Source organism: Streptomyces sp. NPDC052020 (assembly GCF_040680575.1).
Lineage (GTDB): Bacteria > Actinomycetota > Actinomycetes > Streptomycetales > Streptomycetaceae > Streptomyces.
This window is the reverse complement of record NZ_JBFAWY010000015.1, coordinates 1-113313: the sequence shown is the minus strand read 5'-3', so window position 1 is coordinate 113313 and position 113313 is coordinate 1. Positions and strand designations below refer to the sequence as shown.

101 protein-coding genes and 6 pseudogenes are annotated in these 113313 nt (G+C 75.1%); 55 read left to right on the top strand and 52 right to left on the bottom strand.

Features of this window, described 5'->3' with window-relative positions:
• Positions 1 to 215 precede the first annotated feature (215 nt).
• Complete coding sequence (locus AB0L74_RS18020; RefSeq protein ID WP_365652497.1) at positions 216 to 1136, bottom strand: MurR/RpiR family transcriptional regulator; 921 nt, start codon at positions 1134 to 1136, stop codon at positions 216 to 218.
• Between the two features lie 206 nt (positions 1137 to 1342).
• Between AB0L74_RS18020 and AB0L74_RS18015 the strand changes: the two genes are divergently transcribed.
• Together AB0L74_RS18015 and AB0L74_RS18010 are read left to right on the top strand one after the other, a co-directional pair.
• A complete protein-coding gene (locus AB0L74_RS18015; RefSeq protein ID WP_365652494.1) occupies positions 1343 to 1504 on the top strand; it encodes a hypothetical protein in 162 nt (53 codons plus the stop codon).
• Between the two features lie 53 nt (positions 1505 to 1557).
• Complete coding sequence (locus tag AB0L74_RS18010; RefSeq protein ID WP_365652491.1) at positions 1558 to 1959, top strand: DUF3662 domain-containing protein; 402 nt, start codon at positions 1558 to 1560, stop codon at positions 1957 to 1959.
• 152 nt (positions 1960 to 2111) lie between these two features.
• Here the strand turns inward: AB0L74_RS18010 and AB0L74_RS18005 are convergent, their stop codons facing one another.
• The gene (locus AB0L74_RS18005; RefSeq protein WP_365652488.1) at positions 2112 to 2777 is read right to left on the bottom strand and encodes a nucleoside/nucleotide kinase family protein; all 666 of its coding nucleotides are present in this window, start codon (positions 2775 to 2777) and stop codon (positions 2112 to 2114) included.
• 152 nt (positions 2778 to 2929) lie between these two features.
• On the opposite strand from AB0L74_RS18005, the gene AB0L74_RS18000 reads away from it, so the two are divergent.
• The 5 genes and pseudogenes from AB0L74_RS18000 to AB0L74_RS17980 all read left to right on the top strand — a co-directional run bounded on the left by AB0L74_RS18000 (position 2930) and on the right by AB0L74_RS17980 (position 8832).
• Positions 2930 to 3670: a beta-phosphoglucomutase family hydrolase gene (locus AB0L74_RS18000; RefSeq protein ID WP_365652485.1), complete on the top strand. Its 741-nt coding sequence runs from the start codon at positions 2930 to 2932 to the stop codon at positions 3668 to 3670.
• Positions 3667 to 6021 (top strand): glycosyl hydrolase family 65 protein, encoded by a 2355-nt coding sequence (locus tag AB0L74_RS17995; protein ID WP_365652482.1) that lies wholly within the window; start codon positions 3667 to 3669, stop codon positions 6019 to 6021. The genes AB0L74_RS18000 and AB0L74_RS17995 overlap by 4 nt, the downstream gene beginning before the upstream one ends.
• A 138-nt stretch (positions 6022 to 6159) precedes the next feature.
• The gene (locus AB0L74_RS17990; protein ID WP_365652479.1) at positions 6160 to 7659 is read left to right on the top strand and encodes a hypothetical protein; all 1500 of its coding nucleotides are present in this window, start codon (positions 6160 to 6162) and stop codon (positions 7657 to 7659) included.
• Positions 7660 to 7747: 88 nt separating this feature from the next.
• Positions 7748 to 8058 (top strand): annotated as a pseudogene (locus AB0L74_RS17985) (proteasome subunit beta); the annotation flags it as partial.
• A 243-nt stretch (positions 8059 to 8301) separates the two neighbouring features.
• Positions 8302 to 8832 carry a DUF5709 domain-containing protein gene (locus tag AB0L74_RS17980; protein WP_365652476.1) on the top strand — a complete coding sequence of 177 codons (531 nt, stop codon included), beginning with the start codon at positions 8302 to 8304 and terminating at the stop codon, positions 8830 to 8832.
• Positions 8833 to 8907: 75 nt separating this feature from the next.
• Here the strand turns inward: AB0L74_RS17980 and AB0L74_RS17975 are convergent, their stop codons facing one another.
• Positions 8908 to 9129, bottom strand: a complete 222-nt coding sequence (locus AB0L74_RS17975; protein WP_029384771.1) for a hypothetical protein — start codon at positions 9127 to 9129, stop codon at positions 8908 to 8910.
• A 376-nt stretch (positions 9130 to 9505) separates the two neighbouring features.
• Positions 9506 to 10396 carry a Gfo/Idh/MocA family oxidoreductase gene (locus AB0L74_RS17970; protein ID WP_365652471.1) on the bottom strand — a complete coding sequence of 297 codons (891 nt, stop codon included), beginning with the start codon at positions 10394 to 10396 and terminating at the stop codon, positions 9506 to 9508.
• Between the two features lie 286 nt (positions 10397 to 10682).
• Here AB0L74_RS17970 and AB0L74_RS17965 point away from each other — a divergent pair, with 286 nt between their 5' ends.
• From AB0L74_RS17965 to AB0L74_RS17955, 3 genes are all read left to right on the top strand, one after another.
• Positions 10683 to 11603: a dienelactone hydrolase family protein gene (locus tag AB0L74_RS17965; protein WP_365652468.1), complete on the top strand. Its 921-nt coding sequence runs from the start codon at positions 10683 to 10685 to the stop codon at positions 11601 to 11603.
• Positions 11604 to 11868: 265 nt separating this feature from the next.
• Positions 11869 to 14664 (top strand): LuxR C-terminal-related transcriptional regulator, encoded by a 2796-nt coding sequence (locus AB0L74_RS17960; protein WP_365652465.1) that lies wholly within the window; start codon positions 11869 to 11871, stop codon positions 14662 to 14664.
• 118 nt (positions 14665 to 14782) lie between these two features.
• Positions 14783 to 16054, top strand: coding sequence for a helix-turn-helix domain-containing protein (locus tag AB0L74_RS17955; RefSeq protein ID WP_365652462.1), 1272 nt, complete (start codon positions 14783 to 14785; stop codon positions 16052 to 16054).
• A gap of 156 nt (positions 16055 to 16210) precedes the next feature.
• Here the strand turns inward: AB0L74_RS17955 and AB0L74_RS17950 are convergent.
• Positions 16211 to 16567: pseudogene (locus AB0L74_RS17950) on the bottom strand (dienelactone hydrolase family protein); the annotation flags it as partial.
• 297 nt (positions 16568 to 16864) lie between these two features.
• Between AB0L74_RS17950 and AB0L74_RS17945 the strand changes: the two are divergent.
• The 6 genes from AB0L74_RS17945 (at position 16865) to AB0L74_RS17920 (ending at position 22752) form a co-directional block, all read left to right on the top strand.
• Positions 16865 to 17659 (top strand): ABC transporter ATP-binding protein, encoded by a 795-nt coding sequence (locus tag AB0L74_RS17945; RefSeq protein ID WP_365652459.1) that lies wholly within the window; start codon positions 16865 to 16867, stop codon positions 17657 to 17659.
• Positions 17656 to 18459: an ABC transporter ATP-binding protein gene (locus AB0L74_RS17940; RefSeq protein ID WP_365652456.1), complete on the top strand. Its 804-nt coding sequence runs from the start codon at positions 17656 to 17658 to the stop codon at positions 18457 to 18459. Before AB0L74_RS17945 ends, AB0L74_RS17940 begins: the two co-directional genes overlap by 4 nt.
• On the top strand, positions 18456 to 19352 hold the full coding sequence (locus tag AB0L74_RS17935) for a branched-chain amino acid ABC transporter permease (protein WP_365652452.1): 897 nt from the start codon (positions 18456 to 18458) through the stop codon (positions 19350 to 19352). Before AB0L74_RS17940 ends, AB0L74_RS17935 begins: the two co-directional genes overlap by 4 nt.
• Complete coding sequence (locus AB0L74_RS17930) at positions 19345 to 20490, top strand: branched-chain amino acid ABC transporter permease (protein WP_365652448.1); 1146 nt, start codon at positions 19345 to 19347, stop codon at positions 20488 to 20490. The genes AB0L74_RS17935 and AB0L74_RS17930 overlap by 8 nt, the downstream gene beginning before the upstream one ends.
• On the top strand, positions 20487 to 21767 hold the full coding sequence (locus AB0L74_RS17925; RefSeq protein WP_365652444.1) for an ABC transporter substrate-binding protein: 1281 nt from the start codon (positions 20487 to 20489) through the stop codon (positions 21765 to 21767). The genes AB0L74_RS17930 and AB0L74_RS17925 overlap by 4 nt, the downstream gene beginning before the upstream one ends.
• Positions 21768 to 21933: 166 nt before the next feature.
• Positions 21934 to 22752: an SAM-dependent methyltransferase gene (locus tag AB0L74_RS17920; protein WP_365652441.1), complete on the top strand. Its 819-nt coding sequence runs from the start codon at positions 21934 to 21936 to the stop codon at positions 22750 to 22752.
• 202 nt (positions 22753 to 22954) lie between these two features.
• Here the strand turns inward: AB0L74_RS17920 and AB0L74_RS17915 are convergent, their stop codons facing one another.
• Both AB0L74_RS17915 and AB0L74_RS17910 read right to left on the bottom strand, forming a co-directional pair.
• Positions 22955 to 23878 (bottom strand): helix-turn-helix transcriptional regulator, encoded by a 924-nt coding sequence (locus AB0L74_RS17915; RefSeq protein ID WP_365652719.1) that lies wholly within the window; start codon positions 23876 to 23878, stop codon positions 22955 to 22957.
• A 225-nt stretch (positions 23879 to 24103) separates the two neighbouring features.
• A complete protein-coding gene (locus AB0L74_RS17910; protein WP_365652438.1) occupies positions 24104 to 24331 on the bottom strand; it encodes a DUF397 domain-containing protein in 228 nt (75 codons plus the stop codon).
• Between the two features lie 515 nt (positions 24332 to 24846).
• Here AB0L74_RS17910 and AB0L74_RS17905 point away from each other — a divergent pair.
• The 3 genes from AB0L74_RS17905 (at position 24847) to AB0L74_RS17895 (ending at position 27746) form a co-directional block, all read left to right on the top strand.
• Complete coding sequence (locus tag AB0L74_RS17905; protein ID WP_365652435.1) at positions 24847 to 25392, top strand: hypothetical protein; 546 nt, start codon at positions 24847 to 24849, stop codon at positions 25390 to 25392.
• A gap of 128 nt (positions 25393 to 25520) precedes the next feature.
• Positions 25521 to 27290 carry an ABC transporter ATP-binding protein gene (locus tag AB0L74_RS17900; RefSeq protein WP_365652432.1) on the top strand — a complete coding sequence of 590 codons (1770 nt, stop codon included), beginning with the start codon at positions 25521 to 25523 and terminating at the stop codon, positions 27288 to 27290.
• Between the two features lie 192 nt (positions 27291 to 27482).
• Positions 27483 to 27746 carry a DUF5133 domain-containing protein gene (locus tag AB0L74_RS17895; protein WP_365652429.1) on the top strand — a complete coding sequence of 88 codons (264 nt, stop codon included), beginning with the start codon at positions 27483 to 27485 and terminating at the stop codon, positions 27744 to 27746.
• Between the two features lie 207 nt (positions 27747 to 27953).
• Here the strand turns inward: AB0L74_RS17895 and AB0L74_RS17890 are convergent, their stop codons facing one another.
• Positions 27954 to 28901 carry a helix-turn-helix domain-containing protein gene (locus tag AB0L74_RS17890; RefSeq protein ID WP_365652426.1) on the bottom strand — a complete coding sequence of 316 codons (948 nt, stop codon included), beginning with the start codon at positions 28899 to 28901 and terminating at the stop codon, positions 27954 to 27956.
• A gap of 238 nt (positions 28902 to 29139) precedes the next feature.
• On the opposite strand from AB0L74_RS17890, the gene AB0L74_RS17885 reads away from it, so the two are divergent.
• Positions 29140 to 29628 carry a hypothetical protein gene (locus AB0L74_RS17885; RefSeq protein WP_365652423.1) on the top strand — a complete coding sequence of 163 codons (489 nt, stop codon included), beginning with the start codon at positions 29140 to 29142 and terminating at the stop codon, positions 29626 to 29628.
• A gap of 291 nt (positions 29629 to 29919) precedes the next feature.
• On the top strand, positions 29920 to 30135 hold the full coding sequence (locus AB0L74_RS17880) for a hypothetical protein (protein ID WP_365652420.1): 216 nt from the start codon (positions 29920 to 29922) through the stop codon (positions 30133 to 30135).
• Between the two features lie 118 nt (positions 30136 to 30253).
• Here AB0L74_RS17880 and tgmB read toward each other — a convergent pair whose 3' ends face one another.
• The 3 genes from tgmB to AB0L74_RS17865 form a co-directional block, all read right to left on the bottom strand.
• Positions 30254 to 31249 (bottom strand): ATP-grasp ribosomal peptide maturase, encoded by a 996-nt coding sequence (gene tgmB / locus AB0L74_RS17875; RefSeq protein ID WP_365652417.1) that lies wholly within the window; start codon positions 31247 to 31249, stop codon positions 30254 to 30256.
• A gap of 17 nt (positions 31250 to 31266) precedes the next feature.
• Positions 31267 to 31458 (bottom strand): putative ATP-grasp-modified RiPP, encoded by a 192-nt coding sequence (gene tgmA / locus AB0L74_RS17870; RefSeq protein WP_365652414.1) that lies wholly within the window; start codon positions 31456 to 31458, stop codon positions 31267 to 31269.
• A gap of 146 nt (positions 31459 to 31604) precedes the next feature.
• A complete protein-coding gene (locus tag AB0L74_RS17865; RefSeq protein ID WP_365652410.1) occupies positions 31605 to 31916 on the bottom strand; it encodes a YkvA family protein in 312 nt (103 codons plus the stop codon).
• Between the two features lie 230 nt (positions 31917 to 32146).
• Between AB0L74_RS17865 and AB0L74_RS17860 the strand changes: the two genes are divergently transcribed.
• Positions 32147 to 33406, top strand: a complete 1260-nt coding sequence (locus AB0L74_RS17860) for a hypothetical protein (RefSeq protein ID WP_365652408.1) — start codon at positions 32147 to 32149, stop codon at positions 33404 to 33406.
• Positions 33407 to 33473: 67 nt separating this feature from the next.
• On the opposite strand, the gene AB0L74_RS17855 is transcribed toward AB0L74_RS17860, so the two are convergent.
• The 3 genes from AB0L74_RS17855 to AB0L74_RS17845 are packed head-to-tail and all read right to left on the bottom strand — an operon-like array spanning position 33474 to position 37189.
• Entirely contained in the window at positions 33474 to 35603 is a 2130-nt protein-coding gene (locus AB0L74_RS17855; protein ID WP_365652405.1) for a xanthine dehydrogenase family protein molybdopterin-binding subunit, read from the bottom strand.
• Between the two features lie 27 nt (positions 35604 to 35630).
• Positions 35631 to 36623 carry a xanthine dehydrogenase family protein subunit M gene (locus tag AB0L74_RS17850; protein ID WP_365652402.1) on the bottom strand — a complete coding sequence of 331 codons (993 nt, stop codon included), beginning with the start codon at positions 36621 to 36623 and terminating at the stop codon, positions 35631 to 35633.
• Entirely contained in the window at positions 36620 to 37189 is a 570-nt protein-coding gene (locus AB0L74_RS17845) for a 2Fe-2S iron-sulfur cluster-binding protein (protein WP_365652399.1), read from the bottom strand. The genes AB0L74_RS17850 and AB0L74_RS17845 overlap by 4 nt, the downstream gene beginning before the upstream one ends.
• A 165-nt stretch (positions 37190 to 37354) precedes the next feature.
• On the opposite strand from AB0L74_RS17845, the gene AB0L74_RS17840 reads away from it, so the two are divergent.
• Positions 37355 to 38041, top strand: a complete 687-nt coding sequence (locus tag AB0L74_RS17840) for a maleylpyruvate isomerase N-terminal domain-containing protein (RefSeq protein ID WP_365652396.1) — start codon at positions 37355 to 37357, stop codon at positions 38039 to 38041.
• Positions 38042 to 38387: 346 nt separating this feature from the next.
• Here the strand turns inward: AB0L74_RS17840 and AB0L74_RS17835 are convergent.
• Positions 38388 to 39473 (bottom strand): annotated as a pseudogene (locus AB0L74_RS17835) (hypothetical protein); the annotation flags it as partial.
• Between the two features lie 177 nt (positions 39474 to 39650).
• Between AB0L74_RS17835 and AB0L74_RS17830 the strand changes: the two are divergent.
• On the top strand, positions 39651 to 40445 hold the full coding sequence (locus tag AB0L74_RS17830; protein ID WP_365652393.1) for an SDR family oxidoreductase: 795 nt from the start codon (positions 39651 to 39653) through the stop codon (positions 40443 to 40445).
• 109 nt (positions 40446 to 40554) lie between these two features.
• Here the strand turns inward: AB0L74_RS17830 and AB0L74_RS17825 are convergent, their stop codons facing one another.
• The 4 genes and pseudogenes from AB0L74_RS17825 to AB0L74_RS17810 all read right to left on the bottom strand — a co-directional run bounded on the left by AB0L74_RS17825 (position 40555) and on the right by AB0L74_RS17810 (position 44328).
• A complete protein-coding gene (locus AB0L74_RS17825) occupies positions 40555 to 40905 on the bottom strand; it encodes a hypothetical protein (protein WP_365652389.1) in 351 nt (116 codons plus the stop codon).
• A gap of 38 nt (positions 40906 to 40943) precedes the next feature.
• Positions 40944 to 42044 (bottom strand): YihY/virulence factor BrkB family protein, encoded by a 1101-nt coding sequence (locus AB0L74_RS17820; RefSeq protein WP_365652386.1) that lies wholly within the window; start codon positions 42042 to 42044, stop codon positions 40944 to 40946.
• Positions 42045 to 42465: 421 nt separating this feature from the next.
• Positions 42466 to 42594: pseudogene (locus AB0L74_RS17815) on the bottom strand (hypothetical protein); the annotation flags it as partial.
• A 369-nt stretch (positions 42595 to 42963) separates the two neighbouring features.
• Positions 42964 to 44328 (bottom strand): FAD-dependent oxidoreductase, encoded by a 1365-nt coding sequence (locus AB0L74_RS17810; RefSeq protein WP_365652382.1) that lies wholly within the window; start codon positions 44326 to 44328, stop codon positions 42964 to 42966.
• Between the two features lie 289 nt (positions 44329 to 44617).
• Between AB0L74_RS17810 and AB0L74_RS17805 the strand changes: the two genes are divergently transcribed.
• Positions 44618 to 46066 carry an MFS transporter gene (locus tag AB0L74_RS17805; RefSeq protein ID WP_365652716.1) on the top strand — a complete coding sequence of 483 codons (1449 nt, stop codon included), beginning with the start codon at positions 44618 to 44620 and terminating at the stop codon, positions 46064 to 46066.
• Between the two features lie 66 nt (positions 46067 to 46132).
• On the opposite strand, the gene AB0L74_RS17800 is transcribed toward AB0L74_RS17805, so the two are convergent.
• Positions 46133 to 46279 (bottom strand): hypothetical protein, encoded by a 147-nt coding sequence (locus tag AB0L74_RS17800; RefSeq protein WP_365652379.1) that lies wholly within the window; start codon positions 46277 to 46279, stop codon positions 46133 to 46135.
• Between the two features lie 150 nt (positions 46280 to 46429).
• Between AB0L74_RS17800 and AB0L74_RS17795 the strand changes: the two genes are divergently transcribed.
• Complete coding sequence (locus tag AB0L74_RS17795; protein ID WP_365652376.1) at positions 46430 to 46603, top strand: CsbD family protein; 174 nt, start codon at positions 46430 to 46432, stop codon at positions 46601 to 46603.
• Between the two features lie 181 nt (positions 46604 to 46784).
• Here the strand turns inward: AB0L74_RS17795 and AB0L74_RS17790 are convergent, their stop codons facing one another.
• The 3 genes and pseudogenes from AB0L74_RS17790 to AB0L74_RS17780 form a co-directional block, all read right to left on the bottom strand.
• A complete protein-coding gene (locus AB0L74_RS17790; RefSeq protein WP_365652371.1) occupies positions 46785 to 49514 on the bottom strand; it encodes a SpoIIE family protein phosphatase in 2730 nt (909 codons plus the stop codon).
• 239 nt (positions 49515 to 49753) lie between these two features.
• Positions 49754 to 50056 (bottom strand): annotated as a pseudogene (locus AB0L74_RS17785) (SpoIIE family protein phosphatase); the annotation flags it as partial.
• 325 nt (positions 50057 to 50381) lie between these two features.
• Complete coding sequence (locus AB0L74_RS17780) at positions 50382 to 50747, bottom strand: hypothetical protein (protein WP_365652368.1); 366 nt, start codon at positions 50745 to 50747, stop codon at positions 50382 to 50384.
• Positions 50748 to 51033: 286 nt separating this feature from the next.
• On the opposite strand from AB0L74_RS17780, the gene AB0L74_RS17775 reads away from it, so the two are divergent.
• Positions 51034 to 51462 (top strand): ATP-binding protein, encoded by a 429-nt coding sequence (locus tag AB0L74_RS17775; RefSeq protein ID WP_365652365.1) that lies wholly within the window; start codon positions 51034 to 51036, stop codon positions 51460 to 51462.
• A gap of 43 nt (positions 51463 to 51505) precedes the next feature.
• On the opposite strand, the gene AB0L74_RS17770 is transcribed toward AB0L74_RS17775, so the two are convergent.
• On the bottom strand, positions 51506 to 51847 hold the full coding sequence (locus AB0L74_RS17770) for an STAS domain-containing protein (RefSeq protein ID WP_365652363.1): 342 nt from the start codon (positions 51845 to 51847) through the stop codon (positions 51506 to 51508).
• 170 nt (positions 51848 to 52017) lie between these two features.
• On the opposite strand from AB0L74_RS17770, the gene AB0L74_RS17765 reads away from it, so the two are divergent.
• On the top strand, positions 52018 to 52899 hold the full coding sequence (locus AB0L74_RS17765) for a restriction endonuclease (protein WP_365652358.1): 882 nt from the start codon (positions 52018 to 52020) through the stop codon (positions 52897 to 52899).
• 66 nt (positions 52900 to 52965) lie between these two features.
• Positions 52966 to 53244: a hypothetical protein gene (locus AB0L74_RS17760; protein ID WP_365652355.1), complete on the top strand. Its 279-nt coding sequence runs from the start codon at positions 52966 to 52968 to the stop codon at positions 53242 to 53244.
• 336 nt (positions 53245 to 53580) lie between these two features.
• Here AB0L74_RS17760 and AB0L74_RS17755 read toward each other — a convergent pair whose 3' ends face one another.
• Both AB0L74_RS17755 and AB0L74_RS17750 read right to left on the bottom strand, forming a co-directional pair.
• Positions 53581 to 55176: a glycerol-3-phosphate dehydrogenase/oxidase gene (locus tag AB0L74_RS17755; protein WP_365652352.1), complete on the bottom strand. Its 1596-nt coding sequence runs from the start codon at positions 55174 to 55176 to the stop codon at positions 53581 to 53583.
• Entirely contained in the window at positions 55173 to 55826 is a 654-nt protein-coding gene (locus tag AB0L74_RS17750; RefSeq protein WP_365652350.1) for a TetR/AcrR family transcriptional regulator, read from the bottom strand. Before AB0L74_RS17750 ends, AB0L74_RS17755 begins: the two co-directional genes overlap by 4 nt.
• A 104-nt stretch (positions 55827 to 55930) precedes the next feature.
• Here AB0L74_RS17750 and AB0L74_RS17745 point away from each other — a divergent pair, with 104 nt between their 5' ends.
• Together AB0L74_RS17745 and AB0L74_RS17740 are read left to right on the top strand one after the other, a co-directional pair.
• Positions 55931 to 57523, top strand: coding sequence for an FAD-binding oxidoreductase (locus tag AB0L74_RS17745; protein ID WP_365652713.1), 1593 nt, complete (start codon positions 55931 to 55933; stop codon positions 57521 to 57523).
• An 89-nt stretch (positions 57524 to 57612) separates the two neighbouring features.
• Positions 57613 to 58494, top strand: coding sequence for a YegS/Rv2252/BmrU family lipid kinase (locus AB0L74_RS17740; RefSeq protein WP_365652347.1), 882 nt, complete (start codon positions 57613 to 57615; stop codon positions 58492 to 58494).
• Positions 58495 to 58548: 54 nt separating this feature from the next.
• Here the strand turns inward: AB0L74_RS17740 and AB0L74_RS17735 are convergent, their stop codons facing one another.
• The 9 genes from AB0L74_RS17735 to AB0L74_RS17695 form a co-directional block, all read right to left on the bottom strand.
• Complete coding sequence (locus tag AB0L74_RS17735; RefSeq protein WP_365652344.1) at positions 58549 to 58743, bottom strand: hypothetical protein; 195 nt, start codon at positions 58741 to 58743, stop codon at positions 58549 to 58551.
• A 227-nt stretch (positions 58744 to 58970) separates the two neighbouring features.
• On the bottom strand, positions 58971 to 60878 hold the full coding sequence (locus tag AB0L74_RS17730; RefSeq protein ID WP_365652341.1) for a DUF2264 domain-containing protein: 1908 nt from the start codon (positions 60876 to 60878) through the stop codon (positions 58971 to 58973).
• Positions 60875 to 61906, bottom strand: coding sequence for a hydroxyacid dehydrogenase (locus AB0L74_RS17725; RefSeq protein WP_365652339.1), 1032 nt, complete (start codon positions 61904 to 61906; stop codon positions 60875 to 60877). The genes AB0L74_RS17730 and AB0L74_RS17725 overlap by 4 nt, the downstream gene beginning before the upstream one ends.
• A gap of 70 nt (positions 61907 to 61976) precedes the next feature.
• Positions 61977 to 62843 (bottom strand): carbohydrate ABC transporter permease, encoded by an 867-nt coding sequence (locus AB0L74_RS17720; RefSeq protein ID WP_365652336.1) that lies wholly within the window; start codon positions 62841 to 62843, stop codon positions 61977 to 61979.
• A complete protein-coding gene (locus tag AB0L74_RS17715) occupies positions 62840 to 63829 on the bottom strand; it encodes a sugar ABC transporter permease (protein ID WP_365652333.1) in 990 nt (329 codons plus the stop codon). The genes AB0L74_RS17720 and AB0L74_RS17715 overlap by 4 nt, the downstream gene beginning before the upstream one ends.
• A 26-nt stretch (positions 63830 to 63855) precedes the next feature.
• Positions 63856 to 65187: a sugar ABC transporter substrate-binding protein gene (locus AB0L74_RS17710; RefSeq protein WP_365652330.1), complete on the bottom strand. Its 1332-nt coding sequence runs from the start codon at positions 65185 to 65187 to the stop codon at positions 63856 to 63858.
• 120 nt (positions 65188 to 65307) lie between these two features.
• Positions 65308 to 66456 carry a substrate-binding domain-containing protein gene (locus AB0L74_RS17705; protein WP_365652328.1) on the bottom strand — a complete coding sequence of 383 codons (1149 nt, stop codon included), beginning with the start codon at positions 66454 to 66456 and terminating at the stop codon, positions 65308 to 65310.
• 163 nt (positions 66457 to 66619) lie between these two features.
• Entirely contained in the window at positions 66620 to 67273 is a 654-nt protein-coding gene (locus AB0L74_RS17700) for a methyltransferase domain-containing protein (RefSeq protein ID WP_365652325.1), read from the bottom strand.
• 364 nt (positions 67274 to 67637) lie between these two features.
• Entirely contained in the window at positions 67638 to 68231 is a 594-nt protein-coding gene (locus tag AB0L74_RS17695) for a TetR/AcrR family transcriptional regulator (protein WP_365652322.1), read from the bottom strand.
• A gap of 102 nt (positions 68232 to 68333) precedes the next feature.
• Between AB0L74_RS17695 and AB0L74_RS17690 the strand changes: the two genes are divergently transcribed.
• From AB0L74_RS17690 to AB0L74_RS17680, 3 genes are all read left to right on the top strand, one after another.
• Positions 68334 to 69347 (top strand): zinc-binding dehydrogenase, encoded by a 1014-nt coding sequence (locus tag AB0L74_RS17690; RefSeq protein ID WP_365652319.1) that lies wholly within the window; start codon positions 68334 to 68336, stop codon positions 69345 to 69347.
• A gap of 336 nt (positions 69348 to 69683) precedes the next feature.
• A complete protein-coding gene (locus AB0L74_RS17685) occupies positions 69684 to 70355 on the top strand; it encodes a lytic polysaccharide monooxygenase auxiliary activity family 9 protein (protein ID WP_365652316.1) in 672 nt (223 codons plus the stop codon).
• 274 nt (positions 70356 to 70629) lie between these two features.
• On the top strand, positions 70630 to 72465 hold the full coding sequence (locus AB0L74_RS17680) for a hypothetical protein (protein WP_365652313.1): 1836 nt from the start codon (positions 70630 to 70632) through the stop codon (positions 72463 to 72465).
• Between the two features lie 71 nt (positions 72466 to 72536).
• On the opposite strand, the gene AB0L74_RS17675 is transcribed toward AB0L74_RS17680, so the two are convergent.
• Positions 72537 to 73841 (bottom strand): phytase, encoded by a 1305-nt coding sequence (locus AB0L74_RS17675; protein ID WP_365652309.1) that lies wholly within the window; start codon positions 73839 to 73841, stop codon positions 72537 to 72539.
• A gap of 151 nt (positions 73842 to 73992) precedes the next feature.
• Complete coding sequence (locus tag AB0L74_RS17670) at positions 73993 to 74937, bottom strand: helix-turn-helix domain-containing protein (protein WP_365652306.1); 945 nt, start codon at positions 74935 to 74937, stop codon at positions 73993 to 73995.
• A gap of 131 nt (positions 74938 to 75068) precedes the next feature.
• Between AB0L74_RS17670 and AB0L74_RS17665 the strand changes: the two genes are divergently transcribed.
• From AB0L74_RS17665 to AB0L74_RS17655, 3 genes are all read left to right on the top strand, one after another.
• Complete coding sequence (locus AB0L74_RS17665; RefSeq protein ID WP_365652303.1) at positions 75069 to 75668, top strand: non-oxidative hydroxyarylic acid decarboxylases subunit B; 600 nt, start codon at positions 75069 to 75071, stop codon at positions 75666 to 75668.
• Positions 75669 to 75759: 91 nt separating this feature from the next.
• Positions 75760 to 77184 (top strand): non-oxidative hydroxyarylic acid decarboxylases subunit C, encoded by a 1425-nt coding sequence (locus tag AB0L74_RS17660; RefSeq protein ID WP_365652300.1) that lies wholly within the window; start codon positions 75760 to 75762, stop codon positions 77182 to 77184.
• Positions 77185 to 77257: 73 nt separating this feature from the next.
• Complete coding sequence (locus tag AB0L74_RS17655; RefSeq protein ID WP_365652297.1) at positions 77258 to 77530, top strand: non-oxidative hydroxyarylic acid decarboxylases subunit D; 273 nt, start codon at positions 77258 to 77260, stop codon at positions 77528 to 77530.
• Positions 77531 to 77624: 94 nt separating this feature from the next.
• On the opposite strand, the gene AB0L74_RS17650 is transcribed toward AB0L74_RS17655, so the two are convergent.
• The 7 genes from AB0L74_RS17650 to AB0L74_RS17620 form a co-directional block, all read right to left on the bottom strand.
• On the bottom strand, positions 77625 to 78080 hold the full coding sequence (locus tag AB0L74_RS17650) for an NAD(P)H-dependent oxidoreductase (RefSeq protein WP_365652293.1): 456 nt from the start codon (positions 78078 to 78080) through the stop codon (positions 77625 to 77627).
• Positions 78081 to 78152: 72 nt separating this feature from the next.
• Positions 78153 to 78623, bottom strand: coding sequence for a hypothetical protein (locus tag AB0L74_RS17645; protein WP_365652290.1), 471 nt, complete (start codon positions 78621 to 78623; stop codon positions 78153 to 78155).
• Between the two features lie 135 nt (positions 78624 to 78758).
• Complete coding sequence (locus AB0L74_RS17640; protein WP_365652287.1) at positions 78759 to 79622, bottom strand: DMT family transporter; 864 nt, start codon at positions 79620 to 79622, stop codon at positions 78759 to 78761.
• A 170-nt stretch (positions 79623 to 79792) separates the two neighbouring features.
• A complete protein-coding gene (locus tag AB0L74_RS17635) occupies positions 79793 to 81238 on the bottom strand; it encodes a glyceraldehyde-3-phosphate dehydrogenase (RefSeq protein WP_365652284.1) in 1446 nt (481 codons plus the stop codon).
• 337 nt (positions 81239 to 81575) lie between these two features.
• Positions 81576 to 82229, bottom strand: coding sequence for a hypothetical protein (locus AB0L74_RS17630; RefSeq protein ID WP_365652281.1), 654 nt, complete (start codon positions 82227 to 82229; stop codon positions 81576 to 81578).
• Positions 82226 to 83104 carry an ABC transporter ATP-binding protein gene (locus tag AB0L74_RS17625; RefSeq protein ID WP_365652710.1) on the bottom strand — a complete coding sequence of 293 codons (879 nt, stop codon included), beginning with the start codon at positions 83102 to 83104 and terminating at the stop codon, positions 82226 to 82228. Before AB0L74_RS17625 ends, AB0L74_RS17630 begins: the two co-directional genes overlap by 4 nt.
• A gap of 219 nt (positions 83105 to 83323) precedes the next feature.
• Entirely contained in the window at positions 83324 to 83581 is a 258-nt protein-coding gene (locus tag AB0L74_RS17620) for a LysR family transcriptional regulator (RefSeq protein WP_365652278.1), read from the bottom strand.
• Positions 83582 to 83801: 220 nt separating this feature from the next.
• Between AB0L74_RS17620 and AB0L74_RS17615 the strand changes: the two are divergent.
• Positions 83802 to 83963: pseudogene (locus tag AB0L74_RS17615) on the top strand (arsenical-resistance protein); the annotation flags it as partial.
• A gap of 256 nt (positions 83964 to 84219) precedes the next feature.
• Here AB0L74_RS17615 and AB0L74_RS17610 read toward each other — a convergent pair.
• Positions 84220 to 85419, bottom strand: a complete 1200-nt coding sequence (locus tag AB0L74_RS17610; protein ID WP_365652275.1) for a hypothetical protein — start codon at positions 85417 to 85419, stop codon at positions 84220 to 84222.
• An 87-nt stretch (positions 85420 to 85506) separates the two neighbouring features.
• Here AB0L74_RS17610 and AB0L74_RS17605 point away from each other — a divergent pair, with 87 nt between their 5' ends.
• From AB0L74_RS17605 to AB0L74_RS17555, 11 genes are all read left to right on the top strand, one after another.
• On the top strand, positions 85507 to 86484 hold the full coding sequence (locus tag AB0L74_RS17605) for an ABC transporter substrate-binding protein (RefSeq protein WP_365652272.1): 978 nt from the start codon (positions 85507 to 85509) through the stop codon (positions 86482 to 86484).
• 89 nt (positions 86485 to 86573) lie between these two features.
• Positions 86574 to 87710 carry an iron ABC transporter permease gene (locus tag AB0L74_RS17600; protein WP_365652269.1) on the top strand — a complete coding sequence of 379 codons (1137 nt, stop codon included), beginning with the start codon at positions 86574 to 86576 and terminating at the stop codon, positions 87708 to 87710.
• A complete protein-coding gene (locus tag AB0L74_RS17595; protein ID WP_365652266.1) occupies positions 87707 to 88714 on the top strand; it encodes an iron ABC transporter permease in 1008 nt (335 codons plus the stop codon). The genes AB0L74_RS17600 and AB0L74_RS17595 overlap by 4 nt, the downstream gene beginning before the upstream one ends.
• 20 nt (positions 88715 to 88734) lie before the next feature.
• On the top strand, positions 88735 to 89556 hold the full coding sequence (locus tag AB0L74_RS17590) for an ABC transporter ATP-binding protein (RefSeq protein ID WP_365652263.1): 822 nt from the start codon (positions 88735 to 88737) through the stop codon (positions 89554 to 89556).
• A gap of 57 nt (positions 89557 to 89613) precedes the next feature.
• Positions 89614 to 89727: a streptamidine family RiPP gene (gene amiA / locus AB0L74_RS17585; protein WP_241270818.1), complete on the top strand. Its 114-nt coding sequence runs from the start codon at positions 89614 to 89616 to the stop codon at positions 89725 to 89727.
• Between the two features lie 91 nt (positions 89728 to 89818).
• Positions 89819 to 90673 carry a hypothetical protein gene (locus AB0L74_RS17580; protein ID WP_365652259.1) on the top strand — a complete coding sequence of 285 codons (855 nt, stop codon included), beginning with the start codon at positions 89819 to 89821 and terminating at the stop codon, positions 90671 to 90673.
• Complete coding sequence (locus tag AB0L74_RS17575) at positions 90670 to 92151, top strand: CocE/NonD family hydrolase (RefSeq protein ID WP_365652256.1); 1482 nt, start codon at positions 90670 to 90672, stop codon at positions 92149 to 92151. Before AB0L74_RS17580 ends, AB0L74_RS17575 begins: the two co-directional genes overlap by 4 nt.
• Complete coding sequence (locus tag AB0L74_RS17570; RefSeq protein ID WP_365652253.1) at positions 92148 to 93527, top strand: YcaO-like family protein; 1380 nt, start codon at positions 92148 to 92150, stop codon at positions 93525 to 93527. The genes AB0L74_RS17575 and AB0L74_RS17570 overlap by 4 nt, the downstream gene beginning before the upstream one ends.
• Positions 93528 to 93538: 11 nt before the next feature.
• Positions 93539 to 94690 carry a SagB/ThcOx family dehydrogenase gene (locus AB0L74_RS17565; protein ID WP_365652250.1) on the top strand — a complete coding sequence of 384 codons (1152 nt, stop codon included), beginning with the start codon at positions 93539 to 93541 and terminating at the stop codon, positions 94688 to 94690.
• On the top strand, positions 94687 to 96453 hold the full coding sequence (locus tag AB0L74_RS17560; protein ID WP_365652247.1) for an ATP-binding cassette domain-containing protein: 1767 nt from the start codon (positions 94687 to 94689) through the stop codon (positions 96451 to 96453). Before AB0L74_RS17565 ends, AB0L74_RS17560 begins: the two co-directional genes overlap by 4 nt.
• Positions 96450 to 98246 carry an ABC transporter ATP-binding protein gene (locus AB0L74_RS17555; protein WP_365652244.1) on the top strand — a complete coding sequence of 599 codons (1797 nt, stop codon included), beginning with the start codon at positions 96450 to 96452 and terminating at the stop codon, positions 98244 to 98246. The genes AB0L74_RS17560 and AB0L74_RS17555 overlap by 4 nt, the downstream gene beginning before the upstream one ends.
• Before the next feature lie 137 nt (positions 98247 to 98383).
• Here AB0L74_RS17555 and AB0L74_RS17550 read toward each other — a convergent pair whose 3' ends face one another.
• Positions 98384 to 98833, bottom strand: a complete 450-nt coding sequence (locus tag AB0L74_RS17550; RefSeq protein ID WP_365652241.1) for a spore-associated protein — start codon at positions 98831 to 98833, stop codon at positions 98384 to 98386.
• Between the two features lie 767 nt (positions 98834 to 99600).
• Between AB0L74_RS17550 and AB0L74_RS17545 the strand changes: the two genes are divergently transcribed.
• The gene (locus AB0L74_RS17545) at positions 99601 to 101301 is read left to right on the top strand and encodes an ABC-F family ATP-binding cassette domain-containing protein (protein ID WP_365652238.1); all 1701 of its coding nucleotides are present in this window, start codon (positions 99601 to 99603) and stop codon (positions 101299 to 101301) included.
• 232 nt (positions 101302 to 101533) lie between these two features.
• Here AB0L74_RS17545 and AB0L74_RS17540 read toward each other — a convergent pair whose 3' ends face one another.
• The 6 genes from AB0L74_RS17540 to AB0L74_RS17515 form a co-directional block, all read right to left on the bottom strand.
• Entirely contained in the window at positions 101534 to 102628 is a 1095-nt protein-coding gene (locus AB0L74_RS17540) for a serine/threonine-protein kinase (RefSeq protein WP_365652235.1), read from the bottom strand.
• A 168-nt stretch (positions 102629 to 102796) separates the two neighbouring features.
• Entirely contained in the window at positions 102797 to 104542 is a 1746-nt protein-coding gene (locus AB0L74_RS17535) for an ABC-F family ATP-binding cassette domain-containing protein (protein ID WP_365652232.1), read from the bottom strand.
• Complete coding sequence (locus AB0L74_RS17530) at positions 104539 to 106221, bottom strand: MFS transporter (protein ID WP_365652229.1); 1683 nt, start codon at positions 106219 to 106221, stop codon at positions 104539 to 104541. The genes AB0L74_RS17535 and AB0L74_RS17530 overlap by 4 nt, the downstream gene beginning before the upstream one ends.
• Entirely contained in the window at positions 106218 to 107390 is a 1173-nt protein-coding gene (locus AB0L74_RS17525) for an MAB_1171c family putative transporter (RefSeq protein WP_365652227.1), read from the bottom strand. The genes AB0L74_RS17530 and AB0L74_RS17525 overlap by 4 nt, the downstream gene beginning before the upstream one ends.
• 50 nt (positions 107391 to 107440) lie before the next feature.
• Positions 107441 to 107962: a hypothetical protein gene (locus AB0L74_RS17520; protein ID WP_365652223.1), complete on the bottom strand. Its 522-nt coding sequence runs from the start codon at positions 107960 to 107962 to the stop codon at positions 107441 to 107443.
• A 109-nt stretch (positions 107963 to 108071) separates the two neighbouring features.
• Positions 108072 to 108536 (bottom strand): hypothetical protein, encoded by a 465-nt coding sequence (locus AB0L74_RS17515; RefSeq protein WP_365652220.1) that lies wholly within the window; start codon positions 108534 to 108536, stop codon positions 108072 to 108074.
• 265 nt (positions 108537 to 108801) lie between these two features.
• Here AB0L74_RS17515 and AB0L74_RS17510 point away from each other — a divergent pair, with 265 nt between their 5' ends.
• The 5 genes from AB0L74_RS17510 to AB0L74_RS17490 are packed head-to-tail and all read left to right on the top strand — an operon-like array spanning position 108802 to position 113168.
• Positions 108802 to 110310, top strand: coding sequence for an AMP-binding protein (locus tag AB0L74_RS17510; RefSeq protein ID WP_365652217.1), 1509 nt, complete (start codon positions 108802 to 108804; stop codon positions 110308 to 110310).
• A 48-nt stretch (positions 110311 to 110358) separates the two neighbouring features.
• Positions 110359 to 110670, top strand: a complete 312-nt coding sequence (locus AB0L74_RS17505) for an acyl carrier protein (RefSeq protein WP_365652214.1) — start codon at positions 110359 to 110361, stop codon at positions 110668 to 110670.
• 37 nt (positions 110671 to 110707) lie between these two features.
• Positions 110708 to 111343 (top strand): SIS domain-containing protein, encoded by a 636-nt coding sequence (locus AB0L74_RS17500; protein WP_365652211.1) that lies wholly within the window; start codon positions 110708 to 110710, stop codon positions 111341 to 111343.
• Between the two features lie 3 nt (positions 111344 to 111346).
• On the top strand, positions 111347 to 111964 hold the full coding sequence (locus tag AB0L74_RS17495; protein ID WP_365652208.1) for a class I SAM-dependent methyltransferase: 618 nt from the start codon (positions 111347 to 111349) through the stop codon (positions 111962 to 111964).
• A gap of 19 nt (positions 111965 to 111983) precedes the next feature.
• The gene (locus tag AB0L74_RS17490; RefSeq protein WP_365652204.1) at positions 111984 to 113168 is read left to right on the top strand and encodes a glycosyltransferase family 4 protein; all 1185 of its coding nucleotides are present in this window, start codon (positions 111984 to 111986) and stop codon (positions 113166 to 113168) included.
• Positions 113169 to 113313 lie beyond the last annotated feature (145 nt).

Below are 113313 nucleotides of genomic sequence, written 5' to 3'. Positions count from 1 at the left end.
GGCGTGCGCATGGGCGGGACCGTCGGCTTTCTCCGGGCGGAGCGGATCGGCGAGCGTGCGGGAACGCGCCTCAAGGAAGCCCCGGGGTGCGGTCCCTGAGCAGTATTTATATATGCCGATCGCTTGGCAAGGCGTATAAAAGCATTCATGTGAGCCGTCCGTCCGCGCTCACCGGCCGCCGGCCCGCGCGGACGGGCGGCCCCCGGCGGCGCCGGTCAGTCCCCGAGGAAGAACTGGTGCTGGTCGGCGACCTGCTCGTACTGCTCCAGCCGGGCCTGGGTCCGCTCCGGATCGGCGTCGGTCATGGCCTGGAGCAGCGCGGCGCACATCACGCCCGGCGCGGCATAGGAGTCGAAGACCAGCCGTGAGCCGGTGCCGGTGGCGAAGGTGACGTCGGCCGCGTCCGCCACCGGCCCGAGCGTCAGGTCGGTGATCAGGGCCACCTTGAGCCCGGCCTGGCGTGCGACCCGCACGGCGGTGAGGGTCTCCCGCGCGTGCCGGGGCATGGAGAACGCCAGCACCCAGGTGCCGCCCGCCTCCCGGGACTGCAGCAGGGCGTCGTAGGCGACGCTGCCGCCGGCGGTCACCAGGCGCACGTCGGGGTGGATGCGGCGGGCGGCGTAGGCGAAGTACTCGGCGAGCGAGACGGAGATGCGCAGCCCGAGCACGGTCAGCGGCGCCGAAGCCGACAGCGCGCGGCCGACGGCGATCACCCGGTCCGGGTCGGCCAGGTCCCGGCGCAGGTTCTCCAGGTTCTCCATCTCGGCGTCGACCGCCGCTTGCAGCTCGTTGCCCCGGTTCTCCTCGGCCGGGCCGCCGGCCCGGGTGGTGCCGAGCGCGATCGACTGGAGCCTCTCCCGCAGCGCGGGGTAGCCGCTGAAGCCGACCGCGGCGGCGAAGCGGGTCACGGAGGGCTGGCTCACGCCGGCCCGTTCGGCGAGATCCGTGATCGAGAGGAACGCGGCCTCGGTGAGGTGGTCGATCAGGTACTGGGCGATGCGCCGCTGGCCGGGAGAGAGCCGGGGCCGGTCGAACAAGGTCCTGAGCTGGGAGGTCGCGGAGGGCTCCGCTTCCGGGGCGGTCTTTCCCGAGGTGATCGCTGATGCCTGTGCGCGAGCCTGCTGCGGCGATGGCACCGGTGCGCCTCCTTTTTCTGCCTCGGACGTTCAACATAGCTCACCGGCCCTGCTCGCCGGCCTGTCCGCGACGGCGTCCGGAACCGGGCCCGCGGCGCGGAAGACCGGGCCGGACGTCCCTCCGGATCCGGTGCGGATGGATATCCGCGCCCGGTCCGGGAACCCGCCGCCTCGGAAGATCCCCACACGACGGAGGAGGAGCCGCCATGACCGTTCCGGAAGAGAACCGGCCGAAGACCGACACCACCGACGACGTGCTCGACGACCGCGAGGAGCACGCGTCCCGGCCGCAGGGCGCCACCGGCCGCACGATGCGCGAGGCGCTGGAGGAGGCGCAGGTACGGCCCGACGACTACGACGAGGAGTGACACCGCCGCCCGGCGGAGAATCCGACCCCGACACGACGGAGCAGGTGAACCGCATGGGCGCACTCAGCGCTCTCGAACAGGCCCTGGAGAACCGATGGGAGGCGCTGTGGGCGCGGGTCCTCGACAAGGAACCCGTCGAACTCCTCGACGCCCTGCGCACCGAGTGCGACGGCCACGCCGTGGTCTGCGCGGCGGGCCGGGTGATGGTCCCCAACGCCTACGACGTCGAACTCGCCGACGCCGTCCACGAGGAGCTGACCCGGCACGGCGCCCCCGTCGGGCAGGCCCTCACCGACAGCCTCGCACGCCACGCCGAGCGGCACGGCTACGAGTGGGCCGGGCCCCTCGCCGTCCACGTCACGCGCTCCGCCGACGTGCCCAACGGCCGCTACCGCGTCGCCAGCCGCGTGATGCCCCACGTGAGCGCCGAGGGCTTTCAGGACGCGGGGCGGTAAGGGGCGCGGCACGCGGCACCGGTCCGGCGCCGTCCGCCGGGTCCGCGCGACCCGGGCGGCGAGGCGCCGGGCGGCCGGGGCACACCGGCCCGTTGGCGCTCCCTCTGCGACGGCCGCCGCGCGCGGCGATGGTGACACCGGGCGGACGGCGCTCACCCGTCCGGGCGGGTGAGCGCCGTCGCCGGCACCACGAGATCGGCCCGGTGCCGGGTGGCGGCGACCAGATCGGCGTTGCGCTGGTCCGTTCCGAGGACCCACGCCACGGCGTCCGCGCGGGTCTTGCCGAACTCCTCGTGCCGGGCGACGAGCCGCCGGATCCGCTCCTCCTCGGCCGTCTCGCAGAACCACACCTCGTCCAGCTGCGGGCGCACCCGCGCCCAGGCGCCGGTCTCCAGCAGCAGGTAGTTGCCCTCCGTCACCACCAGCCGCGCCGTCGGCGGCACCGGGACGGCCCCGGCGAGCGGCTGCTCCAGCACGCGTTCGAAACCGGGGGCGTACACGACCTCGCCGTCCGTACCGCCGGGCTCCTCGCGCAGCCGCCGCAGCAGCGCCGCGTACCCGGCCGCGTCGAACGTGTCCGGCGCCCCCTTGCGGTCCCGGCGCCCGAGCCGGTCCAGTTCGGCGTCGGCGAGGTGGAAGCCGTCCATGGGGACGTGCGCCACCCACGGCTCGCCGTCCCCGTTCAGCTCCCGCACCAGGCGCTCGGCCAGCGTCGTCTTGCCCGCGCCGGGGCTCCCGGCGATGCCGAGCAGGGCGCGTCGCCCGCTCCCCGCCAGTCCACGGGCCCGGGCGAGAAGGTCGTCGAAAGTCAGCGGCACACCGCAGAGTGTGTCACCCGATGAGCCGGGGCCACGGCGGGCCCCCCGGGGAGCGGCCCGCCCCCTCCCGCGAGCCCGGCGCGCCCCGCCGTACGGCGTCTGTGGCGCGAGCCACCCGATGGGACCAGGCCGGGCGGGGAACCGTCACCTGTATGACGACGCAGCTCGGTCTCCCCGAAGACATCCAGGCCTGCCTCTTCGACCTCGACGGGGTCGTGACCAAGACGGCGGTGGTGCACGCCGCCGCCTGGAAGGAGACGTTCGACGCGTTCCTGCGCGAGCGGGACGGCGAGGACTTCCGGCCCTTCACCGACGCCGACTACGACGAGTACGTCGACGGCCGCCCGCGCGCCGACGGCGTGCGCGCCTTCCTCGCCTCCCGCGGCATCGACCTGCCGGAGGGAAGCCCCGACGACCCGCCGGACGCGCGGACCGTCCACGGCGTCGGCAACCGCAAGAACGCCCTGCTGCTGGAGAGGATCCGCACCCAGGGCGTCGAGGCCTACGACGGCACCCTGCGCTACATCGACGCCGTGCGCGCCCGGGGCCTGCGCACCGCGATCGTCTCCTCCAGCGCCAACACCCGGGACGTGCTGCGCTCCATCGACGCCGAGCGGCTGTTCGACGTGCGGATCGACGGCGTGGTGGCCGCCGAGCGGAAGCTGCCCGGCAAGCCGCACCCCGACACCTTCCTCGCCGCGGCCCGCGACCTCGGCGTCGAGCCGTCCCGGGCCGCCGTGTTCGAGGACGCCCTGGCGGGCATGGACGCCGGTCGCGCGGGCCGCTTCGGCTACGTCGTCGGCGTCGACCGGGTCGGCCAGGGCGACGCCCTGTACGCGCACGGCGCCGACCGGGTGGTCAAGGACCTCGCCGAGCTGGGAGGCCAGGCGTGATCACCAACCGGACGTACGCGGTCGAGCCGTGGGCCGTGCGCGAGACCGAGCTCAACCTCGACCTGCTCGCCCAGAGCGAGTCGGTCTTCGCCCTGTCCAACGGACACGTCGGCTGGCGCGGCAACCTCGACGAGGGCGAACCGCACGGCCTGCCCGGCAGCTACCTCAACGGCGTGTACGAACTGCACCCGCTGCCGTACGCCGAGGCCGGCTACGGCTATCCCGAGTCCGGCCAGACGGTCATCAACGTCACCAACGGCAAGGTGCTGCGCCTCCTCGTCGACGACGAGCCCTTCGACCTGCGCTACGGACGGCTCGTCAAGCACGAGCGCACCCTGGACCTGCGCCGTGGCGTACTCGAACGGTTCTGCGAGTGGACCTCCCCGGCCGGGTCCACGGTCCGGGTGCGCTCCACCCGGCTGGTCTCGCTCACCCAGCGGGCGATCGCCGCCGTGTCCTACGAGGTGGAGCCCCTCGACAGCAAGACCCGGGTGGTGATCCAGTCGGAACTGGTCGCCAACGAGAGCCTGCCCGGCCCGAACGGCGACCCGCGCACCGCCAAGGCCCTGAAGTCCCCGCTGGAGCCGGAGGAGGACATGGCGGCCGGTCCCCGGCTGCGCCTGGTGCACCGCACCCGCACCAGCGGCCTCAGGGTCGCCGTCGCCGCCGACCACGTCGTCGACGGACCCGAACCGACCAGCACCAGCAGCGAGAGCAACACCGACGTGGCCCGGCTGACCATCACCTCCGTCCTGGAGCCCGGACAGCGGCTGCGGGTGCGGAAGACCGTCGCGCACGGCTGGTCGGGCACCCGCTCCCGGCCCGCGATGAGCGACCAGGTCGAGGCCGCCCTCGCCGCGGCGGCCCACAGCGGCTGGGACGGCCTGGTGGCGGAACAGCGGTCCTACCTCGACGACTTCTGGGGCCGCGCGGACGTCGAGGTCGACGGCGACGAGGAGATCCAGCAGGCCGTCCGCTTCGGCCTCTTCCACGTGCTCCAGGCCGGCGCGCGCGCCGAGCAGCGGGCGATCCCCGCCAAGGGACTGACCGGCTCCGGCTACGACGGGCACGCCTTCTGGGACACCGAGATGTTCGTGCTGCCCGTGCTCACCTACACCGCCCCCAAGGCCGTCGCCGAGGCACTGCGCTGGCGCCGGGACACCCTGCCGGCCGCCCGGGACCGCGCGGCCCAGCTCGGCCTGCACGGGGCCGCCTTCCCCTGGCGCACGATCGACGGCTCCGAGGGATCCGCGTACTGGCCGGCCGGCACCGCCGCCTTCCACGTGAACGCCGACATCGCGCACGCCGCGGTGCGGTACGCGGCGGCCACCGGCGACGCCGACTTCGAACGCGACACCGGCCTGGAACTGCTGGTGGAGACGGCCCGCCTGTGGCGCTCCCTGGGCCACCACGACCACCACGGCACCTTCCACATCGACGGCGTCACCGGCCCCGACGAGTACAGCGCCATCGCCGACGACAACGTGTACACCAACCTGATGGCGCGGGCGAACCTGCTGGCCGCCGCCGAGATGTGCGAACGCCACCCCGACGTGGCGGCCCGGTTCGGCGTCGACGACGAGGAGAGCGCCGCCTGGCGGGACGCCGCCGAAGCCGTGCACATCCCCTACAACCACGAACTCGGCGTCCACGAGCAGCACGCCGGCTTCACCCGCTACCAGCGCTGGGACTTCGCCCGCACCCGGGCCGACCAGTACCCGCTGATGCTGCACTTCCCCTACTTCGACCTCTACCGCAAGCAGGTGATCAAGCAGGCGGACCTCGTCCTGGCCATGTACACCTGCGGCCGCTTCTTCGACGAGTACAGCGACGAGGAGCAGATCGCCCGCAACTTCGCCTACTACGAGCCGCTGACCGTACGGGACTCCTCCCTGTCGGCGTGCTGCCAGGCCGTCGTCGCCGCCCAGACCGGCCATCTGCGCCTGGCCTACGACTACACCGCCGAGGCCGCCCTGATGGACCTGGCCGACCTGGAGCACAACACCCGCGACGGACTGCACATCGCCTCGCTGGCCGGCACCTGGATGGCGCTGGTCGCCGGGTTCGGCGGCACCCGCCGCGAGGAGGAACACCTCTCCTTCGCGCCGCGCCTGCCGGAGAAGTTCAGCCGCCTGGCCTTCCGGCTCCAGTTCCGGGGCCGGTGCCTGCGCGTGGAGATCGTCGCCGACAAGGCCACCTACACCCTGCTGTCCGGCCCGCCCCTGAGGATCCGTCACCACGGAAGGTCCCTGACGGTGAACGGCGACGGCCCCGTCACCCGCGCCATCCCCGCGCCGAAGCCGCGCCCGGTGCCCGAGCAGCCCCCGCACCGCCGGCCGAACGCGCGCTGACCCAGGCCCGCCCGTCCGGGCCGCCGGAGGGGGGCCGCCGGGTATGGGCGCGGCGTCAGGCCACTGGCCGTATCCCGGCCTGCACCCCCGCCCGACGCGGGTTAGCGTGTCGACGTTCCCACACGGTGAGGGGTCGACATGGCCGACGGCGCGAACGCGATCGCGGTGGGCATACGGCGACGGGGCCCGGCGCCCGGGTCCGGCGCACCGCTGCGCGCGGGGGGCGACGGCCTGCTCGCCGCGGTGGCCGCCGCCTTCACCCTCGCCCAGCTCCTCCTCGTCCGTCCCGCGATGGGCCTCGGCTGGGACGAGACCGTCTACGTCAGCCAGGTCACCTCCCACACCCCGGCCGCCTTCTTCAGCGCGCCCCGCTCCCGGGGCGTCTCGCTGCTCGTGGCGCCGGTCGCCTCCTGGTCGTCGTCCACCCCGCTGCTGCGCGTCTACCTCGCCCTGCTCTCCGGTCTCGCCCTCTACCTGGCCCTGCGCGCCTGGCAGGGCCTGTTCCCGGCCCGCGTCCTGGCCACGGCCGGCGCGTTCTTCGCCACCTTGTGGGTGACGCTCTTCTACGGGCCGCAGGCCATGCCCAACTACTGGGTCGCCATCGGCGCCCTGGTGTGCGCCGGCTGCTTCCTGCGCATGCGGGAAGCAGCCGGGGGCCGGGCCGCGCCGTGGGGCGTGGCCACCGGCGCCGCCCTCATGGCGTGGATGCGGCCCACCGACGCCGTCTGGGCGGCGGTGCCCCTGCTCGTCGTCGCGCTCGCCCGCCGCCGCGGGCGGCTCCTGCTCGCCCTGGTGGGCGGACTCGCGGCCGGGGGAGTGCCGTGGGTGATCGAGGCGTACACCGGATACGGCGGGCTCGCCCAGCGGCTCGCCGACGCCTCGCGCATCCAGGGCGGCCTCGGGTGGCACATCGCCGTCGACGACCAGCTCCGCAGCCTCGGCGGACGCGCGCTGTGCCGTCCCTGCACCGGGTCGATGCCGCACCCCGTGATCACCCTGTGGTGGTACGTGCTGCCGGTGCTGGCCGCCATCGGGCTGGCCGTCGCGGTCCGCGCCCGGCGCACCGCCCGCACGCTGATCCCGCTCGCCTGCGCCGCGACGGCCGCCCTGCCCTACCTGTTCACCATCGAGTACGCCGCGCCCCGCTTCCTTCAGCCCGCCTACGCCCTGCTGGCGATCCCCGTCGCCGACGCCCTGTGGCATCTGGTCCGGACCCCGGCCGGGCGGTGGCGCCCCTGGCCCGCGGCCCTGGTCGCCGTCGCGCTGGCCGGGCACCTGGCCGTGCAGCTGACCGTCCTGGCCCACACCGTGGACCGCAACAGCGACAGCCGCCGCGACTGGGCCCGCACCGCCGCCACGCTGCACCGGCTCGGGGTCCGGCCGCCCTGCCTGCTCACCGGCCACGAAGCCATCCCCCTCGCCTACTACGCCGGTTGCTTCTCGGGCAACATCCACGGCAACAACGCCAATCTGACCGAGGCGGACATCCGGGCCGCCGCCCGGCGGATGCCGGTCGCCGCCCTCATCGGCCCCGGCGGCACCCCGCCGCGCTACGCCCGGACCTGGGCGCCGCACCGCGTCAGCGACCTCCAGGTCCGCGTCGCACCCCCGGCGGGCGGCACGGCCGGCCCCCGGTGACATCCCGGTCGCCGGGCGGGCAACCTCATCGCGCAGCGCGACCTGGAGAAGGTGCACCCCGCCGACGCCACACCGCGCTGGCCTTCGCCCGCACGAGAAGCGGCACTTGCACGCCGAGGGCTCCGGCTCACCTACGCCCGGGGCGCGCCGAAGAAGCTCTGCCGCCCGGGCCTGTCCCGGCGCGAGACCGCCCTGGCCGCGCTGCACGCCCTGTACGGCGCGGCGGACGACGGCTCCGCCACCGGCGGCCCGGACCCGACCCGGCGGATCTTCCCGATCCTGGCGGTGATCACCGAAGAGGGCTGCGACCGGCTGACCGAGGCGGAGACGGAGGAACTGAGCCGCGAGATGGCCGAGCAGCGCCACCGCCGGCCGGACGGGCCCGCCGCGACCCCGTGAGGGCCCCGCGCCGCGACCGGGCACGCACGGGTGCCCGTGGCCGGTCCCCGGGCGGCCCGGCCGCCCCGCGCCCCTGCCCGGGCCGCGTGCCCGCCCACGCGCCCGGGCGGGCGGTCACCTCCTGTGGCACGTCAGCGAGGTTAGAGATCGCGTAACGGGAAACGCGAAGGCTGACACCGACGACCGAGATGATCGGGACGATCGGTACGGACCGAGGCGACGCAGCGTGAAAGGGAGGCAGCGATGGGCACCGACCCCATGGCGGACGACGCCTACCAGCCCACCGGAAGCAACGAGGAGCAGGAGGACGCCGCGCCGCTCGACCTACAGGACGCCGTCGACGAGCGCACCTACGACGACATGCTCGACGAGGGCTACTCCCCGCCGGAGAAGCCGCTGGGCGTCACCAAGCACGGGACCACGGCCGCCGAGCAGCACGACGGGGAGAGCCTCGACGAGCGGCTGGCGCAGGAGGTGCCCGACGTGGCCGAGCCGCCCGGGGACGGCGTGGGCGACCAGCCGGGCGGGGAGGGCGAGCCGCTCGACCCCGAGGCGGGCACGGACCGCTCCGGCCGCCTGGTGGCCCCGGACGAGGGCGTGCGCACCGACACCACCAAGGAGACGGTCGGCGACGAGGTAGGGGTCGACGGCGGAGCCGCCGGTGCGGAGGAGGCCGCCGTGCACGTCGTGGAGGACGACACGGTGCTGCCGGACTCGCCGGACTACCCGGGCTACCTCCAGGAGCGGGAGCGCCGCCCCGGCCAGGCCGGCTGACCGGCGCACCCGCGGTGACGGGCCGGGCCCCGGCGAAGCGCCGGGGCCCGGCCCGTCACCGTGTGCGGGCGGGTGTCAGGGCAGCAGCTTGTCGACGGCGGCAGGGCCCTCCGCGGCCAGCTTGCGCTTGGCCCATTCCAGGTTGTGCGGGGTGATGTCCCTGCCGGCCGCGAGGACCAGGTCCTCCGGCGACACCTCGGTGCCGTTGCGGGTGTGGAGCAGGTTGTCCGGGGTGACGCGGTCGTCGTACGTGCGGGCCCCGGACGGCCGGGACGCGTCGGGCTGTGTCGTCGACATGATCTGAAGCTCCTCGGTCCGGAATCGCCGCGCCGGTCCCGGTGCTGGCACCGGTCCCGACGCCTGCTGTCCCCCGATGTCGTGTTTCTCCTGGTATCACCATTCACCCGGACGGAGCACCGCGCATCCGGAAGGGGACGGGGCGCGGCGCCCCTCCGTAGAAGGGAGGGGTACCTTCCGGGATCCGGCGGAAACCTCGGCGGTCCGGCGCCGCACGGCACGGTGCGTGGCACGGCGGTACCGCCCCGCGGTGCGCCGGAGACGGGCGGACCGCCGCCGGGCCGTCCGGCACGGGACCACGGACGGCGCGCGGGCACGGCGGCGGTCGCCGCCGGCCGCGTGCCCGGAGCCCGCCCGGAGCGCCGGACGGGCGTCCTCACGCGGGGGCTCCGCCGTCCAGCAGAGCCTCGGCCGCGGCGAGTGTCTCGGTGACCTGGAGGCCGAACGCGGCGTCGCACGGGTGGGGACGGCCGGTCCGGGCGGCGGTCAACAGAGCGTCCGCGGCCCTGGTCAGGGCCGTCTCGGCGCCCTCGGCGCTCTCCGGGAGGCAGGCCACCCCCGAGCCGCCCCGCAGCTCGACCGCGGCGCCCGCTGCCGCGGGCGGGGCCGTCAGGCTCAGCGTGAGCGTGCTCGACGCGCCACCGGCGTGATCGAGGACGACATGGACGGTGTCCCCCGGGCCACGCGCGGCCGCCGCCACGCGCCGGACATCGCCGAGGACCGGCAGCAGCACGGACAGGGCGTGCGGGCCGACGTCCCACAGGGCGCCCTTCTCCCGCCGCCACGGCGAGCCGGCGAACGGGCTGTCACCGGTGAACACCGCGCCCAGCCACTGGGCCCGCGCGGTGAACCAGTCCGCCCGCCGGGCCTGCTCGCCGATCCACGCCGCGGTCTCGGCCGTGAAGCGGACGGTGAAGAAGACGACGGAGGCGACACCGGCCCGCTCGGCCGCCTCCACCACGGCCCGCCCCCGCGCCGCCGTCGTCGCCAGCGGCTTGTCCAGCAGCAGATGGCGGCCGGCCCGCGCCGCGCGCACCGCGAGTTCCGCCTGCACGGCCGGAGGCAGCGCGACGGCGACCGCGTCCACCGCGTCGAACAGGGCGTCGATGTCGTCGTAGGCGCGGGCGCCGTACAGATCCGCGAGCTCCCGGGCGGCACCTGGGCGGCGCCCCCACACGGCCGTGAACTCCAGCTCCTCGTGGCGGCTCAGAGCGGGCGCGTGGGCCGCCCGCGCCCACGGCCCCGTGCCGAGCAGTCCGATGCGCATGTCCCGCCTCTCCACCTCGCCGGCCAGATCGGGGACGAGCCTGCCACGCCGACCGGGCCCGGGCGCAAGCCCCCTCCCGGCCGTCCCCGCGCCCGGCACCCGCCGCCGGCGGCCGGGAGACCGGTGATTTTGCCGATTCCCGCGGCCCGGACGCGCCCCGAAAGTGGCACCGCAAGCTCCCCGGCGACACCCGCCCGGTACGCCGCGGGGCGCGACCCCACGCGCCCCCGAGCCCCAAGCGGCCACCGGCCGGGCCCACTCGCCACGACAGAGAGGACGACTCGTCGTGCACCGACACCCCCACACCAGCGCCGGTTCCCGCGCGTTCCACGGGCCGCGCCGGCGGCTCGCCGGCGCCGCGGCCGCGATCGCAGCCGTCATCGGGCTCTCCACCCTCACCAGCCCGGGCGCCCACGCCGCCGACAACCCCTACGAGCGGGGGCCGGCGCCCACCGAGGCCAGCATCGAGGCGCTGCGCGGGCCGTACTCGGTGGCGGAGACGGATGTCTCCTCCCTCGTCGTCACCGGCTTCGGCGGCGGCACCATCTACTACCCGACCAGCACCAGCGACGGGACCTTCGGCGCCGTCGTCATCTCGCCCGGTTTCACCGCCCTCCAGTCCTCCATCGCCTGGCTCGGGCCGCGCCTGGCCTCGCAGGGCTTCGTCGTGTTCACCATCGACACCAACACCACCATGGACCAGCCCGACTCGCGCGGGCGCCAGCTGCTCGCGGCGCTGGACTACCTGACCGAGCGCAGCTCCGTCAGAAGCCGCATCGACAGCAGCCGGCTCGGCGTCATGGGCCACTCGATGGGCGGCGGCGGCAGCCTGGAAGCGGCCAAGTCCCGGCCGTCCCTCCAGGCCGCGATCCCCCTCACTCCCTGGAACCTCGACAAGACCTGGCCCGAGGTCCGGACCCCCACCATGATCATCGGGGCTGACGGCGACTCGATCGCCCCCGTCTCGTCCCACTCCGAGCCGTTCTACTCCAGCCTGCCCTCCAGCACGGACCGCGCCTACCTGGAGCTGAACAACGCCACCCACTTCGCGCCCAACACGTCGAACACGACGATCGCGAAGTACAGCATCTCGTGGCTGAAGCGGTTCATCGACAACGACACCCGCTACGACCAGTTCCTGTGCCCGCTGCCCCGGCCCAGCCTGGCCATCGAGGAGTACCGGGGCAACTGCCCGCACGTCTCCTGACGTTCCCCGGCCCCGCCGTCACCGGAAACCCGGAAAAGCCGGGGCGTCCGGTGACGGCACCGAGAACCGGCGGCGGTCGCGCGTACGGCGCGGCCGCCGCCGGCGTTGTGCCCCCGCACCGCCCGGGACCGGCGGTCCTGGACCGCGGCACAAGCCGCTCATCGCCCGCGCCGGGCGGACGCGCAGGTGGTGACGCCGATGACCCGGCGGGATGACACGGACCGACACCTTCCGCCTTCGGTTACCCGCACGTAACCTCGCGGGAATGACGGGAGACACGACCACACGGACGCCTCCGCGGATCCCCGGCGACAGCGCGCAGCGGCGCGCGGTCGGCGCCCTGCTGGACCGGCTGCGGACACACGGCACCGCGCTCCTGCTGACCGGGGAGCCGGGTCTCGGCCGCACCAGCCTGCTCCGGTGGGCCGCCGGCTCCTTCACCGCCGGGACCGTCCTGCATCTGACGGCCGGACCGGGCCGGCCCGCCGCCGCGCCGCCCGGCTCGGCGTACGCGCGGATCACCGACGGCACCGGCGCCGGCACCCTGCTCGACATGCTGCGGTCCGCCGCCGGGGACCGGCCCCTGCTGGTGTGCGCCGACGACGCCCACCGATGGAGCGCCCCGGCCCGCGCCGCCCTGGGCGGCGCCGCCGAACGCCTGGACACCGCGGGCCGGGTGGGCCTGCTCGTCACGGCCGCCGGATACCGCGCCGTCGACCCGGAGTTCGCGCGTCTGCCCCGGATACGCCTCGACCCTCTCGGCCCGTCCCAGGCCGCCGCCCTTCTCGACGAGGTCACCGACGGCGCCGCCGATCCGGCCGTCCGCGACGAACTGCTCGCCGAGGCCGAGGGAAACCCGGCCCTGCTGCTGGCCCTGCTGAACCGTCTGTCCTCCGCCGAACTGCACGGCCTCAGCCCGCTGCCGCGCCCGCCCGCCGACGCCGCGACGCTGGCCAGGGTGGCGGGCGAGGCCCTGACCCGGACGGACCCCGACACCCGGGACCTGCTGCTGACGGTGGCGGCCGCCGTACGGGCGTCGGACGGCGCGGACGCCGACGCCGGGCTGGTGCTCAGGGCGCTGGGACGGCTGCGGCCCACCGCGCCCGCACCGGCCCTGAAGCCGCCGCCCGAGCCGCTCGCCCTGACGGACGGCCGGCTCGGCTTCCACAGCGAGCTCGTCCGCCGGGCCGTCTACGCCGGGGCCGAGCCCGGCCGGCGCCGCGCCGCGCACCGCGCCCTCGCCCGGGAACTGGAGGCCGGCGGGCGGCGGCTCCCCGCGCTGCTGCACGGGGCCTGGTCACTGGCCGGGCCCGCGCCCGGACCGGCGGCCCGGCTGTCGGACGGCGCGGCCGATCCGGCGGCCGTCGCCTCCCACCGGCTGCGCTCACTGGCCTACACCCGCGCCGCCGAACTCACCGCCGACCTCCCGCGGCGCGCGGAGCGGTACACGGCCGCCGCCGAGCAGGCGCTCCTCGAAGGGCGTCCGGACCGGGCCCGTCCGCTGCTCGCCGAGGCCCGCGCCGCGGCGGTCCCGGCCGCGGTCCGGGGACGCGCGGAACTGGTCCGCGGTCTGACGGAACTGCGGGACGGGCCGGTCGGCGACGCCCACCAGTCCCTTCTGCTGGCCGCGGCCCTGCTCGCCGCCGACGCCCCCGGACAGGCGGCGACCGCCGCCCTGGCCGCCGCCGACGCGGCCTGGGCGGCGGGGGACCTGACGGCCTGCCTGGCGGCGCTCGGACACGAGCAGGGCCGCCAGGCGGGGAGTGCCGGGGACCGGCCGGCCGCCGCGCCCGGTGCCCCGCCCTCCGAGGCACGCCCCGGCGACACCCAGCCCCCCGACCCGGTGCACCACCACCGGCTCGGACTGCGGGCGGTGCTCGAAGGGAACCTCGACCGGGCGACCGGCCCGCTCCGGCTCCTCGTGGGACGGGCCCACGCCGACCACCGGCCCGACGTGCTCCTGCGGTCGGCGGCGGCGGCCCTGCTGCTGGGCGACGTGGAGGCCGCGCGCCGGGCCGGGGCGCGGGCCCTGGCCGCCGCCCGCAACCTCGGGGCCGCCGCGCTCGTCCCGCAGGCCCTGGAGTACCTGGCCTACGCCGAACTGCGCGCGGGCTGCCACGCCCAGGCCCGCGCCCACGCGGAGGAGGGGCTGCGCACCGCGCGGCGGACCGGACAGCGCAACACGGCGGCACACCACCACGCCGTGCTCGCCCTGGCGGCGTCCATCGAGGAGGAACCGGACACCGTCGACCACCACGTGGCCGCCGCGCTGGCCATCGCCCGGCGGCACGGGCTGGCGCAGGCCGCGACGCTCGCGGAATGGGCGGCGGCCCGGGCCGACCTCGGGCGCGGCCGTCCCCTGGACGCCGCCGACCGGCTGGGCCTCCTCGTGCTGCCCGGCCCCCGGCGCGGGCACTTCGCGGTGTGGCGTCTGGCCGTGCCCTGCTTCGTCGAGGCGGCGGTCCTCGCCGGACGGCACCAGGACGCCCGTACGGTACTGGAGGACTTCGCCGAGTGGGCGGCTTTCGGCGCCGATCCGCAGGCCGACGCCCAACTGGCACGCTGCCGCGCCCTGCTGGCCCCGCCGGACCGGGCCGACGGCCTGTACCGGCGGGCGCTGGCCCTGCACGACGACACGGCCGGCGCGGCGGGCGGCGGCGACTTCGAGCAGGCCCGCACCGCCCTGCTGTACGGCAAGTGGCTGCGCCGGCGACGCAGACCGCGCGAGGCCCGCGACCGCCTCGGCACCGCCCTGGCGGGCTTCGACCGCTGCGGCGCCGGGGTGTGGGCGCACCAGACGCGCGGTGAACTGCGCGCGCTCGGGGCCGCCTCGCACGGCACGGACGCCGGGGCGCTGACCGGTCTGACGCCGCAGCAGATGCGCATCGCCCGGTACGTCGCCGAGGGCGCCACCAACCGCGAAGTGGCCCTCAGCCTCGCCGTCAGCACCCGCACCGTCGACTACCACCTGCGCAAGGTGTTCGCGGTGCTCGGGGTACGGTCCCGGGTGGAGCTGGCCCGCATGGTGGAGCAGGCGGAAAAGGCCGCTGCACAACCCTAGGGACCGACCGGACGGTATGCCATCCTTCGGGGCAGGACGAGTCACGGGGACCGGAGCCGCACGGGCGGGGGCGCCCACCGGTCCCGCCCGTGGAGGCCGACCCTGGGGGAGGACCACGATGCAGCACGCCGTACGGTCACTGGGAGCGATCCGCACCGGACCCACGCCCGTTCCGCGCCCGCGGACACGGCGCGTGCCGTCACTGATCGACGCCGACGCCCGGCGCGTCCTGCACCGGGCCGCCCGGGCCCTGCTCGACGACCTGCCGGGCCTGACCGACCGGCTGGTGGCCGTCCTGCAAGAACAGGAACCCGCCTACCGGGCCGCCGTGGCCGGTGACCCGACCGGGACCTGGCAGGAGGTGCACCGCTCGCTGCGGCACAGCGTGACGTCGCTGATCGATCCCCGCAGCGCCCGCGACGCGGCCCGCGGCTGCTCCTGGCGCATCGGCGCCACGCGCGCCGAGCAGGGCCTGCCGCTGGACGCCCTGCTGCACGCCTTCCGCCTCGGCGGTTCCCTGGTCTGGCAGGGACTGGTCGAGGAGACCTCCCGCGCGGCCCCCGAGGAGGTGCGCCTGCTGGTCCACGTCGCCGCCGACGTGTGGAACTTCGTCGACGAGCACTGCACCCTCGTCGCGGACGCCTACCGGCAGGTCGAGTGGCAGCTGAGCCGGCGGCGCGAGAACCGGGCGCGGCTGCTGGCCGCCGCCCTGCTCGACGGCACCAGCCGTATCGCCGACGTGCCCGAGGCCGCCCGGGCCCTGGACCTTCCGGAGCACGGCCGGTACGTCGTCGTCGCGGTCGCCGGCGGACATTCCGCGGGCTGCGCCGCGGCCCGCGCGGCGGCCGTACCGGAGGGGGCGCGCGTCCACTGGCACACGGGAGTGGAGGCGGACTACGGCATCGTCCTGTCCGGCGACGGCGAACCGCCGCGGCCGGAGCCCCGGCCGGGCGGGCCCGCCCCCGGCATCCGGATCGGCGTCGGCGGCGCCGTCGACGGGCTGGCCGCCGTGGGCGACGCCCGCCGGCTGGCCGACACGGCGCTGAGGATCTGCCCCGAGTCCGGCGGCACGGTGCGGCTGGCCGAGCACCTCCCCGCCGCCCTGGTCGTCTCCAGCCCCGAACTCGGCCGGGCGCTCGCCGAGCGGGTCCTGGGCCCCCTGCTGCGGCTGGAGTCCGCCGACCGGGAGGTGCTGCTGGACACCCTCACCACCTGGCTGGCCTGCGACGGCTCGGCACAACGGGCCGGCGAACGGCTCTACTGCCACCGCAACACCGTCCTGAACCGCCTGCGCCGCTGCGAGCAGCTCACGGGCCGTTCCCTGGCCGGCCCGTCCGACGTGGTGGAGATCAGCCTGGCCCTGACCGCCCACCGGCTGCTGCGCGCCTGAGCGCGGCGGCGGCCCCGCCGCGGGGCTCAGGCGCCGCTCTCCTCTGCCGGAGCGCCTCGCCGGAGTGCCCCTGAGCCGCGGTGACGCCCGCAGACCCGGGCCGGTGGCGGTCGGCCGGCCTGGTCGCGGCCCACCGTCGCGGTGCCGACCGGGCCGGGCGAGCAGGCCGACGACATCGCGCCAGGCTCGCCACGCGTGCCGGGGTGGCGGCCGACGCCGGGGAGCACGGTCTGGTCGGCCGGCGGGTGGTGGAAGGCGTGCGGGGCGCCGCCGTGGGCCACGAGGCGCCGGGTGACGCCGGCGGCCCGGATCCCGGCGGTGAACGCGTCCCGTTGCGCGGGCGGCGTGACCGGGTCTTCCGACCCTGCCCCCGGGCCGCACCGGGCGGCGAATCCGCGCCGCGTCGCCCGGTCGGCCGGTGGTCAGCGCGTGGCCCGTCCCGATCGCGCGCGGGTCGACGCCGTCGCGTCCGGGTTCCGAGCGGGTGACGGCTCGGGCCTCCGGTGTGCCGTGAGCGGGCCCGCGGCGCCCCGCGTCCAGCGCCGCCGCGCTCCCTCCCTCCCGCCCGGCTCTCGCCGTCCCCGCCCTCACCGCACGCCCTCGTCCCCGCCACATGTCCCCGTCCCGGCACCCCCCAGCGCCCCCGCTCCCGCCTGGGCATCCGCACAGACTCACCCACCCAGGACTGGGACGCCGCAGCGACCACGCCCGGAGCCCTGTACGGCCCGGCCCGCCCGTGCTGTCGTGAGCGCGTCCTTCCCCCACGCCCCGCAACCGCGCGCCCCCGGCACGCGGTCCCAAGGAGCTGCGATGCCCGAAGCACCACCGGACGAGGAGCCCTCCGTGCCCTCTTTGCACGTCGAGGAGCTCGACGTGACGTACGGCCGGGCCCTGTCCGCCCTCCGCTCCGTGTCGCTGACCGTCCCGCACGGCGGCGTGGTCGCGCTGCTCGGCGCCAACGGCGCCGGCAAGACGACCCTGCTGCGGGCCGTCTCCGGCACGCTGCGCCTGCACCGCGGCGCCGTCACGGCCGGCCGCGTCCGCTACGGCGGCACGGACCTCGACGGCCGTGACCCGGTCGCCGCCGTCCGCGCCGGCGTGGTGCAGGTGCCGGAGGGCCGGCGCGTGTTCGCCGGACTCAGCGTCGACGAGAACCTGCGGGCCGGCGGGCTCGGCCTGTCCCGCCGCGCCCCCGCCCAGGTGAGGGAGGCCCGCGACCGGGTCTTCGCCCTCTTCCCCCGGCTCGCCGAACGCGTCCGCCAGCCGGCCGGCCTGCTCTCCGGGGGCGAGCAGCAGATGCTGGCCATCGGCCGCGCCCTGATGGCCTCGCCCCGCCTGCTCCTGCTCGACGAGCCCTCGCTCGGCCTCGCCCCGCAGATGGTGCACCGCATCGCCGAGGTGGTCCGCCAGATCAACGCCCAGGGCACCGCGGTCCTGCTGGTCGAGCAGAACGCCGGCATGGCGCTGTCGCTCGCGGATCACGCTTACGTCCTGGAGGTCGGCGAGATCCGGCTGTCCGGCCCCGCCGGCGAACTCGCCCGCACCGACGCGGTGCGCCGCCTCTACCTGGGCGAGACCGCCGACGACGGTCAGGGGGCCGCGTGACCGCCCGTACCGCGGCACCCCCGCCGCTCCAGGTCCGGGGCGTCACCGTCCGGTTCGCCGGGCTCACCGCCCTCGACGAGGTGTCCTTCACCGTCGTGCCGGGCTCCGTGCACGCCCTCATCGGACCCAACGGCGCCGGCAAGTCCACCTGCTTCAACGTCCTGTCGGGCCTGTACCGGCCCACCGCGGGCACCGTCCGCCTCGGACAGAGCGACCTCACCCGGCTCGCCCCGCACAAGATCGCCGCCCTCGGTGTCGCCCGCACCTTCCAGAACATCGTCACCACGGAGGGAACCGTCGCCGACAACCTGATGCTGGGCCGGCACGCCCTGTCCCGCGCGGGCTACCTCGCCGCCGCCCTGCACCTGCCGAAGGCCGCGCGCGAGCAGCGCGAGCACCTCCGCCGCGTCCACGAGATCGCCGAACTCACCGGACTGGCCCCCCACATCGACACCCCGGTGGCCGTCCTGTCCTACGGCGACCGCAAACGCGTCGAGTTCGCCCGCGCCCTGTGCCTGGAACCCCACGTCCTCCTCCTCGACGAGCCCGTGGCCGGCATGAACGCCGCCGAACGCGCCCGCACCGCCGAGGTGATCCGCGACGTGCGGGAACGCCTCGGCCTGTCGGTCCTGCTCGTGGAGCACGACATGGGCCTGATCATGCGCCTGGCCGACGAGGTCACGGTCCTCGACTTCGGCCGGGCCATCGCCCACGGCACGCCCGAGGAGGTCCGGCGCGACCCCGAGGTACTGCGCGCCTACCTCGGCACCGGCGCGACGGGGGAGGAGGACGCCGCATGACCGGACTGCTCGACAACATCCTCGGCGGCCTCGCCCTCGGCTCCGTCTACGCCCTGGTCGCCCTCGGCTTCGTGGTCATCTTCAAGGCGTCCGGCGTCCTCAACTTCGCCCACGGCTCCCTGCTCCTGCTCGGCGGCTACCTCGTCGCCGTCCTGCACGAGCACCTCGGCTTCGCCGGAGCCCTCGCGGCGGCCGTCCTGGCGACCGCGGCCGTGGCGGGCGCCCTCGACCGGTTCCTGCTGCGGCGCGGCGAGCAGGACCCGCGCGCCGCCCACGTCCAGACCATCGTCACCATCGGCATCGACATTCTCCTGGTCACCGACCTCGCCCGCCGCATCGGCGGCGACCTGCTCACTCTCGGCGACCCGTGGGGGGACGAGGTGACCGACCTCGGGCCGGTCACCGTCGCCGACAGCCGGCTCGCCGCGATCGCCGTGTCCGCCCTCGTCATCGCCGGCGTCTTCGCCCTGTTCCGGTTCAGCCCCTGGGGCCTGGCCCTGCGCGCGGCGGCCGAGGACACGGAGGCCGCGGCCCTGATGGGCGTACGGCTGGTACGGGTCCGCACCCTCGCCTGGTGCCTGGCGGGCGCCCTGGCCGCGCTCGCCGCCGTGTTCCTCGCCGCGTTCCCGGCGCCCGGCCTGGAGCGCACCACCGGGCAGATCGCCCTCAAGGCGTTCCCCGCCGCCATCCTCGGCGGCCTGGCCTCCCCGCCCGGCGCGCTGGCGGGCAGCCTCCTCATCGGCCTCACCGAGGCACTCGTCGCCGGCTACCAGTCCGAACTGCACATCCTCGGCGAGGGTTTCGCCGACGTCGCCCCGTACGCCGTGATGGTGCTCGTCCTCCTGGTCCGCCCCGCCGGACTGTTCGCCGCGAGAGGAGCGGCCCGTGTCTGACCTCCTCAAGCGGGGCAGGCCCACCCTGCCCCTCCTCGCCCTGCCCGGTCTTCTCCTCCTCCTCGCGCCGCCCTTCTACCTCGACGCCTTCTGGCTGCGCATCGGCCTGATCTCCATGGCCGCTGCCATCGGAGCCGTCGGTCTCGCCCTGCTGGCGGGCACCGCGGGCCAGCTCTCCCTCGGCCACGCCTTCTTCCTGGCCGTCGGCGCCTACGGCTACGCCTGGCTGGCCGGCGACCCCGGACCCGGCCTGCCGCCCCTGCTCGCCCTGGTCCTCGCCGTGCTGCTCGCCGGTGCGGCGGGCGGCCTGTTCAGCCCCGTCGCCGGCCGGGTGCGCGGCATCTACCTGGGTGTGGCCACCCTCGCCCTGGTCTTCCTCGGCCACCACGTCCTGCTCACCGCGGACTCCGTGACCGGCGGTTTCAACGGCCGGGCGGTGCCGCCGCTGACGATCGGCGGCTTCGGCTTCAGTGACGACGGCCCCGAACTGACGGTGCTCGGCGTGCCGTTCGGCGCCGAGGAACGGCTGTGGTACCTCGGGCTCGCCCTGTTCGCCCTCACCTGGTTCACCGCCCGCGGCATCCTGCGCTCACGCCCCGGCCGCGCCCTGACCGCGATCCGCGACAGCGAGACCGCGGCCGCGGTGATGGGCGTCGACGTCGCCCGCCACCGCTCGGCGGCGTTCGTCGTGTCCTCGATGTACGCGGGCCTGGCCGGGGCCCTGCTCGCCCTCGCCTTCCGCCGCATCGTGCCGGACTACTTCTCCCTCGCCCTCTCCGTCGACTACCTCGCCATGATCGTCATCGGCGGCCTGGGTTCCGTCGCCGGCGCCACCGCGGGAGCCGTCTTCGTCACCGCGCTGCCGCTGCTGATGACCCGCTACGCCGACCATCTGCCGCTGGTCGCCGCACCGGGCTCGGCCGAGGGCTCCATCGGCCCCACCGAGGCCGCCCGCTACCTCTACGGCGCCGCCATCGTCGTCATCCTGCTGTACGCCCCCGACGGCCTGCGCGGGCTCACCCGGCGCGCCCGCGCCCGCCTGCGCCGTCCCGCGCCCCACCCTCCCGGCGCCGGGAGGCCGCCCCGTCCGCCCGCCCGAGCCGAACGAGCCGCACGACCCAAGGAGCACACCCCGTGAACACCACGCACCCAAGGCCCCGCACCACCCGCATCACCCTGGCCGCGGCACTGGCCGCCGTGCTGCTCGCGGGCACCGCATGCAGTTCCAAGGCGGACGGGGACGGCGGCGCGGACGCCTCCGACGGCGTCAAGACCGGCCCCGGAATCGGCGAGAAGTCCATCAGGCTGGGCGCCCTCACCGACCTGACCGGCCCCTACGCCACCCTCGGCAAGAGCGTCGTGCAGGCCCAGCAGATGTGGGCCGACGAGACCAACGCCGCCGGCGGCATCTGCGGACGCAAGGTGGAGATCGTCGTCAAGGACCACGGCTACGACGTGCAGAAGGCGGTCACCGCGTACGCCGACATCGCACCGGACGTGGTGGCCCTGCCCCAGGTCATCGGCTCCCCGGTGGTCGCCGCCCTGATCGACGACATCGAACGGGACGGCCTGCTGACCTTCCCGCAGGGCTGGTCCGCCTCCCTGCTCGGCCGGGACCCCGTCCAGGTCCTCGGCACCACCTACGACCTCGACATGATCGCCGCCGTCGACTTCCTCACCCGTACCGGGAAGGTGGCCGAGGGCGACTCCATCGGCCACGTCTACTTCGAGGGCGACTACGGCACCAACGCCCTGGAAGGGGCCGAGTGGGCCGCCGAGCGGGCCGGGATCAAGGTGATCGGCCAGAAGATCAAGGCCACGGACACCGACCTGAGCGCACAGGTCTCCGCCCTCCGCGAGGCCGGTGTGAAAGCCGTCCTGATCAGCGCCGGCCCCGCCCAGACCGCCTCCCTCGCCGGTGTGGCGGCGTCCCGGGGGCTGCGCGTGCCCATCGTCAGCAGCGCCCCGGGCTACGCCCCGCAGCTGATGAAGACCCCCGCGGCGGCGGCACTGGAGGCCATGGTGCACGTGGTGAGCGCCATACCGGCCGTCAGCTCCGACCTGCCCGGCGTGAAGCGGATGGTGTCCTCCTACGAGAAGAAGTACCCGGACTCCCCGGTCGACTCCGGCGTGCTGTCCGGCTACAACGCCGCGCAGCTCCTCGGCGCCGGCCTCAAGCAGGCCTGCGAGAAGGGCAGCCTCGCCCGTGAGGACGTGGTCAAGGCCCACCGCTCGCAGAAGAACGCCGACACCGGCCTCGGCACCCCGCAGGACTTCACCGACGTCGACGCGCCGGCGAGCCGTTCCACGTACGTGCTGAAGCCGGACCGCAAGGCGGACGGCGGCCTGGTGGGCGTGGAGGAGGCGCACCGGGTGCCCGGTGCCGACGAGTACCTGGCCGAACGCAGCTCCTGAACGCCAACTGCCCTGCCGGGCAAGGGGCTTGGCAGGGCATGCGGAAGGGGACCGCCGTCGCCGCACGGGATCCTCGCTTCGTCGGCCGTTCCGGTGAACGCGGGCGTGCCGCGATGTACTCTTCGTCATGCCAGTGCAGTTGGCGCGGTAGAGAGCTGGGGGAACGATGCAGACCGAGAAGCGGCTGTCCACGGAGATCGACGCCAATGTGCCGACGGCCGCACGCATGTACGACCACTATCTGGGCGGCAAGGACAACTACGCGGCGGACCGGGCCGCGTGCGAGCAACTCGACAAGGTCGTCCCCAGTACCCGCCGGCTGGCGGTGAACAATCGCCGCTTCCTGCAACGGGTCGTCAAGACGCTCACGGCGGAGTACGGCATCCGGCAGTTCCTCGACCACGGCTCCGGGCTGCCGACCCAGAACAACGTGCACCAGATCGCGCAGGGCATCGCCTCCGAGTCGCGCGTCGTCTACGTCGACAACGACCCGATGGTGCTGGTCCACGGCCGCGCGCTGCTGGAACAGAACGAGCGCACCGCCGTCATCCACGCCGACATGCGCGACACCGACGGCATCTTCTCCCACCCCGAGACCCAGCGCCTGATCGACTTCTCGCAGCCGGTGGCCGTGCTGTTCAACTCGGTCTTCCACTGCATCCCCGACAGCGAGAGCGACGGTCCCCCGGCCGTCGTCCGCCGCGTCACCGAGCGGCTCGCCCCCGGCAGTTTCCTGGTGATGTGCCAGCTGGTCAGCGAGGACGAGAAGGTGCGCGAGTTCGTCACCGGTTTCATGGACCAGGTGACGCAGGGCCACTGGGGACGCGTCCGCCAGGAGAAGGACGTCGCCGGGTGGTTCGAGGGGATGGAGATCCTTGAGCCGGGCCTGGTCGAGGTCTCCACCTGGCGCCCGGACAGCGAGGTGGCCCCCCGCCAGCTTACCCAGGAGTGGATCGAGTTCGGCGGCGTCGGCCGCCTCGGCTAGGGTCCGTCGCCATACGCTCCTGACGCCGCGAGGCCCGCCCTTCGGGCGGGCGACGGGAGTGTGGCGACAGACCCTGGGCCTTTCGGCCCGGCAGCGGGCAGGTGTCTGATCTCCGGGGAGCGCGACCGGCTCTCCGGGGCTTCGCCTCCCGGCCGGACGGACCGTCGCAGTCCCCACCGCGCTCGCAGGGCCGCCCGCCCGTTCACCGAGCGGCCGGGTAGCGCTGCTCCATCGTCGCGCGCAGCAGTTCCACGGAAGCGCGCGGGGTGAGCGCCTCGTCGGCGAGCCGGTCCAGCGCCAGCCGGTACTCCTCCGTCTCGTCCCGGTCCTCCAGGAAGTTCGCGCTTCTGATGTGCTCCAGGTACACCACGTCCGGCAGGTCCAGGCCGCCGAACCGCAGATAGGTCACCGGTATCGCGGGAGCGGAGGCGTTGGTGGCGGTCAACGGAACGATCTGCAACGTCACGTTCGGCCGCGCGGCCATGGCGATCAGGTGCGCCAGTTGCTCGCGCATGATCTCGCGGCTGCCCAGTACGCGGAGCAGGACGGACTCGTCGATGACCGCCCACAGCTGTGGCGCGTCCGCGCGCTCCAGCAACTGCGTCCGGCGGATGCGCAGCTCCACCCGGCGCTGCACCTCGCCCGCGGGCGCGTTCGGCAGGCCGCGCTCCACCACGGCGCGCGTGTAGTCCGCGGTCTGCAACAGGCCGGGGACGTACTGGATCTCGAAGGTCCGGATGGTGACCGCCGCTTCCTGCAGTCCCACCAGCCGCTCGAACCACTCGGGCATCAGCCGCTTGTCGTACCGCTGCCACCAGCCCGGCTCACCCGCCCGCTGGAGCAGCTTGAGCAGCACCGAAGCCTCGTAGGGGTCCGTGCCGTACAGCTCCAGCAGCGCGCGGACGTCCTTCTCCGTGGGAGGCTTGCGGCCCTTGCCCGACTCGATGCGTGAGAGCTTGGCCGGGCTGAACCCCAGTCGGCGGGCCGCCTGTTCCTGGGACAGTCCGGCGTCCTCCCGGAAACCCGCCAACTGGACGCCGACCAGCATCTTCAGCAAGATCGGGGCGGGCTCGGAGCGGTCCAGATACGGTTCGAGACGGGAGATGCGATGCGACGCGGCGGACATCATGACTCCCAGCAGACCGGCAGACTCGAGAAACACACTATCGCATTTTGCCGCCGGACGTCGCATCAGCCCTCCGGAACAGGCCAGTTGAGTCCGCGGCGGCGGTGCGGCCGCACGGAGGCGGCAGGGGGGCGGAGCGGTGGGTCCCGTGGCGGCGGCCGGCCCGCGTCCCGCCGGGCCGGCCGCCGCCACGGGCGTCCACGGTCCGCCACCGCCTCCGGTGGCTCACACCAGGTGGTCGAACTCGCCCTCCTTGGCGCCCGCCAGGAACGCCGCCACCTCCGCGGCCGTGTAGACGAGCGCGGGGCCGTCCGGGTCGCGGGAGTTGCGCATCGCTATGCCTCCCTCGACCAGGGCGACCTCGACGCAGTTGCCTTCGGCGTTGCTGTGCCGGCTCTTCATCCAGCAGGCGTCCAGCGAGCTGGCCCTCACTCCGTTCCGCACTGGTGGCACCGCACTCTCCTTGTTGTATCGGGGGGCGGACCGCACCGTGCCGCCACCATCTGTTCCCAGCCGACTTTCGCGCAATTTCTCGTGCAATTGCACGCTGGTGTTGTCAGCGTGAATAATAGCTACAGCGTCAACCCCTGTGCTGGCGCCCTGCTCTGACGTCGTATCAGGGAGATGCCGTGTCGTCGTCGTCCGTGCATCGAACGCTCCCGCCGCCGGGTGGTGGCGCGTCGCGGGTGAGCGCGGCGGACGGGACCGTCCGGTATCCGACCGCCACGCGACCGGCCGCCCCGGCTGTCGGCCGCGGGCGGCGGCTCCCTCACCCGGCGCCCCCCACCCCCGTGCCGGCCACCGGGTCCGCCCCGACGAGGCCCCGCCCGGCCCGGTACGGCGCCGAGACCCCCGGGCGAGACCGGGGCGGCCCGGCCCCGGTCTCCTCCGCGGGCCCGGCCGTCCGGCCCGCGCCGCCGGCGCCTTGCCAGTTGTCCGACCCGACCGTCGCGGAAAGGCCCCACACCATGCGCACCGCTCCGACCCAGCAGCCGAGCACCGAGCGCACACCACATCCCGCCCCGCCGACCGGGCCGGGGCGCCCCGCGCCCCTCGCGTCGCTGGGCCAGGTGCCCTGGGAGAGGCTCCAGGACTCCACCGGATCCGCGGCCGCCATCCCCGAGCTGCTCGAACGCGTCGCCTGGGGAGACCCCGACACCGCCCGGGCCGCGCTCGACGAGGTGCGCAAGCGGATCTGCCAGTACGGCTTCGTGGTGGAGCAGGCGACCGCCGCGACCGTTCCCTTCCTCTGGGAGCTCGCCCAGCTGCCCCAGGTGAGCTGCCGCGCGCAGATCGTCCGGCTGCTGGAGAACGTCGCCCGCGCCCGGCAGTGGGAGAACACCGCCGTCGCCTACCCCAAACTCCTCAACCGCCGCGAGAACCACGTGGTGTGGGAGCGCGCGGCACGCCAGGCCGTCCACGCCGGGCGCGGCGCCCTGCCGCGCCTGCTGTCCGAGCGGGACGCCGAGACCGCCCGGGCCGCCGCCGAACTGGCCCGGACGCTGGGGGAATGAGACGCCCGCGCCTTCCACGGGGGTGAAGGCGCGGGTCTCCCACGTGCCCGCCGGTGTGGCACGCTCCTCGTCGACCGGGGTAAGAAAGCGCTTGCCCCACAGTCGGCAACCCCAGGAGGACCACGCCGATGGCGTCGTCGTTGGAAAAACCGCTCGATCACCGCTACCGGGGCGAGCACCCGATACGCACCCTCGTCTACTTGTTCCGCGCCGACCGCCACCGCCTGGCCGGGGCCGTCGTCGTCTTCACGGTCAAGCACAGCCCCGTCTGGCTGCTGCCCCTGATCACCGCGTCCATCATCGACACCGTCGTCCAGCACCAGCCGATCGGCCGGCTGTGGACCAGCACCGGCGTGATCCTGTTCATCCTGGCCGTCAACTACCCCCTGCACGTGCTGTACGTCCGCCTGCTGTACGGCAGCGTCCGCCGCATGGGCACGGCCCTGCGCTCGGCGCTGTGCACCCGCATGCAGCAGCTCTCCATCGGCTACCACACCCGGGTCAGCGCCGGTGTGCTCCAGGCCAAGGTGGTGCGGGACGTGGAGACCGTGGAGCAAATGGTGCAGCAGACCGCGGAGACCGGGCTCGGCGCGGTCACCGTGCTCATCGGCGGCCTGGTCATCATCGCCGTGCGCACACCGGAGTTCCTGCCCGTCTTCCTCGTCGTCGTGCCGACCGCCTCGCTTCTCGTCGCCCGGCTGCGGGCCCGTCTGCGCAGCCACAACGAGAGCTTCCGCCACGAGGTGGAGACCCTCTCGTCCCGCGTCACGGAGATGACCCGGCTCATCCCCGTCACCCGCGCCCACGGACTGGAGGGCAAGGCCCTGCGCCGCATGGACGGCACCCTGCACCGGCTGCTCGCCTCCGGCCTGCGTCTGGACCTGGTCAACGGCCGCTTCGCCTCGCTGGCCTGGGTGGTCCTCAACGTCGTCGGCGTGCTGGTGCTCGCGGGCGCCGCGCTGATCTCCTACTACGGCGTCTGGGGCGTCACCCCCGGCGACGTCGTCATGCTCAGCGCGTTCCTGACCACTCTCACCAACTCCACGACGACGCTGGCCGGGCTGGCGCCCGTCATCACCAAGGGGCTGGAGTCCGTCCGCTCGGTCGGTGAGGTCCTCCAGGCGCCGGAACTGGAGGACAACGAGGGCAAGGCGGAACTCGCCGAGCTGCGGGGCGCGGTCACGTTCGAGAACGTCGGCTACGCCTACGACGACGACGGCCGCGCCGCCGTACGGGACTTCACGCTGGCCGTGGCGCCCGGAGAGACGATCGCGCTGGTGGGCGCCTCGGGCGCGGGCAAGTCGACCGTGCTCAACCTCGTGATCGGGTTCCTGCGTCCCACCTCCGGCCGGCTGCTGCTCGACGGCACCGACATGTCCACCCTCGATCTGCGCACCTACCGGCGGTTCGTGTCGGTCGTGCCGCAGGAGTCGATCCTCTTCGACGGCACCGTCCGCGAGAACGTCGCCTACGGTATGGACGACGCCGACGAGGAGGCGGTGCGGGCGGCCCTGCGCGACGCCAACGCCCTGGAGTTCGTGGAGCGGCTGCCGCAGGGCCTGGACACCCTGGTGGGGGAGCGCGGCGCCCGGCTGTCCGGCGGGCAGCGTCAGCGCCTGGCCATCGCCCGCGCCCTGATCCGCGACCCCCGGGTCCTCATCCTCGACGAGGCGACCTCGGCGCTGGACACCCGCTCCGAGGCGCTGGTCCAGCAGGCGCTCGCCCGGCTGCTGCGAGGGCGTACCACGTTCGTCGTGGCCCACCGGCTGTCCACCGTGCGGGGCGCCGACCGGATCGTGGTGATGGGGGAGGGCCGGATCCAGGAGATCGGCACCCACGGGGAACTCCTGCGCCGGGGCGGCGCGTACGCGGCGCTCCACAGCGGGCAGGTCGCCTGAGATTTCCGGTCGAGCGCCTCGGCCGGGGGGACGGAGATGTTCCGCTCCTTTTCGGCCAGTCTGCCGATTGTTCGGGCTGTCGACCGGTCGGAAAGCGAAAGATTTTCGTCAACTCCGAGCGCGAGCGGGCGAGGAGTGAATGTTTCGGCTGTGTCCGGGCATACGCAGCGAAAATCGAGAGAGGGGCGCTTCGTGCTCGTACCGGACCCGAAGGTCGTCAGGGAGCTGCTGACGCGGTACGCGTCGCTGCAAATCGCTCAGGCGGAGAGGGCGAGGCCGGCCGTGGCCCGCGAGCTGGAGGACGTCAGCTACACGCTGTGCGTGATGATGGGAACGACCCGCATCCACGACGCGGTGGCCAAGGCGGACGCCCTGCTGCTCGCGGGGCAGCGGACCCCGGTCGCCGCCGAGGCGGCGCAGCAGGACGGCGAGAGCGGGCTGCCGCTGGCCGTGTGACACCGGCCGGCTCCCGGACCCTGCCGCCGCCGTCCGTCCGCTCCCGCAGCGGTGACGGGATGCGGCGGCAGGGCCCAGTAGTGCTTCGCTGGGTTCTGGCCTATCTGTGGTGGCCTCGTCGGGCGGGTAGCGGTCGTCCGCAGGTGGTACAGGTGCCGGTCCGGCACCTCAGCAGGTCCTGGAGGAGATCGAGGACCTGGTAGAAGGTCAGAGCCGGGCGTGGAACGCCGCGCGGTAGGCGTGCGGAGTGGTGCCGGCCACCCGGCGGAACCGCTCACGGAACGCGGTGGGGGAGCCGAATCCGGCCTGCCGGGCGATCCGTTCGATCGAATGGTCGCTGTTCTCCAGCAGGTACTGGGCCCGCCGCACCCGCGCCCGCAGCAGCCATTGCAGCGGCGTGGTCCCCGTCTGCTCGCGGAACCGGCGGCTGAAGGTCCGCTCGCTCATCCCCGCCCGCTCGGCCATGTCCCCCAGGGTGATCTCGCCGGCCAGGTTCTCCTCGATCCACTCCAGGAGCGGTCCGAGGGCCGAACCCCGCGGCACCGGCGGGCGCTCGTGCACGATGAACTGGGCCTGGCCGCCCTCCCGTTCCAGCGGCACCACACACATCCGGGCGGCGTGCGCGGCGACGGCCGAGCCCAGGTCCCGGCGGATCATGTGCAGGCACATGTCGAGGCCGGCCGCCGCACCGGCCGAGGTCAGTATCTGCCCGTTGTCGACGTAGAGCACGTCCGGCCGCACCCGGACGCGCGGATAGCGGCGGGCCAGTTCCCCGGCGGCGAACCAGTGCGTGGTCGCCCGCAGCCCGTCCAGCAGGCCGGCCTCCGCCAGGACGAAGGCACCGACGCACACGGACGCGATCCGGGTGCCCGCCGCGGCGGCCCGGCGCAGTGCCGCCAGCACCCGGTCCGACGGCGGCCCGGCCTCCTCCGAACGGCCCGGCACGATGACGGTGTCGGCGTGCTCCAGCGCTTCCAGCCCCCGGTCGATCCGCAGCCCGAACCCCTCCGCGCGGACCTCGGGCGACTCCGCGCACAGCCGTACCCGGTAGGGGCGGCGGCCGTCGGGCAGGCGCGTCCAGTCGAAGGTCTGCAACGGGGCCGCCATGTCGAACGGCACCACGTCGTCGAGCACGAGGATCTCCACACGGTGCATGCCCGCCACGATAGGGGTGTTCCCGCCACCGCCGTGAGCTGGGATTCGGGCGGTTCCGCGCGGCCCGTCGCCGGAAGACGGCGTTGGCGAGAACCCGTTGGGATCTGTCATTTCAGCCACTGTGCGCGGCCCGGCCGGCTTCCTAACGTGAACCCGGCACCGCCGGCCGCTTCCGCGGCGGCCCGGCGCGGCCCTCATGCGAACCGCCGTCCGCCCCTGCCTTCCGGAGCCCCGACCGATGACGAAGTTCCTGCTCACCCTGCACGTCCTGGCCGCCATCATCGCCGTCGGGCCGGTCACCGTCGCCGCCAGCATGTTCCCCCCGGCGGCCCGCCGCGCCGCTCTCGCCGGCGGCCCGCGGGCCGCCGGCGAGGAGACCGGTGACGCGGCCGTGAGCACCGTAGGGCTGCTGCACCGCATCTGCCGGGTCTACGCCGGCCTCGGGGTGGCGGTGCCCCTCCTGGGCTTCGCCACCGCCCAGGCCATGGGCGTGCTGGGCGACGGATGGCTCATCGCGTCCATCGTCCTGACCGCCGTCGCCGCGGGCATCCTGGTCGCCTTCGTCCTGCCCCGCCAGGAGGAAGTCGTGGAGCAACTGACCGGAGGGCAGCCGGTGGAGCGCTCCCGCACCGTGCGGCTCGCCATGTTCACCGGCGTCTTCAACCTGCTGTGGGCCACCGTCACCGTCCTGATGATCGTCCGGCCCGGTTCCACCACCGGCGCCTGAGCCGTTGTCGCACGCTCGGGGAGAATGACCACACCAGGGTGTGCGGCAGCGCATGGGGCCTGTCGTCACGTTCCCGTCTGCCTCACGACGCCCTGCGCGTCCTCTCGCCGCACCGGGCCCTGACCCCCGTACGGTCCGCGGTACGAGGAGCAGGGTCCGGCACGGCGAGAGCACGCACCCGACGCCGTGCGGCCCGCCCTTCGGGCGGACGACGGGAGCGTGGCGACAGGCCCTAGACTCGGCAGTCGCACCCCCGCACGGGGGCGGACGACACGAAAGGCACGTTGACGGGTGTTCCAGGATTCCCCCATCTACGACCGACTCGTCGCCGAATGCGGCGACGTGCCCGCGCAGGTACGCCGGGAGGCCGAGCGCGTGACCAGGGAACTGGAGGTCGTCCTGCGTCCCCTGCACGTTCCCGGCCTCGGCCCCGGCCCCGAGCGTCCGCCGCACCCGGGCAACGGATGGCAGCGCACCGCTATGCTGCCGGGCCCCCGCCCGCAGTGACCGGCGCTCCGGTGCCGGGACCCGGCACCGAGGAGAGCCGAGGCACGCCGTCGCGCTGACCTGGTCCTGTCGTCGCCGGGGCGTTGTCCCCCGGGCACATACGGGCCTCACCGCCCGGTCACGGGGCCGTGACGGTGTGCGCGCCGCCGGCGGGCGCCGCCTTGCCGGGGCCGGGCCGCGCCAGCCACGCGGCGATGGTGCGGGCGATCGGCTGGCCCGTATCCACCTCGACGAACCCGAACTGGCCCGACTGGTTGCACTCCAGGAACCACCACGTCCCGTCGGCGTCCTCGGCGAAGTCGAAGGCGCCGTAGGCCAGCCCGGCCTCCCGGACATAGGCGTGGACGCCCGCCGCGACGCGCGGCGGCACACCGGCGGGCCGCCAGGGCTCGTCGGACACGGCGAACCGGACGTCGACCTCGCCCGGGTCGTCGGGGTCCGCCCCGCGCACCGCCGCCTTGCGGGCTGCCAGCAAGCGGTCGCCCACGGCGGTGAGGCGGATGTCGGCGCGCTTGGCGATCCGCCGCTGCAACAGCGTCGGGCCGTGGGCGACGGCGGCGAAGTCGGCCTCCGGTGACACCCGGCTGGCCGGGACGGCCCGGGGCGGATCCTGCGGATGCGCGCCCGAGACCGGCTTGACCACCAGATCCGGGTGGCGTTCCGCGAACTCACGCGCCGCCTGGGGGAAGGTGGTGATCAGCGTGGCCGGCACGGGCAGGCCGCACCGCTGCGCCAGCCGCAACTGCCAGGGCTTGTGGCGTGCCCGGCCGGCCGCGTCGGGATCGTTCATCCAGCGGGCGCCGCAGCCGCGGAGCATGCCGTAGAGCGCCTGGGACGACTCCTCGGTCAGCCACACGGAGGCCCCGGCCGCGCGAGCGGCCGGGGCCCCCGGTCTGCGCACCCAGACCGACCGCAGCCCGCCGATGCTCACCAGACGGTCCCCGGCGGACAGATGGCCGTGGAAGGAGCCGTGCGCGAACTCCCCGGACAGTGCGACGGAACCGGTCAGATCGGCCGGATCCAGGCGGACCACCGGCACCCCCGACGCGTTGAGGTGGACCACCACCATGTCGGCGGTGACGTCCTCTTCACAGGTGAGGATCAACACGGTCATCGTCGGCCGGCCCGGGATCAGTCGTCGAAATGCGTCTTCGAGCCGGCGGTGGACGTCGTGGTGCCCAGCTCCCTGAGCAGGGCGTGGTCACAGGCGGCCACCCGCCCGTCGAGCAGCAGATTCACCTGGAGACCGGTGTCGTAGACATACGGAGCCGCGGCGTCCGACTCCGGTGCGGGACGTGCGTACTGAAGCGCGAACGGTTGCATCGTCTCTCCCTGTCGGTGCTGCGCCGATCAAGCGACGGTTCGGCTGCGCGTCGCCCGGTCCGCCGACTTCCCTCGGCTTCCAGAGACTTATACGAATCGAACGGGTCAATGGTTGCTTCATGCCGCGCGGAGTTACCCGGGCGTGATCACGGCGCGGGGTCACGGCCCGGCCGCCGCGACAGGACGCGCTTCCGCTCGCCGAGGGGTCCGCGCACGGAGCGCAGTGCGAGGAGCAGGACGCCGACGTCGTCCAGGTACACCGGATCGGGCACCAGATCGGCCGGCAGCGCGAGATAGAGGACCGCGCCCCAGAAGACCCAGCGCGGGCCCGTCGGCAGCCCGGCCCGCGCCAGATCCCGCCGGGCCCGCAGCAGCCGCACCAGAAGGCCGACGGCCAGCGCCAGCACGAGCACCGCGAGCACGGCCGCCGCGACGATCACCGCCGTGGTGGTGTCCACCCCGCCCCTCCTTCCGGGAGTCCCGTGCCGGTGGGCCGGGACGCACACGTCTTCCTCCGGATTCCCCGTTCACGGGGCCGGTATGGCTCCGGGGCGCCACCCACCGCGGCCCTTCATCCCCGTGGCCCACAGAAGTGGCACGCCGTCACCCGGGCGCCTAGAAATGGTCAGCACGTCGCGTGTCGCGTCGGGGACCAAGGAGCGGCCGCACCCTTCCCACGGAGCAGACCATGACCACCGACTCGTCAGCACCGCGATCGAACGAGTACGACATATCCCCCTGGGACGCACCGTCCGCGGAGACGGCCACGTCCACCGGCGTCCATACGGTGGCCGGGGCGGACACGGAGCCCGCGGCCCGGGCACCCGCCGCCGGGGCGGCCACCCGGCGGCTGCCCGTCGTGGCGGCCCCGGTGCGGCGGGCGGTCCGGCCGGAGGAGCTCGCGCCCGGGCCGGGGGCCGCCGCACGGCCGCCCGCGGGCCCGGACGGCGACGGGCCGGCGCACGGCGACCCGGTCGGCGACCTGGTGCGGGCCGCCGTCGCGGACCGGCCCCTGGAGGAGGTCGTCGCCCTGATCACGATGCTGGAGCAGTCGCCCGACTACGCCCACGCGACGGCCGACGCGCTCCGCGCGGTCGGTGTGAACCGGTCCGTCGAGGACGTCACCCGTCTGGTCGCGCTGCTGACCCGGCCGCCGCGCCACCCCGACAGCGCCGACGAGGCGATCCGCGCCGCGGCCGCCTGCCGCCCGGTGGGGGACGTCTCCCGGCTGATGGAACTGCTCAACCGGCCATCGGTGGAGGCCCACTGCGGGCAGGAGGCGGTACGGGCCGCCGCCACCGCCCGGCCGGTCGAGGACCTGGTGGAGCTGATCGGCCGCCTCGCCGAGGAGCGGCGGGCGCGTACCGCACGGCCGGAGGCGGACCCTCCGCCGCTGGACGACGACGTCCCGCCGGACGGCGTCGACCACGGACCGGACACCGTCGAGCCGCCGGCGGGACCCGCCGCCGCGCTCACCGCCCCGGACCACACCCCGCGCGAACCCCGCCCGGCCCCGCGTCGCCAGCGGACCGGACGGGCCCGCGTGCCCCGGGCGTCCGGGGAAGCGGCCCCGTCCTGGCCGGGCCGGCTGGCCGCGGCCGTGCTCGCCGCGTGCGGAGCCGCCTTCTTCCCGCTGCACTCCGGCGGTGTCTCCGCCGGCGCCTACGGACTCGGCCTCGGCCTGTCGGCGCTCGGCCTGGCCGTCGCCCTGCTGCTGACCCTGCGGCCCGCCCTGCCGGTGCTGGCCGCGGCGGTCGTGGTACCGGCGGGCATGGCGGCCGCCAGACTGTACGCGCACTCGTTCCCGTCGGGACGGCTGGCACGGGCCATGGACCTCACCCTCGCCTCCGCCTGGATCGCCGTACCGGTCGCCGGGTGCGCGTCCCTGGCGGCGCTGACGGCCCTGTGCCTGCGCGTGGCGGCACAGCTTCAGGCGGCGGCCGACTGACCCGCCCGGCCGGAGCCCGCCGCGTTCCCGGGGAGCCGCACCGGGGCCCCCGCGGCGTGCGGGCGGCTCACCGGCCCACCGTCCCGGCCGGCCGCTCGTGGGCGAGCAGCCCGGCGAGCACCCGGTCGGGGCTGAGCGGCAGCTCGCGGAAGCGGACGCCGGTGGCGTGGTGCACGGCGTTGCCGATCGCGGCCGCCGTGCCGACGATGCCGATCTCGCCGATGCCCTTGCTCCCCATCGGGTTGAGACGGTCGTCGTCCTCGTCGATCCAGTGCGCCTCCACGGCCGGGACGTCGGCGTGCGCGGGCACGTGGTACGACGCCAGGTCGGACTCGGCGAAGTCACCGAAGGCCGCGTCCATCGTGCTGCCCTCCGTCAGCGCCATGCCCAGCCCCATCGTCATGCCGCCGACGAACTGGGAGCGGGCGGTGCGGGGGTTGAGGATCCGCCCGGCGGCGAAGACGCCCAGCAGGCGGCGCACCCGCACCTCACCGGTGACCGTGTCGACCATGACCTCCGCGAAGTGCGCCCCGAAGGCGTGCCGGGCGAAGGGGCTCGCGGCGTCGGCCGTGCCGGTGGTGTCGGCGCGCTCCTCGACCCCCGGGGCGGGCGGCGGACCCGCCAGGCCGGCCAGGCGGTCCGCCAGCCGGGCGCAGGCCGCGTGGACGGCCCAGCCCCAGGAGGCGGTACCGGAGGAGCCGCCCGCCAGCGGCGCGGACGGCAGGTCGCTGCTGCCCACCTCGATGCCGACCCGTTCCAGCGGCACGCCGAGGGCGTCGGCCGCGATCTGCGCGAGGACGGTCCGCGCCCCGGTGCCGATGTCGGTGGCGTTGATCCGCACCAGGAACGTCCCGTCGGGCAGGGCCCGCGCCGCCGCCGTGGACGGCGCCACCATGACCGGGTACGTGGCGGCGGCCACCCCGGAGCCGATCAGCAGGGGCCCGGCGGCACGGGACCGCGGGCGCGGGTCGCGCTGGTCCCAGCCGAAGCGGCGGGCGCCCTCGCGCAGGCACCGCACCAGGTGCCTGCTGCTGAAGGGCCGCCCGCTGTCGGGCTCGCGGTCCGGCTCGTTGCGGATCCGCAACTCCACCGGGTCCAGACCCAGCTCGCAGGCCAGCTCGTCCATCGCGGACTCCAGCGCGTACATGCCGGGCGCCTCGCCCGGGGCGCGCATCCACGACGGCGAGGGCACGTCCAGCGGTGCCACGCGGTGCAGCGTACGGCTGTGCGGCGCCGCGTACATCACGCGCGCGGGGACGGCGGCCTGCTCCACGAACTCCTTGATCCGGGACGTGTGGGTGGCCACCTCGTGGACGAGGGACGTCAGGCGGCCCTCCTCCGTCGCGCCCAGCCGGAGCCGGTGCAGGGTGGGGGCGCGGTGACCGACCACGGCGGGCAGCAGACGGCGCGGCAGGTTCACCGTGACCGGCCGTCCGGTGTGCCGGGCGGCCATCGCGGCCAGCACCACGTCGGGCCGGGGCGTGCCCTTGGAGCCGAAGCCGCCGCCGACGTGCTCGGCGACGACGGTGATCCCCTCCTCGGGCACGCCGAACATCGCGGCGAGCACCGAGCGCACCGGAGTGGTGCCCTGGCTGGAGGTGTGCACGACGAGCCGTTCGCCCTCCCAGCGGGCGGTGCTGGCGTGCGGCTCCATGGGGTGGTTGTGCAGCGGCGGCACCCGGTACGCGGTCTCGACCCGGACCGCGGCGGAGGCGAAGGCGCCGTCGGGGTCGCCGTGGGAGCGGACGGCCGGCTGACCGCCGTTGGCCTCCTCGGGGACGTACAGGCCCGGGTGCGACTGGGTGAGCGTGACGTCGGGATCCTCGGCGTCGTAGGTGACGCGGACCGCGGTGGCGCCCGCCCGGGCGGCCTCCGGGGTCTCGGCCACCACCAGGGCCACGAACCATCCCCGGTGCGGTACCCGCGGGTCCTGGAGCACCGCGAGGGTGGGATCCTCGGGCTCCGCCAGGCGTGGCGCGTTCTCGTGCGAGAGCACGGCGAGCACGCCGGGCAGGGCGAGGGCGGGCCCGGGATCGACGGCGGTCACCCGGCCCCGGGCGACCGCGGCCGGTACCGGCCAGGCGTGCGCCCGGCCGGGGGCGTCGTACTCGGCCGCGTAGCGGGCGGTGCCGGTGACCTTCTCCCGGCCTTCCCGGCGCTCGGCGCCGAGGCCCACGGCGGTCTGCGTGCCGTTCATGGGGGTTCCTCCTGGGGGGACGCCGGTTCAGGGGGTGGCGGGCGGCGCGAGCCGGCCCAGGACGTCCAGGGCGAGACGGCGGGCCAGCGGCACCTTGTAGGCGTTGTCCCGCAGCGGCTCGGCGGCGGCCAGTTCCAGATCGACGGCGTGCTCGAACGCCGCCGCGGTGGGCGCGGCACCCCGCAGCGCCTCCTCCGCCTTCCGGGCCCGCCACGGCCGGTGCGCCAGCGCCCCGAACGCGATCCCGGCCCGGTCCACCACCCCGTCCCGCATATGCAGCACGGCGGCGACGGACGCGAGCGCGAAGGCGTACGACGCCCGGTCGCGGGCCTTGCGGTACAGCGACGGCAGCCCGGCCGTCGCGGCCGGCAGCAGCACACCCGTGATCAGCTCGCCCGGGCGGATCTCGGTGTCCCGCTCCGGATCGTCGCCCGGCAGCCGGTGGAAGCCGTCCGCGGGCAGGCTGCGGGCGCCCTCGGGGCCGTACAGCTCGACCCGGGCGTCCAGCGCGGCCAGCGCCACCGCCATGTCCGAGGGATGGGTGGCGATGCAGTGCGCGGAATGGCCGAGCACGGCGTGGTCGCGGTGCACCCCCTCCCGCGCGCCGCAGCCGCTGCCCGGGGTGCGTTTGTTGCAGGGCTTGGTCAGGTCCTGGAAGTACGGGCAGCGGGTGCGCTGGAGCAGGTTGCCGCCGGTCGTGGCCGCGTTCCGCAGCTGCCCGGAGGCGCCCGCGAGCAGTGCCTGGGAGAGCGCCGGGTAGCGGTCGCGGACGGCCGGGTGGGCGGCGAGGTCGCTGTTGCGGACCATCGCCCCGATCCGCAGGCCGCCGTCCGGCAGCTCCTCCACCTCGGCCAGCGGGACGCGGGTGACGTCGACCAGGGCGGCGGGCCGCTCGACGCCGAGCTTCATCAGGTCGACGAGGTTGGTGCCGCCGCCGAGATAGCGGGCGCCGGGGTGGGCGGCGTACGCCTCGGTGGCCTCCTCCACGCTGCCGGCGCGTACGTAGGTGAAGGGCTTCACGGGATCACGTCCTCCACCGCCTCGGCGATGCGCGGATACGCGCCGCACCGGCACAGGTTGCCGCTCAGCCGCTCCCGGATCTCCTCCCGGCCCAGCGGGACGGGCTCACCCGAGGGCGTGGCCGGGTCCGTGACGTGCGAGGGGTGGCCGGCCGCGGCTTCGGCGAGGGCGCCGACGGCGGAGCAGATCTGGCCCGGGGTGCAGTAGCCGCACTGGAAGGCGTCGCGCTCCAGGAACGCCCGCTGGAGCGGGTGGAGCTCCTCACCGTCACCGGCGAGACCCTCCACGGTGGTGACCTCGCAGCCGTCCAGGGCGACGGCGAGCAGCAGGCAGCTGTTGACGCGCCGGCCGTCCACCAGGACCGTGCAGGCGCCGCACTGTCCGTGGTCGCAGCCCTTCTTGGCGCCGGTGAGGCCGAGATCCTCCCGCAGGAGGTCCAGCAGGACCCGGCGGTGGTCGACGGTGAGGGTGTGCGGTTTGCCGTTGACCCGCAGGGTGGTGTCCGAGCGATGACGGGGTGCGGCGGCGGCTCGGTGCCCGCTGCCGTCGTGGGGCTGGCTTCCCATGGTGTCGGTGACCTTCCGGGACGGGCGTGCTGCTGTGCAGTCCGCGTATCCAGGAGGAGCGGGACGACACGTGCGGCGTCCGGAGTGAGGCGGGGGCACCCGGGGCCGGACCGGCCCGATGGGCCCCTAGGCGTGCTGTCCGGGCAGCACACCTAGGCTGCCGCCATGAGCGCTGCGAACGAACACGTGACCGACCCGGCGCGGGTGGTGCGGGATGCCTACGAGGCCCTCGCCGCCGTCGTGCGCCCCCTCGGCGACGAGGAGTCCTGGCTGCCGACCGGCTGCACCGGCTGGGCGGTGCGCGATCTGCTGTTCCACCTGCTCGGCGACGCCCAGCGTGCCCTGGTCGCCCTGCACACCCCGGCCGCCGGGCCGCCCGACCGGGACGCCGTCACCTACTGGCGGGACTGGGCGCCCGACCCGGCCGGGGCGGCGAACGGCCGCCGCTGGAACCGGGTCGGCGCGAGCATGTTCCTCGACTTCCGGCAGCTGCGCGAGCTGTACCTGGAGACCGCGGCCGCCGCCGCGCGGGCCGCCGCCGGGACCCCGCCGGACACGCCCGTGGCCACCCAGGGCCATGTGCTGAGCGCGGGCGACCTGATGCTCACCCTCGCCGTCGAGGCCACCATCCACCACCTCGACCTGACCGCTCACCTGCCGGCCGCGCCCGGCCCCGCGCCGGCCGGCCTGGCCGCGACCCGCGCCGCCCTCGACGGCCTGCTGGGCCGTCCCGGGCCGGTGGACTGGAGCGACGAGCGCTACGCCCGCGCCGCCACCGGCCGGGTCCCGCTCACGCCGGACGAGCGGCGCGCGCTGGGGCCGGACGCCGGCCGGTTCCCGCTGTTCGCCTGAGGCTCCGCACCCGGCCCGCGTAGGCCACGGTCCGTCCCACGGCCTACGCGGGCCGGGTACCGCCCTCGTCCGCCCCGGGGGTGCGCGCCGGCCGGGTGCCGCCGTCCGTTCCGGCGGTCTCGGCGGGCCGGTCAGGGCCGTCGTCCGCGACCGGGGCCGGGGAAGGCATGGGCCGGTCGCCGCCGTCGTCCGGCTTCGGGGCCGTCGCGGACCGGATTCCGCCGTCGTCCGTCCCGGCGGGCAGCGTGAGCCGGCCGCCGTCCCCGTCCGTGCCCGGTGACGGCGCCGGACGGTCCTCGTCGTCCGCCCGGGACGCGGACGCGGACGCGCCGCCCGGCGGGAAGGGGCGCGGCGTCCTCGCCGATCCCTTGAGCCGCTCCAGGGTCCGGGTCAGCTGCCGCAGCGGGGACAGGGAGGGCGCCTCGGACGGCTGCCGGGGCGGCGGCGCCCCGGCGGACTCCCGGTAGGCGGCCAGCGCCTCGTGCGCGCGCTCGGCCGCCTCCCGGTACAGGTCGCGGGACTTCGTCATCGCCTCCAGCGCCTCGGCGTACATGGCCACCAGCCTGCGCTCGCGGGCGAGTTCCTCCTCCAGGGTCAGCAGGTGCCACTCCTCGCGCAGCCCGGTGAGGGCGACGTCACCGCCGTCCGGCAGCGGCCGGGGGAGGGCCGCGAACGCCGTCAGCGCCGCGACCAGCCCGGCGGGCTCGGAACCGTCCAGGAAGACGCTGCGCACGGAGAAGTCCGCGGCGTCGTAGTCGGGCGGGGCCGGCGTGCCGGGCAGCACCACGGCACCGCCCCGCGGCACCTGCACGCCGAAGTCCTCCAGCGCCCAGTTGACCACCCGGAACTGCTGCGGCGTGGCGCGGTGCTCGATCACGCGGTGCCGCAGGCCCGGCGGCAGCCATCGCGCCAGCGCCTCGCGCCCCCGGTGGTCGGGGGTCATCGCCTCATGGACGACGAAGTGGATGTTCCAGGGGCTGCGCGCGGCGTTGCGCAGCACCCGCCGTATGTCCTTGTCGTCGTCCGGCAGCGGATTGACCCCGCGAAAGCGCAGGCCGGTGGCGATGTCGCGGTCCCAGGTGACGTCCGGGTCGTCGGGCCAGAACACCGTGGCGGGCGACGGCCACGCGGGATCCCAGGGCTGCTCCGCCTCCGCGGCCAGGGTCCACTCCTGCCCCCCGGCCGAGGCGCGGGCCAGCGCGAGGCGGGCCCGGACGGTCACCTGCCCGGGGGCCCGCCAGCGGGCCTCGACGACGCGCTCGGGCGCGTCCTCGGCTTCCGGCAGCTCCAGGAAGTCGTCGATGTCCTGGCTGTCCTTCAGCCGCCGCAGCGTACGCAGGACGGAGTCTTCCGCGGCGGATCCCAGGTGGCGGCCGCGAGCCAGCCACACCGTGGGCGGAGTCGTGGGGCGGACGGAGGGAGAGGTCGGCATGAGTCCATCTGTGAGCGGGGGAAACGGGTAGAGCCAGTATCGTCGCCGCGGCTCATCGGAGATCAACCGGGGGCGCCGGCGACGGACCGACGGTACGCCCGCGGGCGTACGCCACGACAACGCCACGCCAGGCGCCGCGGCGAACGCCGCGCGAGCGTCACGACAAGGAGCGACCTGATGAAGCTGGATCTGGACGGACGGACCGCGCTGGTGACGGGGTCCTCCCAGGGCATCGGGGCGGCGATCGCCGCCGGGCTGGCCCGTGCCGGTGCCCGGGTGGGTGTCAACGGGCGCGACGCCGGCCGTCTCGAGCGCAGCGCCGAGAAGCTGCGGGCCGAGGTGCCGGGGGGCGATTTCGTGCCGGTCGCCGCCGATCTGGGCACCGAGGAGGGCGCGGAGCAGGCCCTGGCGGCCCTGCCCGAGGCGGACATCCTCGTGAACAACCTCGGCATCTTCGGGGCCGCCCCCGCGCTGGAGATCAGCGACGAGGAGTGGCGGCGCTACTTCGAGATCAACGTCCTGGCGGGCGTCAGGCTGACGCGCGCGTATCTGCCCCGGATGAGGGAGCGGGGCTGGGGGCGGGTGCTGTACATCGCGAGCGACTCGGCCGTCGTCATCCCGGCCGAGATGATCCACTACGGCGTGTCCAAGACGGCGCTGCTCGCGGTCGCCCGAGGCTTCGCCAAGGAGGCGGCCGGCAGCGGTGTCACGGTGAACTCCGTCATCGCCGGGCCCACCCACACCGAGGGCGTGGAGGACTTCGTGTACCAGCTGGTCGACCGCGACCTGCCCTGGGAGGAGGCGCAGCGCGTCTTCATGCGGGAGCACCGGCCGCAGTCGCTGCTCCAGCGGCTCATCGAGCCGGAGGAGATCGCCCATCTGGTGGTGTACCTCAGCTCGCCGCAGGCGTCCGCGACGACCGGCGCGGCCGTGCGCGTCGACGGCGGATACATCGACTCCATCCTGCCCTGACGCGCCGTACACACCCCTGCATCGAGTCGTACGCGCGCCGGAGCGAGGAGGAAGCGCCCGGAAGGGCGGGAAAAGGGGGAACGCCCGGGCGTCCCCCAGGCGTTCCCCTCTACTTCTCCTCGCCCTCGCCCTCGCGGGTGGGTTTCTTCTCGCCTTCCCGGGCGGGCCGGGTCTCACGGCCGCCGACGATGTCGGTCACGCCGGACTCGTCGGGCGCCTCCTTGCCCGGCCGGGGGGTGCTGCGGCCGCCGGGCTGGCCGCCGCCGGTGGTGCCGTAGCCGCCCGGCACCCCGGGGACGCTGTCCGCGTCGGCCTGTTCGCGGCTGATGTGCCGGGTGGCGCGCACGTTGGCGCGCCGCTCCGGGTAGCGGTAGCTGAAGGGGCGGGCGCGTGCGCGCTCCTCCTCCGTCTGCTCCGTGTACGCCTTGTCCCGCGGTTCTGGGGTCTTGCCGTCGCTCATGGCCTCCGCGTACCCACGGGCGGCGGGGCCATGTGAGCTCACGGGTCCCGCTCCGCGCGCCGCCGGTCCTGGTCGTCCCAGGCGCGGGTGTCGCGGGGCTCGACGTACGGCTCGCTTTCGACCGGATGGCCGGCGTCGACGACCCGCTGCCGGGCCAGCTCCGCGTCGAACTCCAGGCCGAAGAGGATGGCGAGGTTGGTCACCCACAGCCAGACCAGGAAGATGATGACGCCGGCGAGTGTCCCGTACGTCTTGTTGTACGAGCCGAAATTCGCCACGTAGAACGCGAAACCGGCGGACGCGATCAGCCAGATCACCAGGGCGAGGACACTGCCCGGGGTGATCCACTTGAAGCCGCGCACCCGGGCGTTCGGCGTGGCCCAGTACAGAATCGCGATCATGAGCACGACCAGCAGGACCAGAACCGGCCACTTGGCGATCGACCACACCGTCAGCGCGGTGTCGCCGACGCCCAGGGCGGTGCCCGCCTGCCGGGCCAGGCCGCCGGTGAACACGACGATGAGCGCGCTCGCGACGGCGAGCACCAGCAGCACCACGGTCAGGGCCACGCGCAGCGGCAGCACCTTCCAGGCGGGCCGGCCCTCGGGGACGTCGTAGACGGCGTTCGCGGAGCGGATGAAGGCGGCCACATAGCCGGAAGCGGACCAGACGGCGCCCACCAGGCCGACCACCGCCAGCACCGAGCCCAGGCCGGCCCGGCTCTGCAACTGCCGCACCGCGTTGGAGATGATGTCGCGGGCCGGGCCGGGTGCGAGCTGCTGGAGGTTGTCCATGACCTGCTGGGTGGCGGACTGCCCGGCGACGCCGAGCAGCGAGACCAGGACCAGCAGGGCGGGAAAGAGCGACAGCACCCCGTAGTAGGTCAGGGCGGCGGCGCGATCGGTGAGCTCGTCGTCCTTGAACTCGGACAGGACGCGTCGCAGCAGCGCCAGCCAGGAGCGCTTGGGCAGCTCCGCGGGGGAGTCGGCGGCCCGCTGCTGCGTGGCGGTCCCCGGCCCGTAGTCCTGGGGTTCGTCCCGTGCCCGCTCCGCATGCGGCTCCCGGCCGCCGGGGGCCGTGGGCGCGTCGTCCTGTCTGGGGCTGTGCTTCCCGTGGTGGGGCAGATGAAGTCGGGCCATGGGGGCCGAGTAGCCCGCCCCGCCGTGTCCACGCCGGTCAAACGCGGGGCTGTGGGCCGTGCGGCCGTTCCCCGGTGGTATCGGACCCCGGCCCCGGTCCCGGGCGGAGCCGCCCGGCCCGCCGCGGACATCCGGGACACGGTGCGGGGCGGCTTCCCCGACAGGAAACGTCGGGAGTATCGTCATTTCGTTCGTTTACGGACGCCCCGCGTCCACCGGTCCTGCTCCGGCCATTCGGCCATTCGGCCGTCCGGGCCGCCGACCGGGGGCCGCTCCGGCGGGCGGCGCCGGTTGCCGCCAGGCCGGCTGTCAGGCCGGCGGGGGTCCTGAACCGGCGCGCACCGGCTCGTACCGGCGCGTCCGGAGGGCGTGCGCGCGAGCCCGGCGGGGGAGACCCGCGTGCCCGCGCCCGCGCGGTGGCTCAGTCGACCGTGGAACAGCGGATGACGATGTGTCCGTCCCGTTCGGGCTCGCCCTCCGCGCGGGCCGGGCCCACGAACACCGTCCGGGCGAGCCAGTGGTGGGCGGGCGCGTCGGTGCGGAAGACCGCAGCGGTACGGAAGTGTCACGGTCGACCGGGGCCTCCCGCTGAGCGCCGGCTGATCGGCGGCCGTTTCGAGGAGGACCTCGTCCTCGACGCCGCCCAGGCCGTGGAGGCCCGGGCCGCGGTGCCGCCGGGTGGCGCTGAGGGAAGGGGGCGGAGGGCCGCGGTGCCGCCGGTGCGGCGCTGAGGGGCGGAGGTGCGGGCCGTACCTTGGGTCCGGCGGGGGCGCGGCCCACGGGGGCGCGCGGCCGGCATCCGCCACCACGCCCCCGTCTCGCCGGGCTGCTTGTCCTCCGGCGTGCCGACCGGCGGCGGTGGCACCGGCAGGCGCCTCGGCCACCGGGCGCCCCCGCCGCGGGTCACGCGCTCAGGAGCTCAGGCGCCGCTCTCCCTGAGCATGTCCTCGCGCTCGACGATCTTCACGCGCTCGCGGCCCTGCGGCTCGCCCAGCGCCTTCTCCGCCGCGTCGAGGCGGTACCAGCCCTCCCAGGTGGTGAAGCGGATGTTCCGCTCGGCGAGGAAGGCGTCCACGGCCTCGGGGCCGGGGGAGGCGGGCGTGTGGAGCCGCCCGCCTGCGAAGTCGGCCAGCAGGTTGGCCACCGTCTCGTTGGCGTCGCCCTTGGTGTGGCCGATCAGACCCACCGGGCCGCGCCGGATCCAGCCGGTGACGTACGTGGACCGCAGGTGCTCGCCCGACTCCTGGATGACGCGCCCGCCCTCGTCCGGGACCGTGCCGGACTCCAGGTCCCACGGCAGCTTGGGCAGCTTGTCCGACAGGTATCCGACCGCGCGGTACACCGCGGTGACGTCCCAGTCCGTGAACTTCCCCGTGCCCTTGACGTTGCCGGTGCCGTCCAGGGCGGTCCGCTCGGTACGCAGGCCGACGACCTTGCCGTCCTCGCCGAGGATCTCCGTGGGCGACTCGAAGAAGTGCAGGAACAGCTTGTGCGGACGGTCGCCGACATCGCGGATGGCCCAGTTCTCCAGCGTCTTGGCGACCATGTCGGCCTGCTTGTTGCCGCGCCGGGTCGCGATCGAGCCGTCGTCGTAGTCGATGTCCTCGGGGTCGACGATGACCTCGATGTTCGGGGAGTGGTCCAGCTCCCTCAGCTCCATCGGGCTGAACTTCGCCTGCGCCGGGCCCCGGCGGCCGAAGACGTGGATCTCCTTGGCCCGGTTGGCCTTCAGACCGTCGTAGACGTTCGGCGGGATCTCCGTCGGCAGCAGCTCGTCCGCCGTCTTGGCCAGGACGCGGGCGACGTCCAGGGCGACGTTGCCGACGCCGAGCACGGCCACCTTCTCGGCCTCGAGCGGCCAGGTGCGCGGTACGTCCGGGTGGCCGTCGTACCAGGAGACGAAGTCGGCGGCGCCGTAGGAGCCGTCGAGGTCGATGCCGGGGATCGGCAGGGCGCGGTCGGCCATCGCGCCGGTGGCGAAGATCACCGCGTCGTAGAACGCGCGCAGGTCGTCCAGGCTGATGTCGCCGGGGTAGTCGACGTTGCCGAAGAGACGGATCTGCGGCTTGTCCAGGACCTGGTGGAGGGCGGTGATGATGCCCTTGATGCGGGGGTGGTCGGGGGCGACCCCGTAACGGATCAGACCGAACGGGGCCGGCATCCGCTCGAAGATGTCGATGGACACGCCGGGCTCGGCGGCCACCTCGGACTTGAGCAGTGCGTCGGCGGCGTAGATCCCGGCCGGGCCGGATCCGACGATGGCTACCCGCAGAGGGCGGGGCATGATCAGGTTCCCTTCGAGCGATGACAGGCGTCTCGTCGGGAAGCCTAAGTTAAGGCAACCCTAAGTCGGTACGCGGGTCCCGTCTATGAGCTCATAAGGCTGACTTATGGGATGCCTCAGGGAGGGTTTGAGGTGCCTGTGAGGGGAGACGCAGGCGTGGGGACGGTCCGACAGCGCGGAGGAGCCCGACGTGAGCGGGGAGACGAAGAGGGGCGGACCACGGGGCCGCGGCGACGGCGGCGAGCGGGCCGATGAGGGCGAGCGGCCGGATCCCAACCGGTGGCGGGCCCTGTGGGTCACGCTGGTCGCCGGATTCATGACCCTGCTCGACGTCACCATCGTCGCGGTCGCCCTGCCCTCCCTGCAACGGGACCTGCACGCCTCGGCGGCGTCCGTGCAGTGGGTGGTCTCGGGCTACACCCTGGCGTTCGCCCTGACGCTGGTGACGGCCGGGCGCCTCGGCGACGCGTTCGGCCGGCGCCGCCTCTTCCTCGCCGCGCTCGCGGCCTTCGTGCTGTGCAGCGCCGCGGCGGGCGCGGCACCCACCGTCACGCTGCTGATCGTGGCGCGGCTGGCCCAGGGGGTCGCCGCCGGCAGCCTCGCCCCGCAGAACTCGGCCCTGATCCAGCAGATGTTCCACGGCGCGGAACGGGCACGCGCCTTCGGCCTGTTCGGAGCCACCGTCGGTGTCTCCAGCGCCGTGGGCCCGGTCGCCGGGGGCCTGATCCTGGCGCTGGCCGACGGACCGCAGGGCTGGCGGTGGATCTTCTACGTCAACGTGCCGGTCGGGGCGCTCGCGCTGCTGCTCGGCACCCGCCTGCTGCCCCGCGCCGGCCCCCGCCGCAGGGGGCGGCTGGACCCCGGGGGAGTCGTCCTGCTGGGCGCCGGGATCCTCGCTCTGATGCTGCCGCTGGTGCTGGCCGAGGCCGGCGGCCTGGGCCGCCTGTGGTGGCTCTTCCCGGCCGGTGCCCTGATCCTCGCGGCGTTCGTGGGATGGGAGCGCCGGCTCGCCGCACGGGGCGGGGCCCCGCTGCTGGAACCGCGACTGCTCACCGCCACGCGCGGCTACGCCGCGGGAGCCGGCCTCGCCACCCTGTACTTCGTGGGCTTCAGCGGTGTGTGGCTGGTGTTCGCCCTGTTCTTCCAGAACGGGCTCGGCTACTCACCCCTGGAGTCCGGGCTGGCGGTGACGCCCTTCGCCGTCGGCTCCGCCATCGCGGCGGCCGCCGCGGGCCGGCTGGTCGGGCGGCTGGGACGGCTGCTGACCGTCTGGGGGCTCGTCGCCGCCATGGCGGGGCTGGGCGCGACGGCGCTGGCGCTGTGGCTCGCCCCCGCGGACCGGGCCGTGTGGATCACGGCGCCGCTGCTGTTCGCCGGTGGCCTGGGCAGCGGCTGCGTCATCTCCCCGAACATCACCATGACGCTGCGCAACGTCCCGGTGCGCATGGCGGGCGCCGCCGGAGGCGCCCTGCAGACCGGCCAGCGGCTGGGCGCCGCCGTCGGCACCGCCGCGCTGCCCGGCCTGTTCCATCTCGCCCTGCACACCACTCACGACGACTACCACCGAGCCGTGGCCGTCGCCGTCGGCTCCGGTGCCGCCGCCATGCTGTGCGCCCTGGCCGTCGCGGTCGCCGACCGGCGGCGGGACCGCGCCGGCGACGGCCCGGACCACCTGCCGCGACCGTCGCCGGGCCACGACCGCGCGAACCGCGCGCATCAGGGGGACGCGCCCGGCTGACACGGCCGGGGGCCGGCCGGGCGCCGGCGAGCGGGGCGCCGGCGCCCGGTGCCGCCCGCGTATGCCTCAGCGGCGCTTGCCGAACTTCCTCAGCATCTGCTGCGCCTGGGCGCGGCGACGCGGGTCCGCGGCGGCGCGGCGCAGCTGCTCGGTCGTCCGGCGCCCCTGCGGGCTGCGCGTGAACCGCTTGATCCGCTCCAGCACTCCGGCCATGACATACCTCCGCATCGACGACGGTACTCTCCTGCCCGTCGACTACCCGGCATCCGGGATCTCAGCCACCGTCCAAAGGACGTTTGCGCTCGTGGCGGCGGGCAACCCGGCCGTCCCTGGTACCGAGACGATCCGCTGAGGTGAGCAGCTGTGAGCGGCAACCAGAAGGCCAAGGCGAAGATGGAGCAGGCCCGGGGGAAGGCCAAGGAGGCGGCCGGCCGCGCGGTGGGCGACGAAAGGCTCACGGCGAAGGGCCGCACCGAGCAGTCGAAGGGCGACGCGCGCCAGGCGAAGGAGAAGGCGAAGGACACGTTCCGGCACTGAGGATCATGAGGGAACGGTGGCGGCCGACGACGCCGGCACCGCAGGGCCGCGGACCCGGGCACCCGCCCGGTTCCGCGGCCTTCGCCGTGCCCGGCGCCCCGAGCCGGGCGGACCGGGTGCTTCCAGCGGGGACCGGGCGGCCTCCGGCCGTCCGCGCCAGGGCCCACGGGACCCGCGCCCGTCACGGAATCGGCTGCTCCGCCCAGATGACCTTGCCCCCCGGTGTGTACCGGGTGCCCCAGCGCTCGGCGAGCTGGGCGACCAGGAACAGCCCGCGTCCGCCCTCGTCCGTCATGGCCGCGTACCGCAGGTGGGGCGAGGTGTTGCTGCCGTCGGCCACCTCGCAGATCAGCGCGCGGTCGCGCAGCACACGGACGCGGATGGGCTCCCCGCCGTACCGGATCGCGTTGGTGACCAGCTCGCTCAGCAGCAGTTCCGTCGTGAACGACAGCTCGTCCAGGCCCCACTGCGCGAGCCGCCGGGTGACCCGGGCGCGCACCTCGCCGACGGCCGCCGGATCCGCCGGCACGTCCCACTCGGCGACCCGGTCCGGGCCGAGGGCCCGGGTGCGGGCCACGAGCAGGGCGATGTCGTCGCCGCCACGGGCCGGGAGCCGGGCGTCCAGGACGGCCCGGCAGGTCTCCTCCGGCGTCGGGCCGGAGCTCGCCAGGGCGCCGCGCAGCCGCTCCAGCCCCTCGTCGATGTCGTGCTCCCGGTCCTCCACGAGACCATCGGTGTACAGGACCAGCCGGCTGCCCTCCGCCAGCTCCAGCCGGGCGGTCTCGAAGGGGAGGCCGCCGAGCCCGAGCGGGGGACCGGCGGGCACGTCCGGGAAGGTGACCGTGCCGTCGGGCCGGACCAGCACCGGCGGCGGATGACCGGCCCGGGCGGTCACACAGGTGCGGGAGACCGGATCGTAGACCGCGTACAGGCAGGTCGCGCCGGTGACCGGGGCGCTGTCGTCGTCCGCCGCCTCGTCCTGGTCGATACGGCCGACCAGTTCGTCCAGCAGGGTGAGCAGTTCGTCCGGCGGCAGGTCCAGCGCGGAGAAGTTGTGCACCGCCGTCCGCAGGCGCCCCATGGTGGCCGCGGCGTGCAGCCCGTGCCCGACGACGTCGCCGACCACCAGCGCCACCCGGGCCCCGGACAGCGGCAGGACGTCGAACCAGTCGCCGCCCACGCCCGCCTGCGCCGGCAGGTACCGGTAGGCGATGTCCAGCGCGTTCTGGTCGGGCAGGCTGCGCGGCAGCAGACTGCGCTGGAGGGTCACCGCCATGCTGTGCTCGCGGGTGTAGCGGCGCGCGTTGTCGATCGAGACGGCGGCCCGGGCGACGAGCTCCTCGGCGAGCGCCAGCTCGTCCGCGTCGAACGGCTCCTGCCGCTCGGTGCGCCAGAAGCTGACCACGCCGAGGACGAGGGTGCCCGCCCGCAGCGGCACGGTGATCAGCGAGTGGACGCCGTACCGCACCACCTGCGCGGTGTGCTCCAGGTCCTGGGCGTGCCAGCCGGACGCCCGGGCGAGGTCCGGTTCGAGCACCGGCCGGCCGGTGCGCAGGCTGTGGCCCTGCGGGGAGGACGCCACGAAGCGGATCTGCCGCCCCACCGGATAGAGCGGAACGTCCTCGCGCACGCCGCTGAGGGCGGTACGGCGCAGCGGGGTGACCTCCTCCGGGCGGCCCCCCGCGAGGACGGCGTCGAACAGGTCCACGGTGGCGAAGTCCGCGAACCTCGGGACGGCCAGTTCCGCCAGTTCCTCGGCGGTACGGGTGACGTCCAGGCTGGTGCCCACGCCCACACTGGCGTCATACAGCAGGTCCAGGCGTTCTCGGGCGGACTCCGCCCGGCCGGACAGGGCGCGCAGCTCCGTGGTGTCGCGCAGGGTGGCGACGGTGCCGGGCGGCCCGCCCGCGCTGTCCGTGGACCGCTGGCTGACCGCCAGCAGCCGGTCCCCGACCAGGTGCACCTCGTCCGTGGCGATCCGCCCGGAGGCCAGCAGGTCCGCCGTGTCGGACGGCAGCCCCAGGTCGCGCACGTGCCGCCCCTCCGCGTCGGCGGGCAGGGAGAGCAGGCGGTGCGCCTCGTCGTTGGCGAGCAGCAGCGTGCCCTGCCCGCCGACGATCAGCACGCCCTCGCGGACGGCGTGCAGGACGGCGTCGTGGTGCTCGTACATCCGGGTCATCTCGTGCGGGCCGAGGCCGTGCGTCTGCCGCAGCAGCCGCCCGCTGACCAGCGCCGTGCCGGCCGTCGCCAGGACCAGCGCCACGCCCGCGGCGGTCAGCAGCAGCGGCAGCTGCCGGTCGGCGGTACCGCCCACGTGGTCCTTGGTGATACCGGCCGCCACCAGAGCCTCGACCGTGCCGTCCGGCGCCTTGACGGGCACCACGGCCTGCACCAGCGGCCCGATGGTCCCCTCGATCTCCTCGGTCACGGTCCGCCCGGCCAGCGCGGGGGCGATCGTGCCGACGAACCGCCTGCCGATGCGGTCCGGTTCGGGATGCGTGTAGCGGATGCCGTCGGTGTCCATGACGGTGATGAAGTCGACCCCCGCCGCCCTGCGGGCCGCCTCCGCGCGCGGTTGCAGCACCGCCGTGGGGTCGGGGCCGCGCAGCGCCTCCCGGACGCCGGGTCCGTCGGCGAACGCCGCGGCCACCGCGACCGACCGGTTGCGGGCCTCCACCGCACTGTCGTTGCGGACCTGGAGCACCAGCGCGACCACGGCGGCCACCACCAGCAGCAGCACGATGACGACATGCAGCACGAACACCTGTCCGGCGACGGTGCGCCCGGCCAGTGCCGCTCGCACTCCCGCGCCCCGTCCCCGCCGCGACCGCTCGGCGTCCGCCTGCCGCCGGGCGAGCGGACCGCCGGGACGACGGGTCCGGGTTCCCGATCGACCCATCAGCCGGACCATGTGCCCATGTCTACACTGCCGGGCTCCGGGAGGCGAGAGACGTTCCCCCGGGCGCGGGGAGCCGCCCGCGCCGGCCGGTACGGCACGGGCGCGGCCGTGGCGGCGTGACTCCCGTGACGGGCCCCCGCCCGGACGGCGCCGCGGGCCGGGGGACGACGGGTCCGTACGGGCGCCCGCGTGCCGGCGCGGCGGCCCCGCGCCGGGCAGGCCACGGCCGTCCGCCGCCCCGGGCCCCCGGGGCGGCGGACGGCGAGCAGCAGGGCGATGTCGTGGGGACGGTCCGCGGCGTGCCGGGCCCGCGCGGTGAGCCGGCCGGCCACGGCCGCCAGGGAGTGGTCCGGCGCGGGCGAGGCGGGATCGCCGTACCGTGCCAAGGCGGCCCGCGGGGCGCCGATGCCGGTGCCGGGCCGCTCCACGAGCCCGTCCGTGTACAGCGCCAGGAGGGCGCCGGGCTCCGTCTCCAGGCCGGTCACCGGATAGCCGGCCTGCGGGCCGGCCCCGAGGAGGGTCCCGCCGGGAGTGTCCAGGACCCGGGTGCGCCCCGCGCGCGGCGCACGCCAGGCCATCCCGCCCGCGAGGCCGCCGGCCGCGCCGATCGCCTCCGTGGAGGTGTCGATCAGCGGTGCCACCGGCCGCCCGGGCTCGTGGTGTGCGTCCTCGGTGCCTGGCGTCATCGGCCCACCTCGTCCGTGCCCCGTCACGCGGCGACACAGCAAGGATGCGCCACGCCATCCGGGGACGCACCCGGACACCGGGGGCGACCCGGTCCGGCCCCGGTCCTTCACCGGGCGGCCGGGAGGCGGGGTCACGCCGGGGCCGGGCTTCCGGGGCGGGTGCCCGGAAACCACCGGCCGGGGCATGTGGAGGTCAGATGCCGGGGACCGCGGGCCGGGGCGCCCCGGGCGCGAGGGCGGGGGCGTCGGTGTCGAGGTCACGGTGGCAGCCGCGCAGCTCGTAGCGTGCGCGGAGCACGGCGGCGGCCTCCTCGCGGGGAATCGAGGTCAGGCCGAAGTGCTGGTGGGCGCGGGCCAGTACGTCGTCCACGGTGACCCGGCCGCGCGGCGGCCGCTGATCCGCGCTCTCCGCGTGGGTGTCCCGGCGCGCCGCGAGAGCACGGCGCCGCGCCTGGATCGCGATGTCGGCCGCCACTCCCAGCTGCGCCCGGACGTGAAGCGCGCGGCGCGCGGCGGACTCCCGTGCGGCACGGCCCCTGCGTCGAACCAGGCGTTTCATCACGCCCCCCTTTTTTTCTCCGGCCGCCGACCCGGGCGGCCCACCTCGATGAGTGAAGTCGTGTCAGTTGCGCTTACCCGTCGAAACGATGTCCAGGCATCGGACGCCGCGATCCGGACACCCGGGAGCCGGCCCGGCGCCGACGCCCGGTCCATCATGTCCGAAACGCTGCGGGACCAGCGGAACTTCGCGCAAAACAAGGGGGAGTACGGGTTCGATGCGTATCGTGAGGGACCAGGGTCCTTGCTTCCCAGAAGGGGCCCAGGACCGGACGGTGAGGCTCCACATGACTCCGGCGCACAGGTCTGACGCCGTTGACCGCTCCGCGCTGTCCACAGTCGTGGACTTCGACGGCGGGACGGAGGCGATTCCCGCCGCCCGGGACGTCGTCCAGGACTTCGTCACCCGGCTCGGCGAGGCGGGGGTGCGGACGGGCGACACCCTCCTGGACGCGGCGCGGCTGGTGGCCAGCGAACTGGTGACGAACGCCCTGCGGCACGCGCCCGGCCCGTGCCGGCTGCGGATGACCGTGGTGGACGGCAGCGTCGAGATCGCGGTGTCGGACACCGGCGACGGGTTCCCGACGTTTCTGCCGCGCGACCCCCAACGGGTCGGCCGGCACGGCCTGGAGATCGTGACACGGCTGTGCGACCAGGTCATCACCAAGCCCGACGCCACGGGCAAGACCGTGTACGCGCGTCTGCCTCTGACCTGAGCCGCCGCCCCGCGAGCGGGACAGGGCGGCGGCTGACGGCGGGTCAGGCGGCCAGCGCCGCCTCCACCGACGGGTAGCTGGGGATGAGGGAGTCCACCCCGACGAGCTCCAGGACGCGTCGCACGGCCTGCTGCGGCGCGGCCAGACGGAGCCAGACGCCACCGGCCTCGGCGGCCTGGTGCGCGGTGATCAGCGCGTTGATGCCGCTGGAGTCCATGAACCCGACCCGCGCCAGGTCGACGACCGCGCCCCGCCCCGTCCGCAGACACGACAGCAGTACCTCGCGGAACCGGACGCTGCCGTCGAGATCGACTTCTCCCGCGACGGTCACGAGACAGACGCCGTCGTCCGTGGTGGTACGGGTGATCAGCAGCCGATCGGGCATCGCCGTTCCCTCGGTGTCCGCCACACTTCCTCACTTCCGAGTCCGTCTTCGACCGTGGTCGGTGACCATGATGGCAGGGCGCCGCGGTGGTGCGGAGGGGCGATCAAGACTTCGGTCTCGGGGCAGACGGCGGGAGTGATCTTCCAGCGACCCGAGGAGGCACCGTCACCGTGGCCGTCCCTGCCCGCCGTATACGATCCGGCCGACGCCGGCAGCCGTTCGACCTGCGCAGGACGGCCGTGTTCTTCGGTCTCCTCGCCATCCTCCTGATCATCGTGGGGTTCGCCGTCCGCACGGCGGCCGACCTCGTCGACCGGCGTCCCGCCTGGGCGCTGGTCCTGGGCCTGGCCGGCGGCGCCGGTGCGCTGTTCCTGTGGCACCGCCGCCACCGCCTCTCCGTCGCCCGCGCCGCGCGCCGGGCCGGAGCCGCGCTGGACGAGGCCGCGCGCACGGCGGTCGACGCCTGGGAGGGCCCCGCCCGCCCCGGGCCGCCGGGGGCGGAACAGGTCGTGGGTGAGACCGGGGGCGGGCGGCCCGTGGCCGCGGCGCCCGCCGGCCGGCCCGGTGCCGTCGAGTACACCGCGGCCGCCGGGCCCACGGCCGCCGTCGACGGGGGCGCCGCCGTGACCGGGCCGGCCTCGGACGCCGACTACGCCGCCCTCGATCCGGACGAGTTCGAGCACGCGGTGGCCGCGCTGTGCGTGCGCGACGGGTGCCGCGAGGCCGAGGTGGTCGGCGGAGCCGGTGACCTCGGCGCCGACGTCCTGGCCGTGGCCCCGGACGGACGGCGCGTCGTGATCCAGTGCAAGCGCTACGGGGACGGCACCACCGTCGGCTCCCAGGACCTCCAGCGTTTCGGCGGCACCTGCTTCGCCGTGCACGGGGCGGATGTCGCGGTCGTCGTCACCACCAGTGCCTTCACCGCGCCCGCGATCGACTACGCGCGGCAGTGCGGCATCGTGTGCGTGGACGGGGAGGCCCTGCGGGCCTGGCGCGCGGGCGCGGGGCCCCGGCCGTGGGAGGCGCCCGGCGCCGAAGGCCGCCCCCGCTGACCGCCGTGGCCGGCGCAGAGGCTCTCGGCGCGCGGAATCACGCTCCCCTGACTAGGGTCTTCTCGTGTGGCTAGCACATTCGAGGAGCTCGTGGCGAAGAGGCGCGCGGCCGACCAGGCACACCAGCGGGTCGAGGAACTGCGCCACTCCTACGGGCCGCCCACGCAGAACCTGTGGACCCGGCGGCAGTCCCACACCTACGAGACCGCCGTACGGGCCTGGCGCGACCTGGACCGTGACGCACAGGCCGCGGTGACCGGTTACGCCAAGGAGCGCGGCCAGGCGCGGGACACGGTGGAGGGACAGGTCCGGGAGGCCGCCCAGGGCGCGGAACCGGGCCAATAGCCGGGACTGGCCGGACACGGCCCGCGCCGGGCCTCGCCCGGTCGGCGCGTCCTGGTGCCACGACGCGCCTCGCGACGACGTCCGCGCCTTCACATCACGCGGACCCGGCACGAGGCACCCCGGCGGCGGAGGGGGGAACCGGCCGGTCTCGCGGCGCCCTGCCGGGCTCGCCCGCCGGTCGCGGGCGCGCGGGCCCGCTCCGGTGTCCGTTGCCGGCCCGTCCGGATCCCCGGGCCGCCACCCGGCCCCGCGTCCCCCGCTCTCCGCGTCCGCCGGGCCCGGCTGCCCTGCCCGCGCCCGCCCCGCCACGGTCCGTGGCCCGCCCCGGTGTCCGCGTCAGCCCCGCTGCCAGGCCGGTGGCTCGCCCAGCAGCGTGCGGACGGCGGCCAGGACGGCGTCCCGGTCGGCGGGGACCAGTCCGACACGGGTGCGCCGGTCCAGCAGGTCGGACTCGTCGAGGGCCCCTTCGTGACGGACCGCCCACAGCAGCTCGGCACCGGTGACGGGGTGGCCCGGCAGGAGCGGCTCGCCGAGCCTCGGGTCCCGCGCGGCGAGCGCGTGGACCTCCGGCGCCTCGGTGCCGTAGCGCCGGATCAGGCGGCGCGGCGCCCGCAGCCCGCCGAGGACGCCCGGCGGCGCGGCGCCGACGAGCGGGAGCCGCGCGGTGGGGGAGGGGCCCGCGCCGAGGCGGCGGGCCGTGACGGCGGCGTCCACGGCGTCCTCGGCCATGCGGCGGTACGTGGTGAGCTTGCCGCCGACCACGGTGATCACACCGTCCGGCGAGGTGAGGACGGCGTGCCGGCGGGAGATGTCCGCGGTGCGGGGCCCGCCGCCGGCCCGCCGCGCGGACGAGGTGTCCAGCAGGGGCCGCAGCCCCGCGAACGCCCCCACGACGTCCTCCCGGCGGACGGGGACGTCCAGCACGGAGTCCAGGACGTCCAGCAGGAAGCCGATGTCCGTCTCGGGCGCCTCGGGGACGTCCGGGACGTCCCCCTCCACGGGTTCGTCGGTGAGCCCCACGTAGACCCGTCCGTCGCCCTGGGGCAGGACGAGGACGAAGCGGCTGGTCTCCCCGGGGACCGGGATGTGCAGGCCCGCGGGCAGCGGGCCCAGACGGTCCGAGCGCAGGACGAGGTGGGTGCCGCGGGAGGGGCGGATCCGGATGCCGTCCACGAGCTCGCCGGCCCACACACCGGAGGCGTTGATCACCGCGCGGGCGCGGATCTCGCCCTCCTCCCCGGTGAGTTCGTCGCGGATACGGGCGCCGGATCCGGTCAGTTCCAGCGCCCGGACCCGGGTCAGGACCCGGGCGCCGTGCGCGGCGGCGGTCCGGGCGAGCGCGGTCACCAGACGGGCGTCGTCGGTGAGCCGGCCGTCCCACGACAGCAGGCCGCCGCGCGTCCCGGCGGGCCGCAGCGCCGGGGCCAGACAGCGGGTCTCCACGGCGGACAGCCGGCGGGGCGCGGGCAGGGTGGCGCGGGCCGTGCGGGCGGCCAGGCGCAGGGCGTCCCCGGCCCGGAACCCGGCCCAGGCCAGCGCTGCCCGGCCCCGGGAGACCAAGGGGGTGAGGGGCAGGACGAAGGGCTGGGCGCGCACCAGGTGCGGCGCGGTGCGTTCCATCAGCACGCCGCGTTCCACCGCGCTCTCGTGGGCGACGCCGAGCTGGGCGGAGGCGAGGTAGCGCAGCCCGCCGTGGACCAGCTTGGAGCTCCAGCGGGAAGTGCCGAAGGCCAGGTCGTGCGCGTCGACGGCGACGACGTCCAGGCCCCGGGCCGCGGCGTCCAGGGCGGCCCCGGCCCCCGTCGCGCCGAGGCCGACGACCAGGACGTCCACGACGGGGCCGCCGACGGCGGCGGCCAGTTCCCGCGCGCGCCGCGCGGCGGACAGGGAGGCCCGGGAGGAGCGGGGGGCCGGGGGAGCGGCGGGGCTCATGGCGTGAGGGTCCTTTCCAGGATGGTCCGCAGCTCCGCGAGGAAGGCCGCCCCGCTCAGCCCGGGGTCGTCCGCGTCGGTCATGGTCCGCAGGGACAGGGCGAAGGACTGCACGACCAGCAGCACGGACCGGGCCTGCCGCTCGGGGTGGCTCTCGCGCACCGAGCCGTCGGCGTGGCCCTCCCGCAGCGCGTCGGCCAGCAGCCCCAGCAGGGCCTCCTGGCTCGCCCCGCGCCGGTCCAGCACGTAGGGCAGCAGCAGTTCCGGGTCGACGTCGACGATCTTGTGGAAGAGCGGGTGGGCGCGGAAGGCCCCGACCCCGGCCACGAGGCCCTCTACGAGACGGGTCCGTGTGTCCGTGCCCGGGCGCGGCCGGGGCATCGCCCCGGTGGCCACGGCGATCCACTCCCGCGTCATCAGGTCGCCGACCAGGGACCGCACATCGGGCCAGCGCCGGTAGAGCGTCATCCGGGAGACCCCCGCGCGGCGGGCCACGTCGGTCATGGTCGTCCGGCGGACCCCGACGGCCAGGACGCAGTCGCGCACCGCGTCGAGCACCGCGTCGCCGTCCGAGGGGGCGGACCGCCCCGGCGGACCGGGACGCTCCGGCCGGCCGGGACCCTCCGAACCATTGTGACGAATAGGCGTCATGTGTCACAGTGTAACGCCCGTGGGGCCGCGCGGACGGCATCTCCCGATCACGACCGGTGAGGACGACAGGCATGGCAGGCACGACGGACAGGACGGGCACGGACATGCGGTGGGACGGCTGGGGCGACCCGGCCGGGGCGGCACCGCTGCCCGGCGTTGTGACCGGGCTGCTGCGCGACTGGCTCGGCGTCGAGCCGCGTGACACGCGGACCGCCCGCCTGGAGGAGATCGCGGTTTCCGGACCGGCTCTCGGCGAGGACGCCCGCCGGGCCCTGCTGTCCGCCGTCGGCGGCCGTGCCGAGTGGCTGCGGACGGACGCGGAGACCCGGATCCGGCACACCCGCGGCAAGTCCACGCCCGATCTGCTGCGGATGCGCTCCGGCGACGTCACCGACACCCCGGCGGCCGTGGTCCTGCCCGGCCGGCACGACGAGGTCCTCGCCGTGCTGCGGGCCTGCGCCGCGCACCGGGTGCCGGTCGTGCCGTTCGGCGGCGGCACCTCCGTCGTCGGCGGGCTCGCCCCCGCACGGCGCGGCCCCTTCGTCGCCCTGGACCTGCGCCGTATGACCGCCCTGCTCGCCCTCGACCCGGTCTCCCGCACGGCCACCTTCCAGCCCGGCCTGCGCGCTTCCGAGGCGGAGCGGCTCCTGGCCGGGCACGGCTTCACCCTCGGCCACTTCCCGCAGTCGTACGAGTGGGCCACCCTCGGCGGCTTCGCCGCCACCCGCTCCAGCGGCCAGGCGTCCGCGGGCTACGGCCGCTTCGACGACATGGTGCTGGGCCTCACCCTCGCCACCCCCGAAGGCACCCTCGACACCGGCCGCGCCCCGCGCTCGGCGGCCGGCCCCGACCTGCGCCAGCTCGTCCTCGGTTCGGAGGGCGCCTTCGGCGTCATCACGTCCGTGACGGTCCGCGTGCGCCCGGTGCCGCGCGTCCGCCGGTACGAGGGCTGGCGCTTCGCCTCCTTCGAGGAGGGAGCCGCCGCGCTGCGCCGGCTGGCCCAGGACGGGCCGCGTCCGACGGTCCTCAGACTGTCGGACGAGACCGAGACGCTGATCGGCCTCGCCGACCCCGCCGCCCTCGGCCCCGAGGGTGCCGGGCGGCCCGCCGGATGCCTGGCGATCGCCGGCTTCGAGGGCACCGAGGAGGACACCGCCGCGCGCCGGGAGGGCGCCGCCGCCGTCCTGCGCGAGAGCGGCGGGACCTACGCGGGCCAGGAGCCGGGGCGGCGCTGGGCCGACGGCCGCTACCGTGCCCCGTACCTGCGCGACTCCCTGCTCGACGCCGGGGCGTTCGCCGAGACCCTGGAGACGGCGGTGTACTGGTCCGGCGTCCCCCGGCTGTACGCCGCCGTCCGCGAGGCGCTCACCGCCGAGCTGACCGCCGCCGGCACCCCGCCGCTGGTCCTGTGCCACATCTCCCACGTCTACGAGAACGGCGCCTCGCTGTACTTCACCGTCGTCTCGGCCCAGGGCGGGGACCCCGTGGCGCACTGGTCGCGGGCCAAGCGGGCCGCGAGCGAGGCGATCCTCGCCGCGGGCGGCACCATCAGCCACCACCACGGCGTCGGCACCGACCACCGGGACTGGTACGTCCAGGAGGCCGGCTCCCTCGGCGTGGCGGCCCTGCGCGCCGTCAAACGGCGCCTGGACCCGGCCGGAGTCCTCAGCCCGGGCGTCCTGCTCCCCGCGGAGTGACCCGCCCCCGGCCCGTCCCCGGCCCGCTCCCGCCCTGCCCGCCCGTCGGACCCCCGCCGGTACCTTCCCGTCAGCCCGGAGGCACACCGATGCGACAGTTCACCGCCGTCGTCAATCCCACCGCCGGCGGCTCCGCCGGCGCCGCGGCACTGCTGAGGGTGGCGCGGCTGCTGCGGGAGGCGGGAGCGGGACTGGAGACCGAGTACAGCCGCAGCCTGGCCCACGCCGGTGAACTCGCCCGACGGGCCGGGGAGCGGGGGCGCGTGGTGCTCGCCGTCGGCGGCGACGGCATCGCCGGCCGGATCGGCGGCGCCCTCAGCGGAACCGGCACCCCGCTCGGCCTCGTCCCGGCCGGCCGCGGCAACGACTTCGCCCGCGCCCTCGGGCTGCCCGCCGACCCCGCCGCCCTCGCCGGGGTGCTCCTCGGCCACGAGCCGCGCCCCGTCGACACCATCGAGGTCGAGTCGGCCGTGCACGACCGCACCGTCGTGCTGGGCAGCGTGTACGCGGGCGTCGACGCGCTCGCCAACCGCCACGCCAACGGCGCGCGACTGCTGCGCGGCACCGCCTCCTACTACGCGGGCGCGTTGCGCGCGGTCACCACCTGGCGGGCGGCGCGCTACCGCGTCACCGTCGACGGCCGCGTCCACGAGCACCGCGGGTACACGGTGGTGGCCGCCAACTCCGGTTACTACGGGTCGGGCCGTCTCATCGCCCCGGACGCCCGCGTGGACGACGGCCTGCTGGAGGTCGTGATGATCACACAGGCGCCACGCCTGCTGTTCTTCGCCCTGATGAACGAACTGAGGTCCGGCAGCCACGTCCGGCGGCCCCAGGTCCGGGTGGTCCGGGGCAGCGAGGTCCGGGTGGAGGCCGACCGGGACGTCCCCTACGGTGCCGACGGCGAGGTCGAGGCCGTCCTGCCGGTCACCGCGCGGGTCCTGCCGGGAGCTCTGCGCGTCCTGTACTGAACGCCGGGGCCCCGCCCCGGCGAGGCAGGGCCCGGGCGTCCGCCTCCCGCCGCCTCATTCGCCGCCGCCCAGGCCGGGGCCGCCGTGCCTGCGGCCCGGACGGTTCGCCACGCTCACCAGTTCGCAGACCCACAAGGTCGCGGCGGCCACCGCCCGCACCCAGCGCGGGCCGCCCCGCGCCGCCCACACGACGCAGCCGCACGCGGCGACGACGAGTACGAGGACGCCGGACAGTACGAGAACGGCCATGGTGAGAATCCCCCCTGCGTGACGACGGTCCCCGCCATGCTCTCAGCCACGGAGCCCGGCCGTCCCCTCCGGGGCGCGCGGACAGCGGGCCCCCACGGCCGTGACGTTCGGGCGCCGCGAAGGCGGCTTCCCCGGCTGTGCACGCCGGTCACCGCTCACCGGCCTTCCCCGCCACCGGACCGGCCCGACGAGGACGCGGGTGCGCGCCCGGCCGCCCCGGGCCTCCTCTACGCTCCCTCCGCGTCCCTGCCGTGCGTCACCCGCACCGGGTCGAAGCGGATCCGGGTGCGCGCCCCGCCGTCCGCCCAGACGACCAGCACCTGCGTGCCGTCGGCCGCGACCTCGGTGACCGCGTCCGCCAGCGGCCCGGGGCCCGGCTCGGCGGCGAGGGCGGCCAGGCAGACGTGCACGGAGGTGCCGCCCGCCTCGCCGCACAGGCGCGGCACCTCGGCCCAGCGGGTGCGGGCGGTGCCCTGCGGCGCGCGGAGCGTCCCGGCCCCGGGATCCCAGCCGTGCAGGCCGTGCAGCGCCGAGACCAGCGGCTCGTCCGGGCCGGTCGCCCAGCCGGTGTGCGTCACACGGGACCCGGCGGGCGCCCCGCTCACCCGGTGCACCCGCAGCTCGTGGGGCCCGTACGCCACCGTCACGCTCTCCACCCGCAGCCCCGGCACCATCGGGGGACCGGCCGTGAAGACGGGCCGGTGCCAGGACGCCGCCCAGCCCCAGCCGTCGCCGTGCCCCGCCCCGAGGGGATGGATACGGCGCCGCACGCTCGAGCGCCCCCGCACCTCTACCGAGAGGTGGTTGTCCGCGACGTTGCCGGGCGCGGTCGGGCCGGTCCGCGTCGAGTACGCCTGGCGGCCGTAGTGCGGGTCGTCCCCGGCGGCCGACTCGCCCTCGTGCGGCCGGACGTGGTCGCTGCCGTGGTTGTGCAGCCGGACGATGCCGTCGCCGCGCGTCGCCTGCACCAGCAGCCCGGCCGCCGGCAGGGCCAACACCCGGTCGGCCTCCTCCACCGGCGCCGGCTCCTCGGTGGCCGTCCACAGCGGATGGTCACCGGGAGCCAGCAGCGCCACGAACGCCTTCGACGCCCAGTACGGCGACGCCGGACCGGAGTACGGCTGCGCGGTGGCCTCGTGCGGTCCGTGCCAGCCCAGGCTCAGCAGTCCGTCGGCGGTCAGCGCCCCGCGGTCCAGGAAGTGGCGCAGACTGCCGCTCGCCAGACGGCGCGAGACACCCGGCGTCAGCGGCGTGTGCCCGGTCAGCGCGCCGAGGCTCACGGCCGCCGAGGCGGCGAACCGGTACGTCAGCGACCGGCCGAAGTGCAGCGGCGCCCCGTCCGCGCCGAACATCAGCGCGTAACCCTCCAGGTGGGCGCGGAGCCGGGGCCCGTAGCGGGCGGCCCCCCCGGCGTCACCGGACAGGTGGGCGTCGAGCACCGGATACAGGTGCAGGGCCCAGCCGTTGTAGTGGTCGAAGGCGCGCCCGTCCCCGTCGGCGTACCAGCCCCCGCCCCGGTACCAGCCCTCCAGCAGCTCCCGCGCCCGCTCCCGGGCCGCCGCCGTCTCCGTGTCCCCGCGGCCCACCGACTCCAGGAACCCCGCGACCGTGTAGGGGAACAGGTACCAGTTGTTCGGGGCGGGCGTGTGCCGCAGCGCGCCCCGCAGCCACTCCTCCGCCCGGTCCCGCACCCCCTCGTCCAGGTGCTGCCACAGCCAGGGGGCGGTCAGCCGCAGCCCCAGCGCGACCGACGCCGACTCGACCATGGGCTGGCCCTGCACGTCATGGTCGAGGATCAGCGGCCAGGACTCGGTGTCCTCCCGCCCGGGGGAGCGCGTACCGGCGGCGAGGCCGCGCGCGTACCTCTCCAGCCAGCCGTGCGGATCGGCGCCGTCCGCGCCCGCCACCCGGAAGGCGGCGGCCAGGAAGGTCCGCGCGAAGCCCTCCAGCCCGTCGGAGCGCACCCCCGAGCGGGAGGGACGTCCGGGCAGGTCGAGCAGGGCGCCGCCGGGCGTGCTCCAGCGCCACGCCGCCGCCAGCAGCCCGTCGGCCACGGCCTCCCAGTGAGCCCGGGTGTAGCCGGTGTACGGGCTGGACGCCCGGTCCGCGGCGGGCAGGTCGAAGGAGATGCTCATGCCAGGAAGGCCAGCCTTTCGCGTCGTACGGGATGGAGGAAACCGGCGCCGGAGGCCCAGCGGGCGGTCTCGGCGAGCGCGTGGTCGGCCAGGCGGCGCCACTCGTTGCCCTCGGAGCCGGCGAGATGGGGGGTGATCAGCGCGTTCTCGCACTCCCACAAGGGGTGGTCCGCGGGCAGCACTTCGGGGTCGGTGACGTCGAGGACCGCCCGGATCCGGCCCGCCAGCAGGGCGTCGGTGAGCGCGTCCTGGTCGACGACCGCGCCGCGCGAGGTGTTGATGAGCACCGCGTCGGACGGCATCGAGTCGATCAGGGCGCGGCTGACCAGGCCGCGGGTGGCGGGCAGCAGCGGGGTGTGCACGCTGACGGTGTCGCAGCGGGCGAACAGCTCGTCGAGCCCCACCCGCCGGACGCCGAGTGCGGCCGTGTCCGCGTCGGTGAGGTACGGATCGTGCAGGAGGACCTCGACGTCGTGCGGGCGCAGCAGTTCCACGACCCGGCGGCCGATGAGGGACGCCGACAGGATGCCGACCGTGCGGCGGTGGTTGCCGACGGTGCGCGGAGTGCGCAGCCAGTTCCCGCGCCGGCGGGCCGCCCGGTAGTCGCGGGCCCGCTCCAGCACCCGCTTGCCGGTGAGCAGGATCATGCCGAGGGTGTACTCCGCCACCGGCACGGCGTTGGCCGCGGCGGCGGAGGACACCTCGATGCCGCGCTCCCAGCAGGCGTCGGTGACATGCCCGCGGACGCTGCCCGCGGTGTGCACGACGGCCCGCAGCCGCGGCGCCGCCCGCAGTACCCCGGCGTCCAGGGGCGGACAGCCCCAGCCGGTGATCAGCAGGTCGGCGTCGGCCAGCAGCGACCGGGCCCGCGGCGTGGTGAGGTCGTCCAGTGCGGGGAGCGGGGCCAGGTCGCACAGGGCGCGGAACGCGTCGAGCGTCTCGGGGTCGAGGACGGCCTCGGCGGCGTCCCGCGCCATCGCCACGGCGGCGCGGGGGCGGAAGCCGGGGCCCGGCGTGGACACGGTCATGTGGGGGATCGGACTCCTCGTTCGGTGGGGCGGGTGCGGCGCCGCCCGCCGGGGCGCCCGGCCGGCGCGGTCACTTGACGGCTCCGGCGGTCAGCCCGCTGCGCCAGAAGCGCTGGAGCAGGACGAAGGCGACGATGAGCGGCAGCACGGCGAGCAGCGAACCCATGATCACCACGGGGTAGTACTCCGGTGACACGGACGCGGCGCTGTTCCACGCGTACAGTCCGAGGCTGACCGGGTACAGGTCCTGGTCGGACAGCATCACCATGGGCAGGAAGAAGTTGTTCCAGATGGCGGTGAGCTGGAACAGGAAGACGGTCACCAGCCCGGGTCCCAGCATCCGCAGCGCCACCCGGGCGTACGCGGTCAGCTCGCCCGCGCCGTCCATCCGCGCCGCCTCCAGCACCTCGTCGGGGACGTAGCCCCGGCTGAAGATCCGGCCGAGATAGACGCCGAACGGGTTGAACAGGACCGGGACGAACACCGCCCAGAAGGTGTTCACCAGGCCGGCCTCGGAGGCCATCAGGTACAGCGGCAGCGCCAGCACCGTCTGCGGGACCATGACGGCGGCCAGCACCAGCCCGAACAGCTTCTCCTTGTGCCGGAAGCGGTACTTGTCGAAGGCGTAGCCGCAGGCCACGCTCACCAGGGCGCCGACGGCCGCGCCGAGCACCGCGTACAGCAGGCTGTTGACGTACCAGCGCCCGTACAGGCCGCCGTCCATGGCGAACAGGTCGCGCAGGTTCCGCGCGAAGGAGAAGCCGCCCGGGGAGAGCAGATCGCTGCTGAACAGCGCGTCGCGGTCCTTGGCGGCGGCGAGCACCAGCCACAGCACGGGCAGCAGCGTGTACGCGACGAAGACGGCGACGACGGCGTTGACCGTGGCACGGCCCAGCAGCCTCGGGCGCGGCCGGGCGCCGGTGCCGGTGGCGCTCATCGGGCCTCCTCGGTGGTGCCGGCGCGGCTGGTGAAGCGGGTGACGCCGTAGGACAGGGCGATGGTGCACACCAGCAGGACCACCGAAGAGGCCGCCGCCAGGCTGTAGTTGTTGCGGTTGAACGCCGCGTCGTAGATGTACATGCTCGGCGAGAACCGCGAGTTGATCACGGGGGAGGACTGGCTGAGCAGCATCGGCTCGGTGAATAGCTGCAACGCCCAGATCAGGGTGAACAGGGCGACCATGACGATCGAGGCCCGCACCATCGGCGTCTTGACCCGCAACGCGGTGCGCACCGGCCCGGCGCCGTCGACGACGGACGCCTCGATCACCTCGCGGGGCACGGCCCGGAGCGCGGCGTAGAAGACCACCATGTTGTAGCCGAGGTTGCTCCACAGGGCGATGTTCACGATGGACGGGATCACCGTGCGCACGCCGAGAAAGTCGATCGTGATGTCGGCCCGGGCGAACAGGTCGATGACCGGGCTGATCCCCGGTGTGTACAGGTACAGCCAGATCAGCGCGGCGATGATGCCGGGCACGGCGTGCGGCAGGAACAGCCCGAGCTGCGCGAAGGCCCGCAACCGCACCACGCCCGAGTCCAGCAGCAGGGCGAGGGCGAGCGCGCCGGCGACCATGAGCGGAAGGTAGATCAGGCAGTACAGGGCGACGGTGCCGAGCCCGCCGAGGAACGTCGGGTCGGTCAGGACGGCCGCGTAGCCGCGCAGTCCGACGAAGACGGTCCGCTCGGGCCCGAAACCGAGACCCGGCTGGTCGTCGCTGTAGAAGCTGAGGTAGACGGCCGTGCCGACGGGGATCAGGAAGACGGTCACGAGCAGGGCGAAGAACGGCGCCATCAGTACGCCGCACGCGGTCAGCCGGCGGAGTCCGGCCCTTTGGCGGGCGCGCGGCGCGGAGGCGGCCGGGGCGCCGGCGCCCGGTGCGGGGACCCGCACCGGCCGTGGTTGCGGGGTGGTCGCGGTCATCGGGGTGTCACCTGCCTTTCGACGGCTCAGGTGCCGCGCTGGGTGGTGGACAGGCCGAGGGCCCGCAGGTCGGGCATGGTGCCCTCCTGGGCCGTGCGCAGGGAGTCGGTGAGACTGCCCTGACCGGCGCCGACGCGGGCGAAGGAGTCCTGCATCACCTTCTGGGTCGCGGTCATCCGCGGTCCCCACAGCCAGCCCTCGCGGATCTTGGCGGCCTCCTGTTCGAACAGGCGGTAGATGTCCTGCCCGCCGTAGTACGACCGGTCGAACGCCTCGCGGCCCACGGCCACCAGGCCGGGAGCGGCCGGGTACTGGCTGCTGGTGCCGCTGGACAGCCGGGCGCGCAGCGCGTCGGGGTGGGAGACCTGCCACGCGATGAACTCCATCGCGGCCTCCGGGTGGCGGCTGTCCCTGGTGACCGCGAACGTGGACCCGCCGTGCGTGCCGACGGCCGGACGGCCGGTGTCCCACTGCGGCAGCGGCGCGATCCGCCACCGGCCCTTCTGCCCGGGCCGCGCGTTCATCTGCGCACCGGCGTCCCAGGCGCCGGACAGCCGGGTCACCACCAGCCCGTTGCCGATCTGCGCGTCGGACTGCCGGCTGTCGACGGCGTTCACGAAGACCACGTCGTCGTCGATGAGCCGCTGCCAGTACGCCGCCACGCGCCGGCTCGGCGCGTCGGCGAGGGAGACGTTCCACGCGCCCCGGGAGATGTCGAACCACTGGGCTCCCGCCTGCCAGGCGTACGCGGCGAACTGGGTCATGCCGTCGGTGGGGAAGAGCACCAGCCGCCGGCCGCGCGCCCTGCGGCGCACGGCGTACGCCAGCTCCGCGAACTCCTCCCACGTACGGGGAACGCTCAGGCCGTGGCGGTCGAACAGATCGGCGCGGTAGTGCAGCACCATCGGTTCGACGTCCAGCGGCACGCTGAACACCCGGCCCTCGAAGGTGGTCAGCCCCAGCGCCTGCGGCAGCAGCTTGCGGCGCAGGGAGTCATCGACGAGGCCGGTGATGTCGCGGGCGACACCGTCGATGGCGAACCCCGGCACCTGCGGATACTCGATCGTGGCGACGTCGGGGGCGTTGCCGGCCCGGGCCGCGTTGCTCAGCTTGGCGTAGCCGCCCTGCCCGCCGGAGGGGATCTGCTGGAAGTCGACCTGGATGCGGTCGTGCGTGCGATTGAAGGCGTCCACCACCTCCTGGCTGCCGCGCAGCGCGGACCAGAAGGTGATGCGGGTCTTTCTCCTGCCGCCGCGCGGCCGGTCGTCGTCCGCCCCGCTGCAGGCGCCCACGGCTCCTGTCAGCGGTACGGCGGCCATCGCGGCGAGCACGGACCGACGACTGCGTCGACCGGGCATGGCGCCTCCCGCGGCTCCTCGCGTGTCGGTGACACGGCTGTTTCGGGGACAGGGGAATACTCGATGCCGTGACGGAAACGGTCAATAGATCGATCAGAAGAAAATAAAACGCTCAAACGCTCACTCGTGGTCGCTGTCCACCGCCTTGTCTTCCGCGCCCCCGGCCCGTCCGGCCGGGGCCGCGCCGGCGGGCCGGGTGGAGCCGCGCACCGTCAGCCGCGGCAGCAACTCGACGCGGCGCACGGACCATCCGGCACCGGGCGCCTGTGCCAGACGCCGGAGGAGCACCCGGGCGGCGACCCTTCCGACCTCCGTCTTCGGCGGGGACACGGCCGTCAGCGGTGGCGTACCGAGCCCCGCCACCACGTCGTCGTACGCCACGACCGAGCAGTCCCGCGGCACCCGCACCCCCTCCCCGGCCAGCCGCTGCACGATCATCAGCGCGTCCACGTCCCCGTGCAGCACCAGGGCGGTCGCGCCCGCCTTCCGCAGCAGCACCGGCAACTCGGCCGTCTGGTCCGCCGAGTAGGCCCCCTCGGCGCCGGCCTCCGACGCGCTCAGGGCCCAGGCCCAGGACTCCACCAGCGGATGCGCCTCGGCGATCTCCGTGAAGGCGGCCCGCAGCGTGCGCGCGGTGGGGCTGTCGTCCCGGGTGGCGAAGACGATCCGGCGGTGGCCGAGCCCCACCAGATGCTCCACGGCCAGGTGCGCGCCGTACCAGTGGTCCGAGCACACCGAGTCCAGGGAGTGCAGGGCGCTGCCGCGCCGCGGCCGGCGCTCCATCAGCACCGTCGGAACCTCCAGCGCGGCCAGCCAGGCGTGGTCGGCCTCCTCGGCGGCGCGGCTGGTCCACCGGGGCGCCAGCAGCAGGCCCCGCGCGCCGTCCGCGAGCGCCCGCTCCACCAGCGGGCGCTCGGCGCCGGGGACCTGCGGGGCGATGTGCAGCGCGATGCGCAGACCGGCCTCCTCCAGCACCGTGCGGGCGCCGTACAGGGTCTCGGTCAGGTACGAGTGCCGCTCGGGCACCACCACCGCCACCCGGTCCCCGGCCGCGACCTCGCCGCCGGGCAGTTCCCGCGCGGGCAGGGTCGACCGGACGACGCCGTGCCCGCGGCGCAGTCTCCCCTCGCGGGTCAGCTCCTCGACGTCCCGGCGCACGGTCACCACCGAGACGTCCAGCTCGGCGGCGAGGTCGCGCACCCGTGCGCTGCCCCGCGCCTGCACCGCGGCCAGGATCCGCTGCCGCCTGAGCTCGACCGGCTCCCTCATCTGGCCTCCCCGCCCCGGAGATGTTCGTTTGAACGTTTCGCGTCATCCTAACGATCGCTCCGGCGCGAGGCGCAGGCCGACCGGGAGGGGCGGACGCGACCGGTCGGGCGGGAAGGGACCCCGCGGTGACGACCACGGGACACGGGGCGGGGGCCCCGGAGGGTCAACCGGCCGGCGCGGTCGGCCGGCGGCCGTGCACGAAGAGGTGGGGCTCCGGCACGGCGTCCGGGTGGTCGGGGGTGAACAGCACCTCCTCCCGCGCCAGCACCTCCAGTCCCGCCTCCCGGGCCAGGGCGGTGACGCCGTCGGCGGAGAAGCTGGTCACCCGGACCGGCTGCCCCATGAAGACCCCCTCGGCGTCCTCCATGTCCAGCGGCACGGTGGCCAGGGCCATGAGGCCGCCGGGGCGCAGCGCGCGCACCAGGCGGCGCACCACGGCGGTCTGCTCCGCCCGGCCCATCTGGAGCAGGGAGAAGTACACGCAGACCGCGTCGAACGAACCCTCCTCCAGGGCGACGTCACGGATGTCCGCCCGGCGGAACACGGCACCGGGCACCTGCCGTGCGGCGAGCCCCACCATCACGGAGGAGACGTCGACGCCCAGCACCTCGTGCCCCGCCGCCGCGAGTGTCTCGGCCGTGGGCCGGCCCGTCCCGCTGCCCACGTCCAGCACGCGGCTGCCCGGGGCGAGCCGTCCGAGCAGCCACCGCAGCGAGCGCCGGCGGGCCTCGGACCCGGCGAAGGCCTGTTCGTAGGCCGCGCCCAGCGCGTCGAACACGGCGGCGGCCGGAGGCGGGTGCTGGTCATCGGCGGTCACGGCGTTCCCTTCCCGGCGTCGGCGTGCGGGTGCCCGGCATCTTCCACCGGGGACGAACCGCCCGCAAGGCCGGCGCGCGTCTGGCGTGTCGCCCGGCCGGCGGGCTACGGGCGGCGTACGGCCCGGCGGCTCGGCGCCCGCCGCCCTCGCCGGTTCGGCCAGTGCGCGGTGGGCGGCCTCGGCGCGATCCGGCAGCATCACCCGGCCGGCCGCTCCCCACGCCGTGGCCTTTCGGCCGTGAGGCCGTGCACCGGGTGCGGGACGATGCCGGAAGACCAGGGCCTCCCGTCCGGCGAAGCGGGCTCGGCCACCCCGAGCAGCGGGGCGACCGGCGGCCCGGAACGAGCCGGTTCCCTCCTCGCGGTCAGCCCTGCGGGCGGGGCCGCGCCCCGTCGAGCGCCAGGTCGACCAGGCCCGCCACCAGCGCTTCGTCCAGCGGCGCCCCGCTGAGCAGGACCCGGACGAAGAGCGGGCCGCTGACGGCCTCGATCAGCAGGCCGGGGTCGGTGTCCGCGGCCAGTTCACCGCGCTCCACGCCGCGCCGGACCATCACCCCGGCCCGCTCCAGCCGCTCGCTCCAGTAGGGGCCGCGGCGGTCGTCGAGCGTGCCGTCCCACTCGACGCTCAGCCGCAGCAGCGCCAGGCCCTGCGCCGTGCCGAGCAGCCGGGCCAGCGTGGTGAAGAAACGCAGCAGGTCCTCTCGTACCCGCCCGGTGTCCGGGATGGGCAGCGCGGAGTCGAGCTCCGTGGTCAGCGCGTCGAGGATCAGGTTCTCGCGGGTCTTCCAGCGACGGTAGACCGACGTCTCGTGGACGCCTGCCGAGCGGGCCACGGCGGCGACGGTCGCGCCCGCCAGCCCCTGGGACGACAGCAGTTCCACCGTGGCGGCGAGCACCGCTCGCCGCATCCGCTCCCCACGGCGGCGCAGGGGCGGCGCGGGGTACTCGGCAGACGTCATACGCCCCAGCCTAAAGCAAGTCCACTTGCGTTGGGTGTACCGTTAACGCAAGTCGACCTGCGATACACCGCAGAGGCGCCACCGCACCCAGGAGGTCCCGTCATGGCGCAGATGCTCGCCGCCCGCCTGCACGTCCCGAGCCGCACGCTGCGCGTCGAGGAGGTGCCCCGCCCTCAGCCGGGACCGGGGGAGGTGCTGGTGAAGGTCGAGGCGGCCGGGGTGTGCCTGTCCGACGTGCACCTCATCGACGGCACGCTCACGCCGCTGTTCCTGCGGGGCGACACGGTGACCCTCGGTCACGAGGTCTCCGGCACCGTGGCCGAGACCGGTGAGGGCGTCACCGCCTGGACGGCCGGCCGACGGGTCGTCCTCCACGCCGGCGAGGTCCGCGACGGCGTGACCTACACACGAGGCGTCGACTACGACGGCGGCTGGGCCGAGTACGCCCTCTGCACGGCGGACGCCCTGACCCCGCTGCCCGACGCCATCCCCTTCGACCAGGGCGCGATCATCCCCGACGCCGTGTCCACGCCGTGGGGCGCGATCACCGAGACCGCGGCCGTCCGGCCCGCCGAGGCGGTCGGCGTGTGGGGCGTCGGCGGGCTCGGCGTACACGCCGTGCAACTGCTGCGCGCCATCGGCGCCTGCCCGGTCGTCGCCGTCGACCCCAGCCCCGTCGCCCGGGAACGAGCCCTGGCCGCGGGCGCCGATCTCGCCCTGGACTCCGCCGACCCGGGCCTGCGCGAGGCCGTCGGGGAGGTGACTGGAGGTCTCGGGCTCGCCGCCGCCTTCGACTTCGCGGGCGTGCCCGCCGTGCGCGAGCAGGCCGTGTCGGTTCTCGCCCCCAAGGGGCGGCTGGTCCTGGTCGGCCTGACCGACAAGCCGCTCACCGTCACCGACGGCACCCGCTTCAGCTACCTCCAGCAGCGGATCCTCGGCCACTACGGCTCCGACATGCCGGTGGCGCTGCCGCAACTGCTGCGGCTGATCCAGGGCCGACGGCTGGACTTCTCCGGGTCCATCAGCGGCGTGCTGCCCCTGGCCGAGGCGGCCGAGGCGGTCGCGCGGCTGGAGAAGAAGGAGGGCAACCCGATCCGGCTGGTCCTGCGTCCCTGAGGCGAGGATGCGCGGGCGTCCCCGGGCGGGCGCACCGGTGGCGGGCGGAGGGGCGGCCGGGCCGGGCCAGGCCGCCCCTCCGCCGCGCCGTCTGCCCGTCTGCCGCCCGCCCGGCGCGCCGCGCCGTCTGCCCGTCTGCCGCCCGCCTGGTCCGCCGAGCGCGGGGGGATGCCGCGCGAGCGGATCGAACACATCCCGCGCGTCGAACGTATCGAACGCGCCACCATCGGTGCGGAAGTGGCGCAATCGCGTGTTGCCGCAGTGTTTCCCGGCACGCAGCCTGTCAATTGGGAGCGCTCCCATTCGATTGTGTCCCCCCACCGGAAGAAGGAGTCCATGCTTTGTCATGATCGCGTCAGGGGTGTGCGACGCCCGCTGACGCTCGTTCTGAGCATGCTCACCGCGGCCCTGCTCTGCCTCATCCCGTGGAGCGGCACCGCCGCCGCCCACGGCTCGGTCGTCGACCCGGCCTCCCGGAACTACGGCTGCTGGCTGCGCTGGGGCAGTGACTTCCAGAACCCGGCCATGGCGCAGCAAGACCCGATGTGCTGGCAGGCGTGGCAGGACGACCCCAATGCCATGTGGAACTGGAACGGCCTGTACCGCAACGGCTCGGGCGGCAACTTCCAGGCCGCCGTCCCCAACGGCCAGCTGTGCAGCGGCGGCCGCACCGAGAGTGGCCGCTACAACTCCCTGGACGCCGTGGGGCCGTGGAAGACGACCGACATCAGCGGCAACTTCACCGTCAAGCTGCACGACCAGGCCAGCCACGGTGCCGACTACATCCTGGTCTACGTCACCAAGCAGGGCTTCAACCCCGCCACCCAGCCCCTGACCTGGAACGACCTCCAGCTCGTCGCCCGCACCGGCAAGTACGCCCCCAGCCAGAACTACGAGATCCCCGTGAGCACCTCCGGCCGCAGCGGCCGGCACGTGGTCTACACGATCTGGCAGGCGTCGCACATGGACCAGACGTACTTCCTGTGCAGTGACGTGAACTTCCGCTGACCCTCGCCTCGCCGATCCCGGTGAACCCCGTCCCCGCCGGCCCGTCCCCGCCCGGCGGGGACACCACGCGACGTTTCCCGGTGAAACACCGCCGGTCCCGCACTACGACCTCTGGAGCTGACCCGGGGACAAACCGGTTCGCGGGCCGGGGTCGCGCACCGGCGCGGCAGTACACCGGGTGTGCCGGAACACGCCCCCGTGGCGCGGCACGGGTCCACGGGGCGCCCGTGGGACGGTGGAAGCCGTCCCGGTGGCGGCACGTCAGGAGAGACCCATGGAGCCCACGCCCCGTACCGAGCCCTCGCCCCGCGCGGGTGCCACAGAGCAGGCGGACCCCGGAGACGGCGCGGCCACGGGCCTGCGCGCGGACTCCCCGGACGGCGCGCCGCCCGGCGACCGCGGCGGTCCGGCGGACGGCACGCGGTACTACGACCTCGGCATCCACGGCCGCCCGGTGACCACCTCGTCCGCGCGGGCGCAGTCCTGGTTCGACCGCGGACTGGTGTGGACCTACGCCTTCCACCACGAGGAGGCGGTCTCCTGCTTCGAGGCCGCCGCCGCGGCGGACCCCGGCTGCGCCATGGCCCACTGGGGCATCGCCTACGCCCTCGGCCCCAACTACAACAAGCCCTGGGAGGCGTTCGACGACCGGGAGCTGGCGCGGGCCGTCGACCGGACCCACGCGGCCGTCGAGCGGGCCCACGCCCTGGCGGCCGGCGCCACCCCCGTGGAGCGCGCCCTGATCGAGGCGCTGCGCGCCCGTTATCCCCGGGCACGGGCCGCCGCCGACTGCTCGGTCTGGAACACGTCCTACGCCGAGAGCATGAGCGCCGCCTACGGCCTGGCCCCCGACGACCCCGACGTCGCCGCCCTCTACGCCGACGCGCTGATGAACCTGACACCCTGGCGGCTGTGGGACCTGCCCACGGGCCGGCCGGCCGAGGGCGCCCGCACCCTGGAGGCGAAGGCGGTCCTCGACCGTGCCCTCGCCACGGAGGCGGGGCGGCGGCACCCGGGCGTCCTGCACCTGTACATCCACCTGATGGAGATGTCCGCCACCCCCGAGGCGGCCCTGTCCGTCGCCGACCGGCTGCGCGGCCTGGTCCCCGACGCCGGTCACCTCCACCACATGCCCTCGCACCTGGAGGTGCTCTGCGGCGACTACCGGCGCGTGGTGGCGGACAACGACGCGGCGATCGCCGCCGACGAGAAGTACCGGGCGCGGGCGGGCGCGATGAACTTCTACACCCTCTACCGGGCGCACAACCACCACTTCAAGATCTACGGCGCGATGTTCCTCGGCCGGTACCGCACCGCCCTGGAGGCCGCCGCCCGGCTCGAAGAGACCGTCCCCGAGGAACTGCTGCGCGTCCAGAGCCCGCCGATGGCCGACTGGCTGGAGGGCTTCCTCGCCATGCGGGCGCACGTGCTCGTCCGCTTCGGCCGCTGGGCGGACATCCTGCGTCTGCCGCTGCCCGCCGATCGCGAGCTGTACCGCGTGACGACCGCCATGCTGCGCTATGCCCGAGGTGTCGCGCTCTCGGCGACCGGGCGGATCGCCGAGGCGGAGGCCGAACGGGAGCTGTTCCGCACGGCCGTGGCCCGCGTTCCGGCGAGCCGCACCCTGTTCAACAACACCTGCGCCGACATCCTGGCGATCGCCGCGGCGATGCTCGACGGCGAACTGGAGTACCGCAAGGGCGACCACGGCACCGCCTTCGCCTGCCTGCGCCGGGCCGTCGAACTGGACGACGGCCTCCCCTACGACGAACCGTGGGGCTGGATGCAGCCCACCCGGCACGCCTACGGTGCCCTGCTGCTGGAACAGGGGCGCGTCGCCGAGGCCGAGGCCGTGTACCGGGCCGACCTCGGCCTGGACGACACCCTGCCGCGTGCCCGGCAGCACCCCGGCAACGTCTGGGCGCTCCACGGGCTCCACGAGTGCCTGCTGCGCCTGGGCCGGGAGGGGGAGGCGCGGATCGTCGGGCAGCAGCTGAGGTTCGCCGCCGCCCTGGCGGACGTACCCGTCACGGCCTCCTGCCTCTGCCGCCTGGACACCTCCGCCGCCGGCGCCGGCACGCCGGACGGCTGCTGCGGCCCGGACCGCTGACCGGCGCCGGGCCGCAGCAGCCCGGGTGCGGACCCGGACGGTGCCCGGGGCGCACCGGCCGCGGACCGCCGTCAGTCGTCGAGGGCGGTCGTGACGTCGGCGAGGTCGACGAACTTGAAGTTCGTCGCGGCCCGGTCACCGTCCCCCGGGGCGTCGTGGCCGTCCTGCACGACCAGCAGGCCGTGGGGGAAGCGGGAACCCAGGGGCGCGGCGAGCACCGCCGCGCCGTCGCACTCCTCGGAACCGTCCAGGGACGGCGAGGCGGCGGCGACGCGGAAGCCGCCCTCGTACTCGTTGTCCTCGCCGGTCTCGCGGTCGTAGGCGGCGAAGGTGTCGTCGCCCTGGCTGGAGGCCAGCAGCAGGCCGTCGCCGTCGGACTCCGGAAGCAGCGTCAGCCCCTCGACGTCGGCGGACAGGCGTGTTCCGCCGTAGCCGGGATCGGCGCCCGCGGCGCATTCCTCCGTGGCCTCGTCGTAGACGGCCGGAACACCGTATTCCCGCACCCTGTCGACGAGCCGGGGCGTGCCGGTGAGGTCGGCGCGCATCCGCCAGATCCCGACGTCCTCCTGGCCCGCGTAGAGCGTGCCGTTCGCCGGGTCGACGACCATGCCCTCGACCTGCGGCAGCTCTCCCGGTTCCGCGCACGGCGACCAGGACGTGCCGTCGGGCAGCCGGAAGGAGGCGGGCAGGTCCAGGGTGCGGACCGTGCGGTAGCCGACGCCCCCGGAGGCGGTGGGGGTCAGTTCGAGCAGCGCGACCGTGGTGCGCTCCCGGCGGCTGACCAGGGCGTAGGAGCGGCCGGTCGCCCGGTCCGTCCAGGTGGCCAGGCCGTACGCGGTGCGCTGCTCGTTGATCTCCTCCTGGCCGGTGGAGAACACGGGCGGCGCGGCCGCCGGGTCGGTGATGTCCGTGAGGGGCCGGCCGGGCCTGGCCGGGTCGATGCGGTAGACGCGCAGACGGTCGCTGCCCCGGTCGGTGGTGACCGCCACGTCGGCGCGGCCGGTGCTCAGCTTCAGACCGTGGACCAGGTCGACGTTGTTGAACCGGCCGGGCGCGTCGTCGGGCCCCGGCGGGGCGGGAGCGGGGACCGACTGCACCAGCCGCGCGTCGAGGTCGTAGACGCGCAGTCCGCCCTCCTTGGCGGTGGCGACGACGAGGCTGCGGTCGGGATCGGCGGCGTTGCGCCAGATGGCGGGGTCGTCGGCGTCGGCGTTGCCGCCCGCCTCGTCGTCGTACAGCGCGGGCGTCTCGACCCGCGGCCGGACCTCCGGCAGGGTCTCCTGGCCCCGGGCCGTGGCCGGTGTCGTGGAAAGGACGGCGGCGACGGCGGCGGTCAGGGCGCAGACGGCCCAGGGCCGTGGACGGTGTCCGGTCACGTCGGTGCTCCTAAGGTCGAAGACATGACAAACATCAATCGGTGATCTTGCGGGGGCCGCGGTACGACGCGGGGCCCGGCCGGTGACGAGACGGCCTCCCGGAGGCGAACAGCGGGTGCCCGCCCCGCCGCCGGGCGGCCGCCGGCGTGCGTCAGCCGCCGTCACCGGGGCCCGGCCGGGGGCCGCCCCCGCTCCCGTCCCCGGCCGCCGTACCGCGCGCGGCGGCGCGGAAGGCGAGCGGTGTGCGGCCGTCGTGCTTGCGGAAGAACGCGCCGAAGTCGCTGGGATCGTCGAAGCCGAGCCGGCGCGCGATGTCCGCGGCGGTGGCGTCGGTGTGCACCAGGAGCCGCTTGGCCTCCAGGACGATCCGGCCGTCCAGGTACGCCTTCGCCGTGGCCCCGGTGGCGGCCTTGACGGCGCGGGTGAGGGTGCGCGTGCTGTAGCCGAGGGCGGCGGCGTAGTCGGCGACCCGGCGGGTGCGGGTGAAGTCGCGCTCCACGGCCGCGCTGAAGCGCCGGAAGGGGCCGTCGGGCGGTGCCGCGTCGCCGGCGGCCGGCGGGCAGGCGTGGGCCAGCCGCAGCAGCAGCACCGACAGCAGCATCCGCAGCGTCCTGTTGTGCGCTTCGAGCGGCAGCGCGCCCAGGTCGTCGTACTCGGCGACGAGGTGGTCCAGCGCCAGGCCGACCAGCCGGCCGTGTGCCCCGGCCGGTGTCACCGGGCCCTCGGCGTGCGGCGGATCCTCGGTCACGAAACCCGGCCGCCAGATCACCATGACGCCGCGCGCCCGGGCGAGCGGTCCCCCGGGCTCGGCCGCGTACTGGTGGACTTGTCCCGGCCGCACCCGCAGCCAGCCGCCCGGGGGGATGACGTGGCGGGAGAAGTCGACGGTGTGGGGGAGCGGGGGCGAGTGCGGCGCGAGGTGGATCAGGTGGTGGAAGTCGGGCCGCTGCGGGCCGGACAGATCGATACGCCGGCGCCGCGCCCGGTCGCGCAGCTCCTCGAACCCGACCACGTCCATGCCGATCGGAGCGCTCAGCGAGGGCCGGTAGGCCACGTCGGTGATCGCGGCGGCCCCGGCCGCAGCGGGCCGTGCCACCCGGCCGCGCTCCCGATTCTGTCCGGAATTCCCCATGGTGTGTCCCGAGCTTACCGCCGCTCCACCCGCAGCTCTTCCTAGCGTGAGGAGTGCCGACGGTACCGGGATGACCGAAAAGGAGCAGGGACGACGTGCGACTGATCGTGGGGATGACGGGGGCCACCGGGGCCGTGTTCGCGGTACGGCTGCTGGAGCGGCTGGCCGGGCTGCCGGAGGTGGAGACCCATCTGGTGATGAGCCGCTGGGCGCGGGCCACCGCCGAACTGGAGACCGGCCGCAGCCTGCGGGAGATCGGCGCGCTGGCCGACGTGGTCCACCCCGCGGGGGACCAGGGCGCCACCATCTCCTCCGGCTCCTTCCGCACGGACGGGATGGTGGTCGTCCCCTGCTCCATGAAGACGCTGGCCGGCATCCGGGCCGGTTACGCCGACGGCCTGGTGGGCCGGGCCGCGGACGTCACCCTCAAGGAACGCCGGCCACTGGTGCTGGTGCCGCGCGAGACGCCGCTGAGCGAGATCCACCTGGAGAACATGCTCGCCCTGGCCCGCATGGGGGTCCGCGTCGTGCCGCCCATGCCCGCCTTCTACAACCACCCCCGCACCGTCGACGACATCGTGGACCACATCACCGTCCGGATCCTCGACCAGCTCGACCTGCCCGCGCCCGCGGCCGAGCGCTGGTCCGGACTGCGGGCGGCCCGTCTCGCCGACCCGGGCGGCCCCGACTCCTGAGGCCCGGTCGCCGCGCCCGCCCCGGGCCCTCCCCGTCAATCCCCCCACCCTCTTTTTCCCCTTCATCTGCGACGTATACGAGGAGACATCCGTGCCGTACGACGATCTGCGGTCCTTCCTGAACACCCTGGAGAAGGAGGGCCAGCTGCTGAGCATCACCGACGAGGTGCTTCCGGAACCGGACCTCGCGGCCGCCGCCAACGCCGCCGGGCGGATCGGCGAGGGCGCGCCCGCCCTCTGGTTCGACCGGGTCAAGGGCTTCACCGACGCGCGGATCGTGATGAACGTCCACGGATCCTGGCGCAACCACGCGCTCGCCCTCGGCATGCCCAAGGAGACCTCCACCCGCGAACAGGTCGAGGAGTTCGCCCGCCGCTGGGACGCCTTCCCCGTCCCGCCCGAGCGCCGCGAGGACGCCCCCTGGCGGGAGAACACCGTCGCGGGCGACGACATAGACCTGTTCGAGATCCTCCCCCTGTTCCGCCTCAACGACGGCGACGGCGGCTTCTACCTCGACAAGGCCGCCGTCGTCTCCCGGGACCCCGACGACCCCGACCACTTCGGCAAGCAGAACCTCGGCACGTACCGCATGGAGGTCATCGGCCGCAACCGCCTCGCCCTCCAGCCGGTCCCGGTGCACGACATCGCCCAGCACCTGCGCACGGCGGAGGAGCGCGGCCAGGACCTGCCGGTGGCGATCACCCTCGGCAACGACCCGGTCGTCCCGCTCGTCGCCGGGATGCCCCTGCGCTACGACCAGTCCGAGTACGAGATGGCCGGCGCCCTGCGCGGCGCGCCGATGCCGATCGCCACCGCCCCCCACACCGGCCTGGACGTCCCCTGGGGCGCGGAGGTGGTGATCGAGGGCGTCGTCGAGTCGCGGGTACGGCAGATCGAGGGCCCCTTCGGCGAGTTCACCGGCCACTACTCCGGCGGCCGGCGGATGCCCGTCATCCGCATCGAGCGGATCTCCTACCGCACCGACCCGGTCTTCGAGTCCCTCTACCTGGGCATGCCCTGGACCGAGTGCGACTACCTGGTCGGCCCCAACACCTGCGTGCCGCTGCTGAAGCAGCTGCGCGCCGAGTTCCCCGAGGTGCGGGCCGTCAACGCGATGTACACGCACGGGCTGCTGGTCATCATCTCCACCGCCAAGCGGTACGGCGGTTTCGCCAAGGCCGTCGGCATGCGCGCCATGACCACCCCGCACGGCCTCGGATACGTCACCCAGGTCATCGTCGTCGACGAGGACGTCGACCCCTTCGACCTGCCCCAGGTGATGTGGGCGCAGTCGGCGAAGGTGAACCCGAAGGAGGACGTCGTCATCATCCCGAACCTGTCGGTGGTGGAACTCGCGCCCGCCTCGCAGCCGGCCGGCGTCACCAGCAAGATGATCATCGATGCCACGACGCCCGTGGCCCCCGACGTCCGCGGCAACTTCGGCACCCCCGCCAAGGACCTCCCGGAGACCGCCGAGTGGACCGCGCGCCTGCGCTCCCTGCTCGCCCGGCGCTGACCCGCCCGTCCCGGCACCCGCTCCCGTGCCCGCCGCACGGGACCGTCACCCCGTCCCAGGAAGGAACCACCCGATGCACTCCAGCGACAGCGCCCGGCCCGAGGCCGCCGACGCCTCCCCCCTCTGCCCGCGCTGCGCGGACACCGGCGTCTGCACCGTCGCCCACTCCCCGGTGCCCGGCGTCTGGCAGGTGCGGCAGTGCGCCCGCTGCCTGTACATGTGGCGCACCACCGAACCGGCCCGGCGGACCCGCCGTGAGGACTACCCCGTGCAGTTCCGCCTCACCGAACACGACATCGCCACGGCCACCGAGGTACCGGCCGTACCTCCGCTGCGCGCCCGGTAGCCCGCGCGGCGCGCGCCCCGCCGGGGCCGCGGCTCCGGGGCCGGACGCCGGAACCGGCCGCACGTCCGCTTCCGGCCCGGCGTCCGCCCCCCGGTCAGCCCTCCATCAGCCCGGCGGCGAGCGTCGCCCCCAGGTCCCAGCACGCCTCCAGGTCGGCCTTGCCCGGCTCACCGGTCACGGTCACCGCCGGGGCGGCACGCCGCCAGCCCAGGCCCGTGGTGACCGACTCGATGCCGCGCACCGCGCCCGTGGTGTCGCTGCCGCCGTGCACGTAGAAGCCGAACGGCCGGCCGCGGGTGGCGTCCAGACAGGGGTAGTAGACCTGGTCGAAGAAGTGCTTGAGCGCGCCGGACATATAGCCCAGGTTGGCCGGCGTGCCCAGCAGGTAGGCGTCGGCCTCCAGCACGTCGACCGCGGTGGCCGCCAGCGCCGCCCGCCGCACCACCCGGACGCCCTCGATCTCCGGGGCGCCCGCCCCGGACACGACGGCTTCCAGCAGCGCCTGGCAGTTCGGGGACGGCGTGTGATGGACGATCAGCAAAGTGGCCACACCCGAAGCCTGCCCGGCGCGTCCCTTCGCCGCAACAACCGCCCCCCGCCCCCGGACCGGCCGGCCCGCCGGTCAGCCCCACAGGGAGTAGGTCACCGCGCGGGCGGAGCCTTCGGGCCGGTCACCGGTGTACGTCAGCGTCATCCGCGTGTACTGGCGCAGGTCCGGGCGCTTTTCCCAGGATTGGGCGTCGTCCAGGCGCACGACGACGGGGTACGAGCGGAACGTGCCGGCCGCGCAGTAGGGCCGGCAGTCGTTGACCACGTTGACGCCCTCGGCCACCGCGGCGGTCGCGTCCCAGCGCTTCCACTCCAGCGAGGTCAGGCGGCTGTTGCCGTCCCCGCAGGCGAGGAGGAAGTCGGCGGGGCGTACGCCGGGGCGCCCCTGGCAGTCGACGAGCACCGGATCCGGTGCCCGGTGGTGCGCCGCCCGCGGCGGGGTCGTCTGCGCGCCCGGCGACGCGGCCGTCGCCGTACCGAGGGTTGCTGCGAGCGAGGCGACGGCACACAGCGTGACCATCGCCCTCCTGCGTACTGCGCCCATGACTGCTTCCGCCCGTCCTCGTCGGGGCCCGTTTCCGAATCGACGGTACGGCCGCGCCCGGCAACGCACCACTCGGACGGAGCAACGCCACCCGCATGCGCGCCCCGGACCGCGAGGACGCGGTGCGCCGCCCGCTCACCGGCCGGTCCTCAGGTCGATCCCGCGCCGGGCCAGGGTGATCACACCCACGGTGACCAGGGCGACGCCGGTCACCTGCGGAATGAGCCACCACCCCGCCCGGACGTCCTCCTGGTACAGCAGCAGGCCGAGCAGCAGGCTCACCGCCGCGTCCCCCAGCGCCAGGGCCGGCTGGGAGGCGATGAGCGGACCGCCCTGAAGGGCGTGTTCCAGCAGCAGGACGGCACCGGCACCGGCCACGGCGAACCCGTAGGTCTGCCAGGCGGACAGGAAGCCGGTCACCCCGCCCGTGTCCAGGATTCGCATGGCGTCCTTGATCAGCCCGGCCGTCAGCGCGTAGCAGACGGCGGTGGCCGAGCCCAGGCAGCCGGCGCGGGCCTTGCCGGCGGGACGTCGCAGCCCGGCCCCGGCCAGCAGGACGACTGCCGCGCCACAGGCCGCCAGGACCGGCACCCACCGGCCGGCGGACACCTCGGCGACCCCGCCGGCCGGGGCGGCCGACACCAGCGCCAGACCCAGCCCGGCGACCACCGCGGCCACCGCCGCCCACAGCACCCCCGGCAGCCCGCGCCCCGTCATCGACGAGGCCAGCAGCAGCGCCAGGGGGAGTTCCAGTACGAACAGCGGCTGGACGAGGGAGAGCGGACCGGTGGCCAGGGCGGCCGCCTGCCCGACGCCGGCGACGACCACGGCCAGCATCCCGGCCAGCCAGACGGGCCGCCGCAGCAGATCGAGCACGAGGCCCGGGCGCAGCCCCCGGGCCTGCGGCACGCTCAGCGCGGCACGCCGCTGCAACACGGTGGCCAGCGCGTTGCTGAACGCGGCCACGCACGCGAGGAGGACCGGCAGTACGACACCCATCCACCGATCCTCGCGCCCCCCGCCTCCCTTCGCCCGCCGCCACGACGGCCGCACGCCCGTGCGGGCGGACGGGCGACGAGAGGCGGGGGGCGCGCGAACGGCCGGGGGCGGTGGCCGCTGCCACCGCCCCCGGCCGCCGGGTCACGGGCCCGGCCGGACCGCCCGGCGGATCAGACCGCCGGGGCCGGGTAGGTCGGGTACTCCACGCCCGACACGTGCTGCACCACGCGCACGACCTGGCAGGAGTAGCCGAACTCGTTGTCGTACCACAGGTAGAGGATGGCGTTGTCGCCCTCGACCTTGGTGGCGCCCGCGTCCACGATCGAGGCGTGGCGCGAGCCGATGAAGTCGCTGGAGACCGCGTCGGGGGCGCTGATGAAGTCGATCTGGCGCTTGAGCGGCGAGGTCAGCGACACCTCGCGCAGGTAGTCGAGCACCTCCTCGCGGGTGGTCTCGCGGGCCAGCTGGAGGTTGAGGATCGCGATCGAGACGTCCGGCACCGGGACGCGGATGGAGCTGCCGGTGATCTTCGCCTTCAGCTCCGGCAGCGCCTTGGCGACGGCGGAGGCGGCACCGGTCTCCGTGATGACCATGTTGAGCGGCGCGGAGCGCCCACGCCGCTCCGACTTGTGGTAATTGTCCAGCAGGTTCTGGTCGTTGGTGAACGAGTGAACGGTCTCCACATGGCCGCGCAGCACGCCGTACTCGTCCGCCATCGCCTTCAGCGGCGGCACGATGGCGTTGGTGGTGCACGAGGCGCAGGACAGGATCTGCTCGTCCGGCTTGATCGTGTCGTGGTTGACGCCGTGCACGATGTTGGGAACGTCGCCCTTGCCCGGCGCGGTCAGGACGACCTTGTCGATGCCGGGGCGCAGGTGCTTCGACAGACCCTCGCGGTCGCGCCACTTGCCGGTGTTGTCGATGAGGATGGCGTTCTTGATGCCGTACGCCGTGTAGTCCACCGCCGTGGGGTCGTCGGCGTAGATGACGCGGATCTCGTTGCCGTTGGCGACGATCTTGCTGTTCGCCTCGTCCACGGTGATCGTGCCCTGGAACTGGCCGTGGATGGAGTCACGGCGCAGCAGCGAGGCCCGCTTGACGATGTCCTGGCCGCCGCTGTCGCGGACGACGATGGCGCGCAGCCGCAGCCCGTTGCCGGAACCGGCCTTCTCGATGAGCAGGCGGGCGAGGAGACGGCCGATGCGGCCGAACCCGTAGAGGACGACGTCGCGCGGCTCACGGCGCTCGATCTTGTTGGCGCCCGTGGCACCGGCGACGGCCTCGGCGGTGAATTCCGCCACCGACAGACCGCGGTCGTCGGCCTTGTAGGTCTCGGCGAGCATGCCGATGTCGATCTGGGACGGACCGAGGTCCAGCGTGGTGAGCGCCTCGAGGAAGGGCAGGGTCTCGGTGACCGAGAGCTCCGCACCGGCGATCTGGCGGGCGAATCGGTGGGTCTTCAGGATGCTGACCACCGACTTGTTCACCAGGGAGCGGCTGTGCAGCAGGACCGTGACGTCCCGCTCGCGGTGCAGCTTCCCGATTATCGGGATCATCGACTCCGCGATCTCCTCGCGGCACTTCCAGTTGGTGAACGAGTCGTCGTTGACAGTCACAGGCATATCTTTCGAGCTAGGAGGCGCTCATATGCTAACCCCATGCTCCTTTGAGCAATCAAGTGGGTGGATGAGCGCCGACGGCGCCCGGATTCCCCGGCCGTGCCGGGCCCCACGCGGCCCAAGGCCGGGCGGAACGAGGGCGGTTGCACGGCGGTCCCGGGAACGGTGCGCGCCGAGGGAGGCGGGCGGGCCAGGGGGAGGGGACGGGGGCAGCCGGCGGTGGCGAGCAGGGCGGGAACAGGGCACACCCCGTGCGCCAATACTCCGGCCAGCAGCGGTGGTTGACGCCCTCCGCCGGGCCGGGGCCGCCCGGGAAACGCGGGTGCTGCCCGCGTCACTTCCTGACGGCGACCGCGTACGTGAGAGCCGCCCCGGCCGCCAGGATGCCCGCGGCGGCGGCGAGCAGCACCGCCGTCGAGCCCAGCAGGTCCGCCGAGCGCGACGTGCTCTGCAGGTCGACGAGGAGGGCGCCGACCGGGGAGCGCCCCCTCGCCAGCAGCACGGCCGCCAGCAGGACCAGGGCGAGGACGAGCGCGTAGCCCTGCCGCCGGAAGACGAGGGGCGAGCAGACCAGGCCGATGGCGATACCGGTGAAGGCGCACGTGAGCTGGGCCTCCAGCCCCAGCAGCAGGTCGGCCGGGGTGGGGGAGTGGCTGCCGAACACCAGCGGCAGGACCAGGCCGGCCGCGGCCGGGGGCAGGCAGGCCAGGACGGCCGTCGCCACCCACCCGGCCAGCGCGCGCGAAGGGCCGCCGGCGGTCACGATGATGACCGAGCGGTGCGCCCGGTCCTCCAGGCCCAGCAGGGCCATGGTCAGCCAGACCGAGCAGACCAGCATCGCCCCGGCCGCCGAGCCGTAGGTGGCGGTGAGCGGGCCGGAGTCGTTGCTGGTCAGGACGGCCAGCAGACCGGTGAACAGCAAGGCCGGCGCGAGATAGCGCTGCGAGAGCAGCAGGACCGCGAACAGGTAGCGGACCAGAGCGATCACCGTGCCGCCCCCCGGTCGTTCCCGTGGTCGCCCCGGCCGGGCGCGGGCCGGCCGACGCCCTCCACCGACCAGCCGTGCCGCAGCGCCGTCAGCAGGGCGGCGTCCGAGTGCTCCCGCGTCACCCGCAGGACCAGGTTCTCGCCCCGGCGGGCGGCGTGCGTCACGCCCGGCAGGGCTCGCCAGTCCGGTGCGGCCGGCCCGGCGCCGCCGGCGGGCGGGGACAGGACCACCTCCACCGTCTGGGCGCCGCCCGCCGGGCGAGCGCCGTCCTGCCGGGCGATCCGGCCGTCCCGGATGACGTAGGAGCGGTCCGCGTGCTGTCCGGCGACCGCCTCCCGGTGGTCGGTGAACACCACCGTGCCGCCCTGCCCGGCCACCTCGCCGAGGAACTCGGCGAGGACCGCGTGAGCCGGGACGTCCAGGCCGGACCAGGGCTCGTCGAGGACCAGCAGGTCCGGTACGACGAGCAGGGCCTGCGCGAGCGCCACCTTCTGCGCGTTGCCCTTGGACAGCGTGCGCAGCGGCGCCTCCTCGCCGCCCACCAGGGCCAGCCGGTCCAGCAGGTGGCGGGCGCGGGCGCGGGCCCGGGCGCCGGGCATGCCGCGGACGCGTCCCATATGGGTGAGGTAGGAGATCGCCGGCAGGCGGTCGTGGGCGGTGAAGCGGTCCGGCACGTACCCGACGCGCGGCGGACGGCCCGACACCCTCCCGGAGGTGGGCCGCGACAGTCCGGCGAGGAGCCTCAGCAGGGTCGACTTCCCCGAGCCGTTGCCGCCCGCCACGGCGACCACCGTACCGGGCGGGATTTCCAGGTCCACGTCGGTGAGGACCCAGCGGCCCCTGCCGTACCGCTTGCCGACCGCCTCACAGCGCAGCACGTCGGCTCCCGGGCGAGACGTGGGCCGTATCCGGCCGGGACCGGCGCGGTTCCCGCGCGCTCGGCGGGCCCGGCCGCTCCGGGCCGCCGGGCGCGAGGCGGAACGGGCCCGCCGCGACCGTGCCGGGTGCGCCGCCTGGCCGCGGGCCGCCGCACCGCACACGCGGGTGAGGCGGCACCTGGGGGCGCGCGAGATCGTCCGTCATGGCCGACGACCCTATCGGCCCGGCCGGGCTCGCCGGCCGGGGCCCGTGCGCCGTGCGCCGCGGGGGTCCGTCGGCGGCGCCCCGCGCCCGAAGGGCGTACACCGCCGTGCGGTCCGCAGCGCCTCCGCCCGGTCCAGCAGCGCGTGGGGCTCCGGCAGCAGGGACCCCGCCTGGGTGTTGGTCACCTGCCGGCTGGTGCGCTCGAAGAGCCGCACGCCCAGCTCGCGTTCCAGCCGCTGGATGCGCTGGGACAGCGGCGGCTGGGCCATGCACGACGGGCGGCGGCAGGGCCGACGTGCGACTCCCCGGCGACGGCCACGAAGCACTCCAGGTGCCGTATCAGGTCCACGGCCCGGGAGCATATCGACCGCTGCCCGGACCGCCGGTGACGCGTCGCCCGCGCATGAGCCCGACTCCTGTACGGCGTCCACGGTGAGGGCCCCGGGGACCTCGGCGGAGATGCCGACGCCGACCTCGCGCATCGCCGTCCTCGCCCGCACCGCGGCCGGCGACAACGTCGAGCCGGCCATCGCGGTCGCCATCGCCGCGTTCGGCCTCCCCTCCGGCCAGGCCCTGCCCGGTGCCGGCGGCCCGCTCACCGATGTTCCCGTCCCGGTGGGACTCGCTGTGCGCATCGCCGGCTTGGCGCGGGAGGTCCGCCGCCGCCCGGCCGGCGTCCTGACGCGGCGCACCTGCGCGGGGCGAAGGTTGCCTGCCGCGGCACCAACTCGCGGAAGGGCCCGGCCGGCCCGCCGCGGGCGTCGCCCGGTGCGCTGGGGGCGAAGGACGGGCGGCCCCGTGGGCGCGGTCGCCCGTCACCCAGGAGGGCGACGGCGGGGCGCCGTGTGCGGGTGCGGCCTGCGGCCTGCGGCAGGGCGGCCCGGGCGGTGCCGGGCCGGACGCGCCGTCACCGGCCCACAAGATCGCCTTCGGCGCCGTCGCCTTGGGTGCGCAGCACCATGTGGCCGCCGTGGTGCAGCGGCGTATCCCACCGCAGACGGTTCGCCTCCTGGCCCGTCTCCGCGTCGACGATGTGCACCTCCCCGTGGCCGCCGCGGGTGACGGCGACCCAGCCGGCGCCCGGTGAGGCGGCCACGGCCCGGCGTTGGACGCCCTCCCAGGGGGTGCCGCCGCGGCGCGGAGCGCCGTCCATGGCGGGCAGCGGGAAGCGGCGGACGGTGTCGTCGGCTCCCAGCAGGACCAGTTCGTCCCCGTCGGGGTGGACGCGGGTGAAGGCCGTGTGGCGCCGGGCGAGGGCCAGCCGGAAGACCAGGCCGGGACCGAGGTCCGTGAGGAGCGTGCGGCCCGTCTCCAGGTCGTGGCGCCACGCCTGGTTGGTCCAATCCGGCCACCGCAGCGGGTCCGGCGCACCACCGCGCAGCGTGCTCCACAGCGCCTGCCGGCGGGTGTCGAGCCGCAGGTACCAGCCCCGGGCGGGCGCCCCCCAGGGAAGCACCGCCTCGGCGACGAGGGCGTCGCCCTTCCTGCGGGCCCGGTGCACCCCCTCGCCCGTGGCCGCGAACACGTGTGCCGACCCGGGCGCCTGCGCGTCCCCGTGGCCGTCACCGGGCAGGGGCAGGAGCGCGTGCGGGGTGACCGGAGGGCAGCCGGGGGGCGCCGCGAGGAGGTCGGCGAAGCGGTGGACGGCCAGCGCGCCGGGTTCCCGGTGCCGCAGCACGACCAGCGGATCGCCGCCGCCCAGCACCGTCACGCCCGGCTCGCCCACGCGCGTGCGCACCCGGGCGGTTTCTCCCGTGGCCAGGTCGACGACCGTCAACAGGTCCGACCACGGTGCGGTGTTCTTGCCCAGGCCGGTCGTGACGGCCAGTCGGCGGCCGGCCGGATCGCAGGCGAGGTGTTCGGCCGGCACGGCGACGGGGACCGCCAGTTCCACGAGCTCGTCGGCGAAGGGGTCGAGCACCAGCAGTTCCCCCCTGCGGTCGTCCACACAGGCCACCCGCCCGCCCGGCAGCGCCAGGAACCCCGCGTGCTCGGACAGGTGACGGTCCGTCAGGCGGTGTTGGACGGTGCCGTCCGGCACGGTCACCACGTGCAGGAATCCGTCCACGTGGTCGGAGACGAGCAGCACGGGAGCGGCAGCGGGCATGGGGGTCCTCCAGGAAGTGATCTGGTGAAAACGATTATCATGTATCTTCGGTGCGTTCCGGGTCCGCCTGAAGAAACGAGGGCATGAATGCTGCGCTCCCCGTCGAGATTCGTCCGCGTCTGCGTCACGGCGGCGGCCGTGGGGTCCGTCCTGGCCGGCTGCGGCGCGTCGTCCGGCGACACCGCGAGTGACAAGGCCGGGCCCGCCGCGAAGACCGAGGTCACCGTCGAGCCCATCAAGGCGGCCAAGGAGCTGACCGACACCAACGGCGTCAAGGTCTCGCTCAAGAAGGAACCGGAGCGGATCGTCTGCCTGTTCGCGCTCTGCGACGACATCCTGACCGAGCTGGGCATCGTCCCGACGGCCACGAACAGCACGCTGCTCGCCCACCCGGAGTTCCTGGGAGAGGCGAAGGCGAAGGACGTCGACGTCATCCCCGGCGGTTTCATCGCCCCGGAGGTGGAGGCGATCCTCTCCCACAAGCCCGACCTCGTGATCGGCCTGGGGGACACCCACGGCAAGCTCGCCCCGGCCCTCAAGGGCGCCACCACGTTCTGGGCCATGCAGCCCGAGACCTGGCAGGACAGTGTGGGGTACCTGCGCGATGTCGCCGCGCTCACCGGCCGCACCGCCGAGGGGGAGAAGGCCGAGAAGGTCTTCCGGACCAAGCTCGCCGAGGCCGAGAAGGCCCCGAGCGACAAGACCGCCCTCGTCATCTACGGCAGCGACGAGAACTTCGGCGTCGCCACCCCGGAGGGCGACGTGACCGCCAGCTTGTTCCCCAAGGTCGCCCACTACCCCTGGAAGTCCCGGGGCGTGGAGGGCAGTTACAGTCTCGAGGAGATCCTCGCCCAAGGCGTCGACGTGCTGTTCGTCGAGACGATGACCTTCGGCGACGCGGACGGCAAGCTCTCGCAGAAGCTGGCGGACAACCCCCTGTGGGGCAAGATCCCGGCGGTCCGCGACGGTGAGGTGCACGAGGTGGACCCAGAGGTGTGGGCCAAGGGGCGCGGTACCCGTTCGCTGGGCATCGTCCTCGACGAGGCCACGGCCGCGCTGCGGTGAGGGCGACCTTCTCGCCGCCCGCGGGGGCGGAGGTCACGGCCGGCGCGCGGCGGCCCGCACGGCGTGCGCCGGGGTGGCAGCCACTCCTGGTGGTCGTCCTGCTGACCGTCTCGTCGGTCTGCGCGCTGAGCCTCGGCACCCCCTATGTCCCGCCGCACCGGCTCGTCGGTGAGCTGCTGGCCGGGGACACCACGCTCGCCGGGATCGTCGTCACCGAACTGCGCGTTCCCCGCCTGGTGCTGGCGCTCGTCGCCGGGGCCTGCCTGGGGGCGGCGGGCCTCGTGCTCCAGGAGGCGCTGCGCAATCCCCTGGCGGTGCCGGAGATGCTGGGCGTCTCCTCCGGGGCCGCGCTGGGGGTGGCCGCGCCCCTGGTGCTGACGCTGTCACTGCCCGCCGCCGTCCAGCCGTTGCTGGCCATCGGCGGGGCCGCGCTCGGCGGCGGGCTCACGCTGCTCGCCGCCGGGCTGGGCCGCAGCCCGTCCGCGGTGCTGCTGACCGGCGCCGCGGTCGCGGCCGCGTTGCAGGCCGCGCTGCTCGTCCTGATGGTCATGGCCGACCAGCTCGACCTCCAGCTGATCTACCGCTACCTGCTGGGTTCCCTCTCCGCCCGGACCTGGGACGACGTCGCGGGGCTGTGGCCGTGGCTGCTCGTCGCCGCCCCCGCCCTCGTGCTGTGCGCACCGGTGCTCTCGGTGATGCGCCTGGGCGACGAGGACGCCGAGGCGCTGGGCGTGCGGGCCCAGCGGGCACGGCTGGCCGCGCTGGCCATCGCCGTGGTGCTGATCGCCCCCGTGACGGCCGTGTGCGGACCCGTCGCGTGGGTCGGCTTCCTCGCCCCGCACCTGGCCCGGTGGTGCAACCCCGCGGCCGGGGCCGTGCGCTGGCTTTCCTGGTCCGTCGTGTGGGGTGCCGTCGTCGTCGCCGCCGCCGATGTGCCGGCCCGGCTGGCGCTGGCACCCGTGGAGACACCGGTCGGTGCCTGGACGGCCCTGCTGGGCGTGCCGGCCGGAGTCGCCCTGATGCGGTCGGGTGGCCGCGGCCGCGGCCGGGCCCGGCGCGCGACGGCGGATCCCGCCGCCGTGCGCCCGGCGCCGCAGGCCGTGCCCTCCGGCTCCGTGAACGCGGTGCCCCACCCGGGGGCGCCGCGCCACACCCCTCGAAACCGGCCCGGAGGCGGCGTCTGCCCCGTGCCCGGTGAGGCGACCGGATCGGAGGACGCGCGGTGAGCCGGCGATTCACGGTGCTCGCGGTACTGGCCGTCGGGTGCGCCGCGGTGGAACTGGTGGCGGGGCGCGGCATGTCGCCGGGCGTCGTCTGGGACGTCCTGGGCGGCGGCGGTGACGCGACGGAACGTCACATCCTGCTGCACCTGCGCCTGCCCAGGCTGCTCGTGGCCCTCGGCGCGGGCGCGTGCCTCGCCGTGGCGGGACTGGTCTTGCAGTCGGCGCTGCGCAACCCACTCGCCGGGCCCGAGGTCACGGGCGTGACGCCCGGGGCGGTCCTCGGGGCCGTCACCGCGACCGCCCTCGGACTCGCCGGGTGGGACTCGCCCCTGGCCGTGGTCCTCGCCGCGTGTGCGGGCGGATGCGCCGGAGCGGCGCTGCTGTGGCTGCTCGCCGGGCGCGGCCGCGGCGACGCCGCGCAGACCGCCGTGCACGGGGTGCTGGTGTCGGCGGTGCTCGGCGGACTCACCGCCATGGTGCTGCTGGTGGAGCCGGGCGAACTCGGCAGCGTCGTCCAGTGGCTGGTGGGCACCACGGAGGGCCGGGTGTGGCAGCACTGGCATCTGCTGTGGCCGTGGGCGCTGGTCTGGGGGATCGTGGCCTGGCTGCTGGCCGGGCCGCTGACCCTGCTGCGCTGCGGGGACGACATCGCCCTCGCCGCGGGTCTCTCCGCCCGGCGGGCCCGGACCCTGGCCCTGCTGTGCGCGGTGGCGCTGACGGCGGGTGCCGTGGCCGCCGTGGGGGCGCTGGGCTTCGTGGGGCTGCTCGTCCCGCATCTGGCCGTGGCCGTCTTCGGCGCGGACCTGCGAGCCGGCCTGCCCGGTGCCGCCCTGCTGGGCGCGGTCGTGGTGTGCGGGGCGGACGCCGCGGCGCAGCTGTCCTCCCGGCTGCTGGCGGTGGCGCTGGACTCCGAACGGCTCACGCTGCCGGTCGGGGCGCTCACCGCCTGCCTCGGCGCCGCCCTGCTTCTGGTCGTCGTGCGCCGCACGCCGAGCCGTACGTTCTGAAGTCGACTTAAGGACAGAGCATGACCGAGTCCGTGGGGATCCACGTGGAGGGGGTCCACTTCGGCTACCCCGCACGACCTGTGCTGCGGGGTGTCGACATGACCGTCCGGCCGGGCGAACTGACCGCCCTCATCGGCCTGAACGGCTGCGGCAAGTCGACCCTGCTGCGGCTGGCCGCCGGGCTGCTGCGACCGGACCGGGGGCGCGTGCTGCTCGGCGGGGACGACCTGGCCCGGCTCTCCCGGCGCGCCACGGCCCGGAGGGCGGCGCTGCTGCACCAGTCCGCGCCCGCCGTACCGGGCATGACCGTGCGTCATCTGGTGCGCCAGGGGCGGTACGCGGCGCGCGGCCCGCTGGGCATGCTGCGCGAGGGCGACGACCCCGTGGTGGACCGGGCGCTGCGTGACGTCGGTGTGGAGCGATGGGCCGACCGTGACGTCGACGCGCTGTCCGGGGGAGAGCGGCAGCGGGTGCGGCTCGCGATGGCGCTCGCCCAGGACACCCGCGTCCTGCTGCTCGACGAGCCGACCACCTACCTGGACCTGCACCACCAGCTCGACGTGCTGCGGACGGTGGTGCGCCTGCGCGAGGAGCGCGGGCTCACCGTGGTGATGGTGCTCCACGACCTGGCCCACGCCGCCCGGTTCGCCGAACGCATCGTCGCCCTGCGCGACGGGCGCGTGGTGGCCGACGGGACGCCGAAGGAGGTCGTCACGCCGGGGCTGCTGGCCGACGTGCTCAAGGTGGCCGGCCGGGTCGGCCGGGACCCGGAGGGCGGGTGGCCGGTGTGTTACCCAGATCACCCCCTCCCAGAACTAGAATATGAAAATCAGATTCATTAGGCTGTCGGTACGGCGCTCACCCGAACGCCGTAACTCCCAGACTCTGAAGGAGAGTTCATGGACAACGAGCAGGTCTTCGCGCCGATCGCCGACCCGGGACAGCTGGCCCACGACTCGGCCTCCCACTCCAACGCGCTCGTCGAGAACCCCTTTGAGGACACCGAGGAGTAAGCGGGGGCGCAGCACCCTCGACCGTGGGCCCGCCCGTTGCCTTCCGGGCGGGCCCACGCCCATCCCCAGCCCCGCCGTCAGGAGGATCACCGTGCCCCGCAGCCGGCTCGTACCCGGTGTCGAAGTCGTCGCCGTGCCCGGTCGCGGCCTCGCCGTCCGCACCGCCGAAGGGGAGTTCCTCTCCGTCCGGACCCAGGGCGCGGACGAGGACGCCCTGCTCTCCCTGCTCTCCGGTGCCGCCGCGGCCCCGGCGGACGAGGAACTGCGCCGCCTCCACCGGGCGTTCGCGGAAGCCGGTTACCTGACGGACGGGCCGCGGCACCCGGAGTGGCCCGCCGCCCGCCGCGCCGTCCGGCTGCTGGGCGACCCGGTCCTGACCGGACCGCTCGCCGCCCACCTGGCCGCCCTCGGCGCCGAGCCGCGCACGACCCCGGCGGCGGCCACTCCCGGGACGCCGCCCCGGACCCTCGACGACCTGCTCCGCGAAGACCCCGCCGCCGTCGTGTGGTGCCTCGACGGACCCGTGCCCGACGGACTGTGGGACGCCGCCGACCGGCTGCCCGAACGCGGCGTCGCCTGGCTGCGCTGCCACCGCGAGGGCTGGCAGGCGTATGTCGAGCCCCTCGCCGCCGCTCCCGGAGACGTCACCTCGGCCCACGTCCGGGCCCGCCGGCTGGCCGCCACCCCCGCGCACCGGGAGCTGGCCGCCTACTGGAGCGGACCTCGTACGTCCGGCGCACCGGTCCGGCTCACCCCTCCCGCCGCCGCGGTGCTCGCCGCCCTGCTCGCCGACGACCTCAGCCGGTGGGCCACGGGCGCACCCGGCACCGGCGGCCTCCCCGCCCGGCGCCGCCTGCGCTGCGTCGACCTGCGCACCCTCACCGTCACCGAGCGACCCGTCCTCCCGGTGCCCGATGTCGTCCCGACGCCGAAGAAGAACGGATGACGCACCTCAGCGCGGCTGTCGGAGGTCTTGCCACGGACACCCGCCTCCCCGACGGCGACGGCCCCTTCCCGGCCGTCCTGATCCGCACCCCCTACGACCGCGTACGGCACCGGGCCGAGGCGCGCGGCTGGGCCCGCCACGGGTTCGCCGCCGTCGTCCAGGACGTGCGGGGCCGGTTCGCGTCACCGGGGGAGTGGCACCCGTACGAGAACGAGGCCGCCGACGGAGCGGCGACGGCCCGCTGGATCCGGCGGCAGCCGTGGAGCGACGGGCGGCTGGTCGCCGCCGGCGCCTCCTACGCCGCCCACTGCGCCGTCGTCCTCGCCCTCACGGCCCCCGATGACGCCCGGCCCGACGCCGTCATCGCCGCCGTGCCCGCGCTGGGCGCCGCCGACACGGCGCGCGAACCCTCCGGCGTCGAAAGGCTGCTGACCCGCGCCGGATGGTGGGCCGCCCACGGCGACCGACGCGACGGCGACGCCGGCGCGCTGGACAAGGCGCTCGCCGCCGACCCCGGCCTGTTCACCCACCTGCCGCTCACCGGCCTTCCCGAGCGGCTGGGCCGGCACCTGCCCTCCTGGGCGGGCCTGTGGCGCCACCGCGACCGCGGCCGCCTCGTGGCGCGGGCGGCACACGCCGCCATGCCCCTGCTCGCGGTGGGCGGCCACCACGACCACTTCGCCGAGGACACCGTCGCGCTGTGGCGCGCCTGGGGCGGACCGTCGGCACGCCTGCTGCTGGGCCCCTGGGGACACGGCCTGGCCGCCGAGCCCGCCCCCGGCGCCGGACCCGCCCACCGGGTGAGGCTCGGCGAGCTGTACGCGCGCTGGGCACGCCGCGCCCTCGCCGGCGAGCTCGCCCCCGGGCGCCACGGCGCGCTGGCACTGGGCGGCGGGAACCTGTGGCTGCCCGCGGACGCCGGCGCCGAGCCGCGGACGCAGCGCGTGCGGCTGCTGCACGGCTCCGCCTTCACCGCCGACCCCCGCCGTCCCGTCCGCTCGGACGACCTCACCGTCCCCACCGGCGGACCGCCCGACCGGTGCCTGCTCGCCACCGCGCCCCTGCCGCGCCCGCTCGACGTGGTCGGACCCGTGCGGGTCCGGCTGCGGGCCACCGCCGACACCCCGTCCGCCGACTGGGCCGCCCGGCTCGTCGCCCTCACCCCGGAAGGGAAGGCCGAGCGACTCGCCATCGGCGTCGTCCGGCGCGAGGAAGTGCCGGGCCGGGAGGCCGAGTTCGCCGTCGGACTCGGCCGGCTCGCCCGGCGGCTGCCCGCGGGCACCCGGCTCCGCCTGGAGATCGCCGGACACCACTTCCCGGCCCACGCCCGCAACCCCCACACCGGGGACGACCCGATGACGGCCGTCCGGCTGCTCGCCTCCCGGCGCGAGGTCGACCCGGACAGCGTCGACCTGCGGCTGCACGTGCTCCCGTCCCGTCCCATCCCCACCGAGCCCGCCAAGGAGATCCTGCGATGACGGCGCTGCCGCTGGAAGCCCTCGTCGACCCCGTCTGCGGCATCGTCCGCAAGGTGAAGCCCGTCGACCACCCCGCGGGCGCGCCGCCCCGCTACACCGCGCTCACGGCCGAGATATCCGACGCCCGCAGACTCGGCCTGTGGCCCGCCGACCGGGTCTCCCTCGGCACCACCTTCGGCGACCCCGCCACGGCCCGCGTCGCCGCGATAGCGGAAGGGGTGGAGCGGTACTGCGGCAACCGCGTGCCGCCGCCCGGCCACCCCGAGGCCCCGCTGCGCGCCACGGCCGCCGAACTGGACGGCAAGGGGCTGCGGCTGTACGGCCCGGACGAGCTTCCGGCGTACGCCGCCTGGCAGTACACCCGCGAGAGGTTCCCCTACCGTCCCCTCACTGCCGACACCCCCGCCCTGTGGACGCGGGGAGTGGAGCGGCTGCCCGGCGGCGCGACCGCCGAGGTCTGGGCACCCGTCGCGCTCACCCACCTCAACTGGCGTCAGGGAGAGCTGCGTTCACTGCCGCGCACCCACCACCTCAACTACGCCGGGATCGCCACCGGGCAGGGCCTCGACGACGCCGTCGAGCGCGGCCTGCTGGAGATCGTCGAACGCGACGCGCTGGAACTGTGGTGGCACCTCGACGGCCCGGCCCGGGGCATCGACCCGGCCACCGTGCCCGGCCTCGCCGACGACCTCGCCGGATCCGCGCTCGACGTCCACCTCGTCGAGATGCCCTCGGAATTCGCCCCCTGCGTGGCCGCCCTCGTCCACGACCCGCGGCTCGGCCTGTACGCCGCCGGATTCGCCTGCAAGTACGACCCGGCCGAAGCCGCCCGCAAGGCCGTGCTGGAAGCCGTCCACACCTGGGTCTTCACCCAGGGCCTGACCGGCCCCGACGGCTGGGTGTTCCAGGCCGTCGAGGCCGGCCTGCTCGCCCGCGGCCTGTACCTGGACCACCGCGCCGACCGCCGCTACCTCGACGCCTGCGGCGAACAGTTCCGGCACGTGCGGGACCTGGGCGCGCACGTCCAGGTCTGGCTGGACCCGCGGATGGCGGCCGAGGCCCGGCGCTTCACCGAGCCCGCGCTCGGGACCGTGCCCCTCGACGCGGTCGAGCCCGGCAGCCGGGACCGGCTGGAACGCGCGCTCCACGAGCGCGGCCACCGCGTCATGACCTTCGACCTCACCACCGAGGACGTGGCCGAGACACCGCTGCGCGTCGCCCGGGTGCTCGTCTCCGGGCTGCTGCCCAACGCCCCCGCCGCCTTCGGCTACTTCGGCTGCCCCCGCCTCGCCGAGGCCGCCGTCCGACGGGGCTGGCGTACGACCGCGCCCAGCGCACCGGAGGACTTCACGCTGGCCCCTCCGCCCCACATGTGAGGACCGCCCCCGTGGAACACACCCGCGACGACCTCCCGGCCGACCTCGTCGCCGCCCTCGCCCGCGCCCGCTCCCCGGAACGGCCCGGCCCCGACACACCGGCCGGGCCCGCCGTCCGGGACTGGCCGGGGCCGCCGCGCCCGATCCCCGAAGCCGGCCCCGCGGACCTCGATCTCCGGGCCCTGCTGCGCCTCTCCCTGGCGGCCTCGGACGCCTCCGGACGCCTGCGGCCCACCCCCTCCGCCGGCGCGCTGCACCCGGTCGACACCGAACTGGTCGTGGGCCCCGGCTGCCCCCTGCCGCCCGGCCGCTACGGCTACGACCCGCTGCGCCACCGCGTCCACGGCCTCGCCCCCGCACCCGCCGCCACACCGCCGGGCGTGACCGCCGAGTTCTCCGTCACCGCGCGCCGCACGGCCTCCCACTACGGCCACCGCGCCTGGCCGCTGCTGCTCCTGGACACCGGGCACGCCGCCGCGGCGCTGTTCCTCGCCGCCCGCGCGCTGGGCGCGGGCGAGCCCGAGGTCCGGCTGGACGGACTCGCCGGAAGTCCGCTCGCCACCGTACGCGTCCCCCCGCCCGGCAGGCGGGGCCCGGTCCACCGGGCGGGCGGCGCGCACCGCGCGCGCCCGGCGGCGGACGCGCCCGCGCCCCACGAGCTGCTGGCCCGCCGCAGCACCCCGCCGCCGCTGCGGGGCACCCCGCCCCCACAGGCACTGCGGGCGGTCCTCACCACCGCCGCCCGGGCGAGCGGCGGCGACCTGCGCTGGTGCGCCGCCGTCGGCGCACCACGGCCCGGTCTGATCGAGCCGGCCGCCGACGGCACGGAGCTTCGGCGGTGCGCCGCGGGTGAGGCCCGCCCGACGCTCGCGGCCTGGGCCGCGGGCCAGGCGTGGCTCGCGGAGGCGGGCGCCGTCCTGCTCGCCCACGGCTGCCCCGCGGACGCCGACGCGCCGCACATCCGCCGCACCCATCTGCGGGCCGGCTTCGCCGTCCACCTGGCCCACCTCACCGCCCTGCGCCACCGGCTGGCCGCCCGCCCCGTCGGCTCCTGGCAGCAGGCGGACCTCGGCGCCGCGCTCGGCGCCGCCCCCGGCCGGGACTGGATCGTCCACGGACTGGCCCTCGGCACACTCCACGCCGACGAGGAGAACACCACGTGATCGTCCACCCCGAACTGCGCCGCGCCGCACGCCACGCACGGCGCCCCCTGCTCACGGCCGCCCTCCTGCAAGGGGCCGTCACCCTCACCCACCTGGCACAGGCCGCACTGCTGGCCGTCACCCTCGCCGACCTGGCCCGCGGGAACACCGGCCGGCTCGGGTGGCTGCTCGCCGCGGTGCTCGCCGTCGTCGCCGCCCGGGCCCAGCTCGCCATCCGGCAGCGGCGCACCGCCACCCGCGCCGGAGCACGGGTCAGGGTGGCCCTGCGCGACGAACTCCTCGCCCGTCTCGGACGGCTGGGCCCCGCCCACCTGACCTCCCCCGGCTCCCGGCCGGGGGCGCCCCCGGCGCGCGCGGGGGCCGTCCGCACCACCCTCGTCGACGGGGTGGAGGGCGTCGACGCGTACGTCTCCCGCTACCTGCCCCAGCTCCTGATCACCCTGACCGTGCCGCCGCTGGTGCTCGCCGGCCTGGCCGCGGTGGAACCGGCAGCCCTTCTCGCTCTCATCCCCGCCCTGCTGCTCGCCCTGGGCGGGCCGCGCGCCTGGGACCGCCTCCTGGCCAGGCGCGGCAAGGAGCACTGGGACACCTACGAAGGGCTGGGCGCCGACTACCTCGAAGCCCTCCAGGGCATGCCCGCCCTGCGGGCCGCCGGCGCGGTCGGCCGCACCCGCGAACGCCTGGAGAGGCGCTCGGCCCAGCTGCACCGGGCGACCGTCGCCAAACTGCGGGTCTCCCTGGTCGACACCGGCATCACCGACCTCGCCATCCAGGGCGGCACCGCAGCCGCCGCGCTCCTCGCCTGCCGGTCCGCCGTCACCGGGTCCACCACGGCGACCGGCACCTACCTGGTGCTGCTGCTGGCCTCCGAATGCTTCCGGCCGGTCCGCGACCTGGCCCGGGAGTGGCACGCCGGATACCTGGGGGCGTCGGCCGCGGACGGCATCGCGGCGCTGCGCACCGCGGAACCCGCCGTCCCGGACACCGGAACGGCACCGGCGCACTGGGCGGGCCCGCCCGAAGTCCGTTTCGAGAACGTCGCCTTCACCTACGACGGCGCCAAGACGCCCGCGCTCCACGGCGTCACCTTCACCGCCGCGGCGGGACGTACGACCGCGATCGTCGGCCCGTCCGGCGCGGGCAAGTCCACGCTCCTCGCCCTGCTGCTGCGCCACCACGACCCGCACGAGGGCCGGATCACCCTCGACGGGCGCTGCACGACCCGGTACGCGCTCGACGCGCTGCGGCAGGGCATCGCCGTGGTCTCGCAGGAGACGTACCTCTTCCACGCCTCCATCGCCGACAACCTGCGCCTGGCCCGGCCGGACGCGACGGACGACGACCTGAGGCGCGCGGCGCGCACCGCCGGCGTCCACGACGAGATCGCCGCCCTGCCCGACGGCTACGCCACCGTCCTCGGCGAACGCGGCGCCACCCTCTCCGGCGGGCAGCGGCAGCGGCTCGCCCTCGCCCGGGCCCTGCTGGCCGACGCCGGCGTGCTCGTCCTCGACGAGGCCACGAGCGCGGTCGACGAACGCCGCGAGGCGGACATCGTCCGCGAACTGGTGCGCGCCGCGAGCGGCCGGACCGTCCTGGTGGTCGCCCACCGGCTCGCGGCCGTCCGGCACGCCGACCACATCGTCGTCCTCGACGGGGGACGGGTGGACGCCGCCGGCGAGCACCCCGACCTGGTCCGGGCCGGGGGCGTCTACGCGCGACTCGTCGAGGCCGGCCACGCCCACCGAGGAGGAATCGCCGCATGAGCAGCACCGCCGACACCGCCACCGGCGCGGGCGTGCCCGCGCGGGGCGCCCTGCGCGCCCTGCTCCCCGCCCTCGCCGGGCACCGCGCCATGACGGCCCGCACCTGCGCCGCCGCACTCCTCGAACAGGGCTCCCTCGTCGCGCTGCTGACGCTCGCCGCGCACACCGTGGGAACGGCCGTCATCGAAGGGCGCGCCCCCTCGGCCGCCACCGTCACCGCGCTCGCCACCCTGGTCCTCGTGCGCGCCCTGATGACCTGGCGCGAGATGGACCTCTCGCACGACCTGGCCTACCGGGTCCTGGCCGCACTGCGCGTACGGGTCTTCGACGGGCTCGCCCGCAGCGCTCCCGCCCGGGTCGCGGGCCGGCGCAGCGGAGACCTGGCCGCCACCGCCATGGCGGACGTGGAGGCACTGGAGTTCTTCTACGCCCACACCACCGCCCAGCTAGTGGCGTCGGGGGCGGTCCTCAGCGGCGGCTGCGTGATCCTGGCCGCAGTGGAGCCCTGGCTGCTGGCGGCCGTGCTGCCGGTCGCGGCGCTGCTCGCGGCGGCCCCCTTCACCGACGCGCGGGCCCGCGCGGCGCGGGGCAGCCGCACCCGGTCGGCCGCCGCCCGGCTGTCGGCGGACACGGTGGAGACCATCGACGGGCTGCGCGAGCTGCTCGCCTTCGGCGCCCTGGCCGAACGCCGCCGCCGACTGGCCGAACGGGGGCGGCAGGTGGGGGAGGCCCAGCGTGCCGAGGCCACGTGGGAGGCGGTCGCCGCCGCGGTCCGCGACCTCCTCATCGTGGTCGCGGTCCTCGGCGTGGTGGCCGCGGCGGCCCAGTCCGTGACGGCCGGACGGCTGCACGGCGCGTGGGCCCCGGCCGCCATGGCGCTGGCGCTTTCGGTCCTGGGACCGGTCGCGGAGTCGGCCAGGGCGCTGAGCCAGGCCGTGGCCCTGCGCGCGGCCGCCGCCCGCGTCGGCGCGGCCGTCAAGGCCCCCGCCCTCGCCCCGCCGCCCGCCGCGCCCCGCCCCCTGCCCCCCGGTCCACTGGGTGTCCGGCTGCACGGGGTGCGGTTCGACTACGGCGGCGGGCCCGTGCTGGACGGCGTCGAGCTGACCGTCCGCGCGGGGCAGACCCTCGCCCTGGTCGGTGCCTCGGGTGCCGGCAAGTCGACCTGCGCCCACCTGCTGGCCCGGTTCTGGGACCCGGCCGAGGGAGCGGTCCAGCTGATACCCGCCGACGGCGACCCCGTAGACGTACGCGAGGTGAGCGACGCCGAACTCCGGCGTGCCGTCGCGCTGGTGGGCCAGGACACCCCCCTCTTCCACGGCACCCTCGCCGAGAACCTGCGGCTCGCCGCACCCGAGGCGGACGACGCCCTCCTCACCGAGACGGCCCGCCGGTGCGGCGTCGACCGGATCGCCCCCTTGGCCACCCTGGTCGGCGAGCGCGGCGCCACCCTCTCCGGCGGGCAGCGGGCCCGCGTCGCCCTCGCCCGTGCGCTGCTGGCCGGGCCCAGGGTCCTGGTGCTCGACGAGTCCACCGCCCACCTGGACAACGCCGGTGACGCCCAGCTCGCCACCGCACTGGAGCAAAAGGGCCGCACCACGATCGTCATCGCACACCGCCCGGCCACCATCCGCCGGGCCGACCGCATCGCCGTCCTCGAAGGCGGACGCATCGCGGAGGAGGGCACCTGGGAGGAGCTCACCGGACGCCCCGACAGCGCGCTCAACCGCAGCCTCGCCACCGCCCCGTCCGAGGGGCGCGAGCAGCCCCGGGCGGCTGACGAGCGGCCGCTGTAACCCTCCCCGCGACACGAGTGGCACACGCTCCGCGCACCACTCTCCCGCATCCGCGTACTGCGGAAGCGGGCCCCCTCCCCGAGGCCGCGGGGGAGGGGGCCGCGGCCCCGCGGGCCGCCGGCGCGGACGCCGGGGCCTCAACGGGTGAAGGTGACCCGCTCCTCCTTCAGCGCGGCGCAGTTGGAGCCGTACACCTGCACGTACACGTTGCCGATGTTGCCGCCCCAGTCGACGCAGTGCCCCTTGCCGTAGACGTAGGTGGGGCCCGCGTACGACGTGTACCGCCCGTAGTCCTCGTCCGTCTCCTCCGTGTCCGGGACGAACACCCACGCGGACATGTCGAGGGCGGTGCCCGGGCTGTTGCGGATGGTGGCGACGCAGTTCTCGCCGGTGGAGGAGTTGTACGTCAGGTACACGGTGCCCAGGGAGCCGACGGGCGCCGAGTTCACGGTCTTGTAGCCGCTGCCGCACGCCTCCTGCGGTGTGGCGTCGGCCGCCGCCGAGGCGGGCGCCGCCAAGGCCGTCGTGGCCCCCGCCGAGAGGGCCGCCAGCGCGGCGCCGGCCAGAACCGAACGGGTAAACCTCATCTTTCCCCCTTTTTCCGTCCTGGAGGTATTTCCTCCTGTCTGATGTGACCCACTGGACATCCGAAGGGTTGTGCCTCTTTGGGCGGGAGATTCCGCACCCGGGCATTCGTCCGGGAGATTTTGCTGCCCGCGGGTTGCGGGCCGCAGGCCGCGGGTGTCGCACGCCGGCGCCGCACTGCCCGCCCGGCGCCCGCCTCGCCCCGGCGGCGACCGCGGCTCGCCCGAGGTCCCCGCGACGGTGGCTGCGGCTGCCCCGGCCACAGGGGCCGGCGCTCCGGGGCCGGCCGGCCGGGAGGGTGAAGGATGCGGACGACGGGTCCGCTCCCGGTCTGGTCAGGGCAGCCGCGCAGTCAGGCTACGGCGGCCCGGCCGGGCCGGCATGCCGGCACGCTGAGCCGGTCACCCGCCACGACCAGGCCGGTGCCGTACCGCGGCGCGAACCGGCACCGCCCGCTGCCCGGCGGAGGCGGTTCCGCTCGCCCCGGCATTCGCACCGCGCCGGGCGAGCGCGGTCGCGCCGGCGGCTCATTCGCCGGTGAGGCGGCCCGGTCGGCCCGCGCCGCCGCCGCGCGCCCCGGCAACTCAGGCGAACGCGGGTGCGAACCTTGCTAGCCTGTCCCTCATGGCACGAGGTATCTGGTCGCAGAAGGTCCGAGCCGCCCGCTGACGGCGGCGCCCTTCCCTCACTGAATCCGCGCTCGCCGTCCCGGTTCCCGCCGGGCGGCCGCTTCACGCTGCCCGGCTCACTGCGAGCTGCGGAGCATCCGTTGAACCTCACCCCGAACCCCGAAGCCACCCTTTCCCCCGCCCCAGCGGGCGGGGGCGCACACCTCCGCGCCGAGGGCGTCATCGTCACCCGCGGGTCCCGGCGTGTCCTGAACGACGTCTCGGTCACCGTCTCCGCCCGGTCGCGGATCGCCGTCGTCGGCGAGAACGGCCGGGGCAAGACGACACTGCTGCACGTCCTCGCCGGACTGATCACACCCGACGAGGGCACCGTGCACCGGGCCGGCACGATCGGTCTGGCCCGCCAGGAACTGTCCGCGCGGAACGGCGCGACCGTGGGCACCCTGACGTCCGAGGCCCTGGCCGCGTCGCTCGCGGCCCTCGCCGCGCTGGACGAAGCCGCCCTCGCCCTGGCCGGCGGCGCCCCCGGTGCCGACGAGCGGTACGCCACCGCGCTCGACGCGGCCACCCGCCTCGACGCGTGGGACGCCGAACGCCGCGTCGACGTCGCCCTGGAGGCCCTCGGCGCCTGCACCGACCGCGACCGCCCCCTGGCGACGCTGTCGGTCGGGCAGCGCTACCGGGTCCGGCTGGCCTGCCTGCTCGGCGCGCGCTACGACGTGCTGCTGCTGGACGAGCCGACCAACCACCTGGACGCCGGCGGACTGGACTTCCTCACCCGCAGTCTGCGCGAGCACGGCGGCGGCCTCGCCGTCGTCAGCCATGACCGGGCGCTGCTGCGCGATGTCGCGGACCGGTTCCTCGACCTCGACCCGACGCGGGACGGGAAGCCACGCCTGTACGCCGGCGGCTACGACGCCTGGCAGGACGCCCGGCGCCGTGAGCGGGAGAGCTGGGAGCAGGACCACGAACAGCAGCGGGCCGAGCACCGGAGGTTGCGGGAGGCGGTGGCGAAGGCCCGCGACCGGCTCACCACCGGCTGGCGGCCGGAGAAGGGGACCGGCAAGCACCAGCGCCAGTCCCGCGCGCCGGGCGTCGTACAGGCCCTGAACCGGCAGCAGAACGCTCTGGAAGCACACCGGATCGATGTGCCGGAACCGCCGCCGGCGTTGCGGTGGCCGCCGCTGGGTGTCCGGCCGGGTGCGCCGCAGCTGCGGGCACACGGCGTCGCGGTCGACGGACGGCTGGCCGGCCCGGTCGACCTCACCCTCGACGGCGGCGACCGGCTGCTCGTCACCGGGCCCAACGGCGCCGGGAAGTCCACGCTGCTGGCGGTGCTGGCCGGTGCCCTGGAACCCACGGACGGCCACGTCCGGACGGCGAAGGGGGCCCGGATCGTCCGGGTCATCCAGGAGACCGCCGAGCAGGACCCCTCACTCACCGCCCGCGAGGTGCACACCCGTCACGTGGGACGGCTGGTCGCCCGAGGGGTGCTCCGCGACGCCGACGTCATCCCGCTCGGGGTGCTCGGGCTGCTGGACTCCGAGGCGATGCGCACGCCGGTCGGGCGCATGTCCCAGGGGCAGCGGCGGCGCCTCGACCTGGCGCTGGCACTGGCCGGACGGCCCGGACTGATCCTGCTCGACGAGCCGACCAACCACCTGTCCTCGGCGCTGGTCGACGAGCTGACCGAGGCGATCCGCGTCACGAGCGCCGCCGTCGTCGTCGCCACGCACGACCGGCGGCTGCTGCGGGACCTCGCGGACTGGCCGCGTCTGGAGGTGGGCGAGTCCCCGGCACCGGCCCTCCGGTCCCGCGCGACCGGCTCGTCGGGCGGGTGAAGGCACCGACCCGGTACCGGAGGGGCCGCGGGACCCGCCTGAGTGGTCCTCGGCGTACGACGCCGAGGACCGACGCGGCACCCGCGGCGGCGCCCCGGCGTCCGGTCGAGCGCCGGGCGGCCGCCCGTCAGGCCCGAGTGGCGTCGCGCCCGGAGAGCACCGGCCCGGCTCGGCGTCGAACGGACGTTCCCGGAACGCACGCGTACGGCCGAGCCGACGTCGCCTCCCGTTCTCACCGTCCTGCCGGTGCCGGTGCCGGTGCCGCGCCGGCCAGGGCCCGCCGGATCTCCGCCGCGGGGAACGGAGTGCGCTTGCACCGCGTGAGCAGTCGGTGATGGAAGTCGTCCAGGACGACGGCGTGCGGGGCGTGACGGTCGAGGATCGCGCGGAGGCCGGCCGGAACGCCGTCGGGTCGGTGGCCCTCGGCCCACTCCCGCAGGAAGGCTGCGGGATCCGTGCCACCCCGTACGCCGTCGGGCAGGTGATGGCGCAGCAGGTGGGCCGGTGCGTAGGAGAGGTCGTACACCAGGTGATCGGACAGGAAGGAGTCCTCCTCCGCCGAGAGTTCGAAGTCGCGGCTCAACGCGAGCCCGAAGTCCGTGAAATACACCCGTCGTCCATCGGTCAGCAGGTTGGCGAAGTGCGCGTCGAAGTGGACCAGTCCGCGCGTGCTCATGAACCGCGTACCCTCCAGCAGCGCGTCCTCGGCCCACAGGTGGACCGACTCGCCTCCGGGCTCCGGCCGGGCCGCGTCACGGTGGTCGCCGAGCCACGCGGCGAGCGTGTGGGGCACGTGCTCCAGGAAGAGGACCAGGCTGTGGGAGGACGTCCCTATGGCCTCCAGCCGGCGGCGTACCGCCGGGGAGCCGTCCCAATGGGCGACGGCGTCCTCGACGCCCCCGAAATCGTCGGCGAAGCCGGCCGGAGGGCTGTCCGGCAGAACCCTCCAGTGGTACAGCAGCGGGAAGCCCGCGTACGCGTTCCCCAGTGCCCAGCCCGTGGTCATGATGTGCGCGGCCAGCTCGCGCCAGGCACCGAACCCCGCCGACCCCACTCCGTACTGGTAGAAGAGCGGGAGTCCGAAGAGGTTGGCGGTCGACCGGACATGCTCCGGTCGCAGCTCGATGTCCGTCAGCGGCACCCGTTTGACGAAGACGCGTGTCCCCCCGACCTCCATCTCCGCCGACCTGCCGCCGATACCGGACCCGAGACCCGGCGCGGCGGCCACCGCGTCGCGCAGCCGGCGGTCGCTGTACAAGGACAGCCGTGACCCCACGGCCGCGTAAGCGCAGACCCGCTCGGCATGCCCCGACCCGGTCACATCCATCGGCGTCTCCCCCTGACTGCTGGCCCGGCTCGCGTCAGCATGCCAGGAACCGGCCGGGCTCCGGCACGCCGGCCCGGAGCCCGCCCGCGGATCGCGGTCCGCTACGTGCGGGGCGCGTACGCCGATCCGCCGCCGCTGCCGGCCGGCTCGGCGTCCGCGCCCGGGACGTCACGTCCTTTCGGCGGACACGTCGGCGCCCCGCGGGGCGGCGAGCGAGGCCAGCCCCGTACCGCCGTGCGGCGAGGCGGGTTCGCCCATCTCGATCACGCGTCCCGCCCTGCGGCGCAACCGCCGGTCGTGCGTGACGGTGAGCACCGGGCCGGGGAAGTCGTCGAGGGCTGCCTGTAGGTCCTCGACGAGCGGCAGGCTCAGGTGGTTGGTCGGCTCGTCCAGGAGCAGGACGTGCGGCTGGAGCCGCACCAGCCGGGCCAGGTCGAGCCGGCGGCGCTGCCCCACGCTCAGTGAACCCACCGGCACCCGCAGGTCCTGTTCCCGGAACAGCCCGAGGCGCAGGAGCTGTTCGGCGGCTTCGTCCTCGGACGCCTTCACGGACTCGGCGAAAGCGCGCAGCATCGGCCGGGTACCGGAGGGGAAGCGGCTCTCCTGCGGCAGGTACGCGATCCGCAGGCCCGGCCGGCGGCGCACCGTGCCGCGGGACGGGGACAGCTCCCCGGCGAGGACGCGGAGCAGCGTGGACTTGCCCGCGCCGTTCGGGCCCACCACGACGACGCGGTCGGTGCCCTGAAGGGCCACCGGAGGAAGCCGGACGCCGTCGAGGGCCTCGGTGGCCTCGGCCTCGATGAGCGGGCCGCCGCCTCCGCCGGCCGGGGCCGGCTCCTCGGACGCGCCGTCGGCGAGGCCGACCGCCCGGAACCGCAGCGGCGCCGGGGGCCTGGGAACGGGGCAGGCGCGCAGGCGCCGGATCTCCTCCCTGGCCGAACGCGCCTGCCGGGAGACGGCCGCCTGCGCGCCGACCGCCCGGGCGTCGTACTCCATCTTCCCGGTGTCGCGCGGGCCCCGGTAGGTGTGCGCCGCGACACCGGCGCGGGAGAGCCGCTGCCGGGCGGCGGCGAGGCGTTCCTCCCAGTCCCGGTACCGGGCCTCCCAGCGGCGCCGCGCCGCGGCCTGCTCGGCGGCGTACGGCCCGTATCCGCCTCCGTAGCGGACCGCGGTGCCTTCCGGGCCGTCCAGGTCGATCAGGCCGGTGACGGCGTTGTCCAGCAGATCGCGGTCGTGCGAGGCCATCAGGCACGGCCCGGGATAGGAGCGGAGCCAGCCGGCCAGCCAGTCCGCCGCCGCGTCGTCGAGATGGTTCGTCGGCTCGTCGAGCAGCAGCGCGGGCGGCCGCCGCAGGACGAGCAGCGCCAGGCTCAGCCGCGCCCGCTCGCCCCCGGACAGCTCGCGGACGAGCCGGCCGGGCGGCAGCCGGCGCAGACCGAGGGACTCGAACACCTCGGTGGCGCGGGCCTCGAAGCGCCACCCGTCGCGCGCGGCGAACTCCTCCTGAAGCTCGGCGTACTCGTCCAGCACCGGGGGCAGTTCGTCCGGGCCGGCGCCGTCCATGCGCCGCTCCAGCTCCCGCATCCGCCCGCTGATCCGGTCCAGGTCGGCGCGGGCCAGGGCGAGACACCTCGACAGGTCCCAGTCGGCCGGCAGTTCGGGTTCCTGGGACAGGTAGCCGGGGTCGCCGTCCAGCGCGACCCGGACCCGCCCGCGGTCCGGGGCCTCACTGCCGGACAGGACGCGCAGCAGGGTCGACTTGCCGACTCCGTTCTCCCCGATCAGGCCGAGGCGGTCGCCCGCCGAGACGGTCAGGGTGACCCCGTTCAGCACGACCCGGTCGCCGCGGACCTTGACGATGTCCTCGGCCGCCAGGTGCGCGGCGCCGTCGCTGACCACCATGTCGCGGATCATGTGCGTCCCTTCTTCCCGGCGCCGGGTGAGTGCTCGCGGTCGCCGGAGACGGCGGCGGGCTGCGGCGGGGAGTCCTGCTCGGAGTCCGGGCGGTGCGGGGCGTTTCCGTCGGCGTCCGGACCGGGTGCGGCGTCCGTGGCCGGGTCCTGCTGCGGGGCGGCGGCACCGGAGGCCGGCAGGCCGCGGAGCCGGACGGCGCTGAGGACGGCGGCACCGACCACGATCACGGTGGCCGCCACGCAGGTCAGGGCGAGTCCGTGGGTGAAAGCCGCGCGGGCGGCGTCCGCCAGGGCCGGGCCGAGAGGGCCGGGGAGATCCTCGGCGGCCCGCAGGGCTCCGGCGATCGTGTCGCCCGCGCTGTCCGACGTCCCGGGCGGGACGGCGTCCGGCATGGTCTCCGACAGCCGGCCCCGGTAGGCCGCCATGCCGACACTGCCGAGGACCGCCACACCGAGCGCCACGCCCAGTTCGCCGCTGGTCTCCGACAGGGCCGAGGCCGCGCCCGCCCGCTGGGGCGGAGCCGTGCTGATGACGATGTCGGTGCACAGGGCGATCATCGGGCTCAGACCGAGCGCGACGATCACGTACCCCACGATGAGCAGCGCGAGGTCGTCACTGCCCACCCGGGCCATCGTGCCGAAGCCCACGGCCGCCACCAGGAGGCTGACGCTGATGACGGCGTACGGGCGCAGCCGGCGGACGAGCAGCGGGGCCACCAGCGAACCGACGACGGTACCGAGTGCGGCGGGGACCATCCACAGCCCGGCGAGCATGGGGGACAGGCCCAGCACCTCTTGCAGGTAGAGGGCGATGAACAACTGGACGCCGCCCATCGCCAGCAGCCCCAGCAGATAGGTGCCGAGCGAGGCGTTGATGACGCGGTCGCCCAGCAGCCCGAGGTCCAGCAGCGGATCGGCCAGCTTCCGCTGGCGGCGTACGAACACCGCGCCCACCGCCAGCCCGAACGCGGCGGACACCGCGGGCAGCCAGCCCACACCGTGCTCGGCGACGTGCTTGACGGCGTACACCACCGACAGCACGGCGGCCAGGGACAGACCGGCGCTGGCCGCGTCCAGCCGCCCGGCACCCAAGTCGCGGTACTCGGGCAGCAGGACGGGCCCCACGGCGAGCAGCAGTGCCATCACCGGAACGGCCAGCAGGAACACCGAGCCCCACCAGAAGTGGCTCAGCAGCACACCGCCGAGCACGGGGCCGATGGTGGTGCCGACCGAGAAGCTGGTCATCACCACGGCGATGGCGAAGCCCCGCTGGCGCGCGTCCTCGAACATCACCCGGACCAGGGACAGGGTGGAAGGCATCAGCGTGGCCCCGGCCAGGCCGAGCAGGGCGCGCGCGCCGATCAGCATGGGGGCACTGGTCGAGTACGCGGCCAGGACGGAGGCGGCGGCGAACAGGGCCGCGCCGATCAGCAGCAGCCGGCGACGGCCCACGCGGTCGCCGAGCGCTCCCATCGGAACCAGCGCGCCGGCGATGAGGAAGCCGTAGATGTCGGTGATCCACAGCAGTTCCGTGGAGGTCGGCCCGAGATCGGCGCTCAGGTGCGGCACTGCCAGATACAGGACGGTCATGTCCATGGAAATGAGCAGCGTGGGCAGGGCCAGCGCGGCGAGTCCGGTCCACTCCCGCCGTCCGGCACGGGGCGGGGCGACTGTGCTCATGCGAGTCTTCCTTCGTGTATTCCGTGTGTGTCGTCTGTATCCGGTGTGCCGTGCGGGCCGCCCGTCCGGCCCGCGGCCGGGGACGGGGAGACCGGCACCGGAACGGCGGCGTACGCCTCGGCGACCCGGGCCAGGAACGCCGTCTCCTCGGCGAGGTCCGCACCGCCCGGGCCGGTCACGGGCAGCCCGTGACGCCGGGGAGGCTCCCCCGTCAGCTTCGCCTCCCGTGCCCCCTTGAGCACGTACGCCACCTCGGCGGCCGTGCTGTCCGTGCCATGGCTGCCCGTCTCCGACCACCGCTGCGCGGTGGCGCGCACATCCGCTGTGGCGTAGTCGTGCAGTACGAGCATCGCGTCGTGGATCTCCACGACCTGCCGGTAGAGCAGCAGTTGACGTTTCCTCTTCGGGGAGAAGACCTCCAGCAGCCGTGAACGGGGCTGGGACAGCGGCACGTTGGGGCACGCCTGCATCAGTTCCCGCCACAGCGGCCAGATCCGCCAGCCGCGCCGCGCCTCCGTCACCGCCTGACGGACCGCCGCCGCGGTGGGGACGGTGAGCGCCGCGGAGGTGAGCAGTCCGTGCAGGGCCAGGAAGTACGGCTTGAGCGAGAGCGGCCAGGACGGCCCGGTCGCGAGCTCGGAGAGGGCACCCAGCCAGAACAGGCTGGCGAACACCGCCCCGGAGGAGAACAGGAACAGCGCCGCTCGCAGCCGGCGGCTGTCGGTGCCGCCCAGGTGCCGCAGGCAGACCAGGGCGCACACCCAGTTGGCGGCCAGGTGGGTGACGACGACGAGCAGCCAGTACGCCGTGGAGGGCGTGGGCGGGCCGCCGTCCCCCACGCTGTGCGTGTCGTGCGGTGGACTGGCGAGGTCCAGGGCGACCACGGCCACCACCACCGACCCCGCCGCGGCACGCAGCCAGCGCCCCAGCGCCCGGCTGCCGGTGACGGAACCGGCGAATTCCAGCAGGATGACCGCCGAGATCACCCCGCACACATTGCGGACCAGGTCGACGCCGTGCCCCTCCCACCCCCACCGGTCGATGAGGCGCCCCGTCTGCCCGAGGTCCAGGGAGTTGGCCATCGCCGCGGCCAGGACGATCAGCCAGAGGGGCCGCTGACTGCGGGACACCACGGCATGAGGCGCGCGCAGCACGATGCAGGCCCACATGCACAAGGTCCCCAGGGCCTGTAATCGATCGCCGGTGAGCCCGGCCTGGCTCAGCACGGAGCATCCAGTCCCAGTGCGGTCTCCAGCCTCCCCACGGGCCCCTGGCTCCTGGCCCGCGGGGCGCCGGAGCGCAGCCCCGTGGTCCACAGGAGGCTGGCGAGCATCTCCGCCTCCCGCTCTTGGGGGGTGTCGTAGGACGTACGGGCCATCAGCCGGCGGACGAGCGCGGGGGAGAGGTCCGGCATGAGGGCGCCCATGGCGGATTCCGGGGGGATGTCCGCGGCGTCGTGTTCGAGGAGCATGTGGCTGATCTCGTGCAGGAGGATGTGTTCCCGGTGCAGCCGGGTGGTGCCCGGCTCCACGAAGATGTGGTCGTCGGTGTCGGTGGCGAGCCAGACCCCGCAGGCGCCCGGGGCCACCGGCTGGGCGGGCAGCGGGTGGAGGTGCAGGGGGCGGCCGCGACGTCTGACCAGATGGCGGCAGAGTTCGTCCAGGGTGACGGGGCCGGGCAGGGCCAGGGTGTCCAGCACCGTTCGGCAGCGCCGCTGCAAGGTCCTGTGTCGCAGTACCAAGATGCCCCCTTCGTTCTGGATCGCCCACGGGCCGCGCCGGTGGCGGGCGCGCTCCCGCCGTTCACGGGCCCGACGCGGAGCCTTCCGTCTGCCAGGCGCCGCTCCCGCGCTACCCGGGCTCGTCCTCGCCGCGCTCCTCGACGAGCGGGAGCCCCTGGAGCCTTCGGGCCTGGTCGACCATGGTCAGCAGCGCGTCCAGTGACTCCTCGGACAGGCCCTCGGCGCGCAGCGCCAGGGAGCGGACCTTCGCTTCACGCAGTGCCGTGGCCAGCCTGAGCTGAGAGTTGACGCGCTCGGTGACATCATCGTTGATGAAGTACTCCGGGGGTACACCGAAGAACTCGGCCAGGACGTCGAGCTGTTCGAGCGTCACATTGTGCTTCCTGCCGGAAGCCAGCTCCCACAGATACGTTCCGGACAGCGTGCCTCCCGTGGCCTCGCGGATCTGCCTGGCCAGCTTCGCGTAGCCCGGCCGCGTGCGCTCGTCCGGGTAGAGCGCGTTGATGAGCCTGGTCAGATGCTGGTCGATCCGGCGCGTGACGGGCCGTCTGCGAGGTGGCTCTGCTTCGCTCACGAGAGGCCCTCACCGTCGCCGCGTGGTGATGCCATGGCAACTCCCCCTGGCCGCTATAGCGGACACGCCCGCCGGTACAACCGGTTCGCCTGTTCGCTGTTGTTGACAGCTTCGACTGCAGTGGATAACCCTGGTCAGGGCCGCCCACTATAGCGGACGGAGGCTGTCTGTGCGTGATCGACGTCATGCGGACCTCGACCAGTCGGCATGGGGCCCTGATGCTGCGCGGTGGGGCCGGAGTGATGGGCAGCTGTCCATCCCGGAAGTGCTGGAACGTTCCGCCAAGGAGAGACCGGAGGCCCCGGCCCTCACCGACGGCCGGCTGCGGCTGACCTACCGGCAACTTCTCGGACAGGTACGAGAGCTGGCCGGTTCCCTGGCCGCGGTCGCCCGGCCCGGTGACCGGGTCGCGCTTCAGGTCCGCCGCTCCGCCGAGTACGTCGTGCTCTACCTGGCCGTCCTCGAACTCGGCGGCACCGTCGTGCCGATGGCGACCGACCTCAGCGCGCAGGAGACCGCCCGCGAACTCGCCGACTGCGCCCCCCGGCTGCTGGTCCGCGATGCCGAAGGGGCGCGCGCGGACGTACCGGCTCCCCCCGCGCACACCGCCGTCCTCGACATACCCGTGTGCGCGAGCACCGAGGGAGACCTGCGGCGGCTGCGCTCCTCCTGCGGCACACCCGGGCCCGTCCCCTCGCCGCCGCGGGACCCGGAGGCGGCCGCCGTACTGCTGAGCACCTCGGGCTCCTTCGGCCTGCCCAAGCGCGTCGTGCTCGCCCACCGGGCCGTGCTCGCCAGCGCCCGCGCCCACCGCGCCTCCCTCGGCCCGGCGGCGGAGCCGGACACCGCCTTGGCCACCGTGCCGCTGGGCTTCGGCTACTGCAACACCGTCCAGCTCGTCGGACAGCTCTCCACCGGCGGCCATGTCGTCCTGCTGGACGGCGACTTCCTGCCCAGCCGCTTCGGCCGGCTCGTCGAACGCCACCGCGTGACCTCCACCCTGCTGGTGCCGGCCATGCTCCGGCTGCTCGGCATCGGCGACTGGCACCGCGCGTACGACCTGTCCTCGCTGCGGCACATCGTCTTCGGCGGTGCGCCCACCCCGCCCGGGGTCCTCGCCGCGGTGCAGGCCCGGCTGCCCGGCGCCGAGCTGATCGAGACGTACGGGCAGACGGAGGCCGGCCCCCGGATCACCACCCTGCGGCAGCACGACCGCGCACGGCGTCCCGGCAGCGTCGGCCGGGCCGTGCCCGGCATGGAGATCACCATCCGGGACGAGGACTTCCGTCCCCTGCCGCCGGGGCGCCTCGGCGAGATCGTGGTGCGGGGGGACGGCCTGATGACGGGCTACCACGCACGCCCCGAGGAGACCGCCGAGGTGCTGCGCGACGGCTGGCTGCGCACCGGGGACCTCGGCCGGCTGGACGACGACGGGTTCCTCCATCTGCGGGGCAGGCTGCGCAACATCGCCATCGTCAACGGGATCAACGTCTCCCTGGAAGAGGTGGAGGACTGTCTCACCGGGCACGCCGCCGTCGCCGAGGCGGTGTGCGACGTCGAGGGCGACGAACGGTCGGGCGAGTCGCTGGCCGCGCGGGTCAGGCTGGCGGACGGACGGCCCGCTCCCTCCGCCGAGGAACTGATCCGCTTCTGCCGGAGCCGGCTCAGCCCGCACAAAGTGCCACGCCGTATCGCCGTAGTCGAGGACTTCCCCCGCACCCGCACCGGGAAGGTCGCCCGGCACGCGATCCCTTCCCGCTCGCGCACGACCTGACCACCCCCGCAAGCGTCCCCCGCCCCGCACGCATGTCGAGGAGGCTGAATGACAGCCATGAACGGCGACACAGCGGCCGCCGGCGCCGTGAGCACGGACAGCGCCGGCGCACCGGTCAAGGAGTGGATCACCGAACGGGTCGCCGCGATCAGCGTCCCCCCGCGCACGGCAGCGGAGATCCATGACACCCAGTCGCTCACCGACGACCTCGGAGTCGACTCGCTCGCCTTCATCGAGACGCTCGTCGCGTTCGAGGAGAAGTTCGGCGTACGGCTCGACGAGGAACGGCTGCTGCTGTTCTCGTACGACACCGTCGGCGACCTCACCGACCATCTGATCCGGACCTGCGCGCGATCCTGACCGGCCCGGCCCAACTTCTGCGAAGCGGAGTATCCCTGTGGAGCCCGACGAGTATGTGAAGTCGCTGGTGGAAACCGTCGAGGGCCTGAGCGTGGCCGGGGTCAGATCGGCCGCCGACCGGCTGGCCGCGGCCTGGGACCGCGGATCGACGGTGTTCGTGGCAGGCAACGGAGGCAGCGCGGCCACCGCCTCCCACATGGCCTGCGATCTCGCCAAGACCGCGGCGCGGGGCCGGCCCCGCGGACTGCGTGTGGTGCCCCTGCTGGACGTGTCCGTCCTGACGGCCTGGGCCAACGACGTCTCCTACGAGGCGGTGTTCGCCGCGCCGCTGGCCGCCCAGGCCCGCCCGGGCGACGTCCTGATCGTCATCAGCGCCAGTGGCGACTCGCCCAACATCGTCGAGGCCCTCACCTGCGCCCGGGCCGCCTCGGTCGAGACCATCGCCCTGCTCGGCTTCGACGGCGGTGCCGCGCGCGCCCTGGCCGACCACGTCATCCTGGCCAACGCCGCGCACTACGGGGTGGTCGAGGACGTCCACCTCGCCGTCAACCACATGCTCACCGAGCTGCTGCGCGACCGCGCCGACGCCGGGGCGCAGCGGGCGGCCCGCCCCACCGCGGACCTGTCACCGGCGGCGGCACCGGTCTGCGTCCGTCCGGTGTGGGAGGTGTGAGCGATGGACGTCTGGGACCGGCGGGCCGACAGCCCGGGACTGTACGCGGTGCTCTCCCGCCGCTGGAGCGAGCAGGAGTGCACCTCGGTCGACCAGGCCCAGAAAGCGCTGATCGAGCGGCTCCTTCCCGGCCTCGACGGCCGACGCGTGATCGATCTGGGCTGCGGGGTGGGACGCCTGACGAGCTGGGTGAGCCGGCGTGCCGGGCTGACGGTCGGCATCGACCGGTCGGCCGGGATGGTGGCACGGGCCCGGCAGGCGGTGGCCGGGGAGCGGGCGCTGGTGCTCCAGGCGTCCACGGCGCGGCTCCCGGTGCCCTCCGGGGCGTTCGACGTGGTGCTTGCCGTCTTCACCTTGCAGCACGTCACGGACGAGGAGGAGTTCCGGGCGTCGGTGCGCGAGATGGGCCGGGTGGCCGCCAGACCGGGCGGTCACCTGCTGATCGTGGACGGCCACAACCCCACCTCCGCGGCCCGGGACGTGTCCAGCCGCACCACCTCGACCGTGGTCCGGCCCCTGAGCGCCTATCAGCCCCTGACACGGTTCGCCGACCGTGTCGCGGTCGAGGAGCAGGAGTACGTGGGCGACCGTTACCTCGCCCAGCTGTGGCGGACCCGATGACATGGCAGGGAGCTCGGCAGTGAAGATATGGTTCCTCACCCCCACCTTCCCCCCGGTCCGCGGCGGGTCGGAGACCCAGGCGTTCACCCTGGCGTCCGGCCTGGTCCGCGAGGGCCACAGCGTGTCCGTCCTGACCGAGCGCTATCCCGGCTCCGAGCCCTTCGAGGAGCAGGCGGGCGTACGGGTGCACCGGGTCCGCACCGATCCGGAGCGCTGGCAGTCTCCGGACTGCGTGCCCTGGGAGGAGCGCGTCTTCGGGCTGCTGCGCGACGCACAGGCGTTGATCACCCCGGACGCGGTCGACATCCTTCAGACGTTCTGCCAGGTGGGCGCGGTGCTCGGAGCGATGATGAAGTCCTCGCTGCGCTGCCCGCTGGTGGTGACGATGAACGAGACCACCCCGCAGACCGACCCGTTCGGCAGCGCGCGGACGCGGCTCGTCTACGGCCATCTGCCCTACGACGCCGTGGTGGCCGGCAGCGCCGCTTACCTCGGGCAGGCCCTGGACCACGGCGCGGACCCGGACCGGGTGCACCTGGCGCGGTACGGCATCGACAGCGACCTGTACGGCGCCGGTGACGAACAGGAGATCCACCGGGCCCGCGTATGGCTCGGCGTGGCACCTGGCGAACCGGTGATCCTGCTGGTGGGCAGGTTCAAGGAACGCAAGGGGCAGCGCGAACTCGTGCGCGCCATGGCCCGGGTGACCCGGCGACATCCCCGCGCCCGCGCGGTCCTGGTCGGGTCGCTCAACTCGGCGTCCGTCGCCTACCTGCGGCAGGTGGAGCAGGACATCGCGGACGCCGGCCTGTCCGAGCACGTGCTGCTGCGCACCTCCGCGCTGCCGTTCGGCTCGCTGCGCGGCGTCTACGCCGCCGCCTCCGTGGTCGTCCAGCCCAGCCACAGCGAGGGACTCGGACTGTCGGCCATCGAGGCGATCGCCGCCGGGCGGCCCCTGGTCGCCACCGCGGTATCGGGGCTGTCGGAGGTGCTGGAGAGCTGCCCGGGCACGGTCGCCGTGCCTCCCAAGGACCCGGAGGCGCTGGCGGAGGCGATCTGCGCCCTGCTCGACGATCCCCGGGCGGCGGACGACGGCGCCCGCCGGGCGCAGGCGGCGGTGCGACGGGAGTTCGACGCCCGCGACATGGTCAGCGGCTATCTGAAGGTGTACGAGCGGCTGCGGGCCGCCGGGGACGCCGCGTGACCGCCCGGGCCGCCGGACGGGTCGGGCCCGCGGGTGTCCCTCACCGGCCGTGCGGCCCCGGCGGAGCTCCGCCGGGGCCGTACGAGACCGCCACCGAGGTCGGCGGGACGGGGGTCGTGGGAGTACTGCGCAACGGTGACGGCCC

Bases quoted from the DNA above. Each gene is read 5' to 3' on its own strand.
- AB0L74_RS17610 (WP_365652275.1), bottom strand. From the start codon at position 85,419: ATGCCCGCTGCCGCTCCCGTGCTGCTCGTCTCCGACCACGTGGACGGA.
- AB0L74_RS17685 (WP_365652316.1), top strand. From the start codon at position 69,684: ATGCTTTGTCATGATCGCGTCAGGGGTGTGCGACGCCCGCTGACGCTC.
- AB0L74_RS17505 (WP_365652214.1), top strand. From the start codon at position 110,359: ATGACAGCCATGAACGGCGACACAGCGGCCGCCGGCGCCGTGAGCACG.
- AB0L74_RS17525 (WP_365652227.1), bottom strand. From the start codon at position 107,390: ATGTGGGCCTGCATCGTGCTGCGCGCGCCTCATGCCGTGGTGTCCCGC.
- AB0L74_RS17820 (WP_365652386.1), bottom strand. From the start codon at position 42,044: ATGGCCCGACTTCATCTGCCCCACCACGGGAAGCACAGCCCCAGACAG.
- AB0L74_RS17555 (WP_365652244.1), top strand. From the start codon at position 96,450: ATGAGCAGCACCGCCGACACCGCCACCGGCGCGGGCGTGCCCGCGCGG.
- AB0L74_RS17730 (WP_365652341.1), bottom strand. From the start codon at position 60,878: ATGAGCATCTCCTTCGACCTGCCCGCCGCGGACCGGGCGTCCAGCCCG.
- AB0L74_RS17960 (WP_365652465.1), top strand. From the start codon at position 11,869: ATGACGGGAGACACGACCACACGGACGCCTCCGCGGATCCCCGGCGAC.
- AB0L74_RS17605 (WP_365652272.1), top strand. From the start codon at position 85,507: ATGCTGCGCTCCCCGTCGAGATTCGTCCGCGTCTGCGTCACGGCGGCG.
- AB0L74_RS17550 (WP_365652241.1), bottom strand. From the start codon at position 98,833: ATGAGGTTTACCCGTTCGGTTCTGGCCGGCGCCGCGCTGGCGGCCCTC.
- AB0L74_RS17535 (WP_365652232.1), bottom strand. From the start codon at position 104,542: ATGATCCGCGACATGGTGGTCAGCGACGGCGCCGCGCACCTGGCGGCC.
- AB0L74_RS17780 (WP_365652368.1), bottom strand. From the start codon at position 50,747: ATGAAACGCCTGGTTCGACGCAGGGGCCGTGCCGCACGGGAGTCCGCC.
- AB0L74_RS17810 (WP_365652382.1), bottom strand. From the start codon at position 44,328: ATGCCCCGCCCTCTGCGGGTAGCCATCGTCGGATCCGGCCCGGCCGGG.
- AB0L74_RS17715 (WP_365652333.1), bottom strand. From the start codon at position 63,829: ATGACCGCGACCACCCCGCAACCACGGCCGGTGCGGGTCCCCGCACCG.
- AB0L74_RS17790 (WP_365652371.1), bottom strand. From the start codon at position 49,514: ATGGTCCGGCTGATGGGTCGATCGGGAACCCGGACCCGTCGTCCCGGC.
- AB0L74_RS17590 (WP_365652263.1), top strand. From the start codon at position 88,735: ATGACCGAGTCCGTGGGGATCCACGTGGAGGGGGTCCACTTCGGCTAC.
- AB0L74_RS17900 (WP_365652432.1), top strand. From the start codon at position 25,521: ATGGCGTCGTCGTTGGAAAAACCGCTCGATCACCGCTACCGGGGCGAG.
- AB0L74_RS17575 (WP_365652256.1), top strand. From the start codon at position 90,670: ATGACGCACCTCAGCGCGGCTGTCGGAGGTCTTGCCACGGACACCCGC.
- AB0L74_RS17495 (WP_365652208.1), top strand. From the start codon at position 111,347: ATGGACGTCTGGGACCGGCGGGCCGACAGCCCGGGACTGTACGCGGTG.
- tgmA (WP_365652414.1), bottom strand. From the start codon at position 31,458: ATGCAACCGTTCGCGCTTCAGTACGCACGTCCCGCACCGGAGTCGGAC.
- tgmB (WP_365652417.1), bottom strand. From the start codon at position 31,249: ATGACCGTGTTGATCCTCACCTGTGAAGAGGACGTCACCGCCGACATG.
- AB0L74_RS17860 (WP_365652408.1), top strand. From the start codon at position 32,147: ATGACCACCGACTCGTCAGCACCGCGATCGAACGAGTACGACATATCC.
- AB0L74_RS17800 (WP_365652379.1), bottom strand. From the start codon at position 46,279: ATGGCCGGAGTGCTGGAGCGGATCAAGCGGTTCACGCGCAGCCCGCAG.
- AB0L74_RS17890 (WP_365652426.1), bottom strand. From the start codon at position 28,901: ATGCACCGTGTGGAGATCCTCGTGCTCGACGACGTGGTGCCGTTCGAC.
- AB0L74_RS17845 (WP_365652399.1), bottom strand. From the start codon at position 37,189: ATGGGAAGCCAGCCCCACGACGGCAGCGGGCACCGAGCCGCCGCCGCA.
- AB0L74_RS17825 (WP_365652389.1), bottom strand. From the start codon at position 40,905: ATGAGCGACGGCAAGACCCCAGAACCGCGGGACAAGGCGTACACGGAG.
- AB0L74_RS17530 (WP_365652229.1), bottom strand. From the start codon at position 106,221: ATGAGCACAGTCGCCCCGCCCCGTGCCGGACGGCGGGAGTGGACCGGA.
- AB0L74_RS18000 (WP_365652485.1), top strand. From the start codon at position 2,930: ATGACGACGCAGCTCGGTCTCCCCGAAGACATCCAGGCCTGCCTCTTC.
- AB0L74_RS17570 (WP_365652253.1), top strand. From the start codon at position 92,148: ATGACGGCGCTGCCGCTGGAAGCCCTCGTCGACCCCGTCTGCGGCATC.
- AB0L74_RS17735 (WP_365652344.1), bottom strand. From the start codon at position 58,743: ATGGCCGTTCTCGTACTGTCCGGCGTCCTCGTACTCGTCGTCGCCGCG.
- AB0L74_RS17935 (WP_365652452.1), top strand. From the start codon at position 18,456: ATGACCGGACTGCTCGACAACATCCTCGGCGGCCTCGCCCTCGGCTCC.
- AB0L74_RS17905 (WP_365652435.1), top strand. From the start codon at position 24,847: ATGCGCACCGCTCCGACCCAGCAGCCGAGCACCGAGCGCACACCACAT.
- AB0L74_RS17750 (WP_365652350.1), bottom strand. From the start codon at position 55,826: ATGACGCCTATTCGTCACAATGGTTCGGAGGGTCCCGGCCGGCCGGAG.
- amiA (WP_241270818.1), top strand. From the start codon at position 89,614: ATGGACAACGAGCAGGTCTTCGCGCCGATCGCCGACCCGGGACAGCTG.
- AB0L74_RS17680 (WP_365652313.1), top strand. From the start codon at position 70,630: ATGGAGCCCACGCCCCGTACCGAGCCCTCGCCCCGCGCGGGTGCCACA.
- AB0L74_RS17745 (WP_365652713.1), top strand. From the start codon at position 55,931: ATGCGGTGGGACGGCTGGGGCGACCCGGCCGGGGCGGCACCGCTGCCC.
- AB0L74_RS17915 (WP_365652719.1), bottom strand. From the start codon at position 23,878: ATGTCCGCCGCGTCGCATCGCATCTCCCGTCTCGAACCGTATCTGGAC.
- AB0L74_RS17770 (WP_365652363.1), bottom strand. From the start codon at position 51,847: ATGCCCGATCGGCTGCTGATCACCCGTACCACCACGGACGACGGCGTC.
- AB0L74_RS17710 (WP_365652330.1), bottom strand. From the start codon at position 65,187: ATGCCCGGTCGACGCAGTCGTCGGTCCGTGCTCGCCGCGATGGCCGCC.
- AB0L74_RS17755 (WP_365652352.1), bottom strand. From the start codon at position 55,176: ATGAGCCCCGCCGCTCCCCCGGCCCCCCGCTCCTCCCGGGCCTCCCTG.
- AB0L74_RS17920 (WP_365652441.1), top strand. From the start codon at position 21,934: ATGCAGACCGAGAAGCGGCTGTCCACGGAGATCGACGCCAATGTGCCG.
- AB0L74_RS17690 (WP_365652319.1), top strand. From the start codon at position 68,334: ATGGCGCAGATGCTCGCCGCCCGCCTGCACGTCCCGAGCCGCACGCTG.
- AB0L74_RS17830 (WP_365652393.1), top strand. From the start codon at position 39,651: ATGAAGCTGGATCTGGACGGACGGACCGCGCTGGTGACGGGGTCCTCC.
- AB0L74_RS17775 (WP_365652365.1), top strand. From the start codon at position 51,034: ATGACTCCGGCGCACAGGTCTGACGCCGTTGACCGCTCCGCGCTGTCC.
- AB0L74_RS17645 (WP_365652290.1), bottom strand. From the start codon at position 78,623: ATGGGCGCAGTACGCAGGAGGGCGATGGTCACGCTGTGTGCCGTCGCC.
- AB0L74_RS17540 (WP_365652235.1), bottom strand. From the start codon at position 102,628: ATGGATGTGACCGGGTCGGGGCATGCCGAGCGGGTCTGCGCTTACGCG.
- AB0L74_RS17695 (WP_365652322.1), bottom strand. From the start codon at position 68,231: ATGACGTCTGCCGAGTACCCCGCGCCGCCCCTGCGCCGCCGTGGGGAG.
- AB0L74_RS18010 (WP_365652491.1), top strand. From the start codon at position 1,558: ATGGGCGCACTCAGCGCTCTCGAACAGGCCCTGGAGAACCGATGGGAG.
- AB0L74_RS17980 (WP_365652476.1), top strand. From the start codon at position 8,302: ATGGGCACCGACCCCATGGCGGACGACGCCTACCAGCCCACCGGAAGC.
- AB0L74_RS18015 (WP_365652494.1), top strand. From the start codon at position 1,343: ATGACCGTTCCGGAAGAGAACCGGCCGAAGACCGACACCACCGACGAC.
- AB0L74_RS17990 (WP_365652479.1), top strand. From the start codon at position 6,160: ATGGCCGACGGCGCGAACGCGATCGCGGTGGGCATACGGCGACGGGGC.
- AB0L74_RS17655 (WP_365652297.1), top strand. From the start codon at position 77,258: ATGCACTCCAGCGACAGCGCCCGGCCCGAGGCCGCCGACGCCTCCCCC.
- AB0L74_RS17705 (WP_365652328.1), bottom strand. From the start codon at position 66,456: ATGAGGGAGCCGGTCGAGCTCAGGCGGCAGCGGATCCTGGCCGCGGTG.
- AB0L74_RS17855 (WP_365652405.1), bottom strand. From the start codon at position 35,603: ATGAACGGCACGCAGACCGCCGTGGGCCTCGGCGCCGAGCGCCGGGAA.
- AB0L74_RS17885 (WP_365652423.1), top strand. From the start codon at position 29,140: ATGACGAAGTTCCTGCTCACCCTGCACGTCCTGGCCGCCATCATCGCC.
- AB0L74_RS17740 (WP_365652347.1), top strand. From the start codon at position 57,613: ATGCGACAGTTCACCGCCGTCGTCAATCCCACCGCCGGCGGCTCCGCC.
- AB0L74_RS17975 (WP_029384771.1), bottom strand. From the start codon at position 9,129: ATGTCGACGACACAGCCCGACGCGTCCCGGCCGTCCGGGGCCCGCACG.
- AB0L74_RS17970 (WP_365652471.1), bottom strand. From the start codon at position 10,396: ATGCGCATCGGACTGCTCGGCACGGGGCCGTGGGCGCGGGCGGCCCAC.
- AB0L74_RS17945 (WP_365652459.1), top strand. From the start codon at position 16,865: ATGCCCGAAGCACCACCGGACGAGGAGCCCTCCGTGCCCTCTTTGCAC.
- AB0L74_RS17840 (WP_365652396.1), top strand. From the start codon at position 37,355: ATGAGCGCTGCGAACGAACACGTGACCGACCCGGCGCGGGTGGTGCGG.
- AB0L74_RS17725 (WP_365652339.1), bottom strand. From the start codon at position 61,906: ATGACCGTGTCCACGCCGGGCCCCGGCTTCCGCCCCCGCGCCGCCGTG.
- AB0L74_RS17640 (WP_365652287.1), bottom strand. From the start codon at position 79,622: ATGGGTGTCGTACTGCCGGTCCTCCTCGCGTGCGTGGCCGCGTTCAGC.
- AB0L74_RS17955 (WP_365652462.1), top strand. From the start codon at position 14,783: ATGCAGCACGCCGTACGGTCACTGGGAGCGATCCGCACCGGACCCACG.
- AB0L74_RS17720 (WP_365652336.1), bottom strand. From the start codon at position 62,843: ATGAGCGCCACCGGCACCGGCGCCCGGCCGCGCCCGAGGCTGCTGGGC.
- AB0L74_RS17620 (WP_365652278.1), bottom strand. From the start codon at position 83,581: ATGGCCCAGCCGCCGCTGTCCCAGCGCATCCAGCGGCTGGAACGCGAG.